Here is a 111,288-nt window from a genome sequence, read left to right on the forward strand (position 1 = left end):
GCCATCATCTGGCTTCGCCATCGGCGCATCGCTCGCTGCCTAGGCGAAGTACGTGTTTGCGTGGGTTTGATGGCGGAAACGTCAGGCCGGCGCGCGCATCGCGTTGGACAGGTCCTGCTGGGACTGGCGGGCTGTCCTCCGAACCTGAGCGCCTCGTGGGCAACGGATCGCCGTGGTTTGGGGAAAGACGACCTCGGACCGACCGCAGCCGATCGACGCCGGGCGACACCCATATCGGCGTGATAATGCTGCTGCACCTCCGGCAAGCCGATACGCGGGCCATCGCCGGATGGCCTCAGAGGATTATAATGAAAGCGACACCGCCTGCCAATGTTCGAGATCGGGTCGGCACCGCGTGTGAAAACAAAACCAGAGCAGCCCAGCGGCATGCTCCTCGTCACATCTCGGTCTCAACTGCATATCGCAGGACAAAATGGTGCCCAGAAGAGGACTCGAACCTCCACGACCTTGCGATCGCCAGCACCTGAAGCTGGTGCGTCTACCAATTCCGCCATCTGGGCACGGGGTAGGTGGCGGCCTTTAGGGGGCGGCCATGTGCCTTGTCAACACGCCTTTTGGGGGGCAAGGGGGCGATTGTCAGGACAGCGACGAAAAAAAGGCCCGAGGCGCATGCAGGACAAGCTGGTTACGATCTTCGGCGGCGGCGGTTTCGTCGGTCGCTATGTGGTGCAGGCGCTGCTGCGCGGCGGCGCCCGGGTGCGTATCGCCGAGCGGGATCCGCGTCATGCCTGGTTCCTGCGCCCGCTGGGCGGCCTCGGCCAGACGCAGTTCGTCGCGGCGGACGTGACCAAGCCGGAGACGGTCGCGCGCGCCGTCGCGGGCGCGGATGCGGTGATCAACATGGTCGGCATCCTGTCCGGCAATTTCGAAGCGCTGCACGTCGGTGGCGCGCGCAACGTCGCCGAGGCAGCGGCTGCGGCGGGCGTCGAGACGCTGGTTCATATGTCCGCGATCGGCGCCGACCCTGAGGCGCAATCGGGCTACGGCAGCAGCAAGGGCCGCGGCGAGGCGGCGGTGCGCGCGGCCTTCCCGGGCGCGGCGATCATCCGCCCCTCGATCGTGTTCGGGCGTGAGGACCAGTTCATCAACCGCTTCGCCGGCATGGTCGCCAAGTCGCCGGTGGTGCCGGTGCTGCGCGCGCCGGTGAAGTTCCAGCCGGTCTTCGCCGCCGACGTCGGCGATGCGATGGCGAACGCGACCGGCGCGGCCTATGCGGGCCGCACATTCGAGCTCGGCGGGCCGGACGTGATGACGATGGGCGAGATCATCCGCTGGATCGCCGCGACGCTCGGCCGCAGCCCCTCGATCGTCGAGCTGCCGGATGCTGCCGGCGCCTTGCTCGCCGCGCTGCCGCTGGCGCCGATCACCAAGGACCAGTGGCTCATGCTCCAGCACGACAACGTCGTCGCAGCGGGGGCGGAGGGGCTGTCCGCGCTGGGCGTCGACCCGACGCCGCTGCAGGCGGTCGCGCCCGACTGGCTCGTCCGCTTCCGGCGCACCGGTCGCTTCGGTCGCCGCGCGGCCACCCTCGCCGCATAACGCGGACGGCCCGACCGCATCCCCGTTCGCCCCGAGCCGGTCGCCACCCCGCCCACGGGCGCGGGTGGCATCGACCGGACCGGGTGAGCGGACATCCCATTACCGCCCCCCGCCTTAAGGACCGTGCATGGACCTCCTCACCGTCATTCTCCTCGGCATCGTCGAGGGGGTCACCGAATTCCTGCCCGTCTCCTCAACCGGGCATCTGATCCTCGCCGGCACGCTGCTCGGCGTCCAGGACAAGGCGACCGCGACCTTTGACATCGTCATCCAGCTCGGCGCGATCCTGGCGGTCGTCGTCCTCTACTGGCGGCGGTTCTGGGATGTCGCGGTCGGCCTGTTCGCGAAGAAGCCGGGCGCCTTCGCCTTCGTGCGCAACATCGTGCTCGGCTTCCTGCCGGCGATGGTCATCGGCCTCGTCGTCTACAAGGCGGTGAAGGCGCTGCTGGAAAGCCCGACGGTCGTCGCGGTCGCGCTGATCGTCGGTGGCATCGCGATCCTCGTCATCGAGCGGCTGGTGAAACAGGCGCGGATCGAATCGGTCGAGGCGATGCCCTGGTCGACCGCACTGGGCGTCGGCGTCGTCCAGTGTCTGGCGATGATCCCGGGCGTCAGCCGCTCGGGCGCAACGATCATGGGCGCGCTGAGCATGGGGGTCGATCGGCGCGCGGCGGCGGAATTTTCCTTCTTCCTCGCCATCCCGACGATGCTCGCCGCCTCCGCCTACGATCTGCTGAAGTCGGGCGCGACGCTGGGGCAGGGCGAGTGGCTGAGCATCGCGATCGGCTTCGTCGTGTCGTTCGTCGTCGCGATCGTGGTGATCCGCTGGTTCGTCGGCATCGTCAGCCGGCACGGCTTCGCCCCCTTCGCCTGGTATCGCATCATCGTCGGCGCGGTGGCGCTCGTCGCGCTCCAGTTACGTTAGGGCTTAAAGCGGACCTAATTTGGCGCGCCGCGGCCTTGATGAGAGTCAATCGCAAAGATAATTGCCGATATTAGGTCAGCAAATAAGCCATATCGGTCATTTTGCGCATGACATGGGCCTCTCCGCTTCCTATTGCGGTCGTGAGGAGGCCTTATGGCGCACGATTCCATGCTGAAGTTCGTAGGCAGGCCGCAGGCCTATCCCGCCAAGCGCGATGCTGCCGCGCGGGCGGAGGATTTCGCCGAAATTGCCGCGCGCTACGCGCCTCCGGCGGCGGAGGATCAGGCCGGGCGCTGCTCGCAATGCGGCGTGCCCTATTGCTCAGTCCATTGTCCGCTGCACAACCATATCCCCGACTGGCTGCGCCTGACCGCGGAGGGGCGGCTGCGCGAAGCCTATGAACTGAGCAACTCCACCTCGACCATGCCCGAAATCTGCGGCCGCATCTGCCCGCAGGACCGGTTGTGCGAGGGCAATTGCGTCGTCGAATTCACCGGCCATGGCGCGGTGACGATCGGATCGGTCGAGAAGTTCATCACCGATACCGCCTGGGAAGAAGGCTGGGTCGAGCCGCTGGTGCCGGGGCCCGCACGCGGCCAGTCGGTCGCAGTGATCGGCGCGGGGCCGGCGGGCCTGACGGCAGCCGAATATCTGCGCGGCCATGGCTATGAGGTCCACGTCTACGACCGGCACGACCGCGCCGGCGGGCTGCTCACCTATGGCATCCCCGGCTTCAAGCTCGAAAAGCCCGTCGTCATGCGCCGCGTCGAGCGGCTGAAGGCGGGTGGCATCGTCTTCCACGAAGGCTTCCGCGTCGGCGAGGATGCGAGCCTGGACGCATTGCGCCAGCGTCATGACGCGGTGCTGATCGCGACGGGCGTGTACAAGGCGCGCGCGCTCGACGTCGCAGGCGGCGACGACAGCCGCGTCGTCGCGGCGCTCGACTATCTGATCGCGTCGAACCGCAAGGGCTTCGGCGATGCGGTGCCCGCGTTCGATGGCGGCGCGCTGAATGCCGAGGGCAAGCATGTCGTCGTGATCGGCGGCGGCGATACCGCGATGGACTGCGTGCGCACCGCGATCCGCCAGGGCGCGGCGAGCGTGAAGTGCCTCTATCGCCGCGACCGCACCAACATGCCCGGCAGCCAGCGTGAGGTCGCCAATGCCGAGGAGGAGGGCGCCGAATTCGTCTGGCTGTCCGCCCCCGCCGCCTTCGACGCCGACGGCACGGTGCGCGCGCGGAAAATGCGGCTGGGTGCCGCCGACGCCAGCGGCCGCCGCGCGCCCGAACCCGATCCCAGCGGCGATTTCACGCTCCAGGCCGATCTGGTCGTGAAGGCGCTGGGCTTCGATGCCGAGGATCTGCCGACGCTGTTCGGCGCGCCCGAACTGGGCGTCAGCCGCTGGGGCACGGTGCTGGTCGACGGCAAGACGCTGATGACCAGCCTCGACGGCGTGTTCGCCGCCGGCGACATCGTCCGCGGCGCGAGCCTGGTGGTGTGGGCGATCCGCGACGGCCGCGACGTCGCGGCGACGATGCATAAATGGCTAAAGGCCAAGGCAAAGGCGGCGAGGGTCGCGGCGTGAAGCGGACGGCAATATGCGCGGCGATGGCGACGACGCTCGCGGTCGGGGCCGGATATTCCCAGACGCCGCGCGCGACGCTGAAGATGCCCCCCGCCGCGGCCGATCCGGCGGTCGATGACGCGCGCCGCGGGGCCGCCGGTCGCCTGCTCGTCGCAAGCCGATTCCGCGAGCGGCAGGCGGTGTTGCTCGACGACAGCATCCGCTCCGCCCGCGCCACCTTGCTGTCCGAATGTCTCGATCGCGCGGAGGAAGGGCGCAACCTCGCCGACTGTCGCGCGACGGGCGAGCCGACGCCTGAGATCGCCGCTCGGCTTGCCGCTCGCCGCCCCGCCATGCTCGACGAGATCATGGCGGCCAGCCAGACCATTTACGCGCGGCGCTTCACCGCGTCCGAAATGGACGAGATCACCCGTTTCTTCCAAACGCCCGTCGGGCGGAAGTACGGCGAATTCTATCCGCAAATCATCGCCGAAGTGCAGTCCCGCAAGGCCGCGATCGCACGCCGTTATCTCATCCAGGCAGCGCGCCCGGCAGCAAAGGCCCGTCCATGACCGACCAACGCACCTATCTCGCCGAGCACGGCATGTATCGTCCCGATACCGAAGGCGACGCCTGCGGCGTCGGCCTCGTCGCCGCGACCGATGGCCGCGCCTCGCGGCGCGTCGTGCAGTCGGCGGTCGATGCGCTGAAGGCGGTGTGGCATCGCGGCGCGGTGGACGCCGACGGCAAGACCGGCGACGGCGCGGGCATCCACATCGACCTGCCGCATCGCTTCTTCGACGATGCGGTCGTCGCCAGTGGCCATAAGGTGCTGCCCAACCGCTTGGCGGTCGGCATGATCTTCCTGCCGCGTACCGATCTCGGTGCGCAGGAAACCTGCCGCACGATCGTCGAGAGCGCGATCATCGAGGCGGGGTACACGATCTACGGCTGGCGCCAGGTGCCCGTCGACGTGTCGGTCATCGGCATGAAGGCGCAGGCGACGCGGCCCGAGATCGAACAGATCATGATCGCCGGCCCGATGCCGGACGACGTCGATGCCGCCGAATTCGAGAAGAACCTGTACCTGGTCCGTCGCCGGATCGAAAAGCGCGTCATCGCCGCGCAGATCCAGGGCTTCTACATCTGTTCGCTGTCGTGCCGCTCGATCGTCTACAAGGGGCTGTTCCTCGCCGAGAGCCTGTCGGTCTTCTACCCCGATTTGCAGGACCAGCGCTTCGAATCGCGCGTCGCGATCTTCCACCAGCGCTATTCCACCAACACCTTCCCGCAATGGTGGCTGGCGCAGCCGTTCCGCTGCCTCGCGCACAACGGCGAGATCAACACGGTTCGCGGCAACAAGAACTGGATGCTCAGCCACGAAATCCGCATGGCGAGCCTCGCGTTCGGCGAGCATTCGGAAGACATCAAGCCGGTGATCCCGGCGGGCGCCAGCGACACCGCGGCGCTCGACGCGGTGTTCGAGACGATCTGCCGCTCCGGCCGTGACGCGCCGACCGCGAAGATCATGCTGGTGCCCGAAGCGTGGCAGAAGGACACCGACGTCCCCGCCGACCATGCCGCCATGTATCAGTATCTCGCCAGCGTCATGGAGCCGTGGGACGGCCCCGCCGCGCTGGCGATGACCGATGGCCGCTGGGCGGTGGCCGGTGTCGACCGCAACGCGCTGCGCCCGCTGCGGTATACGCGCACGTCGGACGGTCTGCTGATCGTCGGATCGGAAACCGGCATGGTCGTCGTCCCCGAATCGACGATCGTCGCCAAGGGCCGGCTGGGGCCGGGCCAGATGATCGCGGTCGACCTCGACGAAGGCCGGGTTATGAACGACCGCGAGGTGAAGGACCGGATCGCTGGCGAGCATGACTATGCCGCAATGATCGGCGAATTCCACACGCTCGACGATCTGCCCGACGTACCCGACGCTTTGGTCCGCTACGATCGCGCGGGCCTCACCCGCCGCCAGGTCGCCGCCGGCCAGACGCTGGAGGATATGGAGCTGATCCTGGCGCCGATGGTCGAGACGGGCAAGGAAGCCGTCGGCTCGATGGGCGACGACACGCCGCTCGCCGTCATCAGCGACAAGCCGCGGCTGATCAGCCAGTTCTTCCGCCAGAACTTCAGCCAGGTGACGAACCCGCCGATCGATTCCCTGCGCGAACGCTATGTCATGTCGCTCAAGACGCGCTTCGGCAATCTCGCCAACATCCTCGATACCGAGGATCAGCGCGACCGCGTGCTCGTGCTCGATTCGCCGGTGCTGACCGGCCAGCATTGGGCCCGGCTGCGCGCGCACTTCGCGCGCACCGCGACCGAGATCGACTGCACCTTCGACGCTGATGGCGGCCCGGAAAAGCTGCGCGCCGCGATCCAGCGAATCCGCAACGAGGCCGAACAGGCGGTGCGCCAGGGCAAGAGCGAGCTGTTCCTGACCGACGAGCACGTTTCCGAAGACCGGATCGCGATCGCCGGCGTGCTGGCGGCGGCGGCGGTGCATACGCACCTCGTCCGCCGGGGCCTGCGCTCCTACGCCTCGATCAACGTCCGTTCGGCCGAATGCCTCGACACGCATTATTATGCGGTGCTGATCGGCGTCGGCGCGACGACCGTGAACGCCTATCTCGCCGAAGCCGCGATCGTCGACCGCCACACCCGCGGGCTGTTCGGCGACCTGTCCTTGGACGAATGCCTCAAGCGGCATCGCACCGCGATCGAGGAAGGGCTGCTCAAGATCATGAGCAAGATGGGGATCGCGGTGATCTCCAGCTATCGCGGCGGCTACAACTTCGAAGCGGTCGGCCTCAGCCGCAGCCTGGTCAACGATCTGTTCCCCGGCATGCCCGCGAAGATCAGTGGCGAGGGCTATAACTCGCTCCACTATAGCGCGATCGTCCGCCACGAACAGGCGTGGGACGAAGGCGTCGCCAAGCTGCCGATCGGTGGCTTCTACCGCCAGCGCCATACGGGCGAGACGCACGCCTATTCGGCGCAGCTGATGCACCTGTTGCAGACCGCGGTGTCGACCGACAGCTACACGCAATATCTGCAATTCAGCCGCGGCGTCGCCGATCTGCCGCCGGTCTATCTGCGTGACCTGCTCCAGTTCAACTTCCCCGCCGAAGGCGTGCCGGTCGATCAGGTTGAGGCGATCACCGAAATCCGCAAACGCTTCGTCACCCCCGGTATGTCGCTGGGCGCGCTCTCTCCCGAAGCGCACGAGACGCTGGCGATCGCCATGAACCGCATCGGCGCCAAGGCGGTGTCGGGCGAGGGCGGCGAGGACGTCAAGCGCTTCAGCCCGTACGAAAACGGCGACAACGCCAATTCGACGATCAAGCAGATCGCGTCGGGCCGCTTCGGCGTGACCGCCGAATATCTTAACGCCTGCGAAGAGATCGAGATCAAGGTCGCGCAAGGGGCGAAGCCCGGTGAGGGCGGGCAGCTGCCCGGTTTCAAGGTGACCGAATTCATCGCCAAGCTGCGCCATGCGACGCCGGGCGTGACGCTGATCAGCCCGCCGCCGCACCACGACATCTATTCGATCGAAGACCTCGCGCAGCTGATCTACGACCTGAAGCAGATCAACCCGCGCGCGCGCGTCTGCGTGAAGCTGGTGAGTTCCTCAGGCATCGGCACCGTCGCGGCGGGTGTCGCCAAGGCGCATGCCGACGTCATCCTCGTCGCCGGCCACGTCGGCGGCACGGGTGCGAGCCCGCAGACCAGCGTCAAATACGCCGGCACGCCGTGGGAAATGGGCCTCAGCGAGGTCAATCAGGTCCTCACCCTCAACGGCCTGCGCGGCCGAGTGCGCCTGCGCACCGATGGTGGCCTCAAGACCGGTCGCGACATCGTCATCGCCGCGATCCTCGGCGCGGAGGAGTTCGGCATCGGCACGTTGTCGCTGGTCGCGATGGGCTGCATCATGGTGCGCCAGTGCCATTCGAACACCTGCCCGGTCGGCGTCTGCACGCAGGACGAAGCCTTGCGTTCGAAGTTCGTCGGCACGCCCGAAAAGGTCATCAACCTGATGACCTTCATCGCCGAAGAGGTGCGCGACATCCTCGCTCGCCTGGGCGTGCGCAGCCTCGACGAGGTGATCGGCCGCACCGAATTGCTCCGCCAGGTCAGCCGCGGCGCCGAGCATCTCGACGACCTCGATTTGAACCCGATCCTTGCCAAGGTCGATGCGACCGATGCCGAGCGTCGCTTCAGCCTGTCGACCTTCCGCAACGACGTGCCCGACAGCCTCGATGCGCAAATCATCAAGGATGCCGCCGCCGTCTTCAGCCGCGGCGAGAAGATGCAGCTGACCTATTCGGTGCGCAACACGCACCGCGCGGTCGGTACGCGCCTGTCGAGCGAGATCACGCGCCGCTTCGGCATGAGCAAGCTCGCCGACGGCCACGTCACGATCCGCCTGCGCGGCTCCGCTGGCCAGTCGCTCGGCGCCTTCATGTGTAAGGGCATTACGCTGGAGGTGTTCGGCGACGCCAACGATTATGTCGGCAAGGGCCTGTCGGGCGGCACGATCATCCTGCGGCCGGCGGTGTCGTCCCCGCTCGCCAGCCAGGACAATACGATCGCGGGCAACACCTGCCTCTATGGCGCCACCAGCGGCACGTTGCTCGCGGCGGGGCAGGCGGGCGAGCGCTTCGCGGTGCGCAATTCGGGCGCGACCGTGGTGGTCGAGGGCTGCGGCGCCAACGGCTGCGAATATATGACCGGCGGCGTCGCGGTGCTGCTCGGCACGGTCGGCCAGAATTTCGGCGCCGGCATGACCGGCGGTATGGCCTTCGTCTACGATCCGCACGCGACCTTCGAACGCCGCGCCAATCCCGACAGCATCGTCTGGCAGCGTCTCGCCTCGGCGCATTGGGAAGGCGTGCTCAAGGACCTCGTCGAACGCCACGCCAAGGCCACCGACAGCAAATGGTCGAAGAGCCTGCTCGCCGACTGGGACCGGATCGCCGGTGATTTCTGGCAGGTGATCCCGAAGGAAATGCTCTCCCGCCAGACCCACCCGCTCGACGACACGGTCGAGGCGGTGGCGGCGGAATAGGGATCGACAACATTTCGTCATCCCGGCGCACGCCGGGATCCATGGAAGGCGGTGAGGCCGCGGTAGCGCGCATCATCAGCCGCATGCATCCATGGATTCCGGCCCGCGCCGGAATGACGAAAACGGGAAGCGTCCTTATCCCACCACCGTCGGCTGGCCCTGCATCTCGCGTCCCTGCTCGCCCAAGGCGTTGCGCAGCACGATCCCCAACGCCTCCTCAACGGTGACCTGCCAACGCGCAGCCAATGCGCGTAACCCGGCTTCGATCTCCGCATGGTCGATGTGGATCACGCCATCGATGATGCGAACACCGTCATCGAAGGCCATCACTGCTTCCCTCCATCCGCCCATGCTTCTAACACCGCAGGCATGTGGCAGCTCTACCAATTCCCCCTGTGCCCGTTCAGCCGCAAGGTGCGGCTGCTGCTCGGTGAAAAGGGCATCGGCTATCAGCTGGTGCGCGAATCGCCGTGGGAGCGGCGCGACGAGTTCATGGACATGAACCCCGCCGGCGAAACGCCGGTGATGGTCGACGCCAGCCGCCCGGGTGCGCCGCTGATCGATTCGATGGCGATCTGCGAATATTTCGAAGAAACGGTCGACAAGGCGGCGACGATCAACGGCACCGCCGCCAACCGCGCCGAGATCCGCCGGCTGGTGACGTGGTTCGACACGCATTTCTATCGCGACGTCACCGGGCCGCTGCTGCACGAGCGTGTCGTCAAGCGCCTCGCCCACCGCGCCTCGCCCGATGCCAAGGGCCTGCGCGAGGCGATGAAGGCGGCGGTCAGTCATCTCGATTACACCGATTACCTGCTCGATCACCGCAACTGGCTGGGCGGCGCGACGATGAGTCTCGCCGACCTCGCCGCCGCCGCGCAGATTTCGGTGGCGGACTATTTGGGCGGCATCGACTGGAAGGGGCATGACCAGACCGCGCGCTGGTATCGCGGCTTCAAGAGCCGTCCGAGCTTCCGGCCGTTGCTGTCCGAGCGGATGGAGCTAATCGGCCCTCCGGCGCATTATGACAATGTCGACTTCTGATCCGCTCGGCCCCGACCCGCTGACGTTCGCCGAATTCGAGCGGGTGGACATCCGCGTCGGTACGATCGTCGCCGCCGAGCCCTTCCCCGAAGCGCGCAAGCCCGCGATCAAGCTGCGCATCGATTTCGGCGAGGGCATCGGCATCAAGCGGTCGTCGGCGCAGATCACCACGCACTACACCCCCGAAGACCTGATCGGGCGTCAGGTCGCCGCGGTGGTCAACTTCCCGCCGCGCCAGATAGGGCCGGTCATGTCCGAAGTGCTGACGCTCGGCTTCCCCGATGCGGACGGCAAGGTGGTGCTGATCGCCCCCGATCAGCCGGTGCCGAACGGCGGCCGCCTCTTCTAATTAAGTCCTCCCCCGCCAGGGGGAGGTGGCATGCCGCAAGGCATGACGGAGGGGGAGGTCAGCGAAGCGCTTCGGTACTGGCGGCGTGAATGCCCGCCCCGTCACCGCCATAGGTAGCACCCCGCATCGCGTCGCTTCGGCCAAGCTCTCATGCATCTGCCCAAACCCAGCCGTCACCCCAGCGCAGGCCGGGGTCTCCCGGTGAAGGCGTCCGCCAAAAGCTGCCAAAGACCACAGCCTGCGCCGGGGTGGCACCTACGGGCAGGCCGAGTTTCCCGCCCGTTCCGACAAAGGTGCCGCGAATCAGCTCCGCAGCACCGCACCCTGTTTCGCCGCCGCCGCGACGATCTTGTCGGCGATCGCCTTCAGCGCCTCGTCGGTGAAGCTCTTGTCGGCGGGCTGGAGCACCGCCTCCACCGCGACCGACTTGAACCCCTCGTCGACGCCGGCGCCGGTGAACACGTCGAACACGCGTGCCCCCGTGATCGCCGCCTTGTCCGCTGATCGCACCGCGCGCACCAGCGCGTCGGCGCTGACGCCCTGCGGCACCAGGAAGGCGAAGTCGCGGCGCACCGATTGCAGCGCCGGCGGCGCGAAGGCCGGGCGCATGAAGCCGCTCATGCGCTTGGCGGGTAGCGCATCGAGATACACTTCCACCGCGGCGACTGCGCCGTCGAGGTCGAACGCCTTGAGCAGGCTGGGGTGCAGCATGCCGAAGCGCGCCAGCACCGTCTTCGGCCCCAGCCGCAGCGTGCCAGACTGGCCGGGGTGCCACGCGTCGCCGGCCTCGCCCATCACCTGCAGATTGTCGACCGGCGCCCCCGCCGCGGCGAGCAGCGCCAGCGCCTCCGCCTTGGCGTCATAGGCGTCGAAGCCCGTCGCCTTGCCGCCACGCCAGCCGCGCTCGCGCGCATGGCCGGCCAGCACAACGCCCACGGTCGGATGCTCGCCATCGACCAGGTAGCGGCGGCCGATCTCGAACAGCCGCACGGTCGCGATGCCGCGCTTCAGGTTGCGTGCGCTCGCCGACAGCAGGCCGGGCAGCAGCGACGGCCGCATGACCTTCAGGTCTTCGCTGATCGGGTTGGCGAGGCTCCACGTGCCTCCGCCGAACGGCGCGGCCTGCGCTTCCGACAGGAAGCTCCACGTCACCGCCTCGTCCAGCCCGCGCGCGGCGGCGGCGCGGCGGACGCGGCGTTCCAGCTTCTGGTCGGGCGTGGCGGTCGGGCGCGCGACGCCGGGCGTGCGCGGCAGCGCGACGGGCGCGACCTTATCGATCCCCTCGATGCGGATGACTTCCTCGACCAGATCGGCGGGGCCGTCGATATCCCGGCGCCACGTCGGCACGGTGACCGTCCAGTCGCCGTCGACCGCGAAGCCGAGCCGTTCGAGGATGTCGCGCTGCCGCTCCGGTGCGACCGCGAGGCCGCCCAGCGTTTCGGCGCGTGCCGGGTCGTAGCCAATCGTCCGCGGCGCCACCGGCGGTTCGCCCGCGCGGGTGACAGCGCTCGCCGTGCCGCCGCAATAGTGCTGGACGAGGAAGGTCGCGATGGCCAGGCCGTCGTCGAGGAACGCCGGGTCGACACCGCGCTCGAAGCGCTGGCGCGCATCGCTGGTGAGCGTGAGCGCCTGGCCCGTCCGCGCGATCGCGTCGGGCGCGAAATAGGCGCATTCGATGACGACGTCGGTCGTCTCGGCTGTGACGCTGGAATGCTCGCCGCCCATGATGCCGCCGATGTCGTGGACGCCCGCATCGTCGGCGATGACGGTCATGCCTTCGCGCAGCGTATAGGTCTTGCCGTTCAGCGCCTCGATCGTCTCCCCGTCGCGGGCGGACCGCGCGACGAGGCCGCCGGTCAGCTTCGCGCGATCATAGACGTGCAGCGGGCGCCCCAGGTCGATGGTCATGTAATTGGTGATGTCGACCAGGGTCGAGATCGGCTTCTGCCCGATCGCGGTCAGCCGCTGGCGCATCCATTCCGGCGCCTCGCCATTGGTGAGGCCAGTAACCGCCTGTGCGTAGAAGGCCGGGCAGCCGGCGGCGTCCTCGATCCGCACGTCCGGACCGGGGCCTTGCACATCGTTCGCGGGCACGGTCGGCGGCACCAACGTGCCGAGGCCGGCGGCGGCGAGGTCGCGGGCAATGCCGTGGACGCCCATGCAATCCTGCCGGTTGGGCGTGATCGATACGTCGATGACCGGATCGTTCAGCCCGGCATAGTCGGGGTAGGGGGTGCCGACCGGCGCGTCCTCGGGCAGTTCGATGATGCCGTCATGGCCCTCGCCGATCTCCAGCTCGCGCGCCGAACACATCATGCCGTTCGATTCGACGCCGCGGATCGCCGCGACCTTCAGCGTCACGTCGAGGCCGGGAACATAGGCACCCGGCGCGCCGAACACGCCGACCAGGCCGGCGCGTGCGTTGGGCGCGCCGCAGACGACCTGCATCGGACCGTCACCGGCATCGACGCTCAGCACCTGCAGCTTGTCGGCTTGCGGGTGACGCTCGGCTGACAGGATGCGCGCGACGCGGAACGCCTGCAGCGCCTCCCCGGGATTGTGGACGCCCTCCACCTCCAGCCCGATGCGCGTCAGCCCGTCGACGATATCGTCGAGGCTCGCATCGGTGGTCAGGTGGTCCTTGAGCCAGGAAAGGGTGAATTTCATCGGTCGTTCCGTTCTGATCGTCATCCCGGCGCACGCCGGGATCCATGGACGCGGTCGGCCTTGGGGCGGGCGGGCCGTATCCTTATGTCCTGCGCCGTATCCATGGATCCCGGCGTGCGCCGGGATGACGGATACGAGCGCGGGGCTTTACGCCGCGCCGACGCCGCCCGACAGCGTCGGCACGTCGAGGCTGGAAAAGCCATAATGCTTCAGCCAGCGGATATCGCCGTCGAAGAAGGGCCTAAGGTCGTCCATGCCGTATTTCAGCATGGCGAGTCGGTCGATCCCGCAGCCGAAGGCAAAGCCCTGCCATTCGTTGGGGTCCAGCCCGCACGCTTCGATGACCTTGGGGTGGACCATGCCGCTGCCCAGCACCTCCATCCAGCCGCCGCCCGACCCACCGATCACGCGCTTGCCCTTCTCGATCGTATAGCCGACGTCGACTTCCGCCGACGGTTCGGTGAACGGGAAATAGCTCGGGCGTAGGCGCAGCACGATGTCGTCGCGCTCGAAGAACGCCTTCAGGAACGTCTCCAGCGTCCATTTCAGGTGGCCGAGCGTGATGCCCTTGTCGATCACCAGCCCTTCGACCTGATGGAACATCGGCGTGTGCGTCGCATCCGAATCGGAGCGATAGGTACGGCCCGGCGCGATGATGCGGATCGGCGGCTGCTGGTTCAGCATCGTGCGGATCTGCACCGGCGACGTATGCGTGCGCAGCAGCGAGAAGGTCGTGCGCTCGTCGAAGCTGCCGTCCGCCTTCGCGTCGATCCCCTGCTGCAGGTAGAAGGTGTCGTGCATGGCGCGCGCCGGATGCGTCTCCGGAATGTTGAGCGCGCTGAAATTGTGCCAGTCGGTCTCGATCTCCGGCCCCGTCGCCACCGCGAAGCCCAGGTCGGCGAAGATCTCGGCCAGTTCGTCCATCACCTGGCTGACCGGGTGGACCGTGCCGGCGAGCGGCGCGTCGGCGGGCAGCGTCATGTCGAGCGTTTCGCTCGCCAGCCGCGCGTCGAGCGCCGCGCGCTCCAGCGCCTCTTTGCGCGTGGCGATGCCGGTCGCGACCGCCTCGCGCAGGCCATTGATCCGCGGCCCTTCGACCTGGCGCTCCTCGGGGCTCATCTTGCCCAGCGTCTTCAGCAGCGTGGTGACGCTGCCCTGCTTGCCGAGCGCCTCGACCCGCACCGCCTCGAGCGCATCGAGGCTTGCGGCGGATTCGATCGCGGCGATCAGTTGGCCGCGCAGGGTGTCGAGGTCTTGCGTCACGTCATGCTCTCTTTCGTCGGGACCGGCGGCAGGGGGGCAAGCCCCAATCCGACGCCGAGATCGCCCCAGTCTTCGTTCTGCGCTTCGATCAGCTCGATCTTCCACGCGCGCCGCCATTCTTTCAGCCGCTTCTCGCGCACGATGGCGGCTTCCATCGTGGCGTGTACCTCATACCAGACGAGGATGTGGACGCCGTATGCCTTGGTGAAGCCGGGGATCAAGCCCTCGCGATGCTGGATGAGGCGTGCGAGCAGGTTTGAGGTGACGCCAATGTAGAGCGTGCCATGTCGACGGCTGGCGAGGATGTAGACGCAAGGTTGGAAGACGTCGCGCATGAATGGGTTGCCCCTTCCCGCCCCCACCTTCGTCATCCCGACGAAAGTCGGGATCCATGGAGGGGGGTGTGGCCGATGGTAGCACGCAAACGCCACTGGCCCCAGTCCATGGATCCCGGCGTGCGCCGGGATGACGAAAAGGGGGAGGCGGCCGCCGATCACCACCCCCAAACCGAAAAAGGGCGCCGGTGTTGCCACCGACGCCCCTTCGCATTCCGTCCGTCAGGCGCGTTACGCGGCCTGGGGCAGAGCCGCCTTCGCCTGCGCGACGATCGCGGCAAAGGCCGCCGTCTCGTGCATCGCGATGTCGGCCAGGACCTTCCGGTCCAGGTCGATGTTGGCGAGCTTCAGGCCGTGCATGAACTGCGAATAGGTCAGGCCTTCCGCGCGGACGCCGGCGTTGATGCGCTGGATCCACAGACCACGGAAGGTCCGCTTCTTCACCTTGCGGTCGCGATACGCATACTGGCCGGCCTTTTCGACGGCCTGGCGAGCGATACGGATCGTGTTCTTGCGACGGCCGTAATAGCCCTTCGCCTGAGACAGGATGTTCTTGTGCTTGGCGCGAGTGGTTACGCCCCGCTTGACGCGTGCCATGTCCTGATCTCCTTACTTGAGGCCGTACGGCGCCCAGGCCTTCACCGTCGCGGTGTCGGCCTTCGACAGCACCTTGGTGCCGCGGTTCTGGCGGATGTACTTGCTGTTGTGCGAAATCAGGCGGTGGCGCTTGCCGGCGACGCCGTGCTTCAGCAGGCCGCTGGCGGTCAGCTTGAAGCGCTTCTTGACGCCGCTCTTGGTCTTGAGCTTGGGCATTTTGGTCCTTTCGCTATGAGCAGGCATGGACAGCCGCGGCAGCCCTTGATGGCCGGGCAGTCCTGTAGCGCCTCGCTCGGGAAGCGGGCCCCTTACCGCCGCCGCACGCAAAACGCAAGGACGGGCGACCGATGCGGAACCGGAACGAGGGCGCACGCGCTTGGCCACTCGATGGAGACGCCCGCTTCCGCCCCGTCCCAGACGATCGCGCCCGCGCGCCGCCGCCGTGCGTGGCGAATCGTGCGCAACATCGTGCTCGCGGTCATCGCGCTGATCGTCGCGATCTGGCTGGTGCTCTATATCACCAAGGGCCGCTTCCTGCGCGCGCCCTTCGAACGATTCGTCGGCGGCCAGACGCATCGCGCGGTGCGGATCGACGGCGACTTCCAGCTCTATTTCGCGCCGTTCAAGATCAAGTTCGTCGCCGAACGGATGACGATCGCCAATCCTGCCTGGGCCAGCCGCCCCTATCTGTTCGACGCGGCGCGGATCGACACGCGGATCGCGCCGCTGTCGCTGCTCTGGGGCAAGCGCCGACTCTATTGGCTCGATCTCGTCGACGGCAAGGTCGACCTCGAATGGAAGCCTGACCACAGCACCAATACCTGGACGTTCAGCGAGAAAAAGGGCGGCAAGCCGCTCGACTTCCCGCGTATCGATGTCGCCAACGTGCGCGGCACGACCGTGCGCTACGTCGATCCGCGCATGCAGGTGACGGCCGACCTCGCCATCGCCGACATCCGATCGACCGATGCGCGCATCGGCAAGTCGGTCGGCGTCACCGGCTCCGGCCGTATCCGCACGGCCCCCTTCACGCTGACCGCACGGCTGCTCACCCCCGATGCGACGGTGAACCGCGGCCAGAACCAGCTCGTCGCGCGGATGCGTGCGGCGGGGAACGTCATCGACGTCGCGGGCACCTTGCCCTCGCTCGCCGAGATCGAGGGCGTGCCGCTGTCGGTCGCCGCGCGCGGGCGCAACATGGCGGACCTGCTCGGCATCATCGGCGTCGCCATCCCCAATACGCGCACCTATCGCGTCCGCGGCCAAATGGTGAAGGACGGCGCGGACTATCGCTTCACCCGCCTCACCGGCGTGGCGGGGGCGACCGACCTTGCCGGCACGCTCACCGTGACGACGGGCGAGCGGCTCCACCTCGATTCGAAGCTCGCGACCAAACGCCTCGACATCATCGATGCCGCGCCCTTCATCGGCTACAATCCCGATATCGTCGCGACGAAGGGCGCGGAGGCCGCGGCGGCGGCGGCCGGTGCGGCGAGCGGCCGGTTGCTGCCCGATGCCGCGCTGCCGATCGCGACGATGCAGCGCTTCGATGCTGACCTCAAATGGACGGTCGGCGTCGTGCGATCGCGCAACGTGCCGATCAGCAACGTCGACCTCACGCTGGCGCTGAAGGACGGGCGGCTGGCGCTGTCGCCGCTCACCTTCGCGATGGCACGCGGCAATGTGGCGAGCGATGTGGTGTTCGACACGCGCGCACGGCCATCCGCGGTCCGCTACGACATCCGCCTGACGCCGACGCCGCTCGGACGGCTGCTGAAGGGCTATGGCGTCGCAGAGGCGGGGACGACCGGCACGATCCACGGCCGCATCCGGCTGGACGGGCGCGGCGACACGATCCACGATTCGCTCAGCACCGCGCGCGGGCGCATCGCCTTCATCATTCCGCAGGGCGATCTGACGACCGGCAATGCGCAATTGTCCGAACTCGACATCGGCACCTTCGTGCAGAAGATGTTCGAGGACAAATTGAAGGAGCCGGTACGCATCAACTGCGGCCTCGTCGGCTTCACCGTCCGCGGGGGCGTCGCGGCGGCGGACCCGATCCTGATCGATACGTCGAAGAACGTGATCCTCGGCCGCGGCGGCTTCAGCTTCCGCACCGAAGGCGTCGACCTCGCCATCCGGGCGGACGGGAAGAAATTCAGCCTGTTCTCAGGGCAGTCGCCCGTCGGCATCGGCGGCACCTTCGCGCATCCCAAGCTCGACGTGATCAGCAACCAGCTGCTCGGCCGCGCCGGCGCCGGCCTGGGGCTGGCGGTGGTCGCGACGCCTGTGGCGGGCATCCTCGCCTTCGTCGACGTCGGCGACGCCAAGGCCGCCGCCTGCAGCCCGGTCCTCGCCGGTGCCACAGCAGCGGCGCAACGCACCACCAAGGGCGCCCCCCGCGACGACGTCGGCCACGGCACGACCGCCAAGGAAGAGAATGGCAAGGCGTCGGGCGGCGAACGCAAGACCCAGCGCAAGAAGTTCCTGGGGATCTTCTGAGGGGTGCGCTCGCATACTCCCCTTCTTCGTCATCCCGGCCCCATCTCCAGCCCGCCGTCATTCCCGCGAAGGCGGGAATCCAGACCCGCTACCCTGGCGCCTCCAGCCGCAACGTCAGAGGTTATGGATTCCCGCCTGCGCGGGAATGACGGGCCGTGTGGGGCGGGCGTCCTGCACACCGACGGCCAAGGCGCGCTCTCCCACTTCCGTCATCCCGGCGAACGCCGGGATCCATGGACAGCGCGCCATACGTGTCGGCGCGCAAACGCTGCCGCCACCGCCACCATGGATCCCGGCCTCCGCCGGGATGACGGGTAAGGCTAGGGCGCCCCTCCACCACGCCGTCATTCCCGCGCAGGCGGGAATCCAGACGCGCTACCCTCGCGCATCCAGCCGCAACGTCAAAAGTTATGGCCCGCCCCGCCGCGGAAATGACGGACCCGTCAAACCTCAGTGATCATGCCCATGCGCCGCGCGCAGCGCCTCCAGCACGTCGTCCGTCCGCGCCGGGTCGCCGATCGCCAGCACATGGCCCGCGCTCGTTGCGGTCAGCGGGTCGCCGTTCCAGTCGCACATCCGCCCGCCCGCGCCCTCGACCACCGGCACCAGCGCGGCAAAATCATACAGTTGCAGCCCGGATTCCGCGACCACGTCGAGATGCCCGCTCGCCAGCAGCCCGTAATTGTAGCAATCGCCGCCATAGACCGGCCCCTGTCGCGCATGCCCGCCCGAGGCGGCGGCGACGAGCGCCATGTAATGCGGCACGTCGCCATCCGCGAACAGGTGCGGGCTGGTGGTGGCGACGATCGCGCCCTCCAGCTGCGCGCAGCGCCGGGTGCGCGCGGGCGTGCCGTTGAAGGTCGTCGGCCGGCCGGCGACACCCAGCCAGCGTTCGCGCTGCACCGGCTGGTCGATGATGCCGAGCAGCGGCCAGCCATCCTCCACCAGCGCGATCAGCGTCCCGAAGATCGCGCGCCCCACCGTGAAGCTGCGCGTGCCGTCGATGGGGTCGAGCACCCATTGCCGCCCGGTCACGCCGTCCTTGGTGCCATATTCCTCGCCGACCACGCCGTCGCCCGGCGCCTCGGCATCCAGCAGCCGCCGCATCGCCGCCTCCGCCTCGCGATCGGCGCGGGTGACGGGGGAGCGGTCGTCCTTCAGCTCGACGCCATGGTCGGCGCGGAAATAGGGGCGGATCGCCGCCCCGGCGGCGTCGGCGAGGCGCTGGGCGAGCTGGATATCGGCGGCGGTAATCGGCATGATCGCAGCCCTATCGCGGGGCAGGGCCAGGCGCTAGGGTCCGGTCACGTCTTTGCGAGAGGATCCCTTCCATGCGTCTGTTTTCCGCCGCTATTGCCACGATCGCGCTTGTCGCCACTCCTGCTATCGCCGGTCTGCCGGTAGGCGCGAAGGCGCCGACCTTCGCCACGCGCGGCGCGGTCGCCGGCCAGGTCGTCGGCATCGATCTCGCCCAGCAGCTCAAGAAGGGCCCGGTCGTCCTCTATTTCTTCCCCGCGGCCTTCACCGGTGGCTGCAACGCCGAGGCGCATGCCTTTGCCGAGGCGATTCCCGAATTCCAGAAGGCCGGTGCGACCGTGATCGGCATGTCGGCCGACGACGTGCCGACGCTGCAGCGCTTCTCGGCGGAAAAGTGCGCGGGCAAGTTCGCGGTGGCGAGCGCGGGGCCCACGGTGATCAAGAATTACGACGTCGCGCTCAACGCCGGCGGCCGCGCGCTGACCAAGCGGACCAGCTATGTCATCGGCCGCGACGGCAAAATCGCGTTCGTCCACGACGATATGAACCCTGCGCAGCATGTGGCGTTGACGCTCGCCGCGGTTCGTCGCCTCGCAGCGAAGTGAAGCCACGGAAACTTCCTGATAACATTTCGCGGGTACACATCGCGGAACACCGGAAAGGGCGTAGATGAACGGGCCGTTGGCAGCGCGAAAGGACGGCAAGGGTGATCTATTCACCCGAATCGGCGACTTTCTCGCGTCTCAGGGCCTCAGCCCCGAGCCGGCCCATTACACCTTCGCCTATGATGTCATCACCAATCCCGACGGCGCGATCGCCCAGGCGGTGATGCGGCTGACCGACGGTGGCTTTCGCCTCAGCCGCTCGGACATCGAAAAGCTCGGCGGGCGCGTGATGCTGGGGGCCGCGGTCCAGCCCGAAGCGGAGCCGCCGCGCCCCAGCTATCGCGATCACCAGTCGGAGGTCGAGGACGAGGCGGTTCGCCTGGTCGAAGCGACCCAGGCGCAGGTCGACGATTTCGCGACGATGATGCGCGCGATGCAGGACCAGACGCGCGATTTCGGCGCGGACCTCGCCGAAAGCGCGGCGGCGATCGATACGGCGGGGCCGGCCGGCCTCGACGCGATCGCGCGCATCGCCGGCACGATGCTGGCCCGCGTGCGCGATGCCGAGGTGCGGCTCGACCAGGCGACGCGCGAGGCGGAAACGCTCCGCGCCAAGCTCGCCGAAGCGAACGACACCGCCCGTCGCGACGCGCTCACCGGCCTGCCCAACCGCCGCGCCTTCGGCGAGGCGTTCGACCATCGCCGCGAACTCGAAGGGCCCTTCTGCCTCGCAGTCTGCGACATCGACCGGTTCAAGCGGATCAACGACGCGCATGGCCACCAGATCGGCGACCGCGTCCTGTCCGCCGTCGCGCGCACGCTCAGCGAGGAATGTCAGAAATATCTCGTCGTCCGCCACGGCGGCGAGGAATTCGCCATCCTGATCCACGGCCTGACCCTCGCCGATGCCGCCGCGCACCTCGACGGGGCGCGCAGTGTCATCGCCGGCAAACGATTCCGCCTGCGCGAAACCGACAAGCCGCTGGGGCAGGTGACGCTGTCGATCGGCGTCACCGCCGTGCAGACCGGCGAGACGATCGATGCCGCGTTCGAACGCGCCGACCGCCTGCTCTATACTGCGAAGAGCGATGGCCGCGACCGGGTGTGTGCCGCCTGATATTGGCGTAAACCGCGCCATCGCTGTGGCGGAAATTCCCAGTTTAATGTGAGTTGCCGAAGAAAACCGCGCAGATCCGCGGTTTTTTGTATTTGGCACGATGGCTGCAAGGTCCCTGGCATGCGGCGACGAACGGTTCGCCCGCCGCAGCAAAAGGGAAACAGACCATGTCCATCCGCTTCGATATCGCTCAGCGCGCCGCCGTCTCGGTCATTGCCGCGCTCGCCTTCGCCGGCCTTGCGATCAGCGCCGCCGTCCCCGTCCTGCCGATCGCCTGATCCCCGCAAGCCCTGAGGAGACGCATCATGTATCGCAGCTTCGCACTCGCGCTGTCCGCCTTCTGCACCACCGTTCTGGTCCTCGCCAGCCAGAGCACCGGCACCATCGGCTGACCGGCTGACGACCTACCCGGCGGTTGCGACCGCCCCGATCGGCCCGACCGGCGCATCCTCGCCCCGGCTATAGGTGCCGATCAAGACCCCGGCGGCGAGCACATGCCCCGCCATCGCCTCCAGCATCGCGGCACGGCCGGGCGTTTCGCCCGGATCGCCGACGCCTGCATCAAGCGCGAACATCTGGAAGGCATAGCGATGGCTGCCATGACCGGTCGGCGGGTCGGGCGGCAGCCAGCCTTCACGAAGATAGGAATTGCGGCCGACGTCGCGCTCGGGCGTTCCCGCGCCATCGCTGCGGATCGCGCCTTCCTCCAGCCGGCCCGTGTCGGCGGGCATGCCCCAGACGACCGCATGGACCAACGGCTGCGGCGCCGGTGCGTCGGCATCCTCGACCAGCAAGGCGAGATGCGCCGTGCCCTCGGGCAGCGGCCCCCAGACCAGCGGCGGCGACACGCCATCGCCGTCCGCGGTGAAGCGTTCGGGCAGCCGCGCGCCGTCGGCAAAAGCCGGGCTCATCAGCTCGATCCGCGGGATGGCGGTGCCCAGCGTCCCGCGTGCGATTGCCAGCTTTTCGGCGCCTGCGCGCACATCGGACAGCGCCTTGCCCAGCCAGGCGGGGATATGTTCCAGCATCAGCCTTGCTCCTGCGGGCAATCGCCCGGCCGCATCGCCGGCGCCGTGCTTGCGGCGAACCAGCGGCTGCGGTCGCCCATCGTGTCGGCATCGTGGTAGCAGGCTTCCGCACGCGATCCGTCGGCGCCCAGCACCAGCGTCCAATCGTTGTCGCCGCAATCGTGCGGCATGCAGCCATGCGCGGCAATGCGGCCATCGGCGGTGCGGAAGATCGGCACGGTCACCGCATCGCGGTTCACGAACCGCCGGCGGATGCGCTCGTCGCCCACCGCATCGTTCAGCGCGCGCGCCACTTCGGTACGATCATAGAAGCCGACGCCATCGACCGCATCGGTCGGATATTTGCCGACATAGGCGGTCAGCGCATCGGCATGCGCCTGGCCGGGCAGAGGCTTGGGCATCTGCGTGGGCGGCGGGACGAAGCCTGCGGCGGCGGCATTGTCGGGGGCCTCCGCCTTGCGCGCGCCGCCACAGGCCGCGAGGCAGAGGATCGGGGCGAGGCCCATGGCGAGAAGGATCGGACGCATCGTCATGGAACGCAAGACAGGCCCCGGCGGTTGCCTGTCGCATGACCGAGCCCGACGCCACCGATCTCGATCGCTTCGTCCGCGCACAGGAAGGCGTGTGGAATCAGGCGCTTGCCGAGCTGCACGCCGGCCGCAAGACCAGCCATTGGATGTGGTTCGTCTTCCCGCAGATCGCCGGTCTGGGCAGCAGCGCGATGGCGCGAACCTATGCGATCCGCGACGCCGACGAAGCGCGTGCGTATCTGGCGCATCAATTGCTCGGCGGGCGGCTTATCGCGATGACGCAGGCGGCGATCGCGGCGCCCGGCAGTGCGGAGGCGATATTCGGCAGCATCGATGCGATGAAGCTGCGGTCGTCGATGACGCTGTTCGCCGCGGTCGCCGACGATCCGACACCGTTCGAAGCGGCGCTGGAGCGCTTCTACGACGGGCAGCGCGATCCCAAGACGCTGGCGCTGCTCAGCGAACGCTGACTATCGTTACACCTTCGCCGAAAAGATCATCCGGCCCTGGCCCAGTTGCGCGAACACCTGCGACAGGTCGCTTTCGCCGACCGCGAAACAGCCCTGGCTGCGGCCGAGCATGCCGTGCGTGCGCAGCATGTCCTTGTTCGCATACCAGGCCGAATGCACCACGATCGCGCGTGCCAGCGCATTATCGTTGGTGGCGTCGAGCCCGATCAGCCGCTGCGAGCGGCCATGCTTGCCGACATAATAATCATCGGTAACGAACGCGCCCTGCGAGGTCGCGTTGGAATTGGGCTCGTTCGAAAAGCGCTTCAGATAGCCGGTGTGCGCCGGGTCCGATCCGCTGCCGTGCGCGACCAGGAACGACTGGCTCTTGCCCGACACCAGGTCGACGAGGTGGAAGCGCGGCTCGGACGACGAGGCGGCCATGTCGGCGATCGCGATCCGGTCGCGGCGCGGGATGCGGCGGCCATGCTGGTTCAGCGCGGCCATCGCCTGGCGCATCAGATCGGGGCGCACGACACGCGGCGAAGTGATGGCTTGAGCAAACATGCGCGGGCGCGGGGCCGGCAACGGCGGTTCGCTGACCGGCCGCAAATCAGCCTGGCTCAGGCGGCGGGTCGCGGCGGAGACCGTGCCCGGCATCGCCAGCGTCGTTGCCAGCACCAATCCGTTCTTCAGCAGCGCACGACGATCGCGCACGCCATCATTCTGATTTTGCATCGAATTTCCGTAATGCCCCGGTTCTTGCCCGCGAGACATCATATAGCAGCTTCGGACTTAATATTCTGCGGGTCCCAGCCCCAAGTCAGCGTTGCGGTTGCACGCTTCGGCGCGGGTTGGGCTCGATTGATCCGATTTGGCCATGGCACCAGCCGCGATATCGCGCGTTGAGACCCGCGAAAGGCAAACGAAAGTCAAGGGCGAATCGATATGGCACAGCGATCGACACGATGGTTTTCGGCGATGACCGCGGCGGCGCTGGTAATGGCGCTTCCGGCCCCCGCATTCGCGGCGGCGGCCAGCGATGCACTGGCCCCGGAAGTCACGTCGCTCGCCCCCAATCGGTTCCTGTGGAACGACAGCGGCAGCAGCGAACCGGTCAGCATCGTCGTCTCGATTCCGGATCAAAAGGCCTATGTCTATCGCGGCACGATGCTGATCGGCGCGTCCACCGTCTCGACGGGCAAGGACGGCAAGGAGACGCCGGTCGGCGTCTTCCCGATCCTGCAGAAGTCGGAAAAGCATAAGAGCAACCTGTACGACAGCGCGCCGATGCCGTTCATGCAGCGCCTGACCTGGGACGGCGTCGCGATCCACGCCGGCATGAACCCGGGCTTCCCTGCCTCGCACGGCTGCATCCGGGTGCCGACCGATTTCGCCAAGAAGCTGTTCGCGATCACCAGCCGCGGCACGCCGGTGCTGGTGACGGACGCGTCGGCCGCAGAGGGCTGGATGCTGCCCACCAACGCCGACGCCGTCGCGATGCAAAGCGAGACGGCGACTGCCAACGAGGCGTGGTTGCAGACCGCGTCGCGGTGAGCAGAGGCTGCCAACCTGGAATCCGTCATTGCGAGCGCAACGAAGCAATCCAGAGCCGGACCAGCGCGCCCTGGATTGCGTCGCTGCGCTCGCAATGACGCACTACCAGGAATGTCCACGACCCTTGCCGCCGCCCCACACCTGACGCACAGCTGGAGCCCATGACCGACCTCGTCACCATCCGCTCCGGCGCATTGATCGCCGCGATCAACCCCTTTGGCGCCGAGCTGACGCACCTGCGCGACGCCGACGGCCGCGAGCTGATGACCAACGCGGACCCGGCCTTCTGGACCGGTCACGCGCCGATTCTGTTCCCGGTGATCGGCATGACGTACGAGAAGGCGATCCGGCTCGACGGCACATCCTATCCGATGGCCAAGCATGGCTTCGCCCGCCACAGCCTGTTCGACACGGTCGCGCAGTCCGACGCCAGCGTCACCTTCGCGCTGACCGACAGTGCCGAGACGCGCGCCGCCTATCCCTTCGCCTTCCGGCTCGAAATCACGTTCACGCTGCAGGATGCGACGCTCCACGTCGAGGCACGCATCCACAACCCCGCGACCGTGCCCATGCCGGCAAGCTTCGGCTTCCACCCCGCCTTCGCCTGGCCGCTGCCCTATGGGCAGGACCGCGCCGCCCACCGCATCGTCTTCGACGCCGACGAGCCCGACGCCCTGCGCGTCATCGCCGCCGACGGCACGATCGCCGCGGGCACGCGCCCGTCACCGCTCGACGGCCGCACGCTGACGTTGCGCGACGACCTGTTCACCGACGACGCGCTCGTGTGGGATCACGTCCGTTCCGACGCGGTGACCTATGGCGCGCCCGACGGCCCGCAATTGCGCATCGCCTTCCCCGACACGCCGATGCTCGGCATCTGGACCAAGCCCGGCGCCGCCTATGTCTGCGTCGAGCCCTGGCACGGCATCGCCGATCCCGAAGGCTTCACCGGCGACTTCCGCGACAAGCCCGGCGTGTTTGAGGTGCCGGCTGGCGGCGACAAACGCATCGCGATGCAGGTGACGCTGCTCGCCTGAGGAGAGTGACGTCGCAGGTCATCGTCGCTCGCAATGACGGACGACGATGGTGTCGGAACGTCCCGCGCCCCTACACCGTTACCTGTTCGCCCAACTCGAGCACCTTGCCCGGCGGAATCTTCAGGAAGTCGGTCGGGTCGCTCGCGTTGCGCTGCATGAACATGAAGATGCGATCCTGCCACAGCGGCATGCCGACGTCCGCTTCGGGCTTCAGCGTGTTGCGGCCGATGAAGAAGCTGGTCTTCATCGCATCCAGGCTGCGCATCTCGGTCTTGCCGCCGACACCCAAATCGGCGGGCACGTTCGGCGATTCCATGAAGCCGTAATTGAGCACGACGATCTCGAAATTGTCGTCCAGCCGCTCGACGGTCGCGCGCATCTCGGGCTCCACCACCGGACGGTCCGTCGTGCGGATGCTGACCACCAGGTTGCGCTCGTGCAGCACCTTGTTGTGCTTGAGATTGTGCAGCAGCGCGCCCGGCGCGGATCGCGGATTGGCGGTCAGGAACACCGCGGTGCCTGGCACGCGTTCGGGCGGGCGCTTGGCGAGCGCGGCGGCCAAGTCGGCGAGCGGGATGCTCTGCCGCGCCTCGAACGCGCGCACGATGCCCTTGCCGCGCACCCAGGTGTAGATCAGCAGGCCGATCGATGCCGCGATGACCAGCGGCACCCAGCCGCCCTCGATCACGCGCAGGATGTTCGCGCCGAAGAAGATGAGGTCCAGGCACAGGAACGGCAGCACCGCCGCCAGCGCCCACACCCGGTTCCAGTGCCACACGTGCCGCGCCACGAGATACCCGAGCAGCGTCGTCACCACCATCGTCCCCGTCACCGCGATGCCGTATGCTGCCGCCATCGCCGAGGATGTCTTGAACTGGATGATCAGCACCAGCACGCCGATCATCAGCAGCCAGTTGATCGCGGGGACGTAGATTTGCCCGACGAACGACGCCGACGTCTGCCGTAGCTTCATCCGCGGCAACAGCCCCAGCTGCACCGCCTGCTGCGTTAGCGAGAAGGCGCCGGTGATCACCGCCTGGCTCGCGATCACCGTGGCGAAGCCCGCCAGCACGATCAGCGGCCCGCGCATCGATTCGGGCGCCATCAGGAAGAACCAGTCCTGATTGGTGAACGGCTTGCCCGCAGCGGCGGCGGCCTCGAGGCGGGAAAGCGCAAAGGCGCCTTGCCCCAGATAGTTGAGCGTGAGCGCCGGGAACACGAGCAGCAGCCACGCGATGCGGATCGGCTTCTTGCCGAAATGCCCCATGTCCGCGGTCAGCGCTTCGGCGCCCGTCACCGTCAGGAACACCGCGCCCAGCACGAACAGCCCCACCGTGCCGTGGGTGCTGAGGAACTGGATGCCGTAGGTCGGCAGCAGCACGCGAAAGATCGACAGCTCGTCGGCGATATGCCACGCGCCCAACCCGCCGATCGTCAGGAACCAGACGATGCACACCGGCCCGAACAGCGACGCGACCCGCGCCGTGCCCTTCGATTGCAGGAAGAACAGCGCGATCAGGATCACGATCGTCAGCGCGCGGATCGTGCCTTCGTCGAAGAATGTGGCGGCGCTGGGGATGGTGCGCAGCCCCTCCATCGCCGACAGCACCGACAGCGACGGCGTGATGATCGCATCGCCGTAGAACAGCGACGCGCCCGCCGCGCCCAGCACCAGCGCGATGCGGCTGCGCACGCCGATCGACTTGCGCGCCAGCGCCGCCAGCGCCAGCACGCCGCCTTCGCCGTGATTGTCGGCGCGCATCAGGAACAAGACGTATTTGACCGTGACGATCAGCGTCAGCGTCCACAGCGCCAGGCTGAGCACGCCGAGGATTTCGGACGGATCGATGCCGTCGCCCGCCGATTGCTGCAACGCCTCGCGAAAGGCGTAGAGCGGGCTGGTGCCGATATCGCCGAACACGACGCCCAGCGCGCCGACGGTCAGGCCGATCAGCGCGGGATGGGCCGACGCGGAATGCGCGCCCGTGGATTCGGAAGCGGGTGCTTCGACGGCAGCCGACATGGCGCGCTTTTACCCCTGTTCAATCCCCCGGCGCGGGAGGACGGCGCGCTTTACGCCGATTTGCCTGCCGCGCAAGAGGCTTTGGGTAAGGGCAGGGTAACGGCTTGATCGGGTAGGGGTTTGCAGGCATGGGCGGGCCATGGTTCCCTTTTCGTTCGGCGGTCAGACCCTGTGCGCGTTGCCGGATGGCGCCTTATGGTGGCCGGCACGTTCTGCGCTGCTCGTCGCCGACCTGCATTTCGAAAAGGCGAGCTGGTTCGCCGCCCGCGGCCAGATGCTGCCGCCCTATGATTCGCTCGCGACGCTGGCCGATCTCGCGCGGATCGTGACGGCGACGGGGGCGAAGGAACTGTGGTGTCTGGGCGACAGCTTCCACGACAGCGATGGCTGCGACCGGTTGCCCGCGGAGGCGCAGTTACGCCTGCGCGCGCTGACCGAGGGGCTGCGCTGGACGTGGATCACCGGCAATCACGATTCCGCGCTGAAGGATCGCTGCGGCGGCACGGTGCTGGACGAAGCGACGGTCGACGGCCTCGTCCTGCGCCACGAAGCCGATCCGCACGACAGCCGCCCGGAACTGTCGGGCCATTTCCACCCCAAGCTGCGCCTCCACGTCCGCGGCAAGCAGGTCGCGCGCCGCTGTTTCGTCGCGACGCCGCGCAAGATCGTGCTCCCCGCCTTCGGCGCGCTGACCGGCGGCCTCGACGTCGACCACCCCGCGCTGGTCAAGGCGGTAGGGCAGGGTGCCGAGGCCCTGGTGCCCGTCGAACAACGCCTCCTCCGCTTCCCCATCGCGGCCTGACGCACACTCGCCGTCATCCCGGCGAACGCCGGGATCCACGGACACGATGCAGCCAGCGTGGCGCGCATCACCAGCCACGCCGAAACCATGGTTCCCGGCCTCCGCCGGAATGACGAGAGTGGGGGCATCCCGCACCAGCACCCCCGTCATTCCCGCGAAGGCGGGAATCCAGACTGGCGAACCGCGCGGCTCTATCGCCGGCGTTCGGAGGCTATGGATTCCCGCCTTCGCGGGAATGACGGACGAGTGGGGGAGGCGGAATCGTCGCGCTACGCCTTCACCGCGCCAGCGCCGGAAACCCTGCCTTGAACGCCGCGACCTTGGGCTTGTCCCAGCGCACGATATACGGGTGCATCGGATTCCGGTCGTAGAAGCGCTGGTGATAGTCCTCCGCCGGGAAGAACCCGCCCTGTTCGATCCGCGTCACGATCGGCTTCGGAAAGCTCTTCGCCGCCCCCAGCTGCGCAATATAGGCGCGCGCCACCGCGGCCTGCCGCGCGTCCTGCGGGAAGATGGCGGAGCGATAGCTCGGCCCCGTGTCCGGACCCTGCCGGTTCAACTCGGTCGGATCATGCGCGATGGAGAAATAGACGCGCAGCAAAGTCGCATAGCTGACGACGCGCGGATCATAGGTCACGCGAATCGCCTCGGCATGGCCGGTGCGCTCGGTCGAAACCTGATCGTAGGTCGCGGTCGCGCGGCTGCCGCCCGCATAGCCGGCGGTGACGCTCTTGACGCCCTTCACCCGCTCGAACACCGCCTCCATACCCCAGAAACAGCCGCCCGCGAACACCGCGGTCTGCGTGGCCGTCGTGGCGGGGACATCGATCTTGGCGGCGGGCAGCGGCACCGCGCGTTCGGCGGCGGCAAAGCCGGTGGAGGCGAACAGGGCGCCCGCCAGAGCGGCGCCGGGCAGCAGAACTTTCAGCATGACGCTGATATGGTGAGGAAACTGCGTCCTTCCAGAGCTGTGGACCGGATCGGTTCCGACGCGGCTCACAATCCTGCGCGGTTTACTGGGCCTGCACGATCGGCGACGCGGCCGGGATCGGCTGCGCATGCTGCGCGCTCGCCGGCTGCAGCGTCACGACGCCGATCGCGCCGATCGCGAACCCGCCGAGGAACTTCCAGAAGAAGCGGCTGTTGAACATGTTGCGCATAACGCACCTTTGTCTCGTCGTTCGTTGGGGCGACGACGTGCGTCGTCCTGCCCGGTTTCAGCGGCCCAGATGGTCGTCCGGACCGCCACTCTCAAGCGCGTTTATAGAAACGCTGGATTAACGCGGCGTGGCCGCTCCGTTCATCACCCGTCAGGATTTGCGGCCGATACGGATGGATGGGCCACACTTGCACCCAATCCCGTTCGTGCTGAGCCTGTCGAAGCACGGGGTTCCACACGCGATGCCGGTGCGGGGGGCAATCCGCCCTTCGACAAGCTCAGGGCGAACGGTAGGAGGCGGCTTCCCGGCTTACAGCAGATCCGCGCACGCCTGCTGGATGCGCGTGCAGGCCTCGCGCAGCAGATCGTCCGATGTCGCGTAGCTGATCCGCATCGCCGGCGACAGGCCGAACGCCGCGCCCTGCACCGCCGCGACCTTGGCATCGTCGAGCAGATAGCCGACGAAATCCTCGTCCGTCTCGATCTTGCGGCCGTTCGGCGTCGTCTTGCCGATCAGCGGCGCGAACGACGGATAGACGTAGAAGGCGCCTTCCGGCGTCGGGCAGGTCATGCCCTCGATCTGGTTGAGCATGCCGACCACCAGGTCGCGCCGCGTCTGGAACGCCGCCGCGCGCTCCTTGAGGAAATCCTGCGGGCCGGTCAGCGCCGCGACCGCCGCCGCCTGCGCGATCGAACAGGGGTTGCTGGTCGACTGCGACTGCAGCTTCGCCATCGCCTTGATCAGCCACGGCGCGCCGGCCGCAAAGCCGATCCGCCAGCCGGTCATTGCATAGGCCTTCGAACAGCCGTTGACGGTCAGCGTCCGCTCGTACAGCTCCGGGCACACTTCGGCGATCGTCGCGAAGCGGAAGCCGTCATAGACGATATGCTCGTACATATCATCGGCGAAGATCCACACATGCGGGTGCCGCGCCAGCACCGCGCCCAGCGCCTTCAGCTCGTCGACGGTGTAGGCCGCGCCCGTCGGGTTGGACGGCGAATTGAGGATGACCCACTTGGTCCGGGGCGTGATCGCCGCTTCCAGCGCCTCCGGCGACAGCTTGTAATCCTGTTCCGGCCCGGCGACCGCGAACACCGGCGTGCCGCCCGCGAACTGGACGACATCGGGATAGCTGACCCAATACGGCGCGGGGATCACCACCTCGTCGCCGGGATCGACGCTGGCGACGATCGCGTTGAACAGCGTGTGCTTGCCGCCGACGTTCACCGTCACCTGATCGGGCGTGTAGGTGAGGTTGTTGTCGCGCGCGAACTTGGCGACGATCGCCTGCTTCAGCTCGATCGTGCCGTCGACGTTGGTGTATTTGGTCTTGCCGTCGCGGATTGCCTGGATCGCCGCGTCCTTGACGAAATCGGGCGTGTCGAAGTCCGGTTCGCCCGCGCCCAGGCCGATCACGTCGACGCCCGCACGCTTCAGCTCGAGCACGCGGCTGGTGATCGCGAGCGTGGGCGAGGGGCTGATGCGGCCGAGTGCGGCGGAGGGCTTCATGGGACGGGCCTTGGATGGCGGAAGGACTGCGCGCGCCTATAGACGCAAGGCCTCGCTTTTCGCAATCGCAACAACCGCCGGCATCAGCCCGCGCAGCGCGTTTCCGACGAAAAATTGCCCGCCGAGGTCCTCCGGCGACACATTCGCCTCCACCGCCCGCCCCGAATCGATCAATCCTGACCGCAGCACGCCGGGCAGCAGGCCGAGCGCCAGCGGCGGCGTGCGCAGCGGTCCGTTGCCGACGCCGATGAACAGCGAGGTGAAGCTGCCTTCGGTCAGCAGCCCGTCGGGGCGCACGAACACCACCTCGTCCGTCCCCGCCGCGGCCCGCGCCGCGTCGTAGAAGCCGCGGTCGCTCGTCTTGTGCCGCAGCCGGAAATCGCTTGGATCGACCGGCAGCGGCACCACCGCCACGCGCAGCGGCGCGGCGAAGGGCGCGGGCATTGCCGCCACCTCGATCGCGGTCGCGCCGCTCTGCGCCAGCAGCAGTCGCACCCGCGCGGGGCCGCGCAACCGAAAGGTCGCCGCCTGCAGATCGTTGCGCGTGCCGTGCCGGTCGAAGCGGAAGCCCAGCGCCCTGGCGCTCGCGGTCAGCCGCGCCAGATGCGCCTCCAGCAGCGGCAACCCCTCGTCGGGATCGAACGCCATCGTCTCAATGAGGTCGAGCGGCGCCTGCCCGCGCGTCACGAACGCGCCCTTGGCGAGGCATTCGGCATATTCCTCGTCGACCCGGCTGTCCGCGACCACGCCCGATCCCAGCCCCAGCGTCGCCACCTCGGCCCCCGCCGGCACCGCCAGCGTACGGATCGCCACGTTGAACTCCGCATCGCCCTGCGGATCGATCCGCCCGATCGCGCCGGTATAGATGCCGCGCGCCTCGGGCTCGACCGCCGCGATCACTTCCATGCTGCGCTGCTTGGGCGCGCCGGTGATCGACCCGCACGGGAACAGCGCCGTCAGCACGTCCACCGCATCCGCCCCGTCCGCCAGCGTCGCGGTGACGGTCGACGTCATCTGATGCACCGTCGGATAATGCTCCACCCGGAACAGCTCGGGCACCGCGACGCTGCCCGCCCGCGCCACGCGCGACAGGTCGTTGCGCATCAGGTCGACGATCATCAGATTTTCGGCGCGCTGCTTGGGATCGCCGGCAAGCGCGTCCGCCAGCGCCGCATCCTCGGCTGGCGTCTCCCCCCGCGCCGCCGTCCCCTTCATCGGCCGGCACATGAGCGCATCGCCCTCCAGCGTGAAGAACAATTCGGGCGACAGCGACAGCAGGTGACGCTCGCCGGTCGCCACCAGCGCTCCATGGCCCGCCGCCGCCTCGCGCCGCAGCCGCGCGTACAGCGCCGCCGGATCGCCCGCGATCGCCACGTCGGTGCGGATCGTCAGGTTCGCCTGATAGATATCGCCCGCCCGGATCAGCGCCGCCACCGCAGCAAAGGCGGCATCATAGGCCGCGTGGGTCTCGCGCGGCCGCGGCGCACTCGCCCAGGCGCCAGCCGGATCGGGCAACAGTTCCGCGACCGCCGTTGCGCTCAGCGTACGATACCCCTCGAACAGCCCGAACCACAGCAACGGCCCGTCGCCCTCGCGCACCGGCACCGCACGCGCCGCCAGCGCCGCCCCCGCCTCATAGGTCAGATAGCCCGCCGCATGCAGACCCCGCCGCCGCGCGCCACGCAGCCGTGCCAGCGCCGGCAGCACCGCCTCGCGCGTCGCGGCGACGACGACCTCGACCGGATCGGTATAGAGCCGCGCACCTGCCCCCCCGTCCCGGGCATCATCCAGCAATACGAAGGGCGCAGATATCATCGCGGCCCAAATGCACAGGCGATGCCGCCGGGTGCAAGCGACGATTGCCGCCCCAGCCCCACGCGCCTATCTCTTTGGGCATGACCGATACGCCCCCCCTACGCGCCGCGATCATTCAGGTGACGCCCTTCCAGCAGAATTGCACGCTGATCTGGTGCACCCAGACGATGAAGGCGGCGATCGTCGATCCGGGCGGCGACTTGCCCCGTATCAAGGCCGCGGTCGCGCAGGCGGGCGTCACGGTCGAAAAAATCCTGCTCACCCACGGCCATATCGACCACGCGGGGGAGGCCAAGCCGCTCGCTGACGAGCTGAACGTACCGATCGAAGGCCCGCACGAGGCCGACCGCTTCTGGCTCGCCCGCCTCGACGACGACGGCAAGAATTACGGCATGGCCGGCGTCACCTTCGAACCCAACCGCTGGCTGGTCGAAGGCGACACGGTGAGCGTCGGCAACTTGCAGCTGGACGTCTACGAAACCCCCGGCCACACCCAGGGCCATGTGATCTTCCACCACGCGCCCTCGAAATTCGCGCAAGTGGGCGACGTCTTGTTCCAGGGCTCGGTCGGCCGCAGCGACATGCCCGGCGGCAACCACAAGCAATTGATCGAAACCATCGTCACCAAGCTCTGGCCCCTGGGCGACGACACCACCTTCATCCCCGGCCACGGCAACCCGAGTACGTTCGCCCATGAACGCGCCAACAACATGTTCGTCAGCGATCGGGCACTGGCGGCGTAGGGGAGCGGCGAGGCTGTCGGCACCGGAGAGCATCGTCCGCTTCCGCACGTGCGTGACCTCTGCGAAAATCCCTTCGTCATGCCGGACGTGTTCCGGCATCCACCGTGCCGCAAGGGCGTAAGACGTTGATTTCGCTGAGGTCCCTCACTTGGGGCCATTCGCAAATGACGAAAGAGGGAGGCAATGGGAAAGCGATCAGCCGTTCCTCACCGCGACGACGAACTGGAGCGCCTCAGTCTCGGGGGGCTTCAGGCGGAGCTTGAGCGGTCGCGCGTCCGTGGGAGCATCGCCCCGTCCGCTAAAATGAAAAAGCTGTGGGACAAACGCGTCCATTGGCTGGAAGCCGAGATCGCTCGGCGCGACTGAAAGTCGGCTTCTCGCCACTTTTCGCCCTGGAGGGAGCCTTCCTACATATCGGTCGTTCCCGAAGCGTGATCGTTCCCGTTTTTCCGTCTCCGATCAGACGTTTCGGGAAAGCGCAATCGGGAACGGATTTCGGGAATGCAGACCCTGCATGTGTCCGTCAGCGCGATCGGCGAGTCTGCTTCCTGTTGGAGGTTCGTTTTCGGGAACGCAGCAAGAGTGTCGATTAGTCTCTAAATCAGGCTGATGGCATAGGCTTGGAATTCCGTATCGCGGGTCCAGCCTGCTTTTTCATACACTGATTGTGCAACAACATTAGCCACAGCAGTCGAAAGCGACAGCCGCGACGCTCCGACCGCTCGGCCATATTCGCAAGCTGCATTCAGCAGCGCTCGACCTGCCCCGGTGCGGCGAGCAGCGGGGGACACAAATAGATCATTAAGAATGAACGTCCGCGCCATTCTCGTCGACGAGAATGATGGGAATAGCTGAGTGAAGCCGACTGCTTGATCTACATCGCAAGCAACAAAGACTATTGATTGTTGGTGCTCAAAACGATCTTCTAGAAATGCTCGTGCGCCATCAGGATCGGAAGCTTGTTTATAGAACTGTCGGTAGGCGTCGAACAACGGAACCAATGCATCTAGATCATTGATAGTAGCCTGACGAACGATCAACGACGCTGCCTCCTTCAACAACCTCATCGTCACCCTATGTCCCGCGCGCGTGGGCCATGGCAATCTTTAATCTGAGATACCTCAAGCACCAGCATTCTCAGAACACCATCGTTTTCAGGAAAGCAGGCGCCGCGCCTTGCGCGCTCAGGCACAACTATCCCGTCATGAGGCGAACCGCCACCGCTCTTGCGAACGGCGCCGCCTCGCAAGCGTCACGCCGGCGCTGTCCTACACGCCCCGGCTCGTGTATACCCACGCCATGCACAATCCCCGCCCGCTCGCCACCCGCCCCTTCGGGCGGTTCGCGGGGGTGCGTTTCGGGCGATTACGTATCGTCCACTTCGTCCACTTCCGCGGCCCCGAATCGCCCCGGAGCCGTCGCGAATCAGACGGTCGGCGCGCCGTCGATCGGCACGACCTCCATCACCGGCGCGGCTTCGTAGCTGTAGGCGATCGTCATGCCCCACAGCGCGAGGCCGACCAGGATCACCCACGTCAGCACCGCGCCGCCCGCGCGCCACGGGTTGGGGGCGGGGCGGTCCATGCCGAGGGCATGGGCGATCCGGCCTGCGACGAACAGGCCGCCGGTGATCGCCAGCCAGCGCGGCGATCCGCCCGCCGCCTCGATCAACGCCATCAGGATCAGCACGAACGGCGTATACTCGACGAAATTGGCCTGGGCGCGGGTGCGGGCGAGCAGGCGCTCGTCGCCGCCATCGCCGATCAGCACCTTGCCCTTCAGTCGCAGCTGCACGATTCGCATCGCCAGCACGACATTGCCGATTCCGGCGGCGGCGGCGACGGTGAGCGTGACGGGCAACAGCATCGGCGTAAGACTCCACGGACGGGCCGTGCCGTGATGCCTTGCGCCCGCCAAGCTTGCAACAGCGCGGAAATTCGCTATAGGCCCGCGCTTCGCGATGCGTCCGGTTCTCGGTGGCGTCCGGCGGTCGGCGCCTTGCCGATGGCTGGATCGTGCCGTACGGGGCATCTGATTTCGTACGTCGATTTTAGAACAAGGTGCCGAAATGGCCGTCCCCAAGCGAAAGACCTCTCCCTCGAAGCGCGGCATGCGCCGTGGCCACGACTCGCTCAGCGTCGCGGCGTTCCAGGAGTGCCCGAACTGCGGCGAACTGAAGCGTCCGCACAACCTGTGCACCGCCTGCGGCCATTATAACGGTCGCGAGATCGTCTCGGTCGAGGGCTAACGCCCTCTTTACCCACTGGATACACGCGCAACCATGCCCGACACTTCCTGGATCGCCGTCGATGCGATGGGCGGCGACGAGGGGCTGGCGGTCATGCTGGCTGGCGTCGCCGCGGCACGCCGCCGGTTCGAGGGCATGCGCTTCTTCTTGGTGGGTGACGAGGCGAAGGTGGCGGAGGGGCTGAAGGCCCATCCCAACCTCGCCCATGCCAGCGAGATCGTCCACGCCCCCGAAACCGTGGGGTCGAGCGACAAGCCGAGCCAGGCGATCCGCCGGTCCAAGACCACGTCGATGGGCATCGCCATCGATCTGGTGAAACAGGGTCGCGCCGGCGCCGCCGTGTCGTCGGGCAACACCGGCGCGCTGATGGCGATGGCGAAGCTCGCGCTGCGCACGCTGCCGGGCATCGATCGCCCCGCGCTCGCCGCGCCGCTGCCGACGCTGGGCGACAATGACGTCGTGATGCTCGATCTCGGTGCGAATACCGAGGTGGATGCGCGCAACCTCGTCCAGTTCGCGGTGATGGGTGCGGCCTATGCGCGCACCATCCTCGATCTCGACAGCCCCCGTGTCGCGCTGCTCAACATCGGCAGCGAAGACCAGAAGGGCACCGACGAGATTCGCGACGCCGCCGCCGTGCTGCGCGGCCAGACGCATCTGCCGCTGACCTTCACCGGCTTCGTCGAGGGCAACCAGCTTGCCCGTGGCAACCACGACGTCATCGTCTGCGACGGTTTCGCCGGCAATATCGCGCTCAAGACCGCCGAAGGGACGGCGCGCTTCGTCGCCGATCTGCTCAAGCGCGCCTTCCGCAGCTCGGTCCGCTCGAAGGTCGGCTTCCTGATCTCGCGTCCGGCGACCGAGCTGCTGCGCGATCACCTCGATCCCAACAATCACAATGGCGCGGTCTTCCTCGGGCTCAACGGCATCGTCGTGAAGAGCCACGGCAGCGCCAATGAACGCGGCGTCGCGACCGCGATCGGCAATGCCGCCAAGATGGTGCGCGCCGACCTCACGCGCCGCATCGCCGACGACCTCGGCAATTTCGAGAAAAAGGCAGTCCACGCATGATCCGCTCGGTCGTTCTCGGTACGGGTTCGGCCCTTCCGGAACAGCGTGTGTCGAACGCCGATCTGGCGGAACGACTCGACACCAGCGACGAATGGATCGTCGAGCGGACCGGCATCCGCTTTCGCCACATCGCCGGCCCGCACGAAACGACTTCGACGCTCGCCACGGCGGCGTGCCGCGCCGCGATCGAGGCGGCGGGGATCGCCGCGCAGGACATCGACCTGATCGTCCTCGCCACCGCGACCCCCGACCAGACCTTCCCGGCGACCGCGACCAAGGTGCAGGCGATGCTCGGCATCGACGATTGCGTCGCCTTCGACGTCGCGGCGGTCTGCTCGGGCTTCCTCTATGCGGTGCAGGTCGCCGATTCGATGCTGCGCACCGGCGTCCATCGCCGCGCGCTGGTGATCGGCGCCGAAACGTTCAGCCGCATCCTCGATTGGGAAGACCGCACCACCGCCGTGCTGTTCGGCGACGGCGCCGGCGCGATCGTGCTCGAGGGGCAGGAGAGCGAGGCCGAGGGCGGTCGCGGCATCCTCGCCACGCGCCTGCACGCTGACGGGCGTCACAACGAACTGCTCTATGTCGATGGCGGTCCGTCGACCACGGGCACCGTCGGCAAGCTGCGCATGAAGGGCCGCGAGGTGTTCCGCCATGCCGTCGTCAATCTGGCGTCGGTGTTGCAGGAATCGCTGGACATCGCCGGCCTGACGCCGTCGGCGGTCGATTGGGTCGTGCCGCACCAGGCCAACGCCCGCATTCTCGAGGCGACCAGCCGCAAGCTCGGCCTGCCGGCGGAGAAGGTCGTCGTGACCGTCGATCGCCACGCCAACACCTCCGCCGCGTCGGTGCCGCTGGCGCTCGACACGGCGACGCGCGATGGGCGCATCCAACCGGGCCAGATTGTGGTATTGGAGGCCATGGGCGGCGGCTTCACGTGGGGAGCTGCGGTCCTGCGGATGTAATCCGCCATTTTGAGCAGTTTTTCGTGCAAGCGTTTCCACGCCGTGTAACAAAGTCACTTTCGGACATGTCTGTGCTGGTGTAGCTCCCTCCAAGGGGCTGTTTTGACAGATTGGAGTGGGAAACGTGTTGATGACACCGGTGGGCACGTTGACGCGAGCGGATCTGGCCGAAGCCCTGCATCGCCAGGTGGGACTGGCGCGATCGGACTCGGCGCGCTTGGTGGAACAGATTCTCGGCGAGATGTGCGAGGCGCTGTCGCGCGGCGAGAACGTCAAGATTTCGGGGTTCGGCACCTTCGTGCTGCGTGACAAGGGCGAACGGATCGGCCGCAATCCGAAGACCGGGGTAGAGGTGCCGATTGCACCGCGGCGGGTCCTCACCTTCCGCGCCAGCCAGATGATGCGCGACCGCATCGTCGCGGCCAGCTGACCCGGATGGTCTCCCGCACCGACAAGGCGCGCGGAGCGTTTCGAACGATCGGCGAGGTTTCGGCGGAAACCGGCCTCGCCCACCATATCCTGCGCTATTGGGAAACGCGCTTTCCCCAGCTCAGGCCCGTCACGCGCGCGGGCAACCGGCGCTATTACCGGCCAGAGGACGTCGCGCTGGTCCGCCGCATCGATACGCTGCTCAACCGGCAGGGCTATACGATTCGCGGCGTCCAGCAACTCCTCGCCGATACGGATCGCGCGCCGCCGCCAGCGCCCGCCGACGAACAGGCGGACCTGACCGCCATGCTGCTCGCGATCCGCAACCGCATCGCCGATGCGTTACGGCAGGACGAATCGCTCACGCCTCGGTGATGGCTCGGCGTTTGGGGAACAGGCCATCGCGCAGCAGCGATGCGGCCTGGTCGGCCACCGCGGCAATGTCGCGATCCTCGCTCCACACGCCGTACCGCAGGCCCAAAAATACGTTCATTCCCATGATCGCCCAGGCGTGAACATCATCCACATCCCCCCGCACCTCCCCCCGCGCCGCCGCGGCGCGTAGTCGCGCTTCGATTCGTTCCGCCGTAGAGGCGTAGTGGGCGCGGAAACTGTCCGAATCGACGAATTCGGCCTCGTCGATGATGCGATAGATTTCCTTGTGGTCGCGGACGAAGCCGATGAATTCGGCAAGCCCCGCCCGTTCCGCCGCCAGCCCATCCGGCGCCGCGCGCACCGCTGGGGCGACATGATCGCGGACCTGCGCCGACATGTCGGTGACGAGCGCCCGGAACACCGCGTCCTTCGAATCGAAATAGGTGTAAAAGCTGCCGAGTGCGATGCCGGCGCGACGCGTGATGCCGCTGATCGACGCATCGTGAAACCCGCGCTCGCCGAACTCCACCGCCGCCGCATCGAGCAGCGCGCGCAGCGTCCGTCGTCCCCGCGCTGTCCGCGGTGTCTTGGCGGTGGTGGGTGAATCGGCACTGTCGGCTGCGTCTGCCGCTGCTTCGGTCATAATCGTTCCTCCCCCAAAGACCGAAGTTGAAACCCGGTTCAGGTTTCAGTATAGCGGGTGCAAGAGGGCGTACAAGCCGGGTCTACCGGGCTGACGCCGATCAGGAGGGGAAAGCTATGAACCGGCGTGCATCCACGATCCTCAAGCTCGGCGCGAGTGCCGCGGCGCTGCTGGCGACGCCTGCGATGGCGCAGACGGCCCCGGCCGACGCCCCGCAGAGCGCCGCCGCCGAAACGGCGCCCGATACCAGCGCGACGCCTCCCCAGGACAATGGGGACATCGTCGTCACCGCGCGCCGCCGGTCCGAAACGCTGCAAAGCGTGCCGATCGCCGTCACCGCGTTCAGCGCGGACAAGCTCGACAAGATCGGTGCGGTCGACCTGACCGACATTCAGAACGTCACCCCCAACACCACGCTGAAGACCGCCCGTGGCTCCAACTCGACGCTCGCGGCCTTCATCCGCGGTGTCGGCCAGCAGGATCCGGTGCCGGGGTTCGAGGCGGGCATCGGCATCTATCTGGACGACGTCTATCTCAACCGGCCGCAGGCGGCGGTGCTCGACATATATGACGTCGACCGGATCGAGGTGCTGCGCGGGCCGCAGGGCACGCTCTATGGCCGCAACACGATTGGTGGCGCAGTGAAATATGTCACCAAGCGGCTGCCGAACGAGACCGAGCTGCGCGTGAAGGCGAATTACGGGTCGTTCGATCAGGCGGATGGCATCGTCGCGCTCTCGACGCCGATCGGCGACATGTTCAAGGTCGGCGTGGCCGGTGCGCGGCTGAGCCGGGGTGGCTTCGGACGCAACACCAACCTGAATATCGACAATTACAACAAGGACATCTGGGCGGGTCGCGGTACGATCGAGTTCGAAAGCCCGGATACGCGGCTGTTCGTGCGGATCACCGGCGACTACACCCACGACCTCAGCAATCCTCGCAATGGCCACCGCCTGATCCCGGGCCTGCTGTCGGGTGCGCCGGTGCTTGCCAACGTGTTCGATACGCGCGCCGGGCTGAACTTCCCCAAGCAGGACATTCGGGCGGGCGGCCTGTCGATGACCGCGAATGCGCAGCTGACCGATCACCTGACGCTGCGCAGCATCAGCGCGTGGCGCAAGGACACGAGCTTCACGCCGATCGACTTCGATTCGCTGCCCGCGACCGACGTCGATGTGCCGGCGGTCTATCGCAACGAGCAGACCAGCCAGGAATTCCAGCTGCTCTATGCGTCCGAAAAGCTCAACGGTCTGGTCGGCTATTACTACCTCGGTGCGAAAGCGGCGACGGGGTTCGGGGTGCTGCTGTCGACGACGCTGCCGGGGTTCGACGCCTATACCGCGGGCGACGTGCGGACCGAGACGTCGTCGATCTATGGCGACTTCACCTATGATTTCACGCCGCAGTTCAGCCTGTCGGTCGGCGGCCGCTACACGTGGGACCAGCGCAACGCCTTTGTCTTCAAGGCAAATTACATCGGCCTGACCAGCGAGTTCGGCGGCACGCCAACCCCATTCGGCGCTCCGGCGACGAATTTTCGCGGCATCGCCAATTTCAAACGCTTCACGCCGCGCGTGTCGCTGAGCTTCAAGCCGGCGCCCGATCATCTGCTGTATGCCTCCTATTCGGAAGGCTTCAAGGGCGGCGGTTTCGATCCGCGCGGGTCGGGCACGTCGGCGCCGATCAGCAATCCGGCGGCGGGGCGGACGTACCAGGATATCTACAATTACCTGCTGTTCCGCCCGGAGACCGTCACCAGCTATGAGGCGGGGTATAAAGGCGCGGCGTTCGACCGGCGGCTGACCTGGGCGCTGGCGGGTTTCTATGCCGATTACACCGATGTGCAGGTGCCCGGCTCCGTCGGCTGTCTGCAGAACGGGGTACAGAGCTTCTGCGGCATCACCACCAACGCCGCCAAGGCGCGGATCAAGGGCATCGAGCTGGAAAGCACCGCGGTGCTGGCGCGCGATTTCGCCGGGATCGGGTCGTCCGTGGCGCTCAACGGGGCGGTGGGGTATATCCACGCCCGCTACCGCACCTTCATCGGCCCGACCGGAGTCGATGTCGCCAATGTCCGCGTGTTCCAGAACACGCCCGACTGGACGGCGAGCGGCACGCTGACCGGCAATGTGCCGCTGGGCGATGGCCTCGTCACCGCCAATTCGACCGTGTCGTATCGCAGCCTGACGCACCAGTTCGAGACGGCGAGCCCGTTCCTCGACCAGCCGGGCTATACGTTGCTGGATGCGGGGCTGACCTATGCGTTCGGCGAGGGGCGGCGGTACACGATCGGCGTGTACGGCAAGAACCTGACCGACGTGCGCTACAAGACCAGCGGGTATCAGTATATCCGGTCGGACATTGCGGGGACGCCGATCCCGGATGCGGCCGGCAAGCCCTTCCCGACGCTGGGCAAGGAGGGCGTTGCGACGGCCTTCTACGGCAATCCGCGGCAGGTGTTCGTGAGCGTCGGGGCGAAGTTCTAAGGTTCGCAATGTCCCTCCGTCACCCCCGGACTTGTTCCGGGGTCCACCGGGCCGCATGGGGACGGCAAGAGGCTCCGGCCTCCCCCCTCGCCGCAGAGTGGACCCCGGAACGTGTCCGGGGTGACGGGTGGGCGGGGCTAGCGCGCGGGAATACCTATGCATGCCATGACACCCACCCCCCGCTACCGTGCGCTCGTGCTGGCGATGCTGCTGGTCGTCTACACGTTCAACTTCCTCGACCGGCAGATCCTCGGCATCCTGGCGGCGCCGATCAAGGCGGACCTGAAGCTGACCGACACGCAGCTGGGGCTGCTGGGCGGGGCGGCGTTCGCACTGCTCTATTCGACGCTCGCCATTCCGCTGGCGCTGGTCGCCGACCGGACGAGCCGCAGCTGGGTGATCACGATCAGCCTGGCGGTATGGAGCGGTTTTACCGCGCTGTGTGGGTTCGCGACCGGTTTCTGGCAGTTCTTTGCGTTCCGCCTGGGCGTCGGCGTGGGGGAGGCGGGGGGCGTTGCGCCGTCCTACGCGATGATTTCGGATTACTTCCCGCCGCATCAGCGCGGGCGGGCGCTGTCGATCTATTCGCTGGGCATCCCGATCGGGCTGGCCGCGGGGGCGCTGCTGGGCGGGATATTGGCGGCGCACGTCGATTGGCGCTGGGCGTTCATCGTCGTCGGGCTGGCGGGCGTCGTCATTGCGCCGGTTTTCCGGCTGGTGGTGCGCGAGCCGGCGCGTGGGGCGTTCGATCCCGCCGCGGCGACCGAGCGCACGTCGGTGTGGACGGTGTTCGGCATCCTGGCCGCCAAGCCGAGTTTCTGGCTGCTGAGCTTTGCCGCGGCGTTCAGTTCGCTGTGCGGCTATGGCCTCGCCTTCTGGGTGCCATCCGTCCTGATCCGCTCGTTCGGGTTCAGCTTGCTGACCGCGTCGCAATATATCGGGTCGCTGCTGCTGATCGGCGGCACGATCGGCGTGTTCGCGGGCGGGTGGCTGGCCGATCGGATGGGCGGGCGCGATCGCGGGGTCTATGCCAAGCTGCCCGCGGTGGCTTGGGCGATCACCGTGCCGCTCTATGCCGCGGGGCTGATGAGCGGATCGCCGGCGCTGTCCTGGTTCCTGTTCCTGATCCCCAATGGGCTCAACATCCTGTGGCTGGGGCCGGTGACGACCGCGGTCCAGCATCTGGTGCCGCCGCCGATGCGCGCGACCGCCTCGGCCAGCTTCCTGCTGATCAACAATCTGATCGGGCTGGGGCTGGGGTCGACAATCATGGGGCGCGTGTCGGACGCGATGACCGCGGCGTACGGAGCGGACGCGCTACGCTATGCGACGGTCTATGCGCTGGGGTTTTACGTCGTCGCGGCGGGGTTGATGCTGTGCGCGGTGAAGCCGCTGCGGCGCGACTGGGTGGGGTGAGAAAGAGCCGTGTCCGTCATTCCCGCGAAGGCGGGAAGCCAGACGCGCTGACGGCGGCGATGGAGCCGCGACGTCAGAGGTTATGGATTCCCGCCTTCGCGGGAATGAAGGGGTGGGGTGTGGCGCAGTTGCGCCTTGTAGGACAGGCCCTGCCAGATTGTCGTGTAATGTGAGAATGTTGGACGTGCCGGCGTCCAACACCCCTTTCGTCATCCCGGCGAAGGCCGGGATCCATGGACAGCGCGCCATGGGCGTTGGTGCGCCGCCGTTGCCGCTCCGCCTCCATGGATCCCGGCGTTCGCCGGGATGACGGAGAGAGGGTTAGCGTTCGCGCGTTGCCGCGAATCTTACCTTCGAATAGCGGTCGGCGATGTAGCCGACTTCCCAGGCGCTTTTGGCGAGGAAGACGGGGTTGCCGTCGCGGTCCTTGGCCATCGCCGAGCGGTTGAGGTCGGTGAAGGCCTTGAGGTCGGCGGGGTCCTGCGCGGAGACCCAGCGCGCGGTTTCGAAGGGGGCGGGTTCGAGGCCCGCGGCGACCTTATATTCCACCTCCAGGCGGCTGAGCAGCACTTCGAGCTGGAGCTGGCCGACGACGCCGATGATCCAGTTGCTGCCGATTTCGGGGTAGAAGACCTGCGTCACGCCCTCTTCGGCCATGTCGTCGAGCGCCTTGCGCAGCTGCTTGGTCTTGGTGGGGTCCTTGAGCTGGACGCGACGCAGGATTTCGGGCGCGAAATTGGGCAGGCCGGTGAAGCGGACGTCGGCGCGCTCCGACAAGGTATCGCCCACGCGCAGCGTGCCGTGGTTGGGGATGCCGATGATGTCGCCGGGGAAGGCCTCGTCGGCGACTTCGCGATTCTGTGCGAAGAACAGGATCGGCGAATGGACCGCGATCGGCTTGCCGTGGCCGGTGGGGGTCAGCTTCATGCCGCGTTTGAAGGTGCCCGAACACAGCCGCATGAAGGCGATGCGGTCGCGGTGGTTGGGGTCCATGTTCGCCTGCACCTTGAAGACGAAGCCGGTGACTTCGTCGTTGTCCGGTGCGACGGGCGCAGGTTCGGCAGGCTGCGCGCGCGGCGGCGGGGCGTGCTCGGCGAGCGCGCCGATCAGTTCGGCGACGCCGAAGTCCTTGAGCGCGGAGCCGAAATAGACCGGTGTCAGGTCACCGTTGCGATAGGCCTCGCCGTCGAATTCGGCGTAGCCCGCCTGGGCGAGTTCGATCTCTTCCGCCCAGCGGTCGGACAGTGTGGGGTCGGCCTCGGTCTTGCCGAGGAAGGCGCGGCTGTCGCCTTCGGGGCGGCTGATCGTGTTGGTGGTGAGGTCGAGCACGCCCTCGAACTCGCCGCCCATGCCGACAGGCCAGCTCATCGGCGCGACGTCGAGCGCGAGCATGTCGGCGATCTCGTCGAGCAGTTCGAAGACGGGGCGGCCTTCGCGATCGACCTTGTTGACGAAGGTGATGATCGGCACCGAGCGCAGGCGGCAGACCTCGAACAATTTGCGCGTCTGCGGCTCGATCCCCTTGGCGGCGTCGATGACCATGACGGCGGAATCGACCGCGGTCAGCGTGCGATAGGTGTCTTCGCTGAAGTCTTCGTGGCCCGGCGTGTCGAGCAGGTTGAAGGTTATGCCGTCGCGTTCGAAGGTCATCACCGACGAGGTGACGGAGATGCCGCGCTGCTGCTCGATCTTCATCCAGTCCGATCGCGCGCGGCGGTTTTGCCCGCGCGCCTTCACTTCGCCGGCGAGATGGATCGCGCCGCCGAAATAGAGCAGTTTTTCGGTAAGCGTCGTCTTGCCCGCGTCGGGGTGGGAGATGATCGCGAAGGTGCGGCGGGGGGAGGTCACAGGCAGTCTCGGGCGGCTGCGCGGGCCGATTCGGCACCGCGGAAGTGGACGAAGTGGACGGTACGTAAGTGTCGAAAACGCCCTCCGCGACGGGCCCGCCGGGTGAGGGGCGGGGTGCGGCGGGCATGGGTCATGCGGGCCCTTTGCCAGATTTGTGGCGTGTAGGACAGAGGGGGGTGGGAAAGGGGACGTTCGTAACCTCAGGTTTATGGCAGCCTGATATACCGCTGATGATGACATGGATCATGCGGCTCATTCAAATATGTAGCTGGGTTGCGCTGGCGATATGCGGACTTAGCGCAGCTTTTTGGATCGTATTGGTTTTCGTGATCCCAGACCCGGCGTGTTTCAAGTGGGGCGCCGTTGATTATGCTGCAATTTTGATCGGGCTGTATTGGCTCTTATTGGCAGTCTCCGCATTTACGAGGTTGAATAAACCACGCCTTTCCGCAATTGTTTTAGCCTTCGCACTTTTGGGAATATGGTCGAGCCTTCTAATCTATAAGCTCCCACAGACACGCGTTGAATGTGACGGTACGGTGTGGCCGGCGGGTACAGCCTGATAAGTAGCGGAAGCGGGCATTAGAGAAATTTCGCAACAGCCAGCCCCCTCAATCGATCCGCATCGCTTCTGCCGCCAGGGCTTCCGCCTCGATCAGCAGCGCGTCGTCGGCGGAGCCGGTCGAGACCTTTTCGCGGCCGATCAGGGTGAGGACGGGGACGGCGAGCGGGGTGATGCGGTCGAGGTCGACGTGGAGCATCGTGTCGGCGGCGCGGTCGAGCAGATGGGCCAGGCGGCCGACGTCGGTCATGCGGGCGCGGGCGTCGTCCCAGGCGGCTTGCAGCAGCAGGTGCGTGGGTTCGTATTTGCGCAGCACGTCATAGATGAGGTCCGTCGAGAAGGTCACCTGGCGACCGGTCTTGCGCTTGCCGGGGTGCTGGCGTTCGACGAGGCCGCCGATGACCGCGACCTCGCGGAAGGCGCGTTTGAGCAGGTGGCTCTGCTGCACCCAGTCGACGAATTCGTGTTCGAGGATGTCGGGGCTGAACAGCGCGGCGGGGTCGGTGATCTTTTCCAGACCGTAGCAGGCGAGCGCATAGTCGTTGGCGACGAAGCCTAAGGGTTTGAGCCCCTCCGCCTCCATGCGGCGGGTGACGAGCATGCCGAGCGACTGGTGCGCGTTCCACCCTTCGAAGCTGTAGGCGACCATGTAATGCCGGCCTTCGCGCGGGAAGGTTTCGACGAGCAGCTGGCCGGGACGGGGGAGGGCGGAGCGTTTCGCCTGGAATTCCAGCCAGTCGCGCACGTCGGGCGGGAAGCGATGCCATTGCTCCGGTTCGGCGAGGAAGTGGCGGACGCGAGTGGCGAGGTTGGTCGACAGCGGCATGCGGCTGCCGCCGTAGGTCGGGATGCGCGCGGGTTTGGACGACGCGCGGACGATGAGATCTTCGGTGTCGATGCTCTGCACTTCGCAGGACAGGCCGGCGAAGAAGAAGGTGTCGCCGGGGCTGAGCTGCGCGGCGAAGCCTTCCTCGACCTTGCCGAGGTGGCGGCCGTTCTTGAAGCGGACGTTGAGCATCGTCGCCTCGACGATGATGCCGGCGTTGAGGCGGTGCTGCGTCACGAACCTGGGGTGGCTGACGCGCCACAGGCCGTCGGGGTCCTGCGTCAGGCGCTTGAAGCGATCGTACGCCTTCAGGCTGTAGCCGCCGTCGCTGATGAAGTGGAGCACGCGGTCGAACGTTTCGTCGTCGAGCGCCGAATAGGGCAAAGCGGAGCGGATTTCGTCGAGCAGCGCGGCCTGATCGAACGGCGCGGCGCAGGCGAGCGCCATGACATGCTGAGCGAGGACGTCGAGCGCGCCGGGGCGGAAGATGTCGGGGTCGAGTTCGCCCGCCTCCACCGCGTCGAGCGCGGCGCGGGCTTCCAGATATTCGAAGCGGTTGCCGGGGACGAGGATGCCTTGCGAGGCTTCGTCGAGGCGGTGGTTGGAGCGGCCGAGGCGCTGGAGCAGGCGCGATGATCCCTTGGGCGCGCCCATCTGGATGACGCAATCGACATTGCCCCAGTCGACGCCGAGGTCGAGGCTGGCGGTGGCGACCAATGCGCGCAGGCGGCCCGACGCCATCGCGCCTTCGACCTTGCGGCGCGCTTCGAGCGCGAGGCTGCCGTGGTGGACGCCGATCGGCAGGCTGTCGGTGTTCACCTTCCACAGATCCTGGAAGATCAGTTCGGCGAGGCTGCGGGTGTTGCAGAAGATGATCGAGGTGTCGTGCGCCTCGATCTCCGCCATCACCTGTTGCGCGGCATAGCGGCCCGAATGGCCGGACCAGGGCACGCGGTCTTCGGGGAGCAGGATGGTGATGTCGGGATCGGCGCCGGCTTCACCCTGGATCAGCGCGACCTCACCGATGTCGCCGTCGGGGGCGAGCCAGGCGCGATAGCCGTCGGGGTCGGCGATCGTGGCGGAGAGGGCGACGCGGCGTAAGGCAGGGCTGATCCTTTGCAGGCGCGCCATGCAGAGCGAGAGCAGGTCGCCGCGCTTGCCCGTCGCGAAGGCGTGGACTTCGTCGACGACGATCGTCTTCAGGCCGGCGAACATCGTGACGCTGTCGGGATAGCTGAGCAGCAGCGACAGCGATTCGGGCGTGGTGAGCAGGATCTGCGGCGGCTTCACCCGCTGGCGTGCCTTGCGGTCGCTGGGGGTGTCGCCGGTGCGGGTTTCGACGCGGATGTCGACGCCCATCTCGTCCAGCGGGGTGACGAGGTTGCGCTGGATGTCGACGGCGAGCGCTTTCAGCGGCGAGACGTAGAGGGTGTGGAGGCCTTCCGTCGGCTGCTCGATCAGCTCGGCGAGCGTGGGGAGGAAGCCGGCGAGCGTCTTGCCCGCGCCGGTGGTGGCGACGAGCAAGGCGTGGCGGCCGGCGCGGGCCTCGCGCAGCATGTCGAGCTGGTGGCGGCGGGGGTGCCAGCCGCGGGAGGCGAACCAGTCGGTCAGCGGCTGGGGGAGGTCCATCATGGTGTATGTAGGGTGGCGTCGGGCCGCTTCCATCCTTTCGTCACCCCGGACTGGTTCCGGGGGCCACTGGGCCGCCGGGGGGCAAGAGGCTCGAACCATCCCCCTCGCCGCGGAGTGGACCCCGGAACGAGTCCGGGGTGACGAAGAGGGGTTGGACGGGACACCGCGAGCCATCTGGCGCGTAGTAGCGGGATGGCACGATTGGGCGACTGGCTGGAACCGCACCCGCACGGGATCTACGTGAAGCCCGCCGATGCGTGGATCGATCCGTCGGAGCCCGTGGCCAAGGCGCTTGTGACGCATGGCCATGCCGATCACGCGCGCGGCGGGCATCAGGCGGTGTGGGCGACGCCGGAGACGCTGGCGATCATGGACGCGCGCTACGGGCCGCAGGCGGGCCATCCCGTCGCCTATGGCGAGAGTATTTGCTTGGGGGAGGTCGAGGTCGGCTATGTCCCCGCGGGCCATGTGCTGGGGTCGGCGCAGATCGTGCTCGATTATCGCGGCGAACGGGTGGTCGTGTCGGGTGACTATAAGCGCCGACCCGATCCCACGTGTGCGGCGTTCGAGCCGGTGCAGTGCGATGTGTTCGTGACCGAGGCGACGTTCGCGCTGCCGGTGTTCCGCCATCCCGATACCGGCGACGAGATCGACAAGCTGATCGACCGCCTGCACGCCAATCCCGATCGCTGCGTGCTGGTGGGGGCCTATGCGCTGGGCAAGGCGCAGCGGGTGATCGCCGAGCTGCGCGAGCGCGGGCACGAAGCGCCGATCTACATCCATGGCGCGTTGCAGCGCTTGTGCGACCTGTATGCCGAACATGGCGTGCGATTGGGCGAGCTGTTGCCGGTCGCCGATGCGAAGAAGGCGGACATGGCGGGGCATGTGGTGATGTGCCCGCCGGGTGCGCTGAACGACCGATGGTCGCGGCGGCTGCCCGATCCGATCACCGCGATGGCGAGTGGCTGGATGCGGGTGCGCCAGCGCGCGCGGCAGAAGAACGTCGAGCTGCCGCTGATCCTGTCCGACCATGCCGATTGGGACGAACTGACGGAGACGCTGACCGAGATCGCGCCGCGCGAAGTGTGGGTGACGCATGGCCGCGAGGAGGCGCTGGTCCATTGGTGCGAGCAACGCCAGATGAAGGCGCGTGCGCTGGCGCTGGTCGGGTTCGAGGACGAGGACGATTGATCCACTTGCGATCTACATGCATGGTAATATAACTGTGCATATAGATTGGGGAGGCGGAGAATGTCTGGTGACGTCATCAGCGAACGCGGGCTGCTGTTCCTAGGCAGCCGCATGCGGCGATTGGGCGAACGGATGCAGGCGGACGTCGCCCGCGTGATCGAACAAGCCGGGTTGCCGCTCCAGCCCAGCCATTATCCGCTGCTCGCGACGCTGGACCGCGAAGGGCCGATGACCATCGGTGCGATGGCCCAGTCGCTGGGCCTCAGCCAGCCGGCGGTGACCCGCAGCGTCGCGCGACTTGCTGAGCTGGGTTTAGTCGCAACGACGAAGGTCCATCGCGATCAACGCCACAAGACGGTCGCGCTCACCGAGCAGGCACAGGCCGTGCTGGCGCAGTCGGCGGCGACCGTCTGGCCGCGCGTCGAGGCAGCGGTGGCGGAGGTGTGCGGCGATGGCGCACGGCCGTTGCTCGCCCTGCTGGCGAGGCTGGAGCGGGGACTCGATGACGCATCGCTCGACCGACGCGCGCCGATGCTGACGGTGCTGCCGTTTTCCGACGACCTCGCCCCGGCGTTCCACGACATCAACGCACAGTGGATCGAGACGATGTTCACGCTCGAACCGACCGATCGCGAGGTGCTGGAACAGCCGCGGGCGCGCATCATCGCGCCAGGTGGCGATATCCGCTTCGTCGCCGCGGAGGGGCTGGGTGTCGTGGGGGCGTGTGCGTTGCAGAAGACCGGGGAGCGCCGCTTCGAATTGACCAAGATGGGCGTCCTGCCTGAAGCGCGCGGACGCAAGGCGGGCGAGTTCCTGTTACGCGCGATGATCGCGCGTGGGGCCGAGTTGGGCGCGGAAACGCTGTACCTGCTGACCAACGCGCGCTGTGCGCCGGCGATACATTTGTATGAGAAGGTCGGCTTCGTGCATGATGCCGAAATCATGCGCGATTATGGTGGCCGCTATGCCCGCTGCGATGTGGCGATGCGGTATCGGTTCCCGGAATAGGGCCGTCGATCCAGACCGGAAGAGGGCCTGCCGGCGGCGCAATTGCCTACCCCGTCATGCCGGACTTGATCCGGCATCCCGCTTCTCTCTTGGCGACGACGTAAGAAGCGGGACCCCGGCTCACGGCCGGGGTGACGGAAGAGGGGTGGCGCCGGTTGCGTGACGGGGGCGGGTGGATCAGGCGAACTGGTCGGAGAGGTCGCGCCAGTTGGGGTTGCCCCGTTCGATCAGGGCGATCTTCCAGTCGCGGTGCCAGCGTTTGAGGCGCTTTTCGTGGGCGATGCAGTCGGCGATCGCGTCGCTGCGTTCGGCCCAGACGAGGCGGTGCAATCCGTAGCGGCGGCAGAAGTCCGATCCGTCGCCGGTGCGATGCTGGTGGATGCGGGCGGCGAGATGCGCGGTGACGCCGACGTACATCGTGCCGCGGTAGCGGTCGCTCATGATGTAGACCCAGCCGCCGCGGTCGTGTGCCATGCGGGGATGGTGCGAACGGGCCAGTGATGAGTCAAGATCGGATGGTTTTATGGGGCGTGTGTTCGACTGAAGAAGGGAAGAAGCGGGACCCCGGGTCGAGCCCGGGGTGACGAAGGGGGGCTTAGTTGGTTTGCCGGCTGGGAGGCTCGCTCGCGATTTGTCCCCGGCTTCTCCCCCCAAACGTCACCCCGGCCTTGAGCCGGGGTCCCGCTTCTTCCGCAGTCGAGGAAGGCTAGGTGGGGTTAACCCCCCAACGCCCGCGCGCGGCGGCGTTGTACCGAGCTGCCGATGCCCATCGCTTCGCGGTATTTGGCGACGGTGCGGCGGGCGATGTCGAAGCCTTTGGCCTGGAGCAGCTCGACCAGTGTGTCGTCGGACAGGATCTTGGCGCCCTCGCCGGCGATGAGTGCGCGGATTGCGCTCTTCACCGCTTCGGCCGACACCGCGTCACCGCCGTCGGCGGCCTGGATCGCGCTGGTGAAGAAGTATTTGAGTTCGAAGACGCCGCGCGCGCAGCTTAAGTATTTGTTGCTCGTCACGCGGCTGACGGTCGATTCGTGCATCTCGATCGCCTCGGCGACCTTGGCGAGCGTCATCGGTTTGAGGTGCGCGACGCCTTGCAGGAAGAACGCCTCCTGTTGCTTCACGATCTCGGTCGCGACCTTGATGATCGTGCGCTGGCGCTGGTCCAGCGCCTTGATGAGCCAGTTGGCGGAGGCGAGCGCGTCCGACAGCCAGGCCTTGGACGTCTTGTCCTGCGGGCCGTGGCTGAGTTCGTGATAATAGCGGCGGTTGACGAGGACGCGCGGCAGCGTCGCGGCGTTGAGTTCGATGCCCCAGCCCGCCTTGGTCTTCATCACGAACAGGTCGGGGGTGACGGCGGGCGCGGGTTCGCCGCCGTAGCGGCAGCCGGGCTTGGGATCGTAGCTGCGCAGCTCGCGGATCATGTCCGCCATGTCCTCGTCGTCGACGCCGCACATGCGCTTGAGGCGGGTGAGCTCGCCGCGCGCGAGCAGATCGAGATTGTCGATCAACCGCGCCATGCAGGGATCATAGCGGTCCGCCTCCTTCGCCTGGAGCGCGATGCATTCGGCGAGGTCGCGCGCGCCGACGCCGGTGGGATCGAGCGTCTGGATCTGCGCGAGGACGCGTTCGACGCGGGCGAGCGCGGTGCCGAGGCGATTGGCGATGTCGAGCAGGGGGACGGTAAGGTAGCCCGCCTCGTCGATCTGGTCGATCAGATGCTGGGCGATGAACCAGTCGGGTCCGTCGATGACCGCACCGGCCTGAGCGAGCAGATGGTCGGCGAGGCTCTTGTCGCCTTCCGCAAACGAATCGAAATCGATGCCGTCTTCGCCACCGATGCCGCCGCCACCCGATCCGCCGTTGAGGCTCAATGCCCCGTCGAAGCCGCCGCCGCCGTCGGCGACGCTGTCCTGCTGGTGGCTTTCGGTGGCGTAATCGACGTCGAGCGGATCGGCCTTGGCGGCACCGGTGACGAGGTCGTCGGCACCGGCCGGTTCGTCCCGCTCGATGCGTTCGGGGCGGACGATCTCTTCGGTCTGCGCGGCTTCGAGCAGCGGGTTCTTCTCGATCTCTTCGGCGATGAAGCCTTCGATTTCGAGGTTGGACAGCGCGAGCAGCTTGATCGCCTGCTGCAGCTGCGGCGTCATCACCAGCGATTGCGACTGGCGGATGTCGAGGCGCGGGGCGAGGCTCACAGCTCCCTCTCCCTTTGGGAGAGGGAGGGAGCCGCTGAAAGCGGCGGAAGGGTGAGGGTAGAAAGAGGCGCAAGCGTTTCGCACTCACCCTCACCCCGCGCCGCTGCGCGGCTTGCCCCTCTCCCAGAGGGAGAGGGGAAGAGGGCGAGCTCCGCTACCATAACCCTACAGCGAGAAGCCCTCGCCGAGGTACAGGCGGCGGACGTTGGCGTCGGCGACCAGTTCTTCCGGGCTGCCGGCGAACAGCACGCGGCCGTCGTAGATGATGTAGGCGCGGTCGACGATGTCGAGCGTTTCGCGGACATTGTGGTCGGTGATGAGCACGCCGATGTCGCGGCGCTTCAGGTCCTTCACCAGATCGCGGATGTCGGCGATCGAAATGGGGTCGATGCCGGCGAAGGGTTCGTCGAGCAGCATGATCGACGGATCGGCGGCAAGTGCGCGGGCGATTTCGGCGCGGCGGCGCTCGCCACCCGACAGCGCCATGGCGGGACTGGTGCGCAGGCGGGTGAGGCCGAATTCGTCGAGCAGTTTGTCGAGCTTGGCGGGGCGCTTGGACTTGTCGGGTTCGGAGAGTTCGAGGACCGCGCCGATGTTCTTTTCGATCGACAGGCCGCGGAAGATGCTGGTTTCCTGTGGCAGATAGCCCAGGCCCAGGATCGCGCGGCGGTACATCGGCAGGCGGGTGATATCCTCGCCGTCGAGCATGATGCGGCCCGAATCGGGCTTCACCAGCCCCATCACCGAATAGAAGCAGGTCGTCTTGCCCGCGCCATTGGGGCCGAGCAGGCCGACCACCTCGCCGCGGTCGACCGAGACGGAAACGTCGGTGAGGACGACGCGCTTGTCGTAGGATTTGGCGATCGAGATCGCCTGCAGGCCGCGGTTGGCGGGCGCTTCGTGGATCGCTTCGGCGGTCTGAAGGTCGGTCACGGCGTCCATCGGCTGATGCCTCGCATCAAAGGGTTAGTAGAGCGTTGCGCGTTGGCAAGCTTCGTGCATGCGGGGCACGTCATGGCGCGGGGAGCGCGCGGAGGGAAGCCCCCTTGCGATGGGTGGGGGCGGGTCGGTGCCAAGTCCTCCCTCGCGTAGCGGGGGAGGGGGACCGCTCGGCGCGAGCCGAGTGGTGGAGGGGGCGTTGCCACATACGCGACGTTCGCCGTTGACCTCCCCCTCCGTCACCGCCTTCGGCGGCGCCACCTCCCCCTGGCGGGGGAGGACTTTTGGGGGGTCAGTTGCGCTTCGGGACCGAGAAGGTGCCCGTCACGCGGCCGTTGGGGGCGGCGCTAGTCGTCGCGCCGGGGGCGCCGGCGGATCCGCGGACCGAGGAGCCGTCGATCACGGCGCGGCCGGTGTCGAGGTTGATCGTCAGGCGGCCGCCGTTGACGGTATTGCCGCCCTGCGTCAGCGTGACCGCGCCGAGCATCGTGATGACGCGGCGGTTGAGATCGTAGATGGCATATTGCGCCTTGGCGGTCTGGTCCGGGCGCTTGACCGTGACGCCGCCGCTCGCGTCGAGGCGCGAGACCTGCGGGTTTCCGCCGATCACCTGGCCCGTATAGAACACCGTCATGCGCGCCGCGGTGAGCGTCATTTCCGCCTGGCGGACATTGACGTTGCCCGACAGGACCGCGCGATTCGCCTTGTCCTGCAATTCGATCGTGTCCGCGCCGAAATCGATCGGCGCATTCGAATTGTGCGCGGTCTGCGCGGCCAGAGGGGCGGCCACAGCGAGGACGGCAGGGATGAGGAAAGGGAGCGCGCGCATGGGCGGCTATTTCGTCCTTCCCGGCACGATCCGCAAGCGGGCATTGCCGGTGAGCCGCACGGTGCGATCGTCGAGGTTCGCGTTCAGGCGATCGGCGCTGAAATTCCCTTGCGTGACGGTGCCGGTGACCTTGCCGTCGCTCTGCATCGTCTTGGATTTCAGATCGATAGTCGCGTCGCTGGTATCGAGGCGATAGTTGTTGGGCCCGCGCACCGCGATCGGCCCGTCGACCTTCATCTGTTCGGTCTTGAGGTCGTAGCGCCCCTGATCGGCGCGCAGCGTTGCCGGGCCGTCCTGCAGTTGCAGATCGGCGGCCATGCGGTTGATCTCGACGATCGGGACGCTGCTGCTCTGCTGCACCGCCGAGCCGGCGTTGAGCGTGAACGCCTGCCCCTTGTCGTCTTGCCCGCGATAGGTCGCGGCCTGCAGCTTCATGCGTTCCTTGGCGACCTCGACCTTGTTCTTGTCGAGCACGAAGGAGACTTCGTTGCTGGCGGTCAGCGGCGCCATGACGAGGAAGGCGGCGAGCACGCCGATCGCGATCGGCAGCCCGCTGTTGAGCAGGGTGATCAGCCGGTCGTGGCGGCTGCCGGGCGCGGCCCAGCGCTGGCGTGCCGTCCGCACGCGCGCGAAGCCTTCGCCGTTGGCCGCCATCGACTCAGGCATGCGCAAAGATGTCGATTTCGGGCCAGCCGGCAAGATCGAGCGCGGCGCGAGTCGGCAGGAAGTCGAAACACTGCTGCGCCAGCTCCATGCGGCCTTCGCGGATCAGGCGGCGGTCCAGCTCGGTCTTCAGGCGGTGAAGGAAGCGGACGTCGCTGGCCGCATAATCCTTTTGCGCGTCGCTGAGCTCGGGCGATCCCCAGTCGGACGACTGCTGCTGCTTGCTGAGTTCCTGCCCCAGCAGTTCGCGGACCAGTTCCTTCAGGCCATGGCGATCGGTGTAGGTGCGGATCAGGCGCGAGGCGATCTTGGTGTCGTACGCGGGCGCTGCGACCACGCCGAGATAATGCTGGACCGCGGCGATGTCGAACCGGCCGAAGTGATAGAGCTTGAGGCGTGCCGGATCGGCGAGCACCGCCTTCAGGTTCGGTGCGGCATAGTCGCTGTCGGGGCCGAAGCGCACCAGATGTTCGTCGGGGCCACCATCGGACAGCTGCACGACGCACAGGCGATCGCGGGGCGTGATGAGGCCCATGGTTTCGGTGTCGACGGCGATCGATGCGCCGGGAGCGAAGACGTCGGCGGGGAGGTCTTCCTCGTGGAAGTGAACGGTCATGCCGCAGCCCTACGCGGCTCCGCGGCGCGGCTCAACGATTAACATTGTGTCACCGAAACATCGCGATACGCGCGCACCACAGCGATAAACGTGCTGTGGCGGCCACAATGGGCAAGTATCGGCACGACTTGCCCCCAAGATACGACGAATTTGTTCGCGGGGACTTGTAATGTGCGCTATGGCAGGTCCCAAGGCGCAATAGGTTTGGCGCCCGGAGGCTCGCGTTCGTCGTCCGGCGCACGGGTTCTTCGACGGATTGGATGCGGGCGAACCGGGAAGACGAATAGGGTTATGAGTTACGACAAAGGTGGCCGCGGCAATCGTGGCGGACGTGGTCGCGACAAGCGCGACGGTTTCGGCGGCGACGATTTCGGTGGCGGCAGCAGCTACGGCGGCGGCGGCTTCGGTGGCGGCGGCTTTGGCGGCGGTGATCGTGGCGGCTTCGGCGGTGGTGGCTTCGGTGGCGGCGGCTTCGGCGGCGGCGACCGTGGCGGCTTCGGCGGCGGCGGCGGTGGTTTCCGTGGCGGCGGCGGTGGTGGCGGCTTCAGCGGCGGTGGCCGCGGCATGCCCCCGCAGGTCGTCGGCGAAGGCACCGGCGTGGTCAAGTTCTTCAACGCGCAGAAGGGCTTCGGCTTCGTCGTCCGTGATGACGGCGGCGAAGACGTGTTCGTCCACATCTCGGCGGTCGAGCAGGCGGGCCTCAGCGCGCTTGCCGAAGGCCAGCCGCTCGGCTTCACGCTGGTCGACCGCGGTGGTCGCATCTCGGCGACCGAGCTGAAGATCGACGGCGAGCCGATGGCGGTGACCGAGCGCGCCCCCCGCGAGCCGCGTGAAGGCGGCTTCGGCGATCGTGGTCCGCGCGCTGGCGGCGCCGGTGGCCCGCAGCGCCAGCTGACCGGTGAGAAGGCGACCGGCACGGTCAAGTTCTTCAACGCGATGAAGGGCTTCGGCTTCATTCAGCGCGACGATGGCCAGCCCGACGCGTTCGTCCACATCTCGGCCGTCGAGCGCGCCGGCATGGGCACGCTGAACGAAGGCGACAAGCTGCAGTTCGAACTCGAGGTCGACCGTCGTGGCAAATATGCCGCGGTGAACTTGTCGCCGGCTTCGTAATCGTCCCGATTCGCTAATGTGAAAGGCCCGGCCCTGCGATCCGCAGGTGCCGGGCTTTTTGCGTTTCGGGGGCGGAGCGTGGGCAATGTGGAGGCCGATCTGGTGTTCGGCGCGACTGCCGTCCCGGCCAGGGCCCACGGCTGATTGCATTCGGCCCGTTGGCTTGGTCCTCCCCCCTCGCGAGGACGTTCGCATGCCGCAGGCATGACGGAGGGGGAGTGGGGTAGCGCTCTGCTATCCAAAACGCTCCTGTCCTCCCCCTCCGTCACCGCCTTCGGCGGTGCCAGCGCCTCGGGTCGATCATGCCCCCGGCATGATCTTGAACGGCCGGGGGCCGTTCATCCCGATGCGCCCTGGCGGGGGAGGACTGCCGGTCTGTTGGCACTGTCGATCGAGCCGGGTTCATCACATCGGAAGGGTCGCCACGGGCAGAGCAAGGCCTTTGCCTGCGCCTCGTGTTTCATGACCGACGGCCTGCATGCGGTAGGCAGCGCGGTCTTCGCCGGAGCGTAGCGGCGAGCACCGCCTGCTTTTTGCGTTTTTCGGGCGGGCGTGCGACGGCATGTGCCGATGATGGCACGATCTTCTCTGGCGGCGATCGCCGCGGCGGTGGCGGTTCTGGGCGCGGCGGGGGCGGCCGTGTCGCGTCAGTCAGCGACGGCTCCGCAGGCCACTCGCACCAACGCGCCGCGTACGCCTGCTGCACCGCCTGCCGCTCAGGCTGTTCCCGCGGCCGACGCCGAATCGGGCGTGCCGGTCTATGCCGCTGATGTGGTGGCGCGCTTCCCGCATGATTCGGGGGCATTTACCGAGGGGCTGCTGTTCTGCGGCGGCGCGCTGTACGAAAGCACGGGTAAGGAAGGCGCGTCGGATATCCGACGGGTGACGCTCGACGATGGCAAGGTGGTGGCGCGCGCACGGCTGTCGCCCGACCTGTTCGGTGAAGGAATCGCCTGCTGGCAGAAGAACCTGGCCAGCGTGACGTGGAAGACGGGGATCGGATTCCGCTGGGCGCTGCCGCCGCTGACGCAGACGGGCAAGCCGTTCCGCTACACGGGCGAGGGCTGGGGCATGACCAGCGACGCAACGTCGATCCTGCTGTCCGACGGCACGCCGGTGCTGCGGCGGATGGACCCGGTGCGCTTCGCCGAGCGCGGGCGGATCGCGGTGACGCTCAACGGGCGGCCGCTGAAGAATCTGAACGAGCTGGAATATGTTGGCGGCAAGATCCTGGCCAATGTGTGGATGAGCGGGTTCATCGCGCGGATCGATCCGGCGAGCGGCAAGGTGGAGGCGCTGATCGACCTCAGGCCGCTGATCGCAGAGATCAACAATCCCGATCCCGACGCGGTGGCGAACGGCATCGCGTACGATGCGGCGCACGACCGCTTGTTCGTGACGGGGAAATATTGGCCGACGCTGTTCGAGATCAAGCTGGGCGACGAGGTCGGCCGGGCGCGGTAGAGGCCTTTTCTATCCGTCATCCCGGCCGTGAGCCGGGATCCCGCTTCTTCTTCTGCGGCGGTGGAAAGCGGGACCCCGGATCAAGTCCGGGGTGACGAGGGGGTGCTGGTTACCGGCCCGCCAGATAACGGGCGAGCGGGTCGATCATGTCTTCGGGGATGCGGCGGGCGATGACGGGCATGGTCGCGTGGCTCTTGCGCGCGTCGACCACGGTGTCGTCGCCGCGCCAGTGGCGCACGCGCTGCGCGATGTAGCTCGCACGCTGGCCGGCGAGGACGGGATAGGGTTTGCCGGGAGCGTGGCAGCTGGCGCAGGCGGGCAGTTGCTTCGCGGGCAGGCCCTGTTCGACGATGCGCGCCGCAGCGGCATTATTGGTGGGCGCGCGCGCGGCGCCTAGGCCGGGCATGGCGGCATAGGCGCGGGCGGCGGAGCGCATCTGTTCGGGCGTCATGCGCATCGCGACCTGCTGCATCACCGCGCTGGAGCGGGTGCCGTTGGCATAGCCTTGCAGCGCGGCGAGCAGCGCCGCCTGCGACTGGCCGCCGAGGATCGGCATGTCGGGCGCATTGCGACCGCGTCCGTCGCTGCCATGGCAGCCGGCGCATTGCGAGAGCGGCGCGGCGGGGTCCGCGGCGGCGACCAGCGCCTGATAGTGTGCGGGCGTCATGCCGGGCAGGCGGCGGACGAAGGCGACCATGCGGCGCACTTCGTCGGGGCGGTCCTGCACCGCCCAGGCGGGCATGCCGGTGTATTTGACGCCGTGCTGGAGGATCCAGAACAGCTGTTTGTCGGTCCATTCCTTCGCGTTGATCGCGAGGTCCGGCGCGGGCGGGGTGGCGGCCTGCATGACGGGCGAGGGCTTCACGCCGGGGGCGCCGTGGCAGACCGCGCAGGAATTGGCGAAATGGCCCGCGGCGCTGACGAGGCTGCGCGCGTCGGCGGGATCGTCGGGCGCGGTGAAGGCGGCATGCGTGCGCACCGAACTGCGCATCGCCCAGTGCAGGAACCAGTCGGTGATCTTCCAATGGCCCGACGAGGCGGCGAGGTTCATGATGCCCGACCAGGCGAACAGCATGCCGGCAGCGCCGAGCAGGATCGCGGCGAGGATGGAGCGCAACCAGGTGATGCGGATCGTCATGCGGGCGCTCCCTCGCGCGGCTGGAGCAGGCGGCCGAGCATCGCCAGCCCGCCAACGAGATAGGCGATGCCACCGACGAGCAGCATGACGACGCCGGCGAGTTGCTGGTCGGCGAGCGCGTCCGCTCCGTGATGCGTGTAGAGCGGTCGGGGCGCGAGGCCGATCAGCGCGCCGAGCAACGTCATGTGCATCGAGGTGACGAGCAACGCGGCGACGCCCGCGGCGCGGTGGCGGGGGGCGAGCACGGCGGACCAGAGCAGCAGCCCGGCGGCAAGGAACATCGCCTGTTCGATTCCAAGCCACAGCGGCGCGTGCGCGACGAGGCGGCGCAGCGCGGGGACGTGCCAGCCCCATACCACCACCGCCTCGACGAGTGCGGCGGCGAGTGGGGTGGCGAGGCGGGGGACCAGCGTTGCGGGGTCGTAGCGGCTGCCCTGTACTCCTAGCGCGATCAGCGGCGCGGCGATGGCGACGGCGATCATGTGCGCGGCCATATGGCCGGTCATGCCGAACGGGCTGAGCGCCCAGCCGACCGGCACGAGGGCAAGGCCGGCGAGCAGGGGCGCGCGGCTCATCGGCAATCGCTCAGCACGATGACGGGGGCGGCGGTGAAGATCACCGCGACGAAGCTCAGGCCTGCGAGCAGCATCGTCGCGTATGCGAGGAAGCGCAGGCGATCGATGTCGGTGCCTTCGTTGTGCGGCGGCGGATCGCCGGGCGTGCGCGATTGCTGCCAGGCGATCAGACCCGACGCGACGATGACCATGAGCGCCGCGATCGTGCCGATGGCGAAGGCGGTGGGGAAGCGCGCCCATTGCCCGAGTTTTGCGCAGGAGACGGCGGCCCAGAGGTAGGAGAAGAGGAAATGCACCGCCCAGGTGGTCGGGGGGACGATCAGCGTCCATAGCGTGACGCGCAAGCTGCGCGCGCGAGTGAGGAGGCGCTTCACAGCCCCGCCTCCGGGAACAGGCCGACCGTCAGATAGGTGACGAGCGCGGTGAGCGCGAAGAAATGCTGGTAGACGGTGATGTTGCGCAGGTCGGCGTCATGCGTGGGGGTCATCCTCCGCGCGAGGCTGCGCGCGAGCGTGTAGAGCTGCATGACGATGCCGACGCCGGCGTGGACGGCGGTCCAGATGATCAACACCCAGACGATCGCGGGATAGACGTTCGCCTTGGGGTCGAGGCCGTCGAGCGATCCCAGCGCCGCGACGATGCTGGCGAGCGCGGCGGCCGCGCCCGCGACGAGCGCCACGCGGGCGAGTGCCACGGCGCTGCGGTGGTTGAGCTCACGGGCGGCGACGGTGGCGGCCCAACTGGCGAGGCTCAGGCCCAGCGCCAACAGCGGCCCACTGGCGCCCGGCCCGGCGAAACCCGCGCCGAAATCGGGGTGAATCGTCCAGTAGAAATAATAGCCGAAGACGAGGCCCGAAAAGGCGGTGGCGTCGGCCATCATCGTGATGAACATCGCCCACCAGCCGGGCGCCGCGGGGCCGGAAATGTAGAGCGGCATCGTCATGCCGTGGCCGATCGGCTTTGCAGGCTTTTCGGGGATTTCGGCGGTGTCCCACAGCCACCAGAGCACGCAAGCGAGCGTGACGACGCCGCTGGCCGCTGCCGCCAGGTAGAGGTGGTAGGTGGTCAGGATGAACACCGCGCCCAGCGCGACGGCGGTGATCATCGGCTTTACGCTGGGCGTGCCGAGGCGGATGACCGAGACGGGCTTGGCATCGAGGACGGAGGTGATGATCGTCTCGCGCCGGCCCTCCTCGGCATCGGGCAGGAAGAAGCGGCCTTCGTCGACCTTCTGCACGAAGTTCTTCTGGTCCCAGATCGGGTAGCGGCTTTCGATCAGCGGGACCGAGCGGATGCCCCAATCCTCGTCGTCCGGGTGCGCCAGCCATTCGAGCGTGCCGGCGTTCCACGGGTTGCGGGGTGCTTTACGCCGCGTAGGCGACAGCGCGAGGTCGAGCACGAGTACCAGGACGCCGGTTGCGAACAGGTACGAGCCGGCCGTCGAGGCGAGGTTGAGCCAGCCGATATTGAGGTCGGCGGGGTAGGTGAAGACGCGGCGCGGCATGCCTTCCAGGCCCGAGAGGTGCATCGGGAAGAAGGTGAGGTTCACGCCGACGAACATGATCCAGAAGGCGATGCGGCCGAGGCGGTCGCTGAGCTTTTTGCCGGTGATGAGCGGCCAGTAATAATAGAGGCCCCCGAACAACGGCAGCAACGTCCCGCCGATCAGCACGTAATGGAGGTGCGCGACGACGAAATAGGTGTCGTGCGCCTGCCAGTCGAACGGTGCGATCGCGACCATCACGCCGGTCAGCCCGCCGATGACGAAGATCGCGAGGCTGCCGCTCGCGTAGAGCAAAGGCGTCGACCATTTCACCTTGCCCGCCCACAAGGTCGCGATGAACGCGAAGATCTGGACGCCGGTGGGGATCGCGACGGCTTCGGACGCGGCGGAAAAGAAGGCGAGGCTGATCTTGGGCAGGCCGGTCGCGAACATGTGGTGGACCCACAGGCCGAACGACAGGAAGGCGGTGCCCACCGCCGCCAGCACGATCCACGGATAGCCGAGCAGATGCCGCTGCGCGAAGGTGGGGATCAGCATCGCGAACAGGGCGATGCTGGGCAGGAAGACGATATAGACTTCGGGGTGGCCGAAGATCCAGAACAGGTGCTGCCAGAGCAAGGGGTCGCCGCCCTTGGCCGCATCGAAGAACGGCCAGCCGAGCAGTCGCTCCATTTCGAACAACAGGTCGCCTGCGATCAGCGGCGGGAAGGCGAACAGGATCATCACCGCGACGACCAGGATGTACCAGGCGTAGAGCGGCATCAGGTTGAGGCGCATGCCGGGCGGGCGGCACTTCAATACGCCGACGATCAGCTCGACCGCGGCGGCGACCGACGAGACTTCGATAAAGCTGAGGCCGAGCATCCAGATGTCGGCGCCGAGGCCGCTGAGGTCGGTGCGCGTCGTCAGCGGCGGGTACATGAACCAGCCGCCATCGGGTGCGGCATTGAAGAAGATCGACCCACCGACGAACACGCCGCCGAGCAGGAAGCTCCAGTATCCGAACGCCGACAGGCGCGGGAACGGCAGGTCGCGCGCGCCCAGCAGCTGGGGCAGCAGGATGATCGACACCGCCTCGAACATTGGGACGGCGAAGAGGAACATCATCATCGAGCCGTGCAGCGTGAACAGCTGGTTGAAGGTGTTCGCGCTGACGAGATCGTTGTCGGGCACCGCCAGCTGCGTGCGCATGATGAGCGCGAGCACACCGGCGAACAGCATGAAGCCGAAGGCGGTCAGCGTGTACCACACGCCGATGCGGTTGTTGTTGACGTCGGTCCAGCGGAAGAACCAGCCGGTGGGCGCCTTCCACACCGCGCGCAGGCGCTCTTCCTGGGCGGCGCGGAGCTGCGGGTCGTCTTGCGCGTGGAGGCTCATTTCAGGCCCTCGAGATAGCGGGCGATGGTGGTGGCCTCGGCTGGGGTGAGTTGCGGGAAGGCCGGCATGCGGACGCCGGGCTTGGTCTTTTCCGGATGGCGGATGAAGGCGGCGACGTTGGCGGTCGTCATCGGCAGGATGCCGGCGGCGAGCGTCGGGCGGCTGCCGAAATGGGTGAGGTCGGGGCCGATGCGGCCCGCCGGACCGGCGCCGCGGACGGTGTGGCAGGCGTTGCAGCCGTTCTGCGCGAACAAGCGGGCGCCGTCGCCCCGGGACGTGGCCGGGCGGCGTTGGTCGGCGAGCCAGGCGTCGAATGCCGCGGGCTCCATCGCGATGACGTCCAGCGCCATCAGCGCGTGGCTGAGGCCGCAGAATTCGGCGCACTGGCCGCGGTAACGCCCGGCCTTGTCGGCGCGCACGACCAATGTGTTGGTGCGGCCGGGAATCATGTCCATCTTGCCGGCGAGGCCGGGAATCCAGAAGCTGTGGACGACATCGGCCGCGGTCAGGCGGAAGGCGACGGTACGGCCGACGGGAATGCGGATTTCGTCGGCGGCCTCGATCGGGGGGCTGTCTGCGGGACGATAGGTGACGCGCCACCAGAATTGCTCGCCATCGACCGCGACGTGCAGATCGGCGGGCGCGATGGGGCGGGGGCGCATGAAGGGGAGCGAGTAGACGAGCAGGCCGAGCAGCAGAATTGTGGGGATGATGCCGCCGAGCCACAGGACGAGGCGCATGCCGCCGCGCAGGCCCAGCTCGCCTTCGGGCGCGCGCACCGCATGGCGCATCAGCAGTGCGAGCGCGCCGGCGATCACGACCGCGCCGGCGAGCATCAGCAGGAACAGGTGGCGGATGTCGGCGGCGTCGGCGCCGAACGGCGCGAGCGTCGACTGATGCGTGTTGCAGCCTGTCAGCAGGATGCAGCCGCCGGTAATGATGAAGCCCCTGATCCCCCGCATCGATGCCGAACGCTTCGGGGCCGAAACGGTTCGAGTTCAATCGTGTAAGGAAAGATTGCTGGGGGTGGGGGCCTCTTCTTCGTCATTCCCGCGGAGGCGGGAATCCAGACGCGCAGGTCTTCGATAGAGCCGCACCGTCAGAGGTTCTGGATTCCCGCCTGCGCGGGAATGACGGTGTGGGGGTGGCGAGGTTCCACATATCGGGCGGGCTGAATCGGCGGACGACGTCGTCGGAGCCGAGACGCAACGGCTTGACCCCTGCCGCCACGCGGTCGATGCGCCCCCGCCATGACCACACACACGCTCGGCCTCGATTTCGGCACCACCAATTCCGTCGCCGCGGTGGCGCGCGGAGGGCAGGCGGAACTGGTGACGCTCGACGCGCCCGATGGCGCCGACGCGGTATTCCGGTCGGCGCTGTGCTTCTGGGAGGACGAGCGCGGGCGCGGCGGCGTGCTGTCGGAGGCGGGGCCGTGGGCGATCCGCGAATATCTCGACTTTCCGCAAGGCAGCCGCTTCCTCCAGTCGTTCAAATCGGTGGCGGCGAATGCGAGCTTCGATACCGCGCCGGTGTTCGATCGGCGGATGCGCTTCGAGGAACTGGGCCAGCTGTTCGTCGCCAAGATGGCCGCGCGCGCGAAGGGGGCGATGGCACGCGCCGATCGCGTCGTGGTCGGCCGGCCGGTGACGTTCGCGGGCGCCAAGCCCGACGAGGCGCTGGCGAAGGCGCGCTACGATGCGGTGTTCGCGCAATTGGGCGCGGAGTTGCATTACGTCTACGAGCCGATGGGCGCGGCGTTCAGCTACGCCGAGCGGCTGGCGGACCCGGCGACGATCCTGGTCGCGGACTTCGGCGGCGGCACCAGCGACTTTTCGGTGGTGCGGATCGCCGCGCCGGGCGCAGGGCGGCGGTGCGAGCCGCTGGGCCATGCCGGCGTCGGGATCGCGGGTGACCGCTTCGACCGGCGGATCGTCGAGCATCTGGTGATGCCGATGCTGGGCAAGGGCGGCACCTATCGCTCGTTCGACAAGGTGCTGGAGATCCCGGGCGGCTATTTCGCCGACTTCGCCGATTGGTCGCGCCTCGCGCTGATGCGCAACCGCAAGACGCTGGCCGAGCTGGAGAAGCTGCGCCGCACCGCGACCGACCCGGAGGCGATCGGGCGGATGATCGCGGTGATCGAGGAGGAAGAGGGATACCACCTCTACGACGCAGTCGGGCGGTTGAAGCGCGCGCTGTCGGCGGCGGAGGCGGCGGAGTTCCGCTTCGAGGGCGCGGGGCTGAACATCGCGGCGGAGGTGCGGCGCGCCGATTTCGAGGCATGGATCGCGCCCGATGTCGCGCGGATCGATGCGGCGGTGGATCAGGCGCTGGTCGCAGCGGGTGTTGCGGCGGAGGGGATCGACCGGGTGTTCCTGACCGGCGGTACGTCGCTGACGCCGCGCATCCGGCGGTTGTTCGCCGAGCGGTTCGGCGAGGCGCGGCTGGCGACGGGCGGCGAGCTGACGTCGATCGCGCATGGCCTGGCGCTGATCGGGCAGCAGGAGGACGTGGGGGTTTGGGCGGTGTAATCCTCCCCAAGTCCTCCCCCGCTAGGGGAGGGGGACCGTTCGGCGTCAGCCGAATGGTGGAGGGGGAGGAAGCGGCGGATCACGTAACGAAGGACACCGTTGACCTCCCCCTCCGTCACCGCTTCGCGGCGCCACCTCCCCCTGGCGGGGGAGGAATTGGGGTGGCCGGGGTTGCCGCCCGCCTCATCCACGTTAGCATGCGGCAACATCCCTGCCGGAGATTTCCCGATGCGTCGTTCCGTTCTGCTGCTGTCCTCGATCGCGCTTCTGTCGGTGGGGGTGCAGGCCCAGACGCAGACGAACCCGAACCTGCCGCCGCCGGGCGGCGATATCCCGGCGAAGTTCGTGCTGCCGACCGCCGATCACGATTACATCAAGCGCGACGTGATGATCCCGATGCGCGACGGGGTGAAGCTGCACACCGTCATCGTCATCCCCAAGAATGCGACCAATGCGCCGATCGTGCTGACGCGCACGCCGTACAATGCCTCGGGCCGTGCCAACCGCAGCGATTCGCCATCGATGGTCAATGCGCTGCCGCTGTCGGACGAGATCTTTTCGAAGAACGGCTATATCCGCGTCTATCAGGACATCCGCGGCAAATACGGGTCGGAGGGCGACTATGTCGTGACGCGTCCCGTCATCGGTCCGCTGAACCCGACCAAGGTGGATCACACCACCGACGCTTATGACACGATCGAATGGCTGGTGAACAAGGCGAACCTGCCGCAGTCCAACGGGCGCGTCGGCATGATCGGGTCGAGCTACGAAGGCTTTACGGTCGTCATGGCGCTGCTCCATCCGCACCCGGCGCTGAAGGTCGCGGCGCCGGAAAGCCCGATGATCGACGGCTGGATGGGCGACGACTGGTTCCATTACGGCGCGTTCCGTCTCGCCAATATCGCCTGGATCGGCGGACAGACCGGCTACAAGAGCGGCGGGCCGCTGCCGCCGACCGGCGGGTGGGACGATTACGACAATTTCCGCACCGGTTCGGCGGGGGATTGGGCGAAGAAGTCGGGCTACGACCAGCTGCCTTATTGGAAGCGGATGTCGGACCATCCGGCCTATGACGCCTTCTGGCAGGGACAGGCGCTCGACAAGTTGCTCGCTGCCAACCCCTCCAACGTGCCGACGATCTGGGAACAGGGCCTGTGGGACCAGGAGGATATGTATGGCGCGATCACCAGCTGGGAAGCGCTGAAAGCCAAGGGGAAGACCGGCAACAACTTCCTCGTCATGGGGCCGTGGCGGCATAGCCAGATCAACCGCGAAGGCCGCAGCCTGGGGCCGTTCCAGTGGGATGGCGACACCGCGGCGCAGTTCCGCGAGCAGATGGTGCTGCCGCTGTTCGACCAGTATCTGAAGGACGGGCCGGCGGCGAACCTGCCGACTGCGGCGATCTACAACACCGGCGAGAATCATTGGGACCGGTTCGCCAACTGGCCGCTCGCCTGCGACAGCGGCTGCGCGTCGCCGCTGAAGCCGATGTACCTGCAGGCGAATGGCGGGCTGGGCTTCGACACCGCGGCGGCGGGGGGTGACAGCTATGTCTCCGATCCGTCCAAGCCCGTGCCGCACCTGCCGCGGCCGGTGAATTTCGACGACGGCCGCTGGGGCGACTGGCTGGTCAGCGACCAGCGCCATGCCGATGGGCGGCCCGACGTGATGACCTACATGACGCCGGTGCTGACCGAACCGATGCGCGTATCAGGCGCGCCGATCGCCGACCTGTATGCGACGACGACGGGGACGGACGGCGATTTCGTCGTGAAGGTGATCGACGTCTTGCCCGCGCAGAATGCGACCGATCCGAAGATGGGCGGATACGAGCTGCCGATCAGCCTCGACATCTTCCGCGGGCGGTATCGCGACAGCTTTGCCAAGCCCTCGGCGATCCCGGCGGGCAAGGTGCAGCATTACAGGTTCCGCCTGCCGACGGTGAACCATGTGTTCCAGCCGGGGCACCGCGTGATGGTGCAGGTGCAATCGAGCCTGTTCCCGCTCTACGACCGCAACCCGCAGACGTACGTGCCGAACATCTTCTTCGCCAAGCCGGGGGACTACAAGAAGGCGACGGTGACGATCGAGCGCGGTGGCAAGACGCCGAGCGCGGTGTTGCTGCCGGTGGTGCCGGTGGAGCAGGCGCAGGCGAAGTAATCCTTCGTCACCCCGGACGTGATCCGGGGTCTCGCTTTCTGCCGCCGGTGAAAGACGAAGCGGGACCCCGGCTCCTCGGCCGGGGCGGCGGGGTTGGTTAGAGGAGGGGCAGCGTCACGCGGAACGTGGTGGGGTGCGCCTCGATCAGCGTGATCGTGCCGCCGCCGGCTTCGAGCAGCGAGGCTGCGATGGGGAGGCCGAGGCCGGTGCCGCCCTGCCCGCGGCGCGTGGTGAAGAAGGGTTCGAACAGGCGCGCGGCGTCGGCGGGCGCTATGCCCGGGCCGTCGTCGCGGATGGTGAGGACGACCTGCGTCGCGGCGGCGGAAGCCTCGATCCGCATTGCGTGGGCGCCCGCTTGCCGCGCATTGTCGAACAGCGTCGCCAGCGCCGTTTCGATCGTCGTGGCGGGCAGCGCAACCGGCGGGATCGGGCCGGGTGTGACCTCGACCGCGAAGCTCGCCCCGCGCACCGCATCTGCCGCGCGGGCGATTACCCCGGCCGGATCGGCACAGGGCTCGCCGGGTGCGGTCATGTCGGCGCGGGCGAGGTCGAGCAGGCGCGTTGTCAGCAGCGTCAGACGCTGCGCATCGGCATCGACATTGGCGAGGAAGCGCGTGCGATCGGCCGCGGCCATGTCGGGATGGTCGTGCAGCAGCTCGATCGCGCCGCGGATGCCGGCGAGCGGCGTCTTGAATTCGTGGCTGACGGCGTAGGCGAAGTCGCGCAGGTAGCGGGAGCGATGCTCGATCGCGGCGGTCATCGCGGCGAAATCGGCGTAGAGGCCCTGGATCTCGATCGCGGCGGTGGGGGGCACCTCCGGCACGCTGCCGCGGCCGCTGGCGACGGCGCGGGTCGCTTGTCCGAGGCGTTCGATCGGGCGGGTGACGCCGCGCGAGATGAACCCGCTGATGACGATCAGCAGGCCGAAGATCGCAGCGATGCCGATCGCGATCTTGCCGCGATCCTCGTACAGGCCGCGGAACAGCGCGCGTGCCGTTCGCGACAGCAATAGCACGCCGACGACGCGGCCGTTCACGACGATCGGCCGCGCGTGATGGATGCGGATCGCGGCGGCGCGGCTGAGCCATTCGAAGCGATAGACCGCGCGATAGGCGCCGTTGCGGCGGAGCGTGGTGGCGGGCCGGCCGTGCAGTGCCGCGGCGACTTCGGGCAAGGTCGCGAGGCTGCCGCCGCCATTGACCAGGCTGCCGCCCCGATCGAGTAGGAGGATCGAGGCGAGCGTCGTCATCTGCGTCGCGCGCAACACGGGGGCGAGGGTGCGCGCGGCGGCGACCGCATCCGGGGCGGGCGCGGGCGCGGGCGTCGGGTCGGGGCGTTCGGGCAGGATCGGGGTGAGGCTGAGGTCGACGCCATATCCGGGCACGACGATGCGGGTCGGATAGAGCGGCGTGCCCGGTGTCGCGCCCGGCCAGTCGGCGGCGGCGGCGGCAGAGAGCGCGGCGCCCTGCGCGACCAGCTCCGCTTCGGTCTGGCGGACGAGCGTGTTTTCGTAGACGCGCAGGAACACCGCGCCGAAGCCGGGCAGCGCCGCAACGACGAACAGCGTCGCGAACAGGATCGTGCGCAACCGCAGGCGCGGCCAGTGGCGCTTCGCCCAGTCCTTCAGCGCGGTGATCACGCGCCCGTGCAGGGGCCGAGGCGGTAACCGATGCCGGCGCGCGTTTCGATCAGGTCGGCGGCGCCTATCCCCGCGAACTTGTGGCGCAGGTTGCGGATGTGGCTGTCGATCGTGCGGTCGGTGATTGCGAAGCCGGGGCCGTGCAACCGGTCGATGATCGCGTCGCGGCTGAAGACCTTGGCAGGCATCGAGGCGAGCAGGCGCAGGATCGAAAATTCGGTGACGGTCAGCGCGACCTCCGCGCCGTCCCAGGCGGCGCACCAGCCGTCGAGGTCGAGGGTCAGCCGGCCGTGGGCGAGCGCGCGGCCCTCCTCGACCTGCGGCGGGCGGGCGGCGGTGCGGCGCAGGATCGCCATGACGCGCGCGACGACTTCGCGCGGGGAGAAGGGCTTGACGACATAATCGTCGGCGCCGAGTTCGATGCCGAGCACGCGGTCGATCTCATCGTCGCGGCTGGACAGGAACAGGATCGGCGTGTCGCTGTCCGCACGCAGACGGCGGCAGACCTCCAGCCCGTCCATGCGCGGCATGTTGATGTCGAGGATGACGAGGTCGGGCCGCTGCGCCTGCGCCATCGCGAGACCCGCCTCGCCGTCCGCCGCCTCGACCGGTGACAGGCCGGCCTTGTCGAGCGCGAAGGCGAGCAGCTGGCGGATATGGGGATCGTCGTCGACGATCAGCACGGTGCGGGGCATCGGGCACAGGATCATCGTTGCGGGGCCTTCGTCAATGGGGCGGGTGCCGGCGCTGGCTCGGGCGGTGGCGCGATGATGCCGCACCGGCGGCCGTTCGGCGCGGGGCGAAGGCGCGGCGGCGTGGCGCCCATCATCGCCTCGAGGCGGGCGAGGCGGCGGGCGCCACGCCATGTCCAGTCGCGCGGGGTGTCCTGCCCCACGAGAATCTGCTGGGCTTGCCAACGGAGCGAGGCGATGGCGTCGCGGGCGACGGGATCGTGGGTTGCCTGCTCGAGCCGGGCGAGGGGCAGGATCGCGGACGGGCCGAGCGTGTCGAGGTAGCACAGGTCGAGGTCGGCGAGCGGCGTGTGGCGGCGGATCGCCATGTCGACATTCCAGGCGGCGGCGGTGGCGCGCAGGTCGACGAGGGTGCAGCCGGTCAGCACGACCGCGGCGGCGAGCGCGTTGGCGTTGACGAGCCATGCGCTCGATCGGCCGGCGAGCAGCCGCCACAGGATCAGCATGAGGCCGGTTGCGACCAGCGCCATCCAGATCAGCGCGGACAGGCGCAGTACCGTCATCGAATAGGCATCGACATAATCGAGCGTGCGCAATGCGCTGGACGCGACCAGCAGCACATTCTGGACGATCCACAATGTCACCAGCCGGCGTACCGCAGGGCTCGCCGCACCGGGGCTGCCCGGGCGGAGCGTCACCAGCACGAACAGCCCGGCGAGCAGCGCGGTGACGATCAGCGCATAGGCGCCGCGATGGGCATAGTCCGCCATCGTCACGCCGGCGGGCAGGCGTGCGCCGCTCCACAGGAAGGCGAGGTCCAGCGCGTTCTGGAGCGCGAAGATCGTGTTGAAGGTGGCGAGCGACAGGATCAGAGTCGCGCTGCCCACTTGCGGCAGTGCGACCGCGGGCAGCGCTCCGTCCCAGCCGGTGCCGCGCGGATCGGGGCGCAGCGTCGCCCACACCGGCAGCAGCACGACGATCGCGATGACGCCGCGGAACAGGAAGACGCTGATATCGGGCAGCACCATGCCGGCGAAGGTCGATTCGATCAGTGGATTGGCCTGGGCGAACAGCGTCAGGAACAGCGCGCCGCCGGCGATCGGCAGGGCCAGCATGGAGGCGACGGCGCCAAGGCGAAGGCCGGGGCCGGCACGCCGTCCCCGCGCGCGGGCGGTCAGGCCGAGGTCGCGGATCGGCAGCAGCAGCGCGGTCAGCCCGGCCCAGGCAAGGCGCAGGCCCCAGGCGATCGCGGTGTCGAACCGTCGCCGGGGCAATAATGCGGCGAGCACGATCGCGACGAGGAACAGCAGCACGGCGAGCTCGCTGGGATCGTCAAACAATGCGGCGACGAACAGCGTGGCGGCGGCAAGCGCGACCTGCGCCGCGCGATTGCGGCGGACGGCCGGCCGGGTCGCGGCCAGTGCGACGATCCAGGCGAGTGCGGCGGTCCACAAGAAGGCGGGCGCATGGTCGATCAGCACTTCGACGAGGCAGATCACGGCGGCGGTCGCCGCGATCTTGGCGGACAGGGTGGAGAGGCGGTGCGGCATGCGGGCATCCTGTGCGAGGGGCGCGGCAGGGATGGCGGGCAGGCGTCGAGGTGCGATGGCGCGGATGGTGCTGAGGCGGTGTGCGGGCCGTGCAGATCCGGTGCAGGCGTCGATCGACCGCCCTACGGCCGTTCGCGCTGAGCCTGTCGCAGCGCTGCTGTTCGCAAGCGCGCCGCCCGTCGCGTTCCGCCCTTCGACAGGCTCAGGGCGAAGGGGGGTGAAACGGATTGCGTCAGGCCTGATCCCTGGCCCGCTTCGCCGAGCCGTCGCGCAGCGCCCATCGCAATACCGACCCGACGCCCGCCATGCCGGCGCGGACCATCGGGCGGCGGCCGGGTGGCGGCGTGAGGTCGTGGAGCGTCACGGCCCAGCGCGGCAGCAGGTCGATGCCCGCGGCCATCAACAGCCTTTGCGCGGAGGCGAGCGCGGGCACCGCGACGGGCTGGTCGAGCAGGGCGCGGGCAACCTCGCGCGTGCGATGGTCGGCGCGCAGGCGCGGGCGGATCGCAGTAAAATACGCGTCCACCTCGGCGCGGCTGCGCGGGACGTCGCGCGCGCCGAGCGCTTCGGCGACGCGGGCATATTCGGCGAGATAGCGGTCCTGCTCCGCCGCGGGATAGTCCGGGTCGCGGTAGCGGCGGTGCGCGGCGAGGAAGCTCGCGACCTCGGCGACATGGACGAAGGTGAGCAGCTCGGGATCGTTCGCGCTATACGGCGTGCCGTCGGGCAGCGTGCCCGCGACGGAATCGTGGATGCGACGGACGCGGGCGATCATCCGCTCCGCCGTCTCGGTCGAGCCATAGGTCGTCGCGGAGATGAATTGCGCGGTGCGGCGCAGCCGGCCGAGCATGTCGGCGCGGAAGTTGGAATGGTCCCACACGCCCGCCAAGGCGCCGGGGTGCAGCATTTGGAGCAGCAGCGCGGCGACGCCGCCCGCCATCATCGCGGTGAAGTCGCCATGCACCACCCAGGCGGCCGAGCCGGGACCGAACAGGCCGTCGTCGCCGGGCGGGCGGGTGAGATCGACGGTGCCGTCGTCGAAGCCGACGAGCCGATGCACTTCGCGCTGGATCGCGCCGCGCAGATCGCTCATGCTGCTGTCCGTCAATCTCATGCACGTCCAACCGGTTGAGGGGTACAAAAGATGCGGCTGATCGTATCGATGATCGCAGGCCTCGCGATGACCACCGCCGTCGTGGCGCAGGAAAAGGCTGCGCCGGCGGGCAGCGCGATCGGCCGGGCGCTCGCCGATCCCGCGCGCGCCGACCAGTCGGGGGACGATGCGCGGCGCCAGGCGGCGGCGGTGCTCGCCTTTTCGGGTGTGAAGCCGGGCGACGTCGTCATCGATTATCTGCCGGGTGCCGGATATTGGACGCGCATCTTTTCCGGCATCGTCGGGCCGAAGGGCAAGGTCTATGCGCTGTGGCCGGCGGCGGGGGCGAAATATGCCGCGAAGACGCTGCCTGCCTTGCAGGCGCGCGGCCTGCCCAACGTGACCGCCGAGGTGCAGCCGACCAACCTGCCGACCGTGCCGCAGCCCGTCGACGTGTTCTGGACGGTGCAGAATTATCACGACATTCCCAATAACGGTGCCGGCGAACCCGCACTGCGCGCGTTCGACGCGGCGGTGTTCAAGCTGCTGAAAAAGGGCGGCACCTATGTCGTCATCGACCATGCCGATGCGCCCGGCACCGGCCTGTCGGGCACCGCGACGCGGCACCGCATCGATCCCGCGGTGGTGCGCCAGCAAATCGAATCGACGGGCTTCCGCTATGTCGGGTCGAGCAACGTGCTCGCCAATCCCGCGGACGATCACACGAAGAACGTCTTCGATCCGGCGATCCGTGGCAAGACCGATCAGTTCGTGATGAAGTTCCGAAAGCCCTGAGGGGCGACGCGTCTATCGATCGATTCGTGCTTGGCCTGTCGAAGCACAGCCATTCACGTGCGGTGCGGGTGTGATGACGCGCCCTTCGACAGGCTTAGGGCGAACGGTGGGCGGATAGGCGGCGATATGTCACCGCGCCCACGAACCTCTCGGTCGCATGCGGCGTTGGGCGCTGCATCTGACCGGGAGAATGCGTGTGTCGTCACTTGCCAACAGCCTGCCCAAGACCCTGCTTGCCGGCGTCGCCGGGGGGATCGTCGCCAGCCTGGCGATGGACCTGTTTCAAAAGGGCGTCGCCGCGGTGGTCGATATGGGCGGCAGCAACGACGATCCCGCGACGGTGAAGGCAGCGGACAGCGTCAGCGAGGCGGTGACGGGCGAGCCGGTGACGCAGAAGCGCCGCGAGAGCGCGGGGGTGCTGGTGCATTACGTGACCGGCGCGGCGCTTGGCGCGGGCTATGCGCTGGCGGCGCGGGTGTGGCCGGAAACGACGGCGGGGTTCGGCACGGCGTTTGACGTCGGCGTCGCGACGCTGCTGGCCGATGTGGCGGTGCCTGCGTTCGGCTGGGGACCATCGGCCACCGATACGTCGCCGGCGATCCATGCGTACGGGCTGGCGAGCCATGTCGTGTTCGGGGCGGCGCTGGAGGGAACGCGGCGGTTCGTGGAGGCGGTGGATTGAGGCGGGATTAACGCCTCTGACTCAGCGTCACCCCGGACGTGGTCAGGGGTGACGTAGTGGATGGGGTGGTGCCGCGCTTATGCCATCGCCGCGCGCAGCGTTGCCCTGACGCCCGGTGTGCGGGGTTCGTATTCCACGGCGGAATGCAGGCTCTGCGCCATGGCGCGGATCAGCTTGGTGCCGAGGCCGGTGCCCTTGGGCGTCGCTTCGGCCGGCATGCCGCAGCCGTCGTCTTCCACTGCGAGCAGAAAGATGTCGTCGCCGTCGCGGCGCAGCAGCACGCGAATCTCACCGCCAACGCCGTCCGGATAGGCGTATTTACACGCGTTGGTGACGAGTTCGGTGACGATCACGCCCAGCGACACCGCCTTGTCGGTCGGCAGGCGGATCGATTCGGCGACGAGGTGCAGCGTGTTCGCGCCATCGTCGCACGACAGCGTTTCGTTGAGTTCGTCGATCAGCGACTTCAGATAATCGTGCATGTCGACGCTTTCGACGTCGTTCGCCGAATAGAGCCGGCGGTGGACCTGGGCGATCGCGCCGATGCGGCGCTGCGTATCGTCCAGAGCGGCACGCGCGGCGGGGTCGCTGAGCGCGCCCGCCTGCAACCGCACCATCGCCGACACGAGCTGCAGCGAATTGGCGACGCGGTGGTTCACTTCGGACAGCAGGGTTTCGAGCCGCGCGTTGCTGGCGCGCAGATCCTCTTCGGCGCGCGCCTTTTCCCGCGTCAGGCGGCTGCGTTCCAGCACCTGTTCGAAGCTGGCGGTGAGCAGGTCGAAGAAGTCCTCGCCCACCGTCTTGACGACATAGTCCGCGGCACCCGCCTTCAACGCGGCGATCGCGATCCGGCCCTCGTCCGATCCGGTGACGTAGACCACCGGCGGCGGCTCGGGCAGCGCCTTCAGCCGTTCTAGCGTTTCCAGCCCGTCCATTTCCGGCATGTAATGGTCGACCGCGACGAGATCGAACGGCTGACCCGCCGCCAGCATCACGCCCTCCGCGCCGCTGTCGGCGACCGTCACGCTATAGCCGCGCCGTTCGAGCGTGCGCGCCGCGAGTCGGCGCAGACCGGCGTCGTCGTCGATATACAGGACGCTGGCGGGCGCGCTGGGCGGAACCTGGGTCAGGATCAGTGTTCCTCGACCTCGGGGACCTGGATCACCGACAGGAACAGGCCGAGCTGGCGGATCGCCTGCGCGAAGCTTTCGTAATTCACCGGCTTGGTGATGTAGACGTTGCAGCCCAGGTCATAGCAGCGCTGGATCTCGACCTTGTCGTCGGTGGTCGTCAGCACGACGACGGGGGTGCGCTTCAGCGGGCTGGCCTCTGCCTTGATACGGGCGAGGATGTCGGTGCCGCTCATATCGGGCAGGTTGAGGTCGAGCAGCACCAGCGCCGGGCCGTTCCGGGCGGGGCCGTCGGGCGCTTCGAACAGGAAGTGCAGCGCCTGGTTGCCGTCGGTGAAATGCTTGATATCGTTGTTGATGCCGGCGCGACGGATGTTCTTTTCGATCAGGCGCGCGTGGCCTTCGTCATCCTCGATCATGACGATGCCGACGGATTGATGGGCGTTCATGACGCAATGTCCTGACTGGAAAAGGTGGCGGGAAGGTTGAGGCGGAAGGTCGATCCTTCGCCCAGCGCGCTGTCGACGTCGATCGTGCCGCCGAGGCGATAGGCCAGCGCGCGGACATGCGCCAGCCCGATCCCCTCGCCGGGCTGGTCCTGCTGGCCCGATCGGCGGAACAGATCGAAGATGCGCTGGTGATCGCGGGCATCGATGCCGCGGCCATTGTCGGCGACCGACACGATCACGCGATCGCGGCGCTGCTCCGCTGATACGCTGATCGCGCCGGGGCGACCGGGCTGAAGGTATTTGCTCGCATTCTCGATCAGGTTCGACAGGATCTGTTCGATCGCGACGCGGTCGGTCATAACGCGCGGCATCGGGCGGATGACGGTGAGCGTGACGCCGCGATCGTCGAGGACGTGGCGGATCGACCCTTCGATCGTGTCGACCACGGCGGCGAGGTCGATCGCTTCGGGGGTGATGACGCGGCGGCCTTCGCGCGACAGCTTCAGGATGGCGTTGATCAGCCGGTCCATCTTCTGCGTCGAGGTGCGTATGAAGCCGATCGCTTCGGGCAGGTCCTCGCGCACCGCGAGCCGCGCATCCTCGGTGACGATATCGGGGCATTGCGCCTCCGCCTGTTCGACCAATGTGGTGAGCGGCGGAATGACCGCGGCGAGTTCGGCGGTGAAGCCCATCACGTTGACCAGCGGCGAGCGTAGGTCGTGGCTGACGATATAGGCGAAGCGCTGGATTTCCTCGTTCGCGCGGCTGAGGTCGGCGGTGCGTTCGGTCACCGTCTCTTCGAGCCGCTCGTTGAACGAACGCAGCGAATCGCGCGAGGCGGAAAGGTCGCGCGTGTAGCGCAGCACGGTGAGCAGCGAGGCGAGCACGACGAACGCGAGGATCACCGCGGCCGTCGCAAGGATGCCGTAGAACAGGCGGACGCTGGCGCGCTGCGCGGCGTTGCGCAGCTCGAGCAACCGGCGTTCCTCGCCGCTCATCCGTTCGAACAGCGTACGGATCATCGTCAGCCGCCGGATGCTGGTTTCCTGCTCGAATGCGGTCACCGCGTCCGCGCGGCGACCGGCATCGACCAGCGCGATCGTGCGACTGCGCTGGTCGAGCAGGGCAGCGACCTCGCGTTGCAGCAGCGTGAAGCTGGTAACCTGGCGCGGATTGTCGTGGGTCAGCGATTCCAGCCGAGCGAGCGCGGGTGCCAGCGCCGCGCCCCATTCGCGGTAGGCGTCGCGATAGCGCACGTCGCCGGTCAGCAGATAGCCGCGACGCGAGGCTTCGCTCTGTTCGATCAGGCGCCGCGCGGTGCCGATCGCCAGTTCCACCTCATAGGTGTGGCCGACCGTTTCGGTGTGCTGTTCGCCGCGCGCGGTGGCGAGGCCGGCGGCGATGCCCGCCACGATCAGCGCGGCGAAACCCATCACCATGAAGGCGATCAGCACGCGGCCGAAGCGGCCTTCCCTGACGACGAAACGGTTGCGGATGGTGGCGATCACGGGCGCTGCCTTACGCCAGCGTTACGAACCATTCCAGAGGGGTGAGATTATACTACAGCAAGAGGTCCTGCGCGTTGGCACGTCCCACGGCGCCGCCACCGCTGCGGCGATCCATTTCGGCATTGGCGGTGAAGCGGATGTCGGGATCGCGATCGGTCAGGAAAGCCATCAGGCTTTCGTGGTCGAGCTCGCTCCACGCCTTGCCGCGATAGGGGCCGTAGCGGACGCGCGGGATCAGGCCGGGGGTCCGCGACCAGTCGAGGCATTGCACGAGGCCCGCTTCGTTCAACTGATCGCGCAAATGGTGCGCGGTGACATAGGCGTCGGGGAAGGCGCGATGGACGGGCAGGCCACGCTGTTGGTCCAGCCCCTCGGGGCGGCGGTAATAGCGCAGCACCTGGTTGGAAAAACTGGGGCTGTCCGGCCACAGGCGCAGCGCGCACTTCCAAGTGCAGATCCACTCCTGCCCATGGGTCAGGCTGGGCGTGCAGAATTGCTGTTCAAAGTCCGCCCGATGCGCGGCGAGCGCGACGCGGCGCGGATAGGGATCGAGCACACGGCGTGCGACGTCGTGCCACCAGGGCGCGTCAGCGACATCCTCGTCGAGGATATGATGGATTGCCTGCGTGATCGGCGGGATGGCGCGGCCCGGATTGACCAGGATCGACCCACCCTCGCCCTGTAGCTCCCAGCGGCCATCGGCGCCGAGCGCGACGTCCTGCCAGCCGATCTCGCACACGCCATGCGCAGGCGGCGCGCTGCCGGTGGTTTCGAGGTCGATGACGCGGACGATCTGGGGCTGGGGACGCATTGCTGGGGTAGATGGGGGATGTGGACGGATTCCGCCAGCATTTGGTGAGGGGGGTTATGAGCGGTGCTTGCTATGCAGAGGGCATTCCTGTCCGCCCCTTCCGTCACGCCTTCGGCGCGCCACCTCCCCCTGGCGGGGGAGGACTTTTGTTGTTGGCGTTGACGAGGGTGTGAGGTGGGTGGGGATGCACGCGAAGGTTCGTCTCTCCGCCCGTCACCCCGAACTTGGTCCGGGGTCCACCGGGCCGCAAGGGGACGGCAAGAGGCTCAAGCCACCCCCCTCGCCGCGGAGTGGACCCCGGACCAAGTCCGGGGTGACGGTGTGGGCGGGGCGGCCGGTGACAACCCACTCCGTTGCAGATCAGCGATAGTCGTCTTCGTCGATGTCCAGCTCGCGCACCCCGCGCTGCCGCCGGGCGCGGTCGACGAGTTTGCGGATGCCTTCGCGGCGTTCGCGGGCGGCGGGGATGTCGCGCAGGACGAACTGCATATTCTGCGTCGTGCGGTCCGACGAGGTGATGGTGATCGTGCCGATATCCGCGATCTGGTTGATGACCGAGAAATCGACGCGCACGTCCTTGATCCGGTACAGCTCGATCTCGTCGATCGATTTCATGACGAGGCCGCGCTTCACGATCAGTCGCTGGTCAGTGATCTCATAGGCGGCGGACATGTTCTGCAACCAGCGGACCGCGATGATGACGAGGCCCACACCGATCGCGCAGCTGAGGATCGTCAGCCAGCCGGTGAAGCTGCCAAGCAGCCAGCGATTGGTGCTCGAGCGGAAGCTGTCGACGGCGCGTTCGGCACTGTAGGACCCAGACATGACACCGACCCTATCGGGCACGGCATGTCTGTCAATCGCGGGCGATGCCGCAGGCCGTCAGGTGCGCGTCGACCTCGGCGAGCAAGGCGTCGAGCGCCGCCTGGGAGCGGGCTTCGGCGCGCAGCGTCAGCATGTCCTGCGTGTTCGAGGCGCGCAGCAGCCACCAGCCCGCGGGCGTCGTGACGCGGACGCCATCGATCGCGACGACGGGCGTGCCGGTCGCCTCGACCCGCGCGCGCACCGCATCGATCACCCCGGCCTTGCGCGCCGGATCGATGGCGAAGCGCAGGTCGGGGGTGCTGACGAACGGCGGCATCGCGTCGTGCAAGGCGGTGAGCGACTGGCCCGAGCGATGGACCGCGCCGATCAGCTGCACCGCGGCGTACAACGCGTCGTCGAAACCGTACCAGTCGTGGCCGAAGAAGATGTGGCCCGACAATTCGCCCGCGATCGGCGCGGCATGGGCGAGCATCGCTTCCTTCATAGGGCTGTGGCCGGTCGCACCCATCACCGCGGTGCCGCCCAGTTCCGCGATACGATCGAAGACGTAAGCCGAGGATTTGACGTCGGCGACCACGGTGGCGCCGGGACAGGCTTCGAGAACCGGCGCGATCAGCAGGGCGAGCAACTGGTCGCCCCACAGCACGCGGCCCTTGCCGTCCACCGCGCCGATCCGGTCGCCGTCGCCATCGAAGGCGATGCCGAAGTTGAGGCCCTTCTCCCGCACCAGCACCTTGAGGTCGGCGAGATTGGCTTCCTCGGTCGGGTCGGGGTGATGGTTGGGGAAACGGCCGTCGACGATGGTGTGGAGCAAATGATGCTCGCCGGGCAGCTGCGCGACGAGCCGCTCCACCGCGGGGCCGGCGGCGCCGTTGCCGCAATCCCAGCCGATGCGGAACGCGCCGCCGGCATAGCCCGCGAGCAGGCGCGCGACATAAGCGGGAAGGACGTCGTGGTGGGTGACGCTGCCGGTGCCCTCGCTCCAGGCGCCGGTGGCGGCGAGGCGGGCGAGATCGACCACGTCGGCGCCGTAGAAGGAGCGGTGGCCGAGCACCATCTTGAAGCCGTTGTCGTCGCGCGGATTGTGGCTGCCCGTCACATGGATGCCGGCGTCGACGCCCAGCGTCGCCTCGGCGAAATACAGCATCGGCGTGGGGCCGAGGCCGATGCGGACGACGTCGACGCCGCCCGCGACGAGGCCGGCGACCAACGCGGTTTCGAGGTCGGGCGAGGACAGGCGCCCGTCGCGCCCCACCGCCACGCGTGTGCCGCCCGCGGCGCGGACGCGGGTGGCGAAGCTGCGGCCGATCGCGGTCGCGTCGGCGGGGGCGAGGTTGCGCCCCACAGTGCCGCGAATGTCATATTCCCGCAGGATCGCGGGCGAGAGGACATGGCTCATGCGGGGCGGCGCAGGCCCTCGATCAGCAGGTCACGCGCCGCGTTGATCTCACGCGTCGCCGATTCCGATCCGCCGCGATCGGGGTGGAATTCGGCGAGCAGGCGGCGATGCGCGGCGCGGATTGCCGCCTCGTCCGCCTCTGCCGCGACGCCCAGGATGCGGCGCGCGCGCTGCTGCGGGCTGACCGCGGTGTGCTTCGGCTTGCGCCCCAGATAGTGCCATGCGAGCCAGATCAGCCCGATGACGATCAGCCATTTCATGCGGCGATATCGGGGGTCGGCTCGGCGGCCTGGGTATCGGACGGCTGCGAGTCGGACGGCTGGGCGGGTTCGGGCAATTGCAGCGCCGCCATCATCTCGCGCAATTCCTGCCGCGAGGCGACATGGCCCAGGCCCATCGCGCCGAATTCCTTGGCGTCGATCATGGTGAGGCCGGTCGGGAACAGCTCGCGATAGATGACGCGCTCACCCAGGCCCGGAATGATGCGGAAGCCGACGCGCTTCGACAGCTGGGTCAGCGCATCCGACACGCGGCGCATGTTGCGCGCCTCGATATGCTGCAGGCGGTTGCGCAGCACGACCCAGTCGATCTGCGTGCCATCGGCGCGGGCGCGCTGCTTGCGCGCGTCCCAGATCAGCTCGGAATAGAAGCTGGGTTTGGTGACATTGAACGTCTCGGGATCGACCTGGCCGATCAGGTCGAAATCGACGAAGCTGTCGTTCATCGGCGTGACGAGCGTGTTGGACAGCGCCGCCGCGGTGCGCGCGAAATAATCGTCGCGACCGGGGGTGTCGACGATCAGGAAGTCCGCACCCTCGGACAGGCGGGTCCACTTTTCCTCGAACACGTCTTCGCTCGTGCCGTCGTGCGTGTCGTGGACAGGCATGGGCAGCGCGCTGCCCTTGCGCTGCATCGTGGCGGCGCGATTGTCGAGGTAGCGGCCGACGGTGCGCTGGCGGTGATCGAGGTCGAAACAGGCGACCTTCGCGCCCTTCGCGGCGAGCGCGATGGCGACGTGAACCGCCGTCGTCGACTTGCCGGTGCCGCCCTTTTCATTGGCGAAGACGATGACGTGGGGGGAGGGGACATGTGGCCCTGCGGGCACGGCTCGTTCCTTAATGCGTTCTTCCGGGTTGCCCGGTTGCTGCCCTCTTCATAGAAGCCGCGCGCTCATTGTTCGAGGGGGTAAACGGTGCAGACAGTTCGAGACCTGGCCGGCTTGCGCGACGCGGTCGCCGCATTCCGCGCCGAAGGGGCGACCATCGCGCTGGTGCCGACGATGGGCGCGCTGCACGCGGGTCATATGGCGCTGATCGAGGCGGCGCGGCGCCCGGGCACGAAGGTGATCGCATCGATCTTCGTCAACCCCAAGCAATTCGGCCCGAACGAAGACCTCGCCCGCTATCCCCGGCGCGAGGCGGCGGACGCGCGCCTGCTCGCCGACCATGGCTGCGACCTGCTGTGGGCGCCACCGGTCGAGGTGATGTACCCCGAAGGCTTTGCGACGAACGTCAGCGTTTCCGGCGTCAGCGACGGGCTGGATGGCGCGGCGCGGCCGGGGCATTTCGATGGCGTTGCGACCGTCGTCACCAAGCTGTTCAACCAGACGCGCGCCGACATCGCCTATTTCGGCGAGAAGGATTTCCAGCAGCTCGCCGTGATCCGCCGCTTCGTCGCGGACCTCGACATGGCCATCGAGATCGTCGGCGTGCCGACGCAGCGCGACGATGACGGCCTCGCGCTGTCGTCGCGCAACATCTACCTCGACGAGGAGCAGCGCGCGAAGGCCATCGCTCTGCCGCGCGCGCTGGGCGTCGCGGCGCGCAGCATCGCGCGCGGCGACGATCCCGAAGGCGCGCTGGCCGAGGCGCGCGGCGCGCTGGTCGCGGCGGGGTTCGAGGTCGATTATGTCGCGCTGGCCGATGCCGCAACGCTGGCCGAATCGCCGGCGGCGGACCGGCCGCGGCGGCTGCTCGCAGCGGCGCGGATGGGGACGACGCGGCTGATCGACAACGTGGCGGTCGAGGCAACGCCCTGACGGACATGGTGTTTTTCGCGTTAACCATTTCGTAGCGGTCGGCGCGCCATGGTGGCCCCATGAAAAATAGGGGCGATCCATGGCTAACAGTCTCAAGAGTGCGCAGTTTCTTTTAGAAAGCCGCATCGCCGACGCGATGCGCGGCCGGCCCGAGGCGCTGTTCGACCTCGGCGTGTGCTATCAGACCGGGACCGCGGGGGCGGGGATCGATCTGATCGAGGCGCACAAATGGTTCAATCTCGCCGCCGTGGCGGGCCTTGAGGACGCGGTGGATGCCCGCGCCGACGTGGCCGAGGACATGACGGCCCGCGAGATCGCCGAAGCGCAGCGCCAGGCGCGCGCCTGGCTGATGATGACGCAGCGCCGGGCGGCGTAGGCGGTTCGCTACGACCTGGTGTTCGTCATCCCGGCGCAGGCCGGGATCCATGGACACGCCGCCGCCGATGGTTTGCGAACCACAGCCGTCCCGCCACCATGGATCCCGGCGTGCGCCGGGATGACGATGGGAGGAGCGGCGCCCTATCCCACTGCCGTCATTCCCGCGAAGGCGGGAATCCAGAACCTCTGACCTTTCGGCAAGAAGCGCGACGGTAGCGCGTCTGGATTCCCGCATTCGCGGGAATGACGAACGTGTGGATCAGTCCGCCTTCTTCTTCGCCGGCGCCTTTTTCGCGGCCGGTTTCTTGGCGGCCGCATCCTTCGCCGCCGGCTTCTTCGCCGCGGCTTTCTTCGCCGGCGCCTTCTTCTTTTTCGCAGGGGCCGCCGCAGCACGGGCGTCGATCAAGGATGCCGCTTCCTCCAGCGTCAGCGCCTCGGGCGTGATCGACTTGGGCAGCGTCGCGTTCGTCTCGCCGTCGGTGACATAGGGGCCGTAGCGCCCTTCCATCAGCTTGATCTCCGCCTCGGTTCGCGGATGCTTGCCGAGCTCCTTGAGCGGCGCGCGTGCGGCGCCACGCGCGGGACGGCCACCGCCCGCCGCCGCCTCGGCGAGCTTGACCACCGCGGCGTTCATTCCCGTTTCGAACACGTCGGCGGTCGATTGCAGCCGTGCGTACTTGCCGCTGTGCGCCAGATAGGGGCCATAGCGGCCGATCGACGCGGTGATCGGCTCGCCCGTCTCCGGGTGATTGCCGATCGTACGCGGCAGGCTGAGCAGCTTCAGCGCCCATTCCAGGTCCAGCTCGCCAGGCAGATCCTTGGGGATCGAGGCGCGCTTGGCGTCCTTGCCTTCGCCCAGCTGGATGTAAGGCCCGAACCGCCCCGACTTGCGCTCGACCTCCAGCCCCGTGACCGGGTCCTTGCCTAGGCCCTCGGGCCCGCTGTCCTCGCCCGCCTCGGCGCCGGCCTGCGCGAAGCGGCGGGTGTATTTGCACTCCGGATAATTGGAGCAGGCGATGAACGCGCCGAACCGGCCGCCGCGCAGCGCGAGCTTGCCCACCTCGCACTTCGGGCACAGGCGCGGGTCGCTGCCGTCCGCCTTGTCGGGGAATAGGTAGGGCGCAAGGAACTGGTCGAGCTCCGCGGTGATCGCCGACGGCTGCTGCTCCATCACCTCGCTGGTGCGCGGCTTGAAGTCGCGCCAGAAGGCTTCCAGCACCGCCTGCCATTGCGCGCGGCCGCCGGACACGTCGTCCAGCTCTTCCTCCAGCTCGGCAGTATAATCGAAGCCGACGTACTTTTCGAAGAAGCGCTCGAGGAACGCGGTGACGAGTCGGCCGCTCTCTTCAGCGAAGAAGCGGTTCTTCTCGACGCGGACGTAATTGCGGTCCTTCAGCGTCTTGATGATCGAGGCGTAGGTCGACGGGCGGCCGATGCCGAGCTCTTCCATCCGCTTGACCAGTGAGGCTTCGGAGAAGCGCGGCGGCGGTTGGGTGAAATGCTGTTCGGCGAGCACGTCTTTCTTCGCCGGCGCATCGCCGTCGCGCAGGCGTGGCAGGCGGCGCGCTTCCTCGTCCTGGCTGTCGTCCTGGCCTTCTTCGTACAGCGCGAGGAAGCCGGGGAAGAGCACGACCTGGCCGGTCGCGCGCAGCACGTTGCGCCCCGTGCCGTCCGCCATCTCGACGGTGGTGCGCTCCATGCGTGCAGAGGCCATCTGGCTGGCGAGCGCGCGCTTCCAGATCAGGTCGTACAGGCGCGCGTGATCACCGCCGCCGACGCGGTCCTTGCTGAAGTCGGTCGGGCGGATCGCCTCGTGCGCTTCCTGCGCGTTCTTCGCCTTGGTCTGATACTGGCGCGGCGAATCGGGGACGTAGCCGCCGTCGTAACGCTCGGCGATCGCCTTGCGCGCGGCCGAAATCGCGCTGCCGTCCATCTGCACGCCGTCGGTCCGCATGTAGGTGATCGCGCCATCCTCATACAGACCCTGCGCGATGCGCATCGTATGGTCGGCCGAGAAGCCGAGCTTGCGCGCTGCCTCCTGCTGCAACGTCGAGGTGGTGAAGGGCGGCGGCGGGTTGCGCGTCGCCGGCTTGGTCTCGACCGACTGGACCGAGAAGCGCCCCGCCTCGACCGCGGCCTTGGCTTTCTGCGCGTCGCCCTCATTGCCGATCGACAGGCGGTCGAGCTTCTTGCCGTCCCACTGGACGAGGCGCGCGGTGAAGGGCGTGCCGTCCTGTTCCATGCTCGCGGTGACCGACCAATATTCCTGCGCGCGGAACGCCTCGATCTCGCGCTCGCGGTCGACGATCAGGCGCAGCGCAACCGACTGGACGCGGCCCGCCGACTTGGCGCCGGGCAGCTTGCGCCACAGCACCGGCGACAGCGTGAAGCCGACGAGATAGTCGAGCGCGCGGCGGGCGCGGTACGCGTCGATCAAATCGGTATCGAGCTCGCGCGGGTTCGCCATCGCGGTCGTCACCGCCGCCTTGGTGATCGCGTTGAAGGTGACGCGCTGCACGTCCTTGGGCAGCGCCTTGCGACCCTTCAGCACCTCCTGCACGTGCCAGCTGATCGCCTCGCCCTCGCGATCGGGGTCGGTCGCCAGGATCAGGCGGTCGGCGGTCTTCGACAGATCGGCGATGGCTTTCAGCTGCTTCGTTTTGTCCGCGTAATTTTCCCACTCCATCGCGAAGCCCTCGTCGGGATTCACCGACCCGTCCTTTGCCGGCAGGTCGCGGACGTGGCCGTAGGAGGCGAGCACCCGGTAATCCGAGCCGAGGTATTTTTCGATGGTCTTCGCTTTGGCGGGCGATTCGACGATGACGAGCTGCATGGCGGCGATTACGGTCCTTACGTGTACGCGCGAGGGTGGAAAGCCGCCGGGGCGACTGTCAACAGGGGGATGACACCGATGTGGGGATCGACGGGCGTCGAGGACAAGGCGTGAGCGAGGGCAGCGCAGGCGTCGACCATCGCCGCGCGCACCGGGCGCGCGTGCAGCTGGAACGGATGACCTTCTTTTCGGACGCGATCTTCGCGATCGCGATGACGCTGCTGGTGGTCGAGGTGAAGCTGCCCGCGCTGCATCATCCGACCGGGCCGGAACTGGGACAGGCGCTGTGGGCGCTGCTGCCCAATTATGTCGGCTTCCTCGTCAGCTTTCTGGTGCTGGGCCGTTTCTGGATCATCCATCACGACGTGATGGGGCTGCTGCGCGCCGCCAGCCCGCGGCTGGTGATGGCGAACCTGCTGCTGCTGCTCGGCGTCGCCTTCATGCCGTTCCCAACCGCGATCATCAGCGAATATGTCAATCTGCGCGTCGGCATCGGCTTCTACACCGGCTGGCTGATCCTGCTGGGGCTGCTCAACCGCCACCTGATCCGCGTGATCGCGCGCTCGCCGGAGCTGCTCGACGATGACATTGGGGCGCATGAGATCACGCCGCTGCTGCACCGCAGCTGGATCCCCGTGATGATCGGCGTCTGCGCCTTCGCCGCCGGCATGGTGACCTGGGTCGCGGCCCTGGTCGTGCTGGTGGTGGTGAGCCCGATCATCAGCATCGTCGTCGGCCGCTGGGCGGCACGGGCGGCCGGCTGAACCGAAGCGGTCCGTCATTCTCTCAGCGGGCGAGCAGGCGCCGTTCGAGCAACGTCGCCATGTCGCGCCGCCCGTCCGCGATCACGACGACGAAGACGGTCGTCTCGATCGTCCGATAGATGATCCGATAGGGTGCGCTGACGATCTGGCGATAGTCGCGCATGCCGATCGTCTGCAGTTCGGGCGGTACGGCGCCGCGATCCGGGAAATGGCGCAGCGCGTCGATCCGCCCGACCAATGTGTCGAGTAACGCGTCCGCCGCGGCCTGTCCGCCATGTGCCAGCCGATAGCCGTGGATGTGCCGTAGATCTTGTTCCGCACCGCGCGTCAGGCGGACGGCAAAGGGCGACGTCATCGCGATCAGCCGGCGCGGATCGCGGCGGCGACGTCCTCCAGCGCGCGGGTGTCGCCATGTTCGATGTCGATCGTTCCGAGCGCTAGCAGCTTGAGCAACGCCAACGTCTCTCGCGTTTCGTCATAGGACGCGACGTCTTGAAGCACCGCCTTCACCTCGCCGTTCTGCGTGATCGCGAGAGGTTCGCGGGTTGCGGCGAGTTCGGTCAGCACGTCGGCCGCGTGCGCCTTGACGTAGCTGATCGGTTTGACCCGTTCCGCAAAGCCCATCATTGCCTCCAAACCAAATACGGACCGAATATGGTTCGCCTCGGTCTAGAAGGCAAGGCTGACGCGCCCGCCGGCGTGGCGTTCGAGTCGGCCGGCGAGTTCCAGTTCGAGCAATACGGTCTGGAGGATCGCGGGGGCGATGCCGCTTTGGCGGATCAGTTCGTCGACCGTCACCGGCACCGGGCCCAACAATGCGGTCACGCGGCGGCGGTCGGTGTCGTCGGCGTCCGCGGGGGGCGGGCTGCCATAACTCGAGGAGGGCGTGCGGACGCTGCGCGGGTCGATCGGGCGCAATTGTTCGAGGACGTCGGCGGCGGTCTGGATCAGCGTCGCGCCGTCGCGGATCAGCAGATTACAACCTTGCGCACGCGGATCGAGCGGGCTGCCGGGGACGGCCATGACCTCGCGCCCCGCCTCGCCCGCCAGCCGCGCGGTGATGAGCGAGCCGGAGCGGGGCGCCGCTTCCACCACCACGGTGCCGAGCGACAGGCCGGCGATGATGCGGTTGCGCGAGGGGAAGTTGCGCGCGAGCGGCTGCGTGCCGGGCGGCTGTTCGGCGACCAGCAGCGCGCGGGCCGCGACCTCTTCCTGTAAGTCCCGGTTTTCCGGCGGGAAGGTGATGTCGATGCCGCTGGCGATGATGCCGATCGTGTGCGGCAACGCGCCGACGTGCGCGGCGGTGTCGATGCCGCGCGCCAAGCCGGAGACGACCGTCGCCCCTTCGGCGGCAAGATCGTGCGCGAGGCTGCGGGCGAAGCGGCAGGCGGCGGCCGAGGCGTTGCGCGCGCCGACGATCGCGACGCACAGGCGGCTGGCCAGAGTCAGGTCGCCGCGGACGATCAGGGCGGGCGGCGCGGTGTCGATCTCGGCGAGCAGCGGCGGATAGTCGGCATCGTCGAGGAAGACGTAGCGCGCACCGAGTCTGGCCGTCGTCGCCAGCTCCCGCTCGACCAGTCCCGCGTCGGCGACACGCGGCGCGTTGCCGCCGCCGCGCCGGGCGAGTGTCGGCAGCATGTCGAGCGCGGCCTCCGGCGTGCCGAGCCGGGCGATCAACTGGCGATAGGTGACGGGGCCGACCCCCGCGGTCCGGATCAGGCGAAGGCGCGCGAGATCGCGCTCGGCCATGCTCAGTCGTCCTGCGGGCCATCCGCCGCGGCGCGCTTGCCGCCGCCGATGCGCGGTTCGGTGCCGTTGGCGATCCGCTCGATATTCTCGCGATGCTTCCACAGCACGATCGCGGCGAGTGCGAGCAGCAGCATGACGAGATCGAACCGGCCGAAGATCGCGCCGCTGACCGGCGCGCTGACCGCCGCGGCCATGCCCGCGACCGACGAGATGCGCACGGTGGCGAGCAGACCCAGCCAGACGACGGCATAGACCAGCCCCATCGGCCAGTGCAGCGCCAGTACGATGCCCATCAGCGTCGCGACGCCCTTGCCACCACGGAACCGCAGCCAGACCGGATAGCAATGGCCGACGAACGCGGCGGCGGCGGCGACCATCTGTTCGCCCGGGAACAGCCAGCTGACGATCCACACGGCGGCGGCGCCCTTCAACAGGTCGAGCAGCAGCGTCGCCGCGGCGAGGCCCTTGCGCCCGGTCCGCAGTACGTTGGTCGCGCCTATATTGCCCGATCCGATCGCGCGCAGGTCGCCCGCGCCGCCGAGCCGCGTCAGGATCACCCCGAACGGGATCGAACCCAGCAGATAGCCGAGCACCAGCGCCGCGGTCGGTGCCATCCAGAGGATTTCTGTCTGCAAGTGTGCCCCTTCGTGCCTGGCCCCACCATAGCGGCATCGGACCGGCTTGGCCAAGGGGGCGGACTTGCGGCGGACGGCGCGGCGGCTATGCACGCGGGCGATGGATATGCGCCCGATCCTGTTCTTTGATTCCGGTGTCGGCGGCCTGTCGGTGGTCGCACCGACGCAGACGCTGCTGCCGTTCGCGCCGATCGTCTATGCGGCCGATTCGGCTGGGTTTCCTTATGGTACGAAAAGCGAGGCCGAGATCGCGGCGCGGGTGCCGGCGCTGCTCGGGCGGCTGGTCGAACGCTATCGCCCGCGGCTGGTGGTGATCGCGTGCAACACCGCCTCGACGATCGCGCTGCCGGTGGTGCGCGCTGCGCTCGACGTGCCGGTGGTGGGGACGGTGCCGGCAATCAAGCCCGCCGCTGCGATGAGCGCCACGCGCGTCATCGGCGTGCTGGGGACGCAGGCGACGGTGCGGCAGGCCTATGTCGACGATCTGGCGGCGCGCTTTGCGGGCGATTGCACGGTGTTGCGCCATGGATCGGCGGCGCTGGTCGAGCTGGCGGAAGAAAAACTGGCCCGGAAGGCGCCCGCGACGGAGCGGTTCGCGGCTGCGCTTTCCGGGCTGATCGAGCAGCCGGGGGGCGAGCGAATCGACGTGATCGTCAACGCCTGCACGCATTTTCCGCTGGTCGAGGCGGAGCTGGCGGCGGTGGCGCCGGCGGGGGTGCGCTTCATCGATGGCGGGCCGGGGATCGCACGGCGGATCGAATCGCTGACCGACGGGCAGGACTGGCCGGCGGAGGCGCCGATGCATCGCGCGGTGTTCACGCGGCTGGGCGCGGCGGAGCGGGCGCTGGAGCCGGCGTTGGCGCGGTACGGGATCGGGGTGGTAGAGGCGTTGTAAGGGTTGCGCTCGGCCCATTCACTCCGTCACCCCGGACTTGGTCCGGGGTCCACTCTGCGGCGAGGGGGGCGGCTGGAGGCGCGGAGCATCCCCCCGCGGCCCGGTGGACCCCGGAACACGTCCGGGGTGACGGGGGATTTTTGGGCGGGGTCCGTCGCCCACCCCTTGGACAAAATGCCCAACCCTTCGATCACTCTGACCTGTTTTATCCGCTGGCAACACCGCCGCGCGCGCGATACACGAGCATCCCATGAACAGCGACGGCACGGACACGCGCGTGGACTATTCGCGCGTTTTCACCCAGGCGATCGACCGCCTTCATGCCGAGGGACGCTACCGCGTCTTCATCGACATCCTCCGCAACAAGGGGATGTTCCCCAATGCGCGCTGTTTCGCGGGGCATAACGGCCCCAAGCCGATCACGGTCTGGTGTTCGAACGACTATCTGGCGATGGGGCAGCATCCCGACGTGATCGCCGCGATGGAAGAGGCGCTGCACGACGTCGGCGCCGGATCGGGCGGCACGCGCAACATCGGCGGCAACACGCACTATCACGTCGATCTGGAGCATGAACTCGCCGACCTGCACGGCAAGGAAGGCGCATTGCTGTTCACCAGCGGCTATGTGTCGAACGAGGCGACGCTGTCGACGCTCGCGAAGATCCTGCCCGGCTGCGTGATCTTTTCGGACGAGCTGAACCACGCCTCGATGATCGCCGGCATCCGCAACGCCGGGTGCGAGAAGCGCATCTTCCGTCACAACGACCTCGCGCACCTCGAGGAGCTGCTGGCGGCCGAAGACCCGACGGTGCCGAAGCTGATCGCGTTCGAGAGCGTCTATTCGATGGAAGCCGACATCGCGCCGATCGCCGCGATCTGCGACCTCGCTGACAAATATAACGCGCTGACCTATCTCGACGAAGTGCATGCGGTCGGCATGTACGGCGCGCGCGGCGGCGGCATTTCAGAACAGGAAGGCGTCGCGCACAGGCTGACGATCATCGAGGGCACGCTGGGCAAGGCGTTCGGCGTGATGGGCGGCTATATCGCCGCGGACCAGACGATCATCGACGTGATCCGCAGCTACGCGCCGGGCTTCATCTTCACCACCAGCCTGTCGCCGGTGCTGGTCGCGGGCGTGCTGGCGAGCGTGCGGCACCTGAAAGCCTCCAGCGTCGAGCGCGAAGGCCAGCAGGCGTCCGCGTCATTGCTGAAGACGATGCTGAGCGAGGCCGGGCTACCGGTGATGCTGGGCGACACGCATATCGTGCCGGTGCTGGTCGGCGATCCGGTGAAGGCGAAGCGGATCAGCGACATCCTGCTTGCCGAATATGGCGTGTACGTTCAGCCGATCAATTATCCGACCGTTCCGCGCGGCACCGAGCGGCTGCGCTTCACGCCGGGCCCGAGCCATACGCCTGAGATGATGCGCGAGCTCACGCAAGCACTGGTCGAGATCTGGGGCCGGCTGGAACTGCGCAAGGCGGCCTGACCGCCGCCTGAATATCGCTCCACGTGGCGTCGCGCGTGGTGAAGCCCGTGCTTCGACAGGCTCAGCACGAACGGTGGTTGCGTGGGTATTCGTCGAGGCGCCTCCTCCTGGGGCGGGCAGGCAGCGAGCGGGCCATGCCAGCCAATGCCGCCGCACGACCGTTCGCCCTGAGCCTGTCGAAGGGCGCTACCCCGAGCGACGCCGCGCTTGGTAGAGCTTTGGGCTTCGACACGCTCAGTACCAACGGTGGTCGTGGAGGGAGCGATCGTAAGGCGCTGTTCTATGGTGTCAGGCCGCCAATACCCCGCACAGGGCGCCGATGATGATCGAGAGGCTGCCCAGGCCCAGCGACAACGGCACGCGCAACGCCATCCAGCCGCTGGGCGTGATCCCCTGTGCGGTGAGTCGGCGGTCGACCAGCAGCGTCAGCAGCACCGCCACGCCCAACAGCACCAACGCCAGCGCCAGCGAGATGACGCCACCGACCGACAGCAGGATCAGGCCGGCCGCGACGATCGATGGTGCGACCGCCAGACAGGCGATCTCGCCCTGCCGCACGCCCGCGCACATCGCGAAACCCCACCAGATGCCGCCGAGGAAGCTGAGGATCAGCGCGGCATAGCCGAAGGCGAACATGCCACCCGTTTGTGTCGTCTGGTCGAAGGCGCAGGTGGCGGCGGCGGCGATCTGCGGCAGCAGGCCGGCATAGCCGAGGATCATCGCCGATTCGCCGACGGTGCCGGTCATGCCCGAGCTGGCGGCATCGCTGCCGATCGCCTCGGCACTGGCGGAGTGGCGCTCAGGCATCGGATCGCCAGCGGGATCGCAGGCGGACGCAGCGGCTGCTCGGGGTGCGATCTTGATGCATGTTGTCCAAGCGCGTGACTGGCGCGGGCGTTCCCACGCGCCATCGTGTCCCGATGCCTTTCCCCGCATCGGCTGTGGCATTTGCGTGACGGTGGCGCTAAGGCGCCGCGCATCGCTTCCTCATCACAGCCGGGACGCCGCTTCGCCTTGCGCATCGCCTTCGCCTCCGATCACGCCGCCGTTGCGCTGAAGGCGCTGCTGGTCGCGCACGCCGCCACGCTGGGTCACGAGGTGGTCGACCTGGGTCCGGAGACTGACGCGCGCGTCGACTATCCCGATTACGGCTACAAGCTGGCCGATGCGGTCGCGCGCGGCGAGGCCGCGTTCGGCGTGGCGCTGTGCGGATCGGGAATCGGCATTTCGATCGCGGTCAACCGTAACCCGGCGTGCCGCTGCGCGCTCGTCACCGAACCGCTCGCCGCCGCCCTCGCGCGCAACCACAACGACGCCAACGTCATCGCGATGGGCGCCCGGCTGATCGGGCCGGACCTTGCGAAGGCGTGCCTCGAAGCCTTTCTCGCCGCTCCGTTCCAGGGCGGCCGTCATCAGGCCCGTGTCGACAAACTGTCGCAGAAGGATTGATCCCATGAGCACCCAGCCGAACGATCTCAGTGACATCCGCTCCAGCGGTTTCTTCACGCAAGGGTTGGCGGATGCCGATCCCGCCGTGTTCGGCGGCGTGGCCCACGAACTCACTCGCGAACAGACGCAGATCGAGCTGATCGCGTCGGAAAACATCGTGTCGAAGGCGGTGCTCGAGGCGCAGGGCTCGGTCTTCACCAACAAATATGCCGAAGGCTATCCGGGCAAGCGCTATTACCAAGGCTGCGCGCCGTCGGACGAGGTCGAGAGCCTCGCGATCGAGCGTGCCAAGCAGATCTTCGGCTGCGGTTTCGTCAACGTGCAGCCGCATTCGGGCGCGCAGGCGAACGGCGCGGTGATGCTGGCGCTGGTCAAGCCGGGCGAGACGATCCTGGGCATGAGCCTGGATGCCGGCGGCCACCTGACCCACGGCGCCAAGGCGGCGATGAGCGGCAAGTGGTTCAACGCGGTGCAATATGGCGTCGACCCCGACACGCATCTGATCGACTATGACGCGGTCGAGGCGCTGGCGGTCGAGCATCAGCCGAAACTCATCATCGCGGGCGGCTCGGCCTATCCGCGCGTCATCGACTTCGCCCGCTTCCGCGCCATCGCGGACAAGGTCGGCGCGTACTTCATGGTCGACATGGCGCACTTCGCCGGCATCGTCGCCGCCGGGCTGCACCCGACGCCGTTCGGCCATGCGCATGTCGTCACCACCACGACGCACAAGACGCTGCGCGGCCCCCGCGGCGGCATGATCATGACCGACGACGAGGCCATCGCGAAGAAGATCAATTCGGCGGTCTTCCCCGGCCTGCAGGGCGGTCCGCTGATGCACGTCATCGCTGCCAAGGCGGTCGCGTTCGGCGAGGCGCTGCGCCCCGAATACAAGAGCTACATCGCCGCGGTGGTCGAGAACGCCAAGGTGCTGGCCGCCACGCTGAAGGAGCGCGGCGCCGACGTGATCGCGGGCGGCACCGATACGCACCTCGCGCTCATTGACCTGCGCCCGCTCGGCATCACCGGCAAGGACGCGGACGAGGCGCTGGAGCGTGCGGGCATCACCTGCAACAAGAACGGCATCCCCAACGATCCGCTGCCGCCGATGAAGACCAGCGGCATCCGCGTCGGCTCGCCCGCCGGCACCACGCGCGGCTTCGGCCCGGCGGAATTCCGCGAGATCGGCAACATGGTCGCCGACGTGCTCGACGGTCTTGCAAAGAAGGGCGAACACGGGGACCCCGACGTCGAGGCGAACGTTCGGGACCGTGTGCGCAACCTCTGCGCGCGCTTCCCCATCTACGAAGGATAACAGATGTCGAAGATCGACGAGGTGCAGAGCACCGTGAAGAACACGCCCGGCCTGGGCAAGAAGATGGCCAAGTACGGTGCGATCGGTGCCGTGGTGGCGATCCCCGTGCCGTTCGTCGGCCCGGTGCTGGGTGCGCTGGTCGGCGCGGGCGTCGCCTATGCCCGCCGCAACAAGATCTGAGGACGCGTACGACCATTTATGCGTTGCCCGTTCTGCGGCCATGAAGACAGCCAGGTAAAGGACAGCCGCCCCACCGAAGACGGGGCGGCGATCCGGCGCCGGCGCCAGTGCGAAGGGTGCGCCGCACGTTTCACGACGTTCGAGCGCATCCAGCTGCGCGACCTGTGGGTCGTGAAGAGCGCGGGCGACGGCGGATCGCGCCGTGAGCCGTTCGAGCGCGAGAAGCTGCAACGCTCGATCGCGATCGCGACGCGCAAGCGGCCGATCGAACCGGTGCGCATCGAAAAGCTGATCAGCGGCATCCAGCGCCAGCTGGAAACGCTGGGCGAGAGCGAAGTGTCGTCGAAGCGGATCGGCGAATTGGTGATGGAGGGGCTGAAGGGCCTCGATTCGGTCGCCTATATCCGCTTCGCCAGCGTCTATCGCGACTTCAGCGAGGCGCGCGATTTCGAGGAGTTCGCCGGGTCTGTCGAACAGGCAGGACGCGGCGCATGAGCGACACCAATTTCCCCGCGATCGTTCTGGTCCGCCCGCAGCTCGGCGAGAATATCGGCAAGGCCGCACGCGCGATGCTCAATTTCGGGCTGACCGATATGCGCCTCGTCGCCCCGCGCGACGGCTGGCCCAACCCCAAGGCGGGTCCGGCGGCGAGCGGCGCCGACCTCGTGCTGGAACGCGCGCGCGTCTACGACACGGTCCAGGACGCGATCGCCGATTGCGCCCACGTCTATGCGACCACGGTGAGGAAGCGCGGCATCACCAAGCCGGTGGTGACGCCCGAAGTCGCCGCGAAGGCCATCCATGGCGCGGGCGAACGCTCCGCCATCCTGTTCGGGCCGGAACGGTCGGGCCTGGAAACCGACGACGTGGCGCTCGCCCGCACGATCATCACCGTGCCGATCAACCCGGAATTCGGCAGCCTCAACCTCGCCCAGGCGGTGATCCTGGTCGCCTACGAATGGTCGAAGGGCGTGAGCCTCGCCCAGCCGTCGCTGACCGAGATCGACGCACCGGCACCGCAGACTGAGCTGGACGGGATGATCGCGCAGCTCGACGACATGCTGGAGCGCGCGAACTTCTTCTTCCCGCCCGATCGCGTGCCCGCGACCCGGCGGACGCTAAGGACGTTGCTCACCAAGCCCGGCTGGTCGTCGCAGGAAGTGCGTACACTGCGCGGCGTGCTGTCGGCGCTGGATGGAGCGAAGGAACGACGCAGCGAGCGGTAGGTCGGCGGGCCTATCCCCCTCAGTTCGTGATCCCCGCGAAGGCGGGGATCCAGACACGCTAACGGTGCGGATGGAACCGGAAGGCCAGCCCATCTGGGTTTCCGCGTTCGCGGGAACGACGGCCGATGGTCGGGATGGGGCGTGGCCCCAATCTCCCCGTCAGCCCGGACTCGTTCCGGGGTCCACTCTGCGGCGAGGGGGAGTCCAGAGGCTCGAACGTTGCCCCAGCGGCCCGGTGGACCCCGGACCAAGTCCGGGGTGACGGAGTGTGTGGGGAGCCGTCCTTACGTCGCCGCGCCGCGCGTGTTGGATCGAAAGCCGCGCCCTGCCATCAAAACCACAGGTCAAGTCACTGTAATAAAATGACGATCTTGGGCCGCGCTTGTTACCGCTGTCCTACACGCCAGGCCATAGTATAGGGGCCGCACCGTGCCATATGCCGACAACGGCCATGACCCGCTCTTTGTCAGTGGGGCAAAACCGAAACGATGGGCCCAGAACGTTTCCGTTCAGGTGTCCATATTGTCCATGTTCGCCGCGCGCGCGTCGAACTGCGTCAGCTCATAGGCGATCGAGGCTTCGACCAGCTGCTCCCACAGAGCCGCGATCACGTCGCCGGGCAGCCCCGCCGCCTCCGCCGCCGCACGGGCATTGGCGATCACCTGCGCCTTGCGGCCTTCGTCGCGCACCGCGCCCCGCGCCGGCTTGATGCGGGCGGCGGCGTCCATATAGGCGAAGCGGCGCGCGAGCAGCGCGACCAGCTCGCGATCGACCTGGTCGACGCCCGCGCGGACATCGGTCATGGTGGTGCAATCGGGGCCGGGCAGGGTCGTCGTCATGCGCGCTTCTGTAGCGGGGCTGCGGGACTTGTCGAGCATCGGCGCTTTCCCAAGCGGCGGAATTGCGTCATGACTTCTGCCTCTTTTGCCCCGGAGGCTTTGCCCATGTCCCTGATCGCTCTCGCCTTGATCGCCACGGCGGCGCAAACGCCAGACCCGGCGCCGACGCCCGCGGCGGACAAGCCGATCTGCCGCCGCGAGCTTCCGATCGGGTCGTACCTGCCCGTGCGCACCTGCCACACCAAGGCGCAATGGGCGCAGATCGACGAAGCGAACGGTCGTGCCGCCAGCGACGCGCGCCGGGCCAACGATGCGCGCAGCGGCACGATCCCCAATCGCTGACCGGTGCCCCGCGGCTCCACCTGCGATTGACAGCGCGCCGCCCCTCCGCTAGGCGCGCGCCTTCGCAACAGCCCCCGCACCCCGGTGAAGCGGTGGGCCTGCCTTCCTTCGGGATCAGCAGCGCGAAACCGGGATCAGCCCCGATCATGTTCGTCATGGTTGGGATCACGTCGTTACAGTTGCCAAGGAACTATCATGTCGAAGCGCCATAGCGCCAAGCACAAGCTCGACCGTCGTCTCGGCGAGAACATCTGGGGCCGTCCGAAGTCGCCGGTCAACAAGCGCGAATACGGCCCGGGCCAGCACGGCCAGCGCCGCAAGGGCAAGGTGTCGGACTACGGCATCCAGCTGCGCGCCAAGCAGAAGCTCAAGGGCTATTACGGCGACGTCACGGAAAAGCAGTTCCGTGCGTGCTACCACGAAGCCGCCCGCATGAAGGGCGACACCAGCCAGAACCTGATCGGCCTGCTCGAGCAGCGTCTCGACATGATCGTCTATCGCGCCAAATATGCGCCGACGATCTTCGCGGCGCGCCAGCTGGTCAGCCACGGCCACGTCCGCGTCAACGGCGTGAAGTGCAACGTCGCGTCGCGTCGCTGCTTCGTCGGCGACGAGATCACGCTGGGCACCAAGGCCAAGGAAATGGCGCTGGTGCTCGAGGCGCAGAACCTCGCCGAGCGTGAAATCCCCGATTACGTCGCGCCGGACGGCAACGCCAAGGTGACCTTCGTCCGCGTGCCGACGCTGGACGAGGTGCCCTATCCGGTGAAGATGGAGCCGAATCTGGTCGTCGAGTTCTACTCGCGTTAAGTCGAGCGACAGCGAGACCGGCCGGTGGGGCTAACAGCCCCGTCCGACGACGCGGGATTAATTCCCGCGTCGGTCAAGAGGCACGAAAAGGGCGGTCCCGCGGGGCCGCCCTTTTTCGTTGGCGGCCACTCCCCTCGTCACCCCGGCCGAAGAGCCGGGGTCCCGCTTCTTCTCACGTTGCGCCAAAAAAGCGGGACCCCGGGTCAAGCCCGGGGTGACGAACAAAAGGTGGGCCGGGTCACGGCGTGCGCTGCCTACCTCCCTCTCCACCATTCGGCTGACGCCGGACGGTTCCCCTCCCCCTGGCGGGGGAGGATTTGGTGCACCGTGGACAAGCCGCGCCCCCCACGCCACAAGGCGCAGCAACGCTGACCTTGCCGGAGCTTCCCTTGCGCCGCTTTTTCCTGCCCGCCCTGCTCGCTGCCGTCGCGACCCCGGCCATCGCCCAGACCGCGCCCGACATCTCCGTCGACACGATGAAGGCGGTCACCAAGACGCTTTCTTCCGACGCGTTCGAAGGCCGCGCGCCGGGTAGTGCGGGCGAGACCAAGACGCTCGCCTACCTGCAACAGCAATTCGCCAAGGCGGGGCTGAAGCCGGGCAACAAGGGCCAATGGCTGCAGGACGTGCCACTGGTCGAAATCACCGCGAAGAACGTCACGCCGCTGACGATCAGCGGCGGCAAGACACCGCTCAGCTTCGCCTACGGCCCGGACATGGTCGTCGGCACCTATCGCGTCACGCCGCATATCGACGTGACGAACAGCGACGTCGTCTTCGCCGGCTATGGCATCGTCGCGCCGGAGAAGGGCTGGAACGATTATGCCGGGCTGGACGTGAAGGGGAAGACGGTCGTCGTCCTGATCAACGATCCCGACTGGCAGACGCCGGAGGCCAAGGGCCTCTTCAATGGCCGGGCGATGACCTATTACGGGCGGTGGACGTACAAATATGAAGAGGCCGCGCGGCAGGGCGCTGCTGCCGTCCTGATCGTCCACCAGACCGAGCCTGCCGCGTACGGCTGGAACGTCGTGCGCTCCAGCAATACCGGCGCCGAACATGTCGCCGACGCCGCCGACGGACACATGACGGATAGTGCCGCGCACGGCTGGATCCAGCTCGACGCTGCGCGCAAGCTGTTCGCCAGCGCGGGCAAGGACTTCGACGCGCTCGCCGCCGCGGCGAAGGTGAAGGGGTTCAAGCCCGTCGACCTAGGTGTGAAGGCGTCGGTCAGCTTCGACAACACGATCGCCAAGCAGGTATCGCACAATGTCGTCGGGATTCTGCCCGGCCGCGAGGCGCCCGACGAATATGTGCTGCTGTCGGCGCATTGGGATCACTTGGGCCGCTGCACGCCGGTGAACGGCGACGATATCTGCAACGGCGCGGTCGACAATGCCGATGGCGTCGCGGCGCTGGTCGCGCTGGCGCAAGCCAATGCCAAGGCGGGGCCGGCGCGCCGGTCGATGGTGTTCGTCGCTCTGACCGCGGAGGAATCGGGGCTGCTCGGCTCGGCCTATTACGGCGAGAACCCGGTCTATCCGCTGGCGAAGACGGTGGGCGGCGCCAACATGGATGCGCTCGCCATGTATGGGCCGGCCAAGGACGTGATCGTGATCGGGCCGGGCAAGTCGGAGCTCGACACGTATCTGAACGCCGCGCTGCAGCGGCAGGGCCGACATGCGACGCCCGAGCCGACGCCGGAAAAGGGCTTTTACTACCGCTCCGACCATTTCAGCCTCGCGAAGCATGGCGTGCCGATGGTCTATTTCGAAACGGGGCAGGACCTCGTGAAGGGCGGACTTGCCGCGGGCCGCGCCGCCGCCAAAGATTATGAAGAGCACCGCTACCACGCGCCGTCCGACGAATATGATCCGAACTGGGACTGGAGCGGGGTGCAGCAGGACGTCGCGCTCTATTATATGCTGAGCCGCGATCTCGCGGAAAGCCGCGCCTGGCCGAATTGGCTGCCCGGCGACGAATTCCGCAGCATCCGCGACAAGAGCCGTGCCACCGTAACCGGAGTAGCCAAGTGACGACTATCGCCCCGCCGCCCGCCGAATGGGCGCCGCATTCGGCCGTGTGGATCGGCTTTCCGAGCCACGCCGACCTGTGGGTCGAGGATTTGGAGCCGGCGCGCGAGGAGGTCGTCGCCTTCGCCCGTGCCGTCCACGCCGAGGGGCGGGGCGAGAAGGTGATCCTGGTCGCCGCCGATGCCGAAGCGGGCGACACCGCCATGACCATGGCCCCCTTCGCCGAGGTGGTGGTCGAACCGTTCGGCGACATCTGGCTGCGCGACACCGCGCCGATCCTGCTGAACAGCGAAGAGGCGCGCGACTTTGACTTCAACGGCTGGGGCGGCAAATACGATCTGGAGGGCGACGACACGATCGGGCTACGGCTCGGCAAGTCGATCGGCGCCAAGGTCGGCTATTGCAACTGGGTGCTGGAAGGCGGCGCGATCGATGGCGACGGTGCGGGCACGATGGTGACGACCGAGCAATGCCTGCTCAACCCCAATCGCAACCCGACGATGACCAAGGCCGATATCGAGCGCCGTCTGCGCGAGGATCTGGGCTATACGCGTGTCGTCTGGCTGGGTGACGGCCTGCTCAACGATCATACCGACGGCCATGTCGACAACCTCGCCCGCTTCGTCGGCGAAGGGCGCGTCGCTTTGCCCAAGGCGGCGGAGAACGACCCCAATTGGCAGGTCTTCCAGCATGCCGAGCGCGATGCACGCGCCGCAGGGCTGGAGGTGGTGCTGATCCCGTCGCCCGGCCGCGTGCTGCGCGACGAAGAGGTCGTGCCGGCGAGCTACATGAACTTCTACATCGGCAATGCCGCGGTGGTCGTGCCGCTGTACGGCAGCGAGAACGATGCCGCGGCGGTGGCGGCGATCCAGGCGATCTTCCCCGACCGCGAGGTGGTGGGCCTGCACGCGGACCATATCCTGACCGGCGGCGGCAGCTTCCACTGCATCAGCCAGCAGATCCCGGCCTGATCGCATGGCGGCTCTGCTGGTCCGGGCCGGCGTGTCGGGTATCATCGTCGCACTCGTGGCGCTGATCGCGCGGCGCAGCCCGGCGGCGGGCGCTCTCGTGGCGTCGCTGCCGCTCGTCTCCGTGCTCGGCATGATCTGGCTGTGGCACGATACGGGTGACCCCGTTCGGCTGGCGGACCATGCGCAGGCGACGCTATGGTATGTGCTGCCCTCGCTGCCGATGTTCCTCGTGATTCCGGCGTTGCTCCGGCATGGAGTCGGCTTCTGGCCGGCGCTCGCCAGCGGTTGCGCTGTCACCGTTGCGCTCTATCTCGCCACCGTTGCGGTCGCCGCGCGATTCGGCGTCACCCTGTAGGAACCGTCATGACCGAGATCACCGTCGCTGCACTGCAGCTTGCCTTTTCGAACGACATCGACGCGAACATCGCCAATGTGTCGCGTCTGGTGCGCGAGGCGGCGGGGCAGGGCGCGAGCGTGATCCTGCCGCCGGAATTGTTCGAGGGCGAATATTTCTGCCGCGTCGAGGACGAGGGCCTGTTCGCCAACGCGGCTCCCGTCGGCGAGCATAAAGCGGTGCTTGCCATGCAGGCGCTGGCCGAGGCGCTGAAGGTGACGATCCCGACCAGCTTTTTCGAGGCGGACGGGCCGCATTATTACAACAGCCTCGCGATGATCGGCCCCGATGGCGAAGTGCAGGGCGTCTATCGCAAGAGCCATATCCCCGACGGTCCGGGTTACGAGGAGAAGTTCTACTTCCGCCCCGGCAATACCGGGTTCAAGGTGTGGCCGGCGCCGCAGACCGCGCCCGGCTGGACGTTGGGCGTCGGCGTGTGCTGGGACCAATGGTATCCCGAAACCGCGCGCGCGATGATGCTGATGGGCGCGGAACTGCTGTTCTACCCGACCGCGATCGGCAGCGAGCCGCATGATACCAGCCTGGACACCGCGCGGCTGTGGCGGCGCGCGATGGTGGGCCATGCGGTCAGCAACGTGGTGCCGATCGTCGCCGCCAACCGCGTCGGCGTGGAGCATGGCCAGACCTTCTACGGCACCAGCTTCATCGCCGACGAGCGCGGCGACATTCTTGCCGAACTCGATCGCGAGGAAGAGGGCGTGATCGTTGCCACGCTCGACCTTGCCCGTATCCGTCGCCACCGCGCCGCCTTCGGTTTCTTCCGCGACCGCCGTCCGGAGCTGTACGGTCGCCTCGTTCAGGACATCTGAGCGAGCGCCACCGCGCGGGCGAAGACGGCCTCGAACATCTCTTCGTCGACGCGGCCGGTGTTCTGATTGTAGCGCGACGGGTGGTAGCTATCGACCAGCATCCGCCCGTCCGGCATGCGATGTTCGGCGCCATGGCCGAACGTCGCCTTGGGCAGCCGGCCGCCCAGCACCTTCACCGCCGACTGATGCGCGATCTGGCCGAGTGCGACGACGACGCGCAGGTTGGGAAGCGCTGCGATCTCGGCGTCGAGATACTGGCGGCAGGTGCGGATTTCCTCCGGTGTCGGCTTGTTGGCGGGCGGCAGGCACTTCACCGCGTTGAGGATGATCGCGCCGGTGAGGGCGATATCGTCGGTCGGGCGGTTGGCGAAGGTGCCGGTGGCGAGGCCTACCTTCACCAGCGTCGCGAACAGCAGCGTCCCCGAATGGTCGCCGGTGAAGGCGCGGCCGGTGCGGTTGGCGCCGTGGAGGCCGGGGGCGAGTCCGACGATCGCGATCGTCGCGTCCGGATCCCCGAAGGCGGGCACCGGAGCATTCCACCACGTCGGGTTCTGCTCGCGCAACGCTTCGCGCGCCGCGACGAGCCGGGGGCAGAGCGGGCAATCCCGCGGCGGCTCCACGGAGAAAAGGGCCGTGGGTGGGGCGGCGTCTAGGCTCTCGGGGAGGCTATCGGATGCGATCGTCATCGGCATCGCCTAAGGCGTGGGAATGGCAACGGCAATCTATGCGATCGGGATCGGATCGAATCGGCGGGGGCGACATGGCGGTCCGGCGGACGAGGTGCGCGCCGCCATCGCAGCGATCGGCGGGGTCGTCGCCTCGTCCCCGATCATCGCGACGGCGCCGCTCGGCCCCTCGATCCGCCGTTTCGCCAATGCGGCGATCCTGATCGAAAGCGATGAGGCCCCGCCAGTGCTGCTCGTGCGGCTCAAGCGAATCGAGGCGGCGTTCGGGCGCCGGCGCGGACGGCGCTGGGGGGCGCGAGTGATCGACCTCGATATCCTGTTGTGGTCGGGTGGCGTCTGGCGGAGCGCCGGGCTGACGGTGCCGCATGCCGCTCTGGCCGAGCGGGGGTTCGTGCTCGCCCCGCTGCGGCACATCGCGCCGGGCTGGCGAGTGCCGGGCGCGATGCGGACGATCCGCCAATTGGCGCACACGGTTGACCGGCCGCGTCGCCGCCCCTAGGTGCCCCCAATCGATGGCGGGGGTCCGTAGCTCAGTCGGTAGAGCAAGCGACTTTTAATCGAGAGGTCCCGGGTTCGAGCCCCGGCGGACCCACCATCGACGCTTTCCGGGGGCATCTACCCAGTCCCCGATCCGTTCATAAGCCGCAGCATCCGCCAGTTGCGCGTCGCATGGTAGTCCTGTGATCTCGCCGAAGCACGCGCGCACCGGCAGCCGTCCATGCTTGATATGTCGGTATTGCTGACGCATGATCCGACGCAAACAAGAGGGGTGGGGACAATGAAGCGCATCTGGACGATAGCAGTCGTGGCGATCGTGGCCTGTACGGCGCCTGCCGTCGCGCAGTCCGCGGATAGCCAGGCCAAGCCGGCCGAGAAGAAGACCTGCCGCAGGCTGACGCCGACGGGTTCGTTCATGGCGACCCGCGTCTGCAATACCGAGGCAGGATGGCGTCAGTTCGACGGGATCACGCAGCAGGGCGTGAGCGACTTCCGCCGCTCGTTGAACATGAGCGCCACCAACGAGCGCGCTGGCGAAAAGTAAGTCGGTTACGCGGCTGCCCGCCACGCCGGTGGGCGCCGCGATCCGCTGTTTCGGATTCGTCCCGCGCCGAGGTACGGCATTCGGGCTGAGTTCGATCGCGACAGGACACTCGCTCCCGCCATAGTCGGCGCGCTCGATCAGCCGAACAGTCGGCTCCAGAACGACGGCTGCGCCGACCGGGACGCCTGCCATTGTGCGCGCGCGTCTGCTGCACGCTGGTGAAGAGCGCGGATGCACTCGTTGCGGGGGAGGTCGGAAAGCCGCTGCGGAGGGATGGACTGGCCCATAACGCATTGATGAATCGCACGATGAAGCGTGCTTTGGCAACGACGATGCGACGAATTGCAGTCGATCGTCGCAAAAGTCTGGAAAAGCTGCCCAGCTCTTCGGCGGCATCGATCGTGCCCATCATGCGACGCCCCTGAGCCGAATGCGCGGTCGTGCGTTGATCACCACCAGATCCACGCAGGAGAGCGACATGGCCGAAGTGATCGATCCAACCCACGAACCCGAGAGCTATACCGATCTGCCGATGCAGCCGACCGGTTCGGGCCCCGCCGACCTCGAGGTCGCGTACGAGCAGATGCGCCTTGCGGAGGAAGCCGAAGGCACCACTGGTGGCGTGCGCGCTGCGGCGGTGACGGATGCAGCCGTGCCTGTCAGCGACGCGGGCGCCATCGCCGAGAGCGAAGCGCATCCGAGCTGAGGCGGGCGAGGGGGCGCTGAGCGTCCCCCTTCCCAATCATCTCTTGAGGGTGTGTCAGCGGTGGGTGGACCGCCGGTTGACCGGCACCAGAGACAGCTGGCTCGCGCGCGATGGACCCCGGCGCATCTCGAACCCGATGAGGGCGAGGTTCGCGGCGATGAAGGCGGACATGGTGACGTAGAAGGCCATGGATCGTCTCTCTGCGGCATCGGCCTTGCGGCCTGTGAGGAGCAGATCGTTGGCGTTGCAAAGGTTTACCACAGGTGAGCGAGGCCGCGATCGTGGGCGATCGCGCGACAGTCCGAGCCAGCGTCACGGCGAGCGCCTGCTGGCAGTGCCGGGGCGGCGCCAATAACGCGGCACCGCCCCGGCCGGGCATCAACGGCAGACGCGGACGCGGCGGTGATGACGATAGACGATACGGCAGTGTTGGCGGCGATCACGGCCCCAATGGTGGCCGCGGTCGCGGCGGTTGCGGTCATACCCGCGATGGTCGCGGTGATCGCGCTGGTCGTAATGGGGGCGGCCGCGATCGTGGCGCTGGGCGTCGGCCGTACCGGCGAGACCAGCGGTGCCTGCCATCATGGCCACGGCAGCGAACAGCATCTTGAGCGTCATATACCCTCCTTTGTCAGCGCCATTGCGGCACGTGAGGGGGATTACGCAGGCGACACGGCATCGTTCCTGACCTTTTTTGGAAGCATACGATCGGTGATTTGATCCTGACAGGAGCGTGTTGGAAGTCAGACGAAGACGGGATCGTGCAGGTGGCAGGCCTGCCGAATGTCGCGAGCCCGCATCGCGCTGCCACGCGATGATCGCCCGCCCGGCTTTGGTCTCAACCGGTCGCGCGCATCATCATCGGTCGAGCTTTGCCATCCCGATCGATGGGAGCCGGCCGTCCCAGCAGGAACCCCTGCGCTTCGTCGCAGCCTTGCTGGCGCAGGAACTCGAGTTGCTCCGCCGTTTCGACGCCTTCCGCCAGCACGGGGATCGAGAGGCTTTCCCCAAGGGCCAGCACCGCACGGATGATGGCGGCGGACTGCGGGCCGCAGTCCAGATCGAGCATGAAGGACTTGTCGAGCTTGATCTTGTCAAACGGGAAAGAACGCAGTGTCGACAGCGACGAATAGCCGGTTCCGAAATCATCCATGGCGACCGATACGCCGAGCGCCTTCAGCTGGCGGAGGACGTGGGTCGTGCGTGCGTGATCCTCGATCATCGCGGTTTCGGTGATCTCGAGTTCGAGGCGCGACGCCGGCAGACCCGTTTCCAGCAGGATCTGATGAACAAGACTGGGAAGATCGACGTGGCTAAGTTGCACGGGTGACAGGTTGACCGCGATCTTGTGCGGCTCTGCCCACACCGCCGCTTCGGCGCATGCGGTCCGTAACACCCATTCGCCGATCGGCAGGATCAGCCCCGACTGTTCGGCAAGTGGGATGAAGTCCGACGGCGACACGCAGGTGCCGTCCGCCTTCGTCCACCGCAGCAAAGCTTCATAGCCCGTGGTTCTGCCGGTGCGAACGTCGCCCTGGACCTGCCAGTGGAGAGCGAGTTCGTCGTGGTCGAGCGCGTGGCGCAGTTCCTGCACCATCCGCCGACGATCGCGGACGGCGCGATCCATCTCCTCTTCGTAGAAGCAGACGTGCGACGCGATCGACCCCTTGGCCCGGTACATCGCAAGATCGGCATTGTTGATGAGCGCCGAGACATCGTCGGCGTCTTGCGGCCATAGAGCGATGCCGACGCTGGCGCCGCAGCTCGCCTCGCTGTGATCCAGCGCGACCGGTTCCATGATCGCGGCGCGCAGCCGTTCGGCAAGGCCGAGCGCATCGGCCGCTTCGCTGACCGGCTGGACCGCCACGAATTCGTCGCCGCCAAGGCGTGCGACGAATTCGCCCGGCATCATCGCCGCCTTCATGCGCTCGCCGATCGTGATCAGCAGATGGTCGCCCGCGGCATGGCCGTGAATATCGTTGACCTCTTTGAAGCGATCGAGATCGATCGATAGCAAAGCGACGGCAGCGTGCCCGCTGTTGGGCGACGCCTGTTTCGTCAGCCATTCCAGGAAGGACGTCCGGTTCGGCAGACCGGTCAGACTATCGTTGCGCGCGAGATGCGTGATCCGGCGTTCCTGCGCGAGCCGAGCCCTGAGATCGCGAATGGAGTAAATGGTGTGTGGTTCGACGCCGCGCGCATCGATGCGGACCGCGATTTCAATCGGGATGGTACTGCCGTCCATGCCGGTCATCGTCGATTGCGTCAGCCGGTCGGCGTCGATTGCCGTGGCGCCGGCGATCCAGCGCTCGATCGGCTGGCCCATGATGTCGGCGGGCGAGAGGCCGGCCAGCGTCGCGAAGGCCGCGTTGGCGGCCACGACGCGGCCGGCGCTGGTGACGACCATGCCATCCACATTGCCCTCCAGCACCTCATCCAGCCGCCGCTTCGATTCCGCGCTGGCCTGCGCGTCGAGGACATAGGTCGACAGACCCGTGCCGAGCACCAGCATACCGACGCCGGCGACGGCGAACGCCATGATGATCGCGGCATCGTCCGATCCCGCCTGACCCGCTTCGGCTGCGAAGGGGGTGATTGCCATCGCGGCCATGCCGGTGAAGTGCAGCACCACGATGGAGCCAACCATCAGCGCTGTCGCGAACCAGCTCCCGGCAAACCGCCCGTGCGCGAGGGCTCGATCGAAGGCCGCGGCGCCGAGCAGAACGACGCCCGCGATCGAAACCGCGACATAGTCAAGCGACCAGCTGATGAAGCCCTGCGCCGCGAATGCACGCATTCCGGTGTAGTGCATGATCGTGACTGCCAGCCCGAACAGCGCGCCGCCGCAGGCCGGCATCCAACGCCCCTTCATCGTCGCCGCCTTGAGCGCGATGGCGCTGCCCGCGATCGCGAAGAGGAGGGACACTCCGGTCAGGCGAGGTTCGTAGCTGACGCGGACGCCAGGCTGATAGGCGATCATCGCGATGAAGTGCGTACACCAGATCGTCGCGCCGGTCGAAACGCCACCCATGAAGATCCAGGCCAGCCGAGTCCGTGGCTCAGCCTGACGGATGCGCCCCAGAAGCTGAATCGTGATCGCCGATCCCACCAGGCAGAACAGCGCCGCCAGGCCGACCAGCCAGAGGTTGTGATCCTGCGTGAGACAGGTGAGGAAGCGCATCCAGCGTGGTCCTTTTTTCGGACCATTCTCATTCAAATATCAAATTTGTTTTAATTCCAGTTGGTTTGAGCCATGCAGTTGGCGGTCCGTTGCCTACCGCGCCTCGAGATCAACGTCCGTTTGGCGCCACCTGTTGGCTTGCAATTCTCACCCAGAATGCATTCGATCGTCTCGACCACGCGTGGGCTGCGGCCTGGGTCGCCCTGCGGTCGAAGGCGGGCGCTATGGATTACGCCGCCAGGTCGAGGCCCAGCATCGCCACCGTCGCCATGAGCGTGTCACCGGCGACAAGGCATGCAAGTTGCGATCGGTACAGGCTGGCTAGATCGCGGTGCATGGCGCGGACCGCATCGTCGGTCGCCAGCGCGGCCAAGGCCATCTGATCCTCGATGCGGCGATGCAGTATCTCGCTGGTGAGGCCTGTGTCCATCCACTGCCTCTCCGCCCCTAAGCGTTACGCGGCAATGCATCAGATTGGTTAATCGCCCTGGGTCCGTGCATCGAAGCAGGTGACCATCAGCGGCCCCATGCGCGATGAGCGTGGACGTCGAGCCCACGTGCCCACGCGGCGCATCATGTCATGGTGGCTGCCGTGATCCTGTCCTATGGTGCGCGCCGTTTCGGTGGCTGTGGGGGAAGGGCATGAGGACGGATCTGAGGATCACGACGGCGATCGCCGCGGCGCTGCTGGCGTCGGGGTGTGGCCGGTCGGAACCCGAGCCGGATGGCTGGACCGCGCAGACCGATACCGCGATCTGTACCGATCGCGAGGGGCGGCGCGTTGCCGATGACCAATGCCCGCGGCAGGCGCTGGCGAGCGGTTATCATGGCGGGGGCGGCAGCAACGCGTTCCTGTGGTATTTCCTGGGGCGCAACAGCGTGATCCCGCCGTATGGCGAGAGGGCGCGCGGCGGATCGTTCAGCCGCGCGGGCGGCGTCAGCTATGCGCGGGCGCCGGCCAATACCTTCGTCAGCCGATCGGGCGCGATCAGCCGCGGCGGGTTCGGCGCGTCGGCGCACAGCTTCGGCAGCGGCCGGGCATGATCCGCGTCGCGACCGATCCACGCCCCGACTGGCAGGCGAAGGTCGAGGCGGAGGGGCTGGTCTGGCACAGCGTCGATGGCCGGCCCTATTGGGACGAGAGCGTCCATTACCGCTTTTCGGCCGCGCAGATCGCCGAGATCGAGGGGGCGACGGCGGAGCTGTACCGACTGTTCCTCGCCGCCGGGCAGGCGATCGTCGACGATCCCGCGCTGCTCGACCGGTTCGGCATCCCGGCGCCCTTCCATCAGGCGATTCGCGATGCGTGGGAGGCGGAGCCGCCGGCGCTGAATTACGGGCGATTCGATCTAGGGTATGACGGGGCCGGCCCGCCCAAGCTGTTCGAATTCAATTGCGATACGCCGACGTCGCTGCTGGAAGCCGCGGTGATCCAGTGGAGCTGGAAAGAGGAGCGCTTCCCGCACCTCGACCAATATACCAGCCTGCACGAGCGCCTGGTCACCAAGTGGCGCGACATCGCGCCGCTGCTGCCCCCGGTCGTCCATTTCGCGCATGTCTCGGACGAGGCGGGCGAGGATATCGTCACGACATCCTATCTGCGCGACACGGCGGAGGCGGCGGGGATCACGACCGTGGCGATCCTGGTCGAGGATCTGGGCTGGGACCATGACCGGCGCTGTTTCGTCGATCTGGCCGAGCAGCGGATCGAGGCGTTGTTCAAGCTGTATCCGTGGGAATGGCTCACCGCGGAGGCGTTTGCGGCGCCGCTGCTCGAAAGCCTCGACGATATGCTGTGGATCGAACCGATCTGGAAGATGATCTGGTCGAACAAGGCAATTCTCGCGATCCTGTGGCAGCTGTTTCCGGGGCATCCCAATCTGCTGCCCGCGAGCTTCGACATCCCGGAGGGCGACGCCGTCGCCAAGCCGCTGCTGGCGCGCGAGGGCGCGAACGTGTCGATCCGGCAGAACGGGCGCGTCGTCGCCGAAGCGGCGGGGGATTATGGCGATGAGGGCTATGTCTATCAGGCGTTGTACCGGCTGCCCGAGACAGCGCCAGGCTGTTTCCCCGTGATCGGCAGCTGGCTGGTCGATGGCGAGCCCGCCGGGATCGGCATTCGCGAGGACGGGCTGATCACCGGCAACACCGCGCGCTTCGTGCCGCACGTGATCGACGGGTAAGCCGGAACCGCTGGGTGCAGTGCGGCATTGATGCGGGCAGCGCGCGGGAATGATCCCGCTGCCCTGTTCGAGGAATCTATGAGCCGTACCACGCTGGGCCTGTTCGGTGCCGCCCGTCCCCGTCCCGTCGCGCAGGATCGCCTGATCGCGACGAGCGATACCGCTGCGGATGCGTATCGGGCGGAACGGCTGTCGGGCCTGACTCCGGTGGAACGGGCGCTGGCCGAGCCCAAGGGTTCGGCCGCAGCGCTGATCGCCTGATACGCCTCAGCGCGCCGCCAGCTCGGGGCGGCCGGCGTGATGGATGAAGACCTTTTCGTCGGCCCAGCGCTCGCGGCTTTGGCACGTGATGGCAGTGCGTCCGGGATGGGCATCGGCGGCGAGGGCATCCGAGAAGAAGCGGATGCAATAGACGTCGCGGTTGGCATCGTACCGGACCGTATAGGCGCGCGGCGCGGCCTTCGGCTGTTCGACGCCCGCGTCGGGAGTCGCAGCCAGAGCGGCGAGGGCGAGCAAAGACGGTATCATGGACATAATGTGGCTCCCGATCGTCCGCACGACACGATGTCGTGCGGTTCGGCAGGCGCCATGCGATAAGTGTGCCATTTGAATAACACACCGGACTTGCGTGCGTTTCCTATAGACCCGGTGTCGTACATCGGGCGTGAGGCGCCAAAAGTTGGCGGATCGGGCGATGCGGATTGACGATCCGGGCCCGGCGCGCGTCCTTTTCGTCCCGAAGGCGTTGGCGCGGGATGATATGGATGTCTGATCGAGCCGGCGGGCGCCGGCTGCCGCCCTTATTGGTGGGACTCGCGCTGATCGCGGCGGGGCTGGCGGTGCTGCTGATCGGCGCGGTGGCGACCAGTCGCTATCCGTTTGCCTTCGACAAAGCGATCATCGTCGGTCTGCGCCACTGGAGCGGCCCCGCGTGGCTGCCGAAGGTGGCGGCGGACATCACCGATCTGGGCGGCGGCGTGGTGCTGACGCTGATCGTGACGCTCGTCGTCGGGTTCCTCCTGGTCCAGCGCCTATGGTTGACCGCGCTCGCCACCGTGCTGGCGACGCTAACCGGTGGATGGGTGATCGAGCTGGTGAAGGGCATGGTGCTGCGCGCGCGGCCAGAGCTGGTGCCGCACCTCGTTTCCGCCAACGGCTACAGCTTTCCGAGTGGGCACGCGACCGCGAGCGCCGTCTGCTATCTGACGCTGGCCGCGCTCGCCGGGCAGGTGACGCCCGACCGTGCGGCCCGATTGTACCTGCTGGTGGCCGCGGTGCTGCTGGTCGGCGCGATCGGGTGCAGCCGCGTGTATCTGGGTGTGCATTGGCCAAGCGACGTGCTGGCCGGCTGGAGCTTCGGGACACTCTGGGCGCTGGGTTGGTGGACCGCCACGGCGCGGGCGCGTGTGGCGATCGGCGGGGAACGCTAGGCTTAGCCAAGGTTCGGAGTGGTCGTCAGTCCTCCCCCGCCAGGGGGAGGAGTGAATCGGTTTGGTCGAATGTCAAACGGCCTATGGTTGCTTGGCGAACATAGACAACATGAACACCTAGGCGGAAACGATCGCGGTCTATCGTTTCGGTTTCTTCACCACTTCAAGGGGCGCAATCCATTGGCCCTTAGAATGGCAGGCCACGGGCGTGTCGGACAGAGCCAGCGCGATTTCGCCGTGATCACAGCAGCTTGCCGGCAGCCCGATCCTACTGGCGTTCGCTGAGCTTGCGTTCCCAGGCGAGCGCGTCCTTGACGATCGTGTCGAGGTCGTCGCGCTGCGGGCGCCAGGGCAGCGCGGCGAGGATCGCGCGGTTGTCGGCGACGAGCGCGGCGGGGTCGCCGGCGCGGCGCCCTTCGTAGCGGCGCTCGATCGTCATGTTGGTGACGCGATCGACTGCGTCCAGCACTTCGTTGACCGAAAAGCCGCGGTTGTAACCGGCGTTGAGCGTGTGGCTCTGCGTCGGTTCGGCGACCAGCAGTTCGAGCGCGGCGACGTGTGCGGCGGCCAAATCGCTGACGTGGATATAGTCGCGCACGCCCGTGCCGTCGGGCGTGTCGAAGTCGGTGCCGAAGACCGAGACGGCGGCGCGCTTGCCGGTCGCCGCCTCGACCGCGATCTTGATGAGGTGCGTCGCGCCCACCGTCGACTGGCCCGAGCGGCCCTGCGGATCGGCGCCGGCGACGTTGAAATAGCGCAGCGCGCAATAGTTGATCGGATGCGCCGCTGCGACGTCGCGCAGCATCGCCTCGGTCATCAGCTTCGACATGCCGTACGGGTTGATCGGCACGGTCGAGTCGGTTTCCTCGACCGGCACCTTGACGGGCGTACCATAGGTCGCGGCGGTGGACGAGAAGATGAAGTGCGGCACGCCTTCGGTGACGGCGCTTTCGATCAGCGATCGCGTCGCGGCGGTGTTATTGC

At 67.6% G+C, this 111,288-nt stretch carries 110 protein-coding genes and 2 tRNA genes (1 of these 112 only partly in view); 55 read left to right on the forward strand and 57 right to left on the reverse strand.

The features are described 5' to 3' along the window. Positions 1–434: 434 nt before the first annotated feature. A tRNA-Leu gene (locus tag ACP690_RS11235) sits at positions 435–521 on the reverse strand. Between the two features lie 109 nt (positions 522–630). On the opposite strand from ACP690_RS11235, the gene ACP690_RS11240 reads away from it, so the two are divergent. The 5 genes from ACP690_RS11240 (at position 631) to gltB (ending at position 9,128) form a co-directional block, all read left to right on the forward strand. Beyond that, positions 631–1,560 carry a complex I NDUFA9 subunit family protein gene (locus tag ACP690_RS11240; protein WP_426261239.1) on the forward strand — a complete coding sequence of 310 codons (930 nt, stop codon included), beginning with the start codon at positions 631–633 and terminating at the stop codon, positions 1,558–1,560. 127 nt (positions 1,561–1,687) lie between these two features. Further along, positions 1,688–2,485, forward strand: a complete 798-nt coding sequence (locus ACP690_RS11245; protein ID WP_017977248.1) for an undecaprenyl-diphosphate phosphatase — start codon at positions 1,688–1,690, stop codon at positions 2,483–2,485. 153 nt (positions 2,486–2,638) lie between these two features. After that, positions 2,639–4,072: an NAD(P)-dependent oxidoreductase gene (locus ACP690_RS11250; protein WP_426261238.1), complete on the forward strand. Its 1,434-nt coding sequence runs from the start codon at positions 2,639–2,641 to the stop codon at positions 4,070–4,072. After that, complete coding sequence (locus ACP690_RS11255; protein ID WP_426261237.1) at positions 4,030–4,623, forward strand: DUF2059 domain-containing protein; 594 nt, start codon at positions 4,030–4,032, stop codon at positions 4,621–4,623. The genes ACP690_RS11250 and ACP690_RS11255 overlap by 43 nt, the downstream gene beginning before the upstream one ends. Beyond that, positions 4,620–9,128 carry a glutamate synthase large subunit gene (gene gltB, locus ACP690_RS11260; RefSeq protein WP_426261236.1) on the forward strand — a complete coding sequence of 1,503 codons (4,509 nt, stop codon included), beginning with the start codon at positions 4,620–4,622 and terminating at the stop codon, positions 9,126–9,128. Before ACP690_RS11255 ends, gltB begins: the two co-directional genes overlap by 4 nt. 135 nt (positions 9,129–9,263) lie before the next feature. On the opposite strand, the gene ACP690_RS11265 is transcribed toward gltB, so the two are convergent. After that, the gene (locus ACP690_RS11265) at positions 9,264–9,455 is read right to left on the reverse strand and encodes a hypothetical protein (RefSeq protein WP_426256457.1); all 192 of its coding nucleotides are present in this window, start codon (positions 9,453–9,455) and stop codon (positions 9,264–9,266) included. Between the two features lie 42 nt (positions 9,456–9,497). On the opposite strand from ACP690_RS11265, the gene ACP690_RS11270 reads away from it, so the two are divergent. Beyond that, positions 9,498–10,172 (forward strand): glutathione S-transferase family protein, encoded by a 675-nt coding sequence (locus ACP690_RS11270; protein WP_017977253.1) that lies wholly within the window; start codon positions 9,498–9,500, stop codon positions 10,170–10,172. After that, positions 10,153–10,521, forward strand: a complete 369-nt coding sequence (locus ACP690_RS11275) for a tRNA-binding protein (protein ID WP_426256458.1) — start codon at positions 10,153–10,155, stop codon at positions 10,519–10,521. The genes ACP690_RS11270 and ACP690_RS11275 overlap by 20 nt, the downstream gene beginning before the upstream one ends. A 303-nt stretch (positions 10,522–10,824) precedes the next feature. On the opposite strand, the gene pheT is transcribed toward ACP690_RS11275, so the two are convergent. The 5 genes from pheT to rpmI all read right to left on the reverse strand — a co-directional run bounded on the left by pheT (position 10,825) and on the right by rpmI (position 15,599). Then, a complete protein-coding gene (gene pheT, locus ACP690_RS11280; protein WP_426261235.1) occupies positions 10,825–13,188 on the reverse strand; it encodes a phenylalanine--tRNA ligase subunit beta in 2,364 nt (787 codons plus the stop codon). Between the two features lie 147 nt (positions 13,189–13,335). Next, entirely contained in the window at positions 13,336–14,451 is a 1,116-nt protein-coding gene (gene pheS, locus ACP690_RS11285) for a phenylalanine--tRNA ligase subunit alpha (protein WP_295562907.1), read from the reverse strand. Continuing rightward, a complete protein-coding gene (locus tag ACP690_RS11290; protein ID WP_426261234.1) occupies positions 14,448–14,786 on the reverse strand; it encodes a GIY-YIG nuclease family protein in 339 nt (112 codons plus the stop codon). The genes pheS and ACP690_RS11290 overlap by 4 nt, the downstream gene beginning before the upstream one ends. A 231-nt stretch (positions 14,787–15,017) precedes the next feature. Next, positions 15,018–15,383: a 50S ribosomal protein L20 gene (gene rplT, locus ACP690_RS11295; RefSeq protein ID WP_017977258.1), complete on the reverse strand. Its 366-nt coding sequence runs from the start codon at positions 15,381–15,383 to the stop codon at positions 15,018–15,020. Between the two features lie 12 nt (positions 15,384–15,395). Next, positions 15,396–15,599 (reverse strand): 50S ribosomal protein L35, encoded by a 204-nt coding sequence (gene rpmI, locus ACP690_RS11300; RefSeq protein ID WP_017977259.1) that lies wholly within the window; start codon positions 15,597–15,599, stop codon positions 15,396–15,398. Positions 15,600–15,770: 171 nt separating this feature from the next. Between rpmI and ACP690_RS11305 the strand changes: the two genes are divergently transcribed. Beyond that, positions 15,771–17,888, forward strand: a complete 2,118-nt coding sequence (locus ACP690_RS11305; protein ID WP_426261233.1) for an AsmA family protein — start codon at positions 15,771–15,773, stop codon at positions 17,886–17,888. A 450-nt stretch (positions 17,889–18,338) separates the two neighbouring features. On the opposite strand, the gene ACP690_RS11310 is transcribed toward ACP690_RS11305, so the two are convergent. After that, on the reverse strand, positions 18,339–19,148 hold the full coding sequence (locus tag ACP690_RS11310; protein WP_294284009.1) for an inositol monophosphatase family protein: 810 nt from the start codon (positions 19,146–19,148) through the stop codon (positions 18,339–18,341). A 71-nt stretch (positions 19,149–19,219) separates the two neighbouring features. Here ACP690_RS11310 and ACP690_RS11315 point away from each other — a divergent pair, with 71 nt between their 5' ends. Both ACP690_RS11315 and ACP690_RS11320 read left to right on the forward strand, forming a co-directional pair. Then, positions 19,220–19,750 (forward strand): peroxiredoxin, encoded by a 531-nt coding sequence (locus ACP690_RS11315; protein WP_426261232.1) that lies wholly within the window; start codon positions 19,220–19,222, stop codon positions 19,748–19,750. Between the two features lie 64 nt (positions 19,751–19,814). Continuing rightward, positions 19,815–20,867, forward strand: a complete 1,053-nt coding sequence (locus ACP690_RS11320; protein ID WP_017977263.1) for a GGDEF domain-containing protein — start codon at positions 19,815–19,817, stop codon at positions 20,865–20,867. Positions 20,868–21,271: 404 nt separating this feature from the next. On the opposite strand, the gene ACP690_RS11325 is transcribed toward ACP690_RS11320, so the two are convergent. Together ACP690_RS11325 and ACP690_RS11330 are read right to left on the reverse strand one after the other, a co-directional pair. After that, the gene (locus tag ACP690_RS11325; protein ID WP_426261231.1) at positions 21,272–21,895 is read right to left on the reverse strand and encodes a YbhB/YbcL family Raf kinase inhibitor-like protein; all 624 of its coding nucleotides are present in this window, start codon (positions 21,893–21,895) and stop codon (positions 21,272–21,274) included. Then, on the reverse strand, positions 21,895–22,422 hold the full coding sequence (locus ACP690_RS11330) for a hypothetical protein (RefSeq protein WP_426261230.1): 528 nt from the start codon (positions 22,420–22,422) through the stop codon (positions 21,895–21,897). The genes ACP690_RS11325 and ACP690_RS11330 overlap by 1 nt, the downstream gene beginning before the upstream one ends. A 41-nt stretch (positions 22,423–22,463) precedes the next feature. Between ACP690_RS11330 and ACP690_RS11335 the strand changes: the two genes are divergently transcribed. Further along, positions 22,464–22,895, forward strand: a complete 432-nt coding sequence (locus ACP690_RS11335; protein WP_426261229.1) for a DUF1810 domain-containing protein — start codon at positions 22,464–22,466, stop codon at positions 22,893–22,895. Positions 22,896–22,901: 6 nt separating this feature from the next. On the opposite strand, the gene ACP690_RS11340 is transcribed toward ACP690_RS11335, so the two are convergent. Further along, entirely contained in the window at positions 22,902–23,612 is a 711-nt protein-coding gene (locus ACP690_RS11340) for a murein L,D-transpeptidase catalytic domain family protein (protein WP_426261228.1), read from the reverse strand. A 210-nt stretch (positions 23,613–23,822) separates the two neighbouring features. Here ACP690_RS11340 and ACP690_RS11345 point away from each other — a divergent pair, with 210 nt between their 5' ends. Both ACP690_RS11345 and ACP690_RS11350 read left to right on the forward strand, forming a co-directional pair. After that, a complete protein-coding gene (locus ACP690_RS11345; RefSeq protein WP_426261227.1) occupies positions 23,823–24,431 on the forward strand; it encodes a L,D-transpeptidase family protein in 609 nt (202 codons plus the stop codon). 161 nt (positions 24,432–24,592) lie between these two features. Further along, on the forward strand, positions 24,593–25,468 hold the full coding sequence (locus ACP690_RS11350; protein ID WP_426261226.1) for an aldose 1-epimerase family protein: 876 nt from the start codon (positions 24,593–24,595) through the stop codon (positions 25,466–25,468). Between the two features lie 70 nt (positions 25,469–25,538). On the opposite strand, the gene ACP690_RS11355 is transcribed toward ACP690_RS11350, so the two are convergent. Continuing rightward, positions 25,539–27,491 (reverse strand): potassium transporter Kup, encoded by a 1,953-nt coding sequence (locus tag ACP690_RS11355; RefSeq protein WP_043061294.1) that lies wholly within the window; start codon positions 27,489–27,491, stop codon positions 25,539–25,541. Positions 27,492–27,630: 139 nt separating this feature from the next. On the opposite strand from ACP690_RS11355, the gene pdeM reads away from it, so the two are divergent. Then, positions 27,631–28,293: a ligase-associated DNA damage response endonuclease PdeM gene (gene pdeM, locus ACP690_RS11360; protein WP_426261225.1), complete on the forward strand. Its 663-nt coding sequence runs from the start codon at positions 27,631–27,633 to the stop codon at positions 28,291–28,293. A gap of 277 nt (positions 28,294–28,570) precedes the next feature. Here the strand turns inward: pdeM and msrA are convergent, their stop codons facing one another. The 4 genes from msrA to pabB form a co-directional block, all read right to left on the reverse strand. Then, complete coding sequence (gene msrA / locus ACP690_RS11365; RefSeq protein WP_426261224.1) at positions 28,571–29,224, reverse strand: peptide-methionine (S)-S-oxide reductase MsrA; 654 nt, start codon at positions 29,222–29,224, stop codon at positions 28,571–28,573. A gap of 82 nt (positions 29,225–29,306) precedes the next feature. Further along, positions 29,307–29,453, reverse strand: a complete 147-nt coding sequence (locus ACP690_RS11370; protein ID WP_017977274.1) for a hypothetical protein — start codon at positions 29,451–29,453, stop codon at positions 29,307–29,309. Positions 29,454–29,762: 309 nt separating this feature from the next. Continuing rightward, positions 29,763–30,962 (reverse strand): pyridoxal phosphate-dependent aminotransferase, encoded by a 1,200-nt coding sequence (locus tag ACP690_RS11375; RefSeq protein ID WP_426261223.1) that lies wholly within the window; start codon positions 30,960–30,962, stop codon positions 29,763–29,765. A 36-nt stretch (positions 30,963–30,998) separates the two neighbouring features. Continuing rightward, complete coding sequence (gene pabB, locus ACP690_RS11380) at positions 30,999–32,777, reverse strand: aminodeoxychorismate synthase component I (protein ID WP_426261222.1); 1,779 nt, start codon at positions 32,775–32,777, stop codon at positions 30,999–31,001. A gap of 80 nt (positions 32,778–32,857) precedes the next feature. Between pabB and ACP690_RS11385 the strand changes: the two genes are divergently transcribed. Next, positions 32,858–33,520 (forward strand): MBL fold metallo-hydrolase, encoded by a 663-nt coding sequence (locus ACP690_RS11385; protein WP_426261221.1) that lies wholly within the window; start codon positions 32,858–32,860, stop codon positions 33,518–33,520. 596 nt (positions 33,521–34,116) lie between these two features. Here ACP690_RS11385 and ACP690_RS11390 read toward each other — a convergent pair. Both ACP690_RS11390 and ACP690_RS11395 read right to left on the reverse strand, forming a co-directional pair. Continuing rightward, on the reverse strand, positions 34,117–34,587 hold the full coding sequence (locus tag ACP690_RS11390) for a GNAT family N-acetyltransferase (protein WP_426261220.1): 471 nt from the start codon (positions 34,585–34,587) through the stop codon (positions 34,117–34,119). A gap of 358 nt (positions 34,588–34,945) precedes the next feature. Continuing rightward, entirely contained in the window at positions 34,946–35,386 is a 441-nt protein-coding gene (locus ACP690_RS11395) for an MAPEG family protein (protein ID WP_017977280.1), read from the reverse strand. Between the two features lie 202 nt (positions 35,387–35,588). On the opposite strand from ACP690_RS11395, the gene rpmF reads away from it, so the two are divergent. The 5 genes from rpmF (at position 35,589) to ACP690_RS11420 (ending at position 38,608) form a co-directional block, all read left to right on the forward strand. Further along, the gene (rpmF, locus tag ACP690_RS11400) at positions 35,589–35,768 is read left to right on the forward strand and encodes a 50S ribosomal protein L32 (protein WP_017977281.1); all 180 of its coding nucleotides are present in this window, start codon (positions 35,589–35,591) and stop codon (positions 35,766–35,768) included. 33 nt (positions 35,769–35,801) lie between these two features. Continuing rightward, positions 35,802–36,839, forward strand: coding sequence for a phosphate acyltransferase PlsX (plsX, locus tag ACP690_RS11405; protein ID WP_017977282.1), 1,038 nt, complete (start codon positions 35,802–35,804; stop codon positions 36,837–36,839). After that, positions 36,836–37,804 (forward strand): beta-ketoacyl-ACP synthase III, encoded by a 969-nt coding sequence (locus ACP690_RS11410; protein WP_426261219.1) that lies wholly within the window; start codon positions 36,836–36,838, stop codon positions 37,802–37,804. The genes plsX and ACP690_RS11410 overlap by 4 nt, the downstream gene beginning before the upstream one ends. Before the next feature lie 130 nt (positions 37,805–37,934). Continuing rightward, complete coding sequence (locus ACP690_RS11415) at positions 37,935–38,234, forward strand: integration host factor subunit alpha (RefSeq protein ID WP_331360932.1); 300 nt, start codon at positions 37,935–37,937, stop codon at positions 38,232–38,234. 5 nt (positions 38,235–38,239) lie between these two features. Beyond that, positions 38,240–38,608, forward strand: coding sequence for a MerR family transcriptional regulator (locus tag ACP690_RS11420; protein ID WP_426261218.1), 369 nt, complete (start codon positions 38,240–38,242; stop codon positions 38,606–38,608). Here the strand turns inward: ACP690_RS11420 and ACP690_RS11425 are convergent. Continuing rightward, positions 38,595–39,251: a TetR/AcrR family transcriptional regulator gene (locus ACP690_RS11425; protein ID WP_294216562.1), complete on the reverse strand. Its 657-nt coding sequence runs from the start codon at positions 39,249–39,251 to the stop codon at positions 38,595–38,597. The genes ACP690_RS11420 and ACP690_RS11425 overlap by 14 nt on opposite strands. A gap of 116 nt (positions 39,252–39,367) precedes the next feature. Between ACP690_RS11425 and ACP690_RS11430 the strand changes: the two genes are divergently transcribed. Both ACP690_RS11430 and ACP690_RS11435 read left to right on the forward strand, forming a co-directional pair. After that, complete coding sequence (locus ACP690_RS11430; protein WP_426261217.1) at positions 39,368–41,740, forward strand: TonB-dependent receptor; 2,373 nt, start codon at positions 39,368–39,370, stop codon at positions 41,738–41,740. A gap of 156 nt (positions 41,741–41,896) precedes the next feature. Next, positions 41,897–43,156, forward strand: a complete 1,260-nt coding sequence (locus ACP690_RS11435; protein ID WP_426261216.1) for a spinster family MFS transporter — start codon at positions 41,897–41,899, stop codon at positions 43,154–43,156. 321 nt (positions 43,157–43,477) lie between these two features. Here the strand turns inward: ACP690_RS11435 and ACP690_RS11440 are convergent, their stop codons facing one another. Both ACP690_RS11440 and ACP690_RS11445 read right to left on the reverse strand, forming a co-directional pair. Beyond that, positions 43,478–45,004 carry a peptide chain release factor 3 gene (locus ACP690_RS11440; RefSeq protein WP_426261215.1) on the reverse strand — a complete coding sequence of 509 codons (1,527 nt, stop codon included), beginning with the start codon at positions 45,002–45,004 and terminating at the stop codon, positions 43,478–43,480. A 611-nt stretch (positions 45,005–45,615) separates the two neighbouring features. Then, positions 45,616–48,024, reverse strand: a complete 2,409-nt coding sequence (locus ACP690_RS11445) for a ligase-associated DNA damage response DEXH box helicase (protein ID WP_426261214.1) — start codon at positions 48,022–48,024, stop codon at positions 45,616–45,618. A 192-nt stretch (positions 48,025–48,216) separates the two neighbouring features. Here ACP690_RS11445 and ACP690_RS11450 point away from each other — a divergent pair, with 192 nt between their 5' ends. Both ACP690_RS11450 and ACP690_RS11455 read left to right on the forward strand, forming a co-directional pair. Then, the gene (locus ACP690_RS11450) at positions 48,217–49,215 is read left to right on the forward strand and encodes a ligase-associated DNA damage response exonuclease (protein ID WP_426261213.1); all 999 of its coding nucleotides are present in this window, start codon (positions 48,217–48,219) and stop codon (positions 49,213–49,215) included. A gap of 60 nt (positions 49,216–49,275) precedes the next feature. Then, positions 49,276–50,223: a bifunctional helix-turn-helix transcriptional regulator/GNAT family N-acetyltransferase gene (locus tag ACP690_RS11455; RefSeq protein ID WP_426256481.1), complete on the forward strand. Its 948-nt coding sequence runs from the start codon at positions 49,276–49,278 to the stop codon at positions 50,221–50,223. A 177-nt stretch (positions 50,224–50,400) separates the two neighbouring features. Here ACP690_RS11455 and ACP690_RS11460 read toward each other — a convergent pair whose 3' ends face one another. The 6 genes from ACP690_RS11460 to ACP690_RS11485 all read right to left on the reverse strand — a co-directional run bounded on the left by ACP690_RS11460 (position 50,401) and on the right by ACP690_RS11485 (position 55,465). Further along, entirely contained in the window at positions 50,401–50,697 is a 297-nt protein-coding gene (locus ACP690_RS11460) for a GIY-YIG nuclease family protein (protein ID WP_426256482.1), read from the reverse strand. Positions 50,698–50,939: 242 nt separating this feature from the next. Beyond that, positions 50,940–52,418, reverse strand: a complete 1,479-nt coding sequence (rpoN, locus tag ACP690_RS11465) for an RNA polymerase factor sigma-54 (protein ID WP_426261212.1) — start codon at positions 52,416–52,418, stop codon at positions 50,940–50,942. Positions 52,419–52,583: 165 nt separating this feature from the next. Next, on the reverse strand, positions 52,584–53,360 hold the full coding sequence (gene lptB / locus ACP690_RS11470) for an LPS export ABC transporter ATP-binding protein (RefSeq protein WP_043061280.1): 777 nt from the start codon (positions 53,358–53,360) through the stop codon (positions 52,584–52,586). A gap of 289 nt (positions 53,361–53,649) precedes the next feature. Then, positions 53,650–54,186, reverse strand: coding sequence for an LptA/OstA family protein (locus ACP690_RS11475; RefSeq protein ID WP_017977296.1), 537 nt, complete (start codon positions 54,184–54,186; stop codon positions 53,650–53,652). A 6-nt stretch (positions 54,187–54,192) separates the two neighbouring features. Then, positions 54,193–54,852 (reverse strand): LPS export ABC transporter periplasmic protein LptC, encoded by a 660-nt coding sequence (lptC, locus tag ACP690_RS11480; RefSeq protein WP_426261211.1) that lies wholly within the window; start codon positions 54,850–54,852, stop codon positions 54,193–54,195. Continuing rightward, on the reverse strand, positions 54,845–55,465 hold the full coding sequence (locus ACP690_RS11485) for a ribonuclease D (protein WP_043061250.1): 621 nt from the start codon (positions 55,463–55,465) through the stop codon (positions 54,845–54,847). Before ACP690_RS11485 ends, lptC begins: the two co-directional genes overlap by 8 nt. Positions 55,466–55,756: 291 nt before the next feature. Between ACP690_RS11485 and ACP690_RS11490 the strand changes: the two genes are divergently transcribed. Together ACP690_RS11490 and ACP690_RS11495 are read left to right on the forward strand one after the other, a co-directional pair. Continuing rightward, positions 55,757–56,578 carry a cold-shock protein gene (locus tag ACP690_RS11490; RefSeq protein WP_024310419.1) on the forward strand — a complete coding sequence of 274 codons (822 nt, stop codon included), beginning with the start codon at positions 55,757–55,759 and terminating at the stop codon, positions 56,576–56,578. Between the two features lie 570 nt (positions 56,579–57,148). Beyond that, complete coding sequence (locus ACP690_RS11495; protein WP_426261210.1) at positions 57,149–58,042, forward strand: glutaminyl-peptide cyclotransferase; 894 nt, start codon at positions 57,149–57,151, stop codon at positions 58,040–58,042. Positions 58,043–58,151: 109 nt separating this feature from the next. Here the strand turns inward: ACP690_RS11495 and ACP690_RS11500 are convergent, their stop codons facing one another. Genes ACP690_RS11500 through ACP690_RS11520 form a run of 5 tightly spaced genes read right to left on the reverse strand, consistent with a single transcriptional unit; the run spans position 58,152 to position 63,598 of the window. Further along, positions 58,152–59,180 carry a c-type cytochrome gene (locus ACP690_RS11500; RefSeq protein ID WP_426261209.1) on the reverse strand — a complete coding sequence of 343 codons (1,029 nt, stop codon included), beginning with the start codon at positions 59,178–59,180 and terminating at the stop codon, positions 58,152–58,154. Next, positions 59,177–59,755 carry a cytochrome c oxidase assembly protein gene (locus tag ACP690_RS11505; RefSeq protein ID WP_426261208.1) on the reverse strand — a complete coding sequence of 193 codons (579 nt, stop codon included), beginning with the start codon at positions 59,753–59,755 and terminating at the stop codon, positions 59,177–59,179. The genes ACP690_RS11500 and ACP690_RS11505 overlap by 4 nt, the downstream gene beginning before the upstream one ends. After that, positions 59,752–60,129 (reverse strand): hypothetical protein, encoded by a 378-nt coding sequence (locus tag ACP690_RS11510; protein WP_426261207.1) that lies wholly within the window; start codon positions 60,127–60,129, stop codon positions 59,752–59,754. Before ACP690_RS11510 ends, ACP690_RS11505 begins: the two co-directional genes overlap by 4 nt. Then, entirely contained in the window at positions 60,126–62,636 is a 2,511-nt protein-coding gene (gene ctaD / locus ACP690_RS11515; RefSeq protein ID WP_426261206.1) for a cytochrome c oxidase subunit I, read from the reverse strand. The genes ACP690_RS11510 and ctaD overlap by 4 nt, the downstream gene beginning before the upstream one ends. Beyond that, on the reverse strand, positions 62,633–63,598 hold the full coding sequence (locus ACP690_RS11520) for a cytochrome c oxidase subunit II (RefSeq protein WP_426261205.1): 966 nt from the start codon (positions 63,596–63,598) through the stop codon (positions 62,633–62,635). Before ACP690_RS11520 ends, ctaD begins: the two co-directional genes overlap by 4 nt. 288 nt (positions 63,599–63,886) lie before the next feature. On the opposite strand from ACP690_RS11520, the gene ACP690_RS11525 reads away from it, so the two are divergent. Both ACP690_RS11525 and ACP690_RS11530 read left to right on the forward strand, forming a co-directional pair. Beyond that, positions 63,887–65,170, forward strand: a complete 1,284-nt coding sequence (locus tag ACP690_RS11525) for an Hsp70 family protein (RefSeq protein ID WP_426261204.1) — start codon at positions 63,887–63,889, stop codon at positions 65,168–65,170. A gap of 228 nt (positions 65,171–65,398) precedes the next feature. Continuing rightward, entirely contained in the window at positions 65,399–67,330 is a 1,932-nt protein-coding gene (locus tag ACP690_RS11530; protein WP_426261203.1) for a CocE/NonD family hydrolase, read from the forward strand. Positions 67,331–67,427: 97 nt separating this feature from the next. On the opposite strand, the gene ACP690_RS11535 is transcribed toward ACP690_RS11530, so the two are convergent. The 4 genes from ACP690_RS11535 to ACP690_RS11550 all read right to left on the reverse strand — a co-directional run bounded on the left by ACP690_RS11535 (position 67,428) and on the right by ACP690_RS11550 (position 72,304). Beyond that, a complete protein-coding gene (locus ACP690_RS11535) occupies positions 67,428–68,969 on the reverse strand; it encodes a HAMP domain-containing sensor histidine kinase (protein ID WP_426261202.1) in 1,542 nt (513 codons plus the stop codon). Then, the gene (locus ACP690_RS11540) at positions 68,966–69,679 is read right to left on the reverse strand and encodes a response regulator transcription factor (RefSeq protein ID WP_426261201.1); all 714 of its coding nucleotides are present in this window, start codon (positions 69,677–69,679) and stop codon (positions 68,966–68,968) included. The genes ACP690_RS11535 and ACP690_RS11540 overlap by 4 nt, the downstream gene beginning before the upstream one ends. Continuing rightward, positions 69,676–71,211, reverse strand: coding sequence for a DUF4153 domain-containing protein (locus ACP690_RS11545; protein ID WP_426261200.1), 1,536 nt, complete (start codon positions 71,209–71,211; stop codon positions 69,676–69,678). Before ACP690_RS11545 ends, ACP690_RS11540 begins: the two co-directional genes overlap by 4 nt. A 232-nt stretch (positions 71,212–71,443) precedes the next feature. Then, the gene (locus tag ACP690_RS11550; protein ID WP_426261199.1) at positions 71,444–72,304 is read right to left on the reverse strand and encodes an oxygenase MpaB family protein; all 861 of its coding nucleotides are present in this window, start codon (positions 72,302–72,304) and stop codon (positions 71,444–71,446) included. 51 nt (positions 72,305–72,355) lie between these two features. Here ACP690_RS11550 and ACP690_RS11555 point away from each other — a divergent pair, with 51 nt between their 5' ends. Continuing rightward, positions 72,356–73,099 carry a class I SAM-dependent methyltransferase gene (locus ACP690_RS11555; RefSeq protein ID WP_426261198.1) on the forward strand — a complete coding sequence of 248 codons (744 nt, stop codon included), beginning with the start codon at positions 72,356–72,358 and terminating at the stop codon, positions 73,097–73,099. A gap of 190 nt (positions 73,100–73,289) precedes the next feature. Further along, the gene (locus ACP690_RS11560) at positions 73,290–73,781 is read left to right on the forward strand and encodes a DUF1440 domain-containing protein (protein ID WP_426261197.1); all 492 of its coding nucleotides are present in this window, start codon (positions 73,290–73,292) and stop codon (positions 73,779–73,781) included. 77 nt (positions 73,782–73,858) lie between these two features. On the opposite strand, the gene ACP690_RS11565 is transcribed toward ACP690_RS11560, so the two are convergent. From ACP690_RS11565 to ACP690_RS11600, 8 genes are all read right to left on the reverse strand, one after another. Next, on the reverse strand, positions 73,859–74,911 hold the full coding sequence (locus ACP690_RS11565; RefSeq protein WP_294212016.1) for a sensor histidine kinase: 1,053 nt from the start codon (positions 74,909–74,911) through the stop codon (positions 73,859–73,861). 2 nt (positions 74,912–74,913) lie between these two features. After that, the gene (locus tag ACP690_RS11570; RefSeq protein WP_426261196.1) at positions 74,914–75,360 is read right to left on the reverse strand and encodes a response regulator; all 447 of its coding nucleotides are present in this window, start codon (positions 75,358–75,360) and stop codon (positions 74,914–74,916) included. After that, entirely contained in the window at positions 75,357–76,868 is a 1,512-nt protein-coding gene (locus tag ACP690_RS11575) for a sensor histidine kinase (RefSeq protein ID WP_426261195.1), read from the reverse strand. The genes ACP690_RS11570 and ACP690_RS11575 overlap by 4 nt, the downstream gene beginning before the upstream one ends. A 52-nt stretch (positions 76,869–76,920) precedes the next feature. Then, a complete protein-coding gene (locus ACP690_RS11580) occupies positions 76,921–77,679 on the reverse strand; it encodes an exonuclease domain-containing protein (RefSeq protein ID WP_426261194.1) in 759 nt (252 codons plus the stop codon). Between the two features lie 360 nt (positions 77,680–78,039). After that, positions 78,040–78,504, reverse strand: coding sequence for a PH domain-containing protein (locus ACP690_RS11585; protein ID WP_017977317.1), 465 nt, complete (start codon positions 78,502–78,504; stop codon positions 78,040–78,042). A 31-nt stretch (positions 78,505–78,535) separates the two neighbouring features. Beyond that, positions 78,536–79,903 (reverse strand): phosphoglucomutase/phosphomannomutase PgmG, encoded by a 1,368-nt coding sequence (gene pgmG / locus ACP690_RS11590; protein ID WP_426261193.1) that lies wholly within the window; start codon positions 79,901–79,903, stop codon positions 78,536–78,538. Continuing rightward, positions 79,900–80,163, reverse strand: a complete 264-nt coding sequence (locus ACP690_RS11595) for a J domain-containing protein (RefSeq protein ID WP_426261192.1) — start codon at positions 80,161–80,163, stop codon at positions 79,900–79,902. Before ACP690_RS11595 ends, pgmG begins: the two co-directional genes overlap by 4 nt. After that, positions 80,160–81,008: a division plane positioning ATPase MipZ gene (locus tag ACP690_RS11600; protein WP_426261191.1), complete on the reverse strand. Its 849-nt coding sequence runs from the start codon at positions 81,006–81,008 to the stop codon at positions 80,160–80,162. Before ACP690_RS11600 ends, ACP690_RS11595 begins: the two co-directional genes overlap by 4 nt. Before the next feature lie 87 nt (positions 81,009–81,095). On the opposite strand from ACP690_RS11600, the gene panC reads away from it, so the two are divergent. Both panC and ACP690_RS11610 read left to right on the forward strand, forming a co-directional pair. Continuing rightward, positions 81,096–81,941, forward strand: a complete 846-nt coding sequence (panC, locus tag ACP690_RS11605) for a pantoate--beta-alanine ligase (protein WP_426261190.1) — start codon at positions 81,096–81,098, stop codon at positions 81,939–81,941. 79 nt (positions 81,942–82,020) lie between these two features. Continuing rightward, entirely contained in the window at positions 82,021–82,317 is a 297-nt protein-coding gene (locus ACP690_RS11610) for an SEL1-like repeat protein (protein ID WP_018250550.1), read from the forward strand. 261 nt (positions 82,318–82,578) lie between these two features. Here the strand turns inward: ACP690_RS11610 and topA are convergent, their stop codons facing one another. Further along, entirely contained in the window at positions 82,579–85,152 is a 2,574-nt protein-coding gene (topA, locus tag ACP690_RS11615; protein WP_426261189.1) for a type I DNA topoisomerase, read from the reverse strand. Positions 85,153–85,262: 110 nt separating this feature from the next. On the opposite strand from topA, the gene ACP690_RS11620 reads away from it, so the two are divergent. Next, positions 85,263–85,916, forward strand: a complete 654-nt coding sequence (locus ACP690_RS11620; RefSeq protein ID WP_426261188.1) for a TMEM175 family protein — start codon at positions 85,263–85,265, stop codon at positions 85,914–85,916. A 22-nt stretch (positions 85,917–85,938) separates the two neighbouring features. Here ACP690_RS11620 and ACP690_RS11625 read toward each other — a convergent pair whose 3' ends face one another. Genes ACP690_RS11625 through plsY form a run of 4 tightly spaced genes read right to left on the reverse strand, consistent with a single transcriptional unit; the run spans position 85,939 to position 88,279 of the window. Continuing rightward, positions 85,939–86,271 (reverse strand): type II toxin-antitoxin system RelE/ParE family toxin, encoded by a 333-nt coding sequence (locus ACP690_RS11625; protein WP_426261187.1) that lies wholly within the window; start codon positions 86,269–86,271, stop codon positions 85,939–85,941. A gap of 5 nt (positions 86,272–86,276) precedes the next feature. Then, positions 86,277–86,543, reverse strand: a complete 267-nt coding sequence (locus tag ACP690_RS11630) for a type II toxin-antitoxin system Phd/YefM family antitoxin (protein ID WP_017977326.1) — start codon at positions 86,541–86,543, stop codon at positions 86,277–86,279. Between the two features lie 42 nt (positions 86,544–86,585). Further along, entirely contained in the window at positions 86,586–87,665 is a 1,080-nt protein-coding gene (gene dprA / locus ACP690_RS11635) for a DNA-processing protein DprA (RefSeq protein WP_426261186.1), read from the reverse strand. A gap of 2 nt (positions 87,666–87,667) precedes the next feature. Continuing rightward, on the reverse strand, positions 87,668–88,279 hold the full coding sequence (gene plsY / locus ACP690_RS11640) for a glycerol-3-phosphate 1-O-acyltransferase PlsY (RefSeq protein ID WP_426261241.1): 612 nt from the start codon (positions 88,277–88,279) through the stop codon (positions 87,668–87,670). Positions 88,280–88,400: 121 nt separating this feature from the next. Here plsY and murI point away from each other — a divergent pair, with 121 nt between their 5' ends. Further along, positions 88,401–89,195: a glutamate racemase gene (murI, locus tag ACP690_RS11645; RefSeq protein WP_426261185.1), complete on the forward strand. Its 795-nt coding sequence runs from the start codon at positions 88,401–88,403 to the stop codon at positions 89,193–89,195. 250 nt (positions 89,196–89,445) lie between these two features. Next, positions 89,446–90,687, forward strand: coding sequence for a 5-aminolevulinate synthase (hemA, locus tag ACP690_RS11650; protein ID WP_426261184.1), 1,242 nt, complete (start codon positions 89,446–89,448; stop codon positions 90,685–90,687). A 288-nt stretch (positions 90,688–90,975) separates the two neighbouring features. On the opposite strand, the gene ACP690_RS11655 is transcribed toward hemA, so the two are convergent. Beyond that, positions 90,976–91,494 (reverse strand): DUF3429 domain-containing protein, encoded by a 519-nt coding sequence (locus ACP690_RS11655; protein WP_426261183.1) that lies wholly within the window; start codon positions 91,492–91,494, stop codon positions 90,976–90,978. A 207-nt stretch (positions 91,495–91,701) separates the two neighbouring features. On the opposite strand from ACP690_RS11655, the gene rpiB reads away from it, so the two are divergent. From rpiB to ACP690_RS11680, 5 genes are read left to right on the forward strand one after another with little or no spacing between them, the layout of a single operon-like run. Further along, positions 91,702–92,136: a ribose 5-phosphate isomerase B gene (rpiB, locus tag ACP690_RS11660; protein WP_426261182.1), complete on the forward strand. Its 435-nt coding sequence runs from the start codon at positions 91,702–91,704 to the stop codon at positions 92,134–92,136. 4 nt (positions 92,137–92,140) lie between these two features. Then, entirely contained in the window at positions 92,141–93,451 is a 1,311-nt protein-coding gene (glyA, locus tag ACP690_RS11665) for a serine hydroxymethyltransferase (RefSeq protein WP_017977333.1), read from the forward strand. Positions 93,452–93,454: 3 nt separating this feature from the next. After that, positions 93,455–93,631, forward strand: coding sequence for a small multi-drug export protein (locus ACP690_RS11670; RefSeq protein ID WP_017977334.1), 177 nt, complete (start codon positions 93,455–93,457; stop codon positions 93,629–93,631). Positions 93,632–93,649: 18 nt separating this feature from the next. Continuing rightward, complete coding sequence (nrdR, locus tag ACP690_RS11675; RefSeq protein ID WP_017977335.1) at positions 93,650–94,126, forward strand: transcriptional regulator NrdR; 477 nt, start codon at positions 93,650–93,652, stop codon at positions 94,124–94,126. Further along, complete coding sequence (locus ACP690_RS11680; protein WP_426261181.1) at positions 94,123–94,857, forward strand: RNA methyltransferase; 735 nt, start codon at positions 94,123–94,125, stop codon at positions 94,855–94,857. Before nrdR ends, ACP690_RS11680 begins: the two co-directional genes overlap by 4 nt. 509 nt (positions 94,858–95,366) lie before the next feature. Here ACP690_RS11680 and ACP690_RS11685 read toward each other — a convergent pair. Beyond that, a complete protein-coding gene (locus ACP690_RS11685) occupies positions 95,367–95,696 on the reverse strand; it encodes a chorismate mutase (protein ID WP_426261240.1) in 330 nt (109 codons plus the stop codon). A 105-nt stretch (positions 95,697–95,801) separates the two neighbouring features. On the opposite strand from ACP690_RS11685, the gene ACP690_RS11690 reads away from it, so the two are divergent. The 6 genes from ACP690_RS11690 to aguB all read left to right on the forward strand — a co-directional run bounded on the left by ACP690_RS11690 (position 95,802) and on the right by aguB (position 101,076). Next, on the forward strand, positions 95,802–96,038 hold the full coding sequence (locus ACP690_RS11690) for a hypothetical protein (RefSeq protein WP_018250546.1): 237 nt from the start codon (positions 95,802–95,804) through the stop codon (positions 96,036–96,038). A gap of 195 nt (positions 96,039–96,233) precedes the next feature. After that, entirely contained in the window at positions 96,234–96,848 is a 615-nt protein-coding gene (rpsD, locus tag ACP690_RS11695) for a 30S ribosomal protein S4 (RefSeq protein ID WP_017977340.1), read from the forward strand. Between the two features lie 389 nt (positions 96,849–97,237). Further along, on the forward strand, positions 97,238–98,884 hold the full coding sequence (locus tag ACP690_RS11700; protein ID WP_426261180.1) for a M28 family metallopeptidase: 1,647 nt from the start codon (positions 97,238–97,240) through the stop codon (positions 98,882–98,884). Continuing rightward, positions 98,881–99,852 carry an agmatine deiminase family protein gene (locus ACP690_RS11705; protein ID WP_116462850.1) on the forward strand — a complete coding sequence of 324 codons (972 nt, stop codon included), beginning with the start codon at positions 98,881–98,883 and terminating at the stop codon, positions 99,850–99,852. Before ACP690_RS11700 ends, ACP690_RS11705 begins: the two co-directional genes overlap by 4 nt. Before the next feature lie 4 nt (positions 99,853–99,856). Next, complete coding sequence (locus ACP690_RS11710; RefSeq protein ID WP_017977343.1) at positions 99,857–100,207, forward strand: DUF3147 family protein; 351 nt, start codon at positions 99,857–99,859, stop codon at positions 100,205–100,207. 8 nt (positions 100,208–100,215) lie between these two features. Further along, a complete protein-coding gene (aguB, locus tag ACP690_RS11715; protein ID WP_426261179.1) occupies positions 100,216–101,076 on the forward strand; it encodes an N-carbamoylputrescine amidase in 861 nt (286 codons plus the stop codon). Here aguB and ACP690_RS11720 read toward each other — a convergent pair. Continuing rightward, the gene (locus ACP690_RS11720; RefSeq protein ID WP_426261178.1) at positions 101,064–101,762 is read right to left on the reverse strand and encodes a uracil-DNA glycosylase; all 699 of its coding nucleotides are present in this window, start codon (positions 101,760–101,762) and stop codon (positions 101,064–101,066) included. The two genes, aguB and ACP690_RS11720, sit on opposite strands and share 13 nt — an antisense overlap. A gap of 22 nt (positions 101,763–101,784) precedes the next feature. Between ACP690_RS11720 and folK the strand changes: the two genes are divergently transcribed. From folK to ACP690_RS11740, 4 genes are all read left to right on the forward strand, one after another. Continuing rightward, positions 101,785–102,261, forward strand: coding sequence for a 2-amino-4-hydroxy-6-hydroxymethyldihydropteridine diphosphokinase (gene folK, locus ACP690_RS11725; RefSeq protein ID WP_426261177.1), 477 nt, complete (start codon positions 101,785–101,787; stop codon positions 102,259–102,261). Between the two features lie 20 nt (positions 102,262–102,281). Further along, positions 102,282–102,357, forward strand: a tRNA-Lys gene (locus ACP690_RS11730). A gap of 183 nt (positions 102,358–102,540) precedes the next feature. Next, on the forward strand, positions 102,541–102,804 hold the full coding sequence (locus ACP690_RS11735; RefSeq protein ID WP_426261176.1) for a hypothetical protein: 264 nt from the start codon (positions 102,541–102,543) through the stop codon (positions 102,802–102,804). Positions 102,805–103,282: 478 nt separating this feature from the next. Then, on the forward strand, positions 103,283–103,510 hold the full coding sequence (locus ACP690_RS11740) for a hypothetical protein (RefSeq protein WP_426261175.1): 228 nt from the start codon (positions 103,283–103,285) through the stop codon (positions 103,508–103,510). A gap of 54 nt (positions 103,511–103,564) precedes the next feature. On the opposite strand, the gene ACP690_RS11745 is transcribed toward ACP690_RS11740, so the two are convergent. Next, positions 103,565–103,699 (reverse strand): hypothetical protein, encoded by a 135-nt coding sequence (locus tag ACP690_RS11745; RefSeq protein WP_294211315.1) that lies wholly within the window; start codon positions 103,697–103,699, stop codon positions 103,565–103,567. Between the two features lie 216 nt (positions 103,700–103,915). Here ACP690_RS11745 and ACP690_RS11750 point away from each other — a divergent pair, with 216 nt between their 5' ends. Further along, positions 103,916–104,230, forward strand: coding sequence for a hypothetical protein (locus tag ACP690_RS11750; protein ID WP_426261174.1), 315 nt, complete (start codon positions 103,916–103,918; stop codon positions 104,228–104,230). Between the two features lie 118 nt (positions 104,231–104,348). Here ACP690_RS11750 and ACP690_RS11755 read toward each other — a convergent pair whose 3' ends face one another. Both ACP690_RS11755 and ACP690_RS11760 read right to left on the reverse strand, forming a co-directional pair. Continuing rightward, positions 104,349–106,691 carry a bifunctional diguanylate cyclase/phosphodiesterase gene (locus ACP690_RS11755; RefSeq protein ID WP_426261173.1) on the reverse strand — a complete coding sequence of 781 codons (2,343 nt, stop codon included), beginning with the start codon at positions 106,689–106,691 and terminating at the stop codon, positions 104,349–104,351. 229 nt (positions 106,692–106,920) lie between these two features. Further along, positions 106,921–107,121 (reverse strand): hypothetical protein, encoded by a 201-nt coding sequence (locus ACP690_RS11760; RefSeq protein WP_147036396.1) that lies wholly within the window; start codon positions 107,119–107,121, stop codon positions 106,921–106,923. 212 nt (positions 107,122–107,333) lie between these two features. Between ACP690_RS11760 and ACP690_RS11765 the strand changes: the two genes are divergently transcribed. The 3 genes from ACP690_RS11765 to ACP690_RS11775 all read left to right on the forward strand — a co-directional run bounded on the left by ACP690_RS11765 (position 107,334) and on the right by ACP690_RS11775 (position 109,135). After that, complete coding sequence (locus tag ACP690_RS11765; RefSeq protein ID WP_294283249.1) at positions 107,334–107,735, forward strand: hypothetical protein; 402 nt, start codon at positions 107,334–107,336, stop codon at positions 107,733–107,735. After that, on the forward strand, positions 107,732–108,874 hold the full coding sequence (locus tag ACP690_RS11770) for a glutathionylspermidine synthase family protein (protein WP_426261172.1): 1,143 nt from the start codon (positions 107,732–107,734) through the stop codon (positions 108,872–108,874). Before ACP690_RS11765 ends, ACP690_RS11770 begins: the two co-directional genes overlap by 4 nt. 78 nt (positions 108,875–108,952) lie before the next feature. Then, positions 108,953–109,135 carry a hypothetical protein gene (locus ACP690_RS11775; protein ID WP_017977356.1) on the forward strand — a complete coding sequence of 61 codons (183 nt, stop codon included), beginning with the start codon at positions 108,953–108,955 and terminating at the stop codon, positions 109,133–109,135. 6 nt (positions 109,136–109,141) lie between these two features. Here ACP690_RS11775 and ACP690_RS11780 read toward each other — a convergent pair whose 3' ends face one another. Continuing rightward, positions 109,142–109,408, reverse strand: a complete 267-nt coding sequence (locus ACP690_RS11780; RefSeq protein WP_426261171.1) for a hypothetical protein — start codon at positions 109,406–109,408, stop codon at positions 109,142–109,144. A 230-nt stretch (positions 109,409–109,638) separates the two neighbouring features. On the opposite strand from ACP690_RS11780, the gene ACP690_RS11785 reads away from it, so the two are divergent. Beyond that, the gene (locus ACP690_RS11785) at positions 109,639–110,304 is read left to right on the forward strand and encodes a phosphatase PAP2 family protein (protein WP_426256527.1); all 666 of its coding nucleotides are present in this window, start codon (positions 109,639–109,641) and stop codon (positions 110,302–110,304) included. Positions 110,305–110,572: 268 nt separating this feature from the next. On the opposite strand, the gene galE is transcribed toward ACP690_RS11785, so the two are convergent. Then, a protein-coding gene (gene galE / locus ACP690_RS11790; RefSeq protein WP_426261170.1) for a UDP-glucose 4-epimerase GalE crosses the window boundary here: on the reverse strand, positions 110,573–111,288 show its 3' portion. The gene runs 283 nt beyond the window's last position; 716 of the gene's 999 nt are visible here — the last part of the coding sequence; its start codon lies off the right edge, out of view — the gene reads right to left on this strand; it ends in the stop codon at positions 110,573–110,575.

It is taken from the genome of Sphingomonas sp. DC4900, assembly GCF_049896485.1.
Taxonomy (GTDB): domain Bacteria; phylum Pseudomonadota; class Alphaproteobacteria; order Sphingomonadales; family Sphingomonadaceae; genus Sphingomonas; species Sphingomonas aquatilis.

Excerpts from the sequence above, each read along its gene's own strand:
- ACP690_RS11240 (WP_426261239.1), top strand. The coding sequence starts at position 631 with ATGCAGGACAAGCTGGTTACGATCTTCGGCGGCGGCGGTTTCGTCGGT.
- ACP690_RS11245 (WP_017977248.1), top strand. The coding sequence starts at position 1,688 with ATGGACCTCCTCACCGTCATTCTCCTCGGCATCGTCGAGGGGGTCACC.
- ACP690_RS11250 (WP_426261238.1), top strand. The coding sequence starts at position 2,639 with ATGGCGCACGATTCCATGCTGAAGTTCGTAGGCAGGCCGCAGGCCTAT.
- ACP690_RS11255 (WP_426261237.1), top strand. The coding sequence starts at position 4,030 with ATGGCTAAAGGCCAAGGCAAAGGCGGCGAGGGTCGCGGCGTGAAGCGG.
- gltB (WP_426261236.1), top strand. The coding sequence starts at position 4,620 with ATGACCGACCAACGCACCTATCTCGCCGAGCACGGCATGTATCGTCCC.
- ACP690_RS11265 (WP_426256457.1), bottom strand. The coding sequence starts at position 9,455 with ATGGCCTTCGATGACGGTGTTCGCATCATCGATGGCGTGATCCACATC.
- ACP690_RS11270 (WP_017977253.1), top strand. The coding sequence starts at position 9,498 with ATGTGGCAGCTCTACCAATTCCCCCTGTGCCCGTTCAGCCGCAAGGTG.
- ACP690_RS11275 (WP_426256458.1), top strand. The coding sequence starts at position 10,153 with ATGACAATGTCGACTTCTGATCCGCTCGGCCCCGACCCGCTGACGTTC.
- pheT (WP_426261235.1), bottom strand. The coding sequence starts at position 13,188 with ATGAAATTCACCCTTTCCTGGCTCAAGGACCACCTGACCACCGATGCG.
- ACP690_RS11290 (WP_426261234.1), bottom strand. The coding sequence starts at position 14,786 with ATGCGCGACGTCTTCCAACCTTGCGTCTACATCCTCGCCAGCCGTCGA.
- rplT (WP_017977258.1), bottom strand. The coding sequence starts at position 15,383 with ATGGCACGCGTCAAGCGGGGCGTAACCACTCGCGCCAAGCACAAGAAC.
- rpmI (WP_017977259.1), bottom strand. The coding sequence starts at position 15,599 with ATGCCCAAGCTCAAGACCAAGAGCGGCGTCAAGAAGCGCTTCAAGCTG.
- ACP690_RS11305 (WP_426261233.1), top strand. The coding sequence starts at position 15,771 with ATGGAGACGCCCGCTTCCGCCCCGTCCCAGACGATCGCGCCCGCGCGC.
- ACP690_RS11310 (WP_294284009.1), bottom strand. The coding sequence starts at position 19,148 with ATGCCGATTACCGCCGCCGATATCCAGCTCGCCCAGCGCCTCGCCGAC.
- ACP690_RS11315 (WP_426261232.1), top strand. The coding sequence starts at position 19,220 with ATGCGTCTGTTTTCCGCCGCTATTGCCACGATCGCGCTTGTCGCCACT.
- ACP690_RS11320 (WP_017977263.1), top strand. The coding sequence starts at position 19,815 with ATGAACGGGCCGTTGGCAGCGCGAAAGGACGGCAAGGGTGATCTATTC.
- ACP690_RS11325 (WP_426261231.1), bottom strand. The coding sequence starts at position 21,895 with ATGCTGGAACATATCCCCGCCTGGCTGGGCAAGGCGCTGTCCGATGTG.
- ACP690_RS11330 (WP_426261230.1), bottom strand. The coding sequence starts at position 22,422 with ATGCGTCCGATCCTTCTCGCCATGGGCCTCGCCCCGATCCTCTGCCTC.
- ACP690_RS11335 (WP_426261229.1), top strand. The coding sequence starts at position 22,464 with ATGACCGAGCCCGACGCCACCGATCTCGATCGCTTCGTCCGCGCACAG.
- ACP690_RS11340 (WP_426261228.1), bottom strand. The coding sequence starts at position 23,612 with ATGCAAAATCAGAATGATGGCGTGCGCGATCGTCGTGCGCTGCTGAAG.
- ACP690_RS11345 (WP_426261227.1), top strand. The coding sequence starts at position 23,823 with ATGGCACAGCGATCGACACGATGGTTTTCGGCGATGACCGCGGCGGCG.
- ACP690_RS11350 (WP_426261226.1), top strand. The coding sequence starts at position 24,593 with ATGACCGACCTCGTCACCATCCGCTCCGGCGCATTGATCGCCGCGATC.
- ACP690_RS11355 (WP_043061294.1), bottom strand. The coding sequence starts at position 27,491 with ATGTCGGCTGCCGTCGAAGCACCCGCTTCCGAATCCACGGGCGCGCAT.
- pdeM (WP_426261225.1), top strand. The coding sequence starts at position 27,631 with ATGGTTCCCTTTTCGTTCGGCGGTCAGACCCTGTGCGCGTTGCCGGAT.
- msrA (WP_426261224.1), bottom strand. The coding sequence starts at position 29,224 with ATGCTGAAAGTTCTGCTGCCCGGCGCCGCTCTGGCGGGCGCCCTGTTC.
- ACP690_RS11370 (WP_017977274.1), bottom strand. The coding sequence starts at position 29,453 with ATGCGCAACATGTTCAACAGCCGCTTCTTCTGGAAGTTCCTCGGCGGG.
- ACP690_RS11375 (WP_426261223.1), bottom strand. The coding sequence starts at position 30,962 with ATGAAGCCCTCCGCCGCACTCGGCCGCATCAGCCCCTCGCCCACGCTC.
- pabB (WP_426261222.1), bottom strand. The coding sequence starts at position 32,777 with ATGATATCTGCGCCCTTCGTATTGCTGGATGATGCCCGGGACGGGGGG.
- ACP690_RS11385 (WP_426261221.1), top strand. The coding sequence starts at position 32,858 with ATGACCGATACGCCCCCCCTACGCGCCGCGATCATTCAGGTGACGCCC.
- ACP690_RS11390 (WP_426261220.1), bottom strand. The coding sequence starts at position 34,587 with ATGAGGTTGTTGAAGGAGGCAGCGTCGTTGATCGTTCGTCAGGCTACT.
- ACP690_RS11395 (WP_017977280.1), bottom strand. The coding sequence starts at position 35,386 with ATGCTGTTGCCCGTCACGCTCACCGTCGCCGCCGCCGCCGGAATCGGC.
- rpmF (WP_017977281.1), top strand. The coding sequence starts at position 35,589 with ATGGCCGTCCCCAAGCGAAAGACCTCTCCCTCGAAGCGCGGCATGCGC.
- plsX (WP_017977282.1), top strand. The coding sequence starts at position 35,802 with ATGCCCGACACTTCCTGGATCGCCGTCGATGCGATGGGCGGCGACGAG.
- ACP690_RS11410 (WP_426261219.1), top strand. The coding sequence starts at position 36,836 with ATGATCCGCTCGGTCGTTCTCGGTACGGGTTCGGCCCTTCCGGAACAG.
- ACP690_RS11415 (WP_331360932.1), top strand. The coding sequence starts at position 37,935 with ATGACACCGGTGGGCACGTTGACGCGAGCGGATCTGGCCGAAGCCCTG.
- ACP690_RS11420 (WP_426261218.1), top strand. The coding sequence starts at position 38,240 with ATGGTCTCCCGCACCGACAAGGCGCGCGGAGCGTTTCGAACGATCGGC.
- ACP690_RS11425 (WP_294216562.1), bottom strand. The coding sequence starts at position 39,251 with ATGACCGAAGCAGCGGCAGACGCAGCCGACAGTGCCGATTCACCCACC.
- ACP690_RS11430 (WP_426261217.1), top strand. The coding sequence starts at position 39,368 with ATGAACCGGCGTGCATCCACGATCCTCAAGCTCGGCGCGAGTGCCGCG.
- ACP690_RS11435 (WP_426261216.1), top strand. The coding sequence starts at position 41,897 with ATGCATGCCATGACACCCACCCCCCGCTACCGTGCGCTCGTGCTGGCG.
- ACP690_RS11445 (WP_426261214.1), bottom strand. The coding sequence starts at position 48,024 with ATGATGGACCTCCCCCAGCCGCTGACCGACTGGTTCGCCTCCCGCGGC.
- ACP690_RS11450 (WP_426261213.1), top strand. The coding sequence starts at position 48,217 with ATGGCACGATTGGGCGACTGGCTGGAACCGCACCCGCACGGGATCTAC.
- ACP690_RS11455 (WP_426256481.1), top strand. The coding sequence starts at position 49,276 with ATGTCTGGTGACGTCATCAGCGAACGCGGGCTGCTGTTCCTAGGCAGC.
- ACP690_RS11460 (WP_426256482.1), bottom strand. The coding sequence starts at position 50,697 with ATGGCACACGACCGCGGCGGCTGGGTCTACATCATGAGCGACCGCTAC.
- lptB (WP_043061280.1), bottom strand. The coding sequence starts at position 53,360 with ATGGACGCCGTGACCGACCTTCAGACCGCCGAAGCGATCCACGAAGCG.
- ACP690_RS11475 (WP_017977296.1), bottom strand. The coding sequence starts at position 54,186 with ATGCGCGCGCTCCCTTTCCTCATCCCTGCCGTCCTCGCTGTGGCCGCC.
- lptC (WP_426261211.1), bottom strand. The coding sequence starts at position 54,852 with ATGCCTGAGTCGATGGCGGCCAACGGCGAAGGCTTCGCGCGCGTGCGG.
- ACP690_RS11485 (WP_043061250.1), bottom strand. The coding sequence starts at position 55,465 with ATGACCGTTCACTTCCACGAGGAAGACCTCCCCGCCGACGTCTTCGCT.
- ACP690_RS11490 (WP_024310419.1), top strand. The coding sequence starts at position 55,757 with ATGAGTTACGACAAAGGTGGCCGCGGCAATCGTGGCGGACGTGGTCGC.
- ACP690_RS11495 (WP_426261210.1), top strand. The coding sequence starts at position 57,149 with ATGATGGCACGATCTTCTCTGGCGGCGATCGCCGCGGCGGTGGCGGTT.
- ACP690_RS11500 (WP_426261209.1), bottom strand. The coding sequence starts at position 59,180 with ATGACGATCCGCATCACCTGGTTGCGCTCCATCCTCGCCGCGATCCTG.
- ACP690_RS11505 (WP_426261208.1), bottom strand. The coding sequence starts at position 59,755 with ATGAGCCGCGCGCCCCTGCTCGCCGGCCTTGCCCTCGTGCCGGTCGGC.
- ctaD (WP_426261206.1), bottom strand. The coding sequence starts at position 62,636 with ATGAGCCTCCACGCGCAAGACGACCCGCAGCTCCGCGCCGCCCAGGAA.
- ACP690_RS11520 (WP_426261205.1), bottom strand. The coding sequence starts at position 63,598 with ATGCGGGGGATCAGGGGCTTCATCATTACCGGCGGCTGCATCCTGCTG.
- ACP690_RS11525 (WP_426261204.1), top strand. The coding sequence starts at position 63,887 with ATGACCACACACACGCTCGGCCTCGATTTCGGCACCACCAATTCCGTC.
- ACP690_RS11530 (WP_426261203.1), top strand. The coding sequence starts at position 65,399 with ATGCGTCGTTCCGTTCTGCTGCTGTCCTCGATCGCGCTTCTGTCGGTG.
- ACP690_RS11540 (WP_426261201.1), bottom strand. The coding sequence starts at position 69,679 with ATGATCCTGTGCCCGATGCCCCGCACCGTGCTGATCGTCGACGACGAT.
- ACP690_RS11545 (WP_426261200.1), bottom strand. The coding sequence starts at position 71,211 with ATGCCGCACCGCCTCTCCACCCTGTCCGCCAAGATCGCGGCGACCGCC.
- ACP690_RS11550 (WP_426261199.1), bottom strand. The coding sequence starts at position 72,304 with ATGAGCGATCTGCGCGGCGCGATCCAGCGCGAAGTGCATCGGCTCGTC.
- ACP690_RS11555 (WP_426261198.1), top strand. The coding sequence starts at position 72,356 with ATGCGGCTGATCGTATCGATGATCGCAGGCCTCGCGATGACCACCGCC.
- ACP690_RS11560 (WP_426261197.1), top strand. The coding sequence starts at position 73,290 with ATGCGTGTGTCGTCACTTGCCAACAGCCTGCCCAAGACCCTGCTTGCC.
- ACP690_RS11570 (WP_426261196.1), bottom strand. The coding sequence starts at position 75,360 with ATGAACGCCCATCAATCCGTCGGCATCGTCATGATCGAGGATGACGAA.
- ACP690_RS11580 (WP_426261194.1), bottom strand. The coding sequence starts at position 77,679 with ATGCGTCCCCAGCCCCAGATCGTCCGCGTCATCGACCTCGAAACCACC.
- ACP690_RS11585 (WP_017977317.1), bottom strand. The coding sequence starts at position 78,504 with ATGTCTGGGTCCTACAGTGCCGAACGCGCCGTCGACAGCTTCCGCTCG.
- pgmG (WP_426261193.1), bottom strand. The coding sequence starts at position 79,903 with ATGAGCCATGTCCTCTCGCCCGCGATCCTGCGGGAATATGACATTCGC.
- ACP690_RS11595 (WP_426261192.1), bottom strand. The coding sequence starts at position 80,163 with ATGAAATGGCTGATCGTCATCGGGCTGATCTGGCTCGCATGGCACTAT.
- ACP690_RS11610 (WP_018250550.1), top strand. The coding sequence starts at position 82,021 with ATGGCTAACAGTCTCAAGAGTGCGCAGTTTCTTTTAGAAAGCCGCATC.
- topA (WP_426261189.1), bottom strand. The coding sequence starts at position 85,152 with ATGCAGCTCGTCATCGTCGAATCGCCCGCCAAAGCGAAGACCATCGAA.
- ACP690_RS11625 (WP_426261187.1), bottom strand. The coding sequence starts at position 86,271 with ATGACGTCGCCCTTTGCCGTCCGCCTGACGCGCGGTGCGGAACAAGAT.
- ACP690_RS11630 (WP_017977326.1), bottom strand. The coding sequence starts at position 86,543 with ATGATGGGCTTTGCGGAACGGGTCAAACCGATCAGCTACGTCAAGGCG.
- dprA (WP_426261186.1), bottom strand. The coding sequence starts at position 87,665 with ATGGCCGAGCGCGATCTCGCGCGCCTTCGCCTGATCCGGACCGCGGGG.
- plsY (WP_426261241.1), bottom strand. The coding sequence starts at position 88,279 with ATGGCACCGACCGCGGCGCTGGTGCTCGGCTATCTGCTGGGTTCGATC.
- murI (WP_426261185.1), top strand. The coding sequence starts at position 88,401 with ATGGATATGCGCCCGATCCTGTTCTTTGATTCCGGTGTCGGCGGCCTG.
- hemA (WP_426261184.1), top strand. The coding sequence starts at position 89,446 with ATGAACAGCGACGGCACGGACACGCGCGTGGACTATTCGCGCGTTTTC.
- ACP690_RS11655 (WP_426261183.1), bottom strand. The coding sequence starts at position 91,494 with ATGCCTGAGCGCCACTCCGCCAGTGCCGAGGCGATCGGCAGCGATGCC.
- glyA (WP_017977333.1), top strand. The coding sequence starts at position 92,141 with ATGAGCACCCAGCCGAACGATCTCAGTGACATCCGCTCCAGCGGTTTC.
- ACP690_RS11670 (WP_017977334.1), top strand. The coding sequence starts at position 93,455 with ATGTCGAAGATCGACGAGGTGCAGAGCACCGTGAAGAACACGCCCGGC.
- nrdR (WP_017977335.1), top strand. The coding sequence starts at position 93,650 with ATGCGTTGCCCGTTCTGCGGCCATGAAGACAGCCAGGTAAAGGACAGC.
- ACP690_RS11680 (WP_426261181.1), top strand. The coding sequence starts at position 94,123 with ATGAGCGACACCAATTTCCCCGCGATCGTTCTGGTCCGCCCGCAGCTC.
- ACP690_RS11685 (WP_426261240.1), bottom strand. The coding sequence starts at position 95,696 with ATGACGACGACCCTGCCCGGCCCCGATTGCACCACCATGACCGATGTC.
- ACP690_RS11690 (WP_018250546.1), top strand. The coding sequence starts at position 95,802 with ATGTCCCTGATCGCTCTCGCCTTGATCGCCACGGCGGCGCAAACGCCA.
- rpsD (WP_017977340.1), top strand. The coding sequence starts at position 96,234 with ATGTCGAAGCGCCATAGCGCCAAGCACAAGCTCGACCGTCGTCTCGGC.
- ACP690_RS11710 (WP_017977343.1), top strand. The coding sequence starts at position 99,857 with ATGGCGGCTCTGCTGGTCCGGGCCGGCGTGTCGGGTATCATCGTCGCA.
- aguB (WP_426261179.1), top strand. The coding sequence starts at position 100,216 with ATGACCGAGATCACCGTCGCTGCACTGCAGCTTGCCTTTTCGAACGAC.
- ACP690_RS11720 (WP_426261178.1), bottom strand. The coding sequence starts at position 101,762 with ATGACGATCGCATCCGATAGCCTCCCCGAGAGCCTAGACGCCGCCCCA.
- folK (WP_426261177.1), top strand. The coding sequence starts at position 101,785 with ATGGCAACGGCAATCTATGCGATCGGGATCGGATCGAATCGGCGGGGG.
- ACP690_RS11735 (WP_426261176.1), top strand. The coding sequence starts at position 102,541 with ATGAAGCGCATCTGGACGATAGCAGTCGTGGCGATCGTGGCCTGTACG.
- ACP690_RS11740 (WP_426261175.1), top strand. The coding sequence starts at position 103,283 with ATGGCCGAAGTGATCGATCCAACCCACGAACCCGAGAGCTATACCGAT.
- ACP690_RS11745 (WP_294211315.1), bottom strand. The coding sequence starts at position 103,699 with ATGGCCTTCTACGTCACCATGTCCGCCTTCATCGCCGCGAACCTCGCC.
- ACP690_RS11750 (WP_426261174.1), top strand. The coding sequence starts at position 103,916 with ATGACGATAGACGATACGGCAGTGTTGGCGGCGATCACGGCCCCAATG.
- ACP690_RS11755 (WP_426261173.1), bottom strand. The coding sequence starts at position 106,691 with ATGCGCTTCCTCACCTGTCTCACGCAGGATCACAACCTCTGGCTGGTC.
- ACP690_RS11760 (WP_147036396.1), bottom strand. The coding sequence starts at position 107,121 with ATGGACACAGGCCTCACCAGCGAGATACTGCATCGCCGCATCGAGGAT.
- ACP690_RS11765 (WP_294283249.1), top strand. The coding sequence starts at position 107,334 with ATGAGGACGGATCTGAGGATCACGACGGCGATCGCCGCGGCGCTGCTG.
- ACP690_RS11770 (WP_426261172.1), top strand. The coding sequence starts at position 107,732 with ATGATCCGCGTCGCGACCGATCCACGCCCCGACTGGCAGGCGAAGGTC.
- ACP690_RS11775 (WP_017977356.1), top strand. The coding sequence starts at position 108,953 with ATGAGCCGTACCACGCTGGGCCTGTTCGGTGCCGCCCGTCCCCGTCCC.
- ACP690_RS11780 (WP_426261171.1), bottom strand. The coding sequence starts at position 109,408 with ATGTCCATGATACCGTCTTTGCTCGCCCTCGCCGCTCTGGCTGCGACT.
- ACP690_RS11785 (WP_426256527.1), top strand. The coding sequence starts at position 109,639 with ATGTCTGATCGAGCCGGCGGGCGCCGGCTGCCGCCCTTATTGGTGGGA.